The sequence below is a fragment of the Gramella sp. Hel_I_59 genome (assembly GCF_006714895.1).
GTDB lineage: Bacteria > Bacteroidota > Bacteroidia > Flavobacteriales > Flavobacteriaceae > Christiangramia.
In genome coordinates this window covers 1268776-1384118 of record NZ_VFME01000001.1, presented here as the reverse complement: position 1 = coordinate 1384118, position 115343 = coordinate 1268776, and the positions used below count along the sequence as shown (strand labels likewise).

Genomic DNA, 115343 nt, shown 5'->3' with positions numbered 1-115343 from the left:
TTTCGTAATTACAATTAAAAACTTCAGCTTCATCAATAGGAATAAGCAGCGATTGATTTAAAGAATCAAAGGCAGCAAATACAAATCCCGGCGTCTGCAGGCCTTCGCCACTATAGCTTTCCGCAGAGGTTTGACAGATCAGTTTCACACTTTTTTCCCCAGGTTTCCGATAGGCGACAAATGGAAATTCTTTATCGGTCTGAGTTCTTATACTGGCAAATAATTCTTCTTCTGTGATCATTTGGTTTCTTTTGGAAGAGCAATTGTCGTTAACTTCACCAGGGAGATCAGGCGATCCTCCTCATCTGTGATCTTTATTTCAAATAATTGCGTGGTTCTACCTTTATGAATAAAAGTCGCTTTGGCATAAACCCATCCTTCTTTTACACTTCTAAGATGGTTCGCAGCGATCTCAATACCCCGAATAAAAAAGTTATCGGTATCCAGAAAAACATAACTGGCCATACTTCCAACACTTTCTGCCAGGGCTACCGTCGCACCGCCATGTAAAACTCCATCAGGTTGATGGACTCTTGAATTCACCGGCATTTTAGCGATCAGGTAATCTTCCCCAATTTCAGAAAACTCTATTTCAAGGGTTTCCATAAGTGTGTTCTTACAGACCTTTTTTGAAAGTTGCAGTACTTCTTCCTTCGTCATCTTTTAAAAGATTGGTTTATTTGTAAAAATACAAAACCTGCGACAACCATGAGTAAGGAGAAAAGTCTTTCTTATACCATTCACAACACCTATTCTACCTTGAATGAACATTCTGAAAATACCAGAACTGTATGGCTAGTGCTCCACGGAATAGGTTATTTAAGCAGGTATTTTATAAGACATTTTAATCATCTGGATGCTGAGAATTATATCATTGCTCCACAGGCTCAATCGAAATATTATCTCAATGGAGAATACAGGCATATGGGCGCTTCCTGGCTTACCCGGGAGAATCTTGAAGCTGAGATTGAAAACGTGCTGAAGTATCTTGACGCTGTTTATGATGCTGAAGATCTTTCAAATGTTCATAAACTGAATATTCTTGGATATTCACAAGGTGTTTCTGTCGCTACCAGGTTCGTAGCCAGACGCAAAATTAAATGCGCCAATCTTATTATGCACTCCGGAAAAGTACCACAAGAACTTAATAAGGCAGATTTCGAGTTTCTGAAAGAAACCAATTTTCATTTTATCTATGGAACACAGGATGAATACCTCAAAAAAGGGATCATAGAAGTTGAAGAATCCAGATTGAAGGAAATATTTGGAGAGGAGATCAATATTCATGCTTTTGAAGGTGGACACGAACTAAACCAGGAAATTATCACTAAAATTGCTAAAACCAGCTAATGCCGAAAAGTAGATCAATTTTGAGATCTTTGGGTCCGGGCTTTTTGCTTGCCGGAGCCGCAATTGGAGTTTCGCATTTAGTACAGGCGACCAGAGCCGGTGCAGATTACGGATTCTTACTCATCTGGATCTTATTGCTCGCGTGCATTACTAAATATCCATTTCTCGAATTCGGTCCCAGGTACGCTGCTTCCAGTGGTGAACATCTCATTCAGGGTTACAGGCGTCTGGGTAAATTGCCTTATGCACTGTTTATCTTTATTACGGTGGGTAGCATGTTCATTATTCAGGCTGCAGTTACGATCGTAACCGCCGGTCTTGCTGAACGACTTTTTGGAATGGCCTGGGGAACTTTTAGCTGGAGTCTTATAATTTCTGCCATTTGTATCGCTTTACTACTTATAGGAAGATACCCGGCACTGGACAAATCCATGAAATTCATCGTTAGCTTACTTGGGTTGGCTACTTTGATCGCAGTCGTATTGGCGTTTGGTGACGGGAGGCTTGATCGTTCGCTATCCATTGCATCACCAGATCTCTGGAATACGGCAAGTATAGCTTTTATCATTGCCTTTATGGGTTGGATGCCAATTCCGTTAGATGCCGCCGTATGGCATTCGATCTGGACCAGGGAAAAATCGGTATCTACTGGAAAAATAAGTATAAGGGAAGCATTTGCAGATTTCAACGTGGGTTACCTCGCCGCTGCAATTATTGGTCTGTTATTTTTTCTAATGGGAGCACTTATAATGTTCGGTTCCAATACAGAATTTTCCGGGAACGGTGTGGAATTTTCGGGACAGTTGGTAGCGCTTTATGGAGCCACTTTGGGACCTTGGAGCGAAACACTGGTGGCTATCGCTGCCCTAATCGCTATGTTCTCCACGACCCTTGCGGTTACAGATGCCTTCCCCCGGGTGCTTTCTGAAGTTTACATGATCGAAAAACCTGATGCAACAACCTCTGAAAAATGGAATTCCTACCGACTGGCAATTTTTATCATTCCAGCTGTTGCCCTGGTGATCCTCTCCTATTTTAGCATGACTTTTACGGTGCTGATAGATTTCGCTACAGCTTTATCATTTCTATCAGCTCCCTTGCTCGCATGGTTCAATTATAAACTCGTGACCGGCAACAATATGAGAAAAGAAGACCAGCCTGGTAAGCAGTACCGAATTTTTAGTTTATGCTGCCTTGTGGTGCTGGTTCTCTTCAATTTTGTTTATATCTATACTTTGCTAAATTGAAAGATCCTTATCGCTACCAGTTACTTTAGTATCCGTTAGCGTTTTCAAATAAGCTACCAGATCAGCCTGTTCGTCTTCATTGAGTTCCAGGTTATTAAATGGTAGGGTTTGATGTGGCAGATCAAAGCCCAATCCAGCTCCACCTCCTTTATTATAAAAGTCAATTACCTGCTCAAGATTCGTATAAACTCCGTTGTGCATGTATGGAGCAGTTAAAGCTATATTTCGCACTCCAGGAGTTTTGAACATTCCTTTATGCTCTTCAACTCTATAGCTCCAGTAAAAACCGGTATCATCGTCCAGCTTATTATTCGCGGCTGTTTCTGGAACACCTATGATCTCCTTTTCGGTTTCAGTATAGAATGGCGGAACGGTTCCATTGGTGAGGGGTAAAAAATGACAGGTCGCACAGAGGGCTTTACCGGCAAATAAATTAAACCCGCGTTTTTCCTGCTCTGTAAATGTGTTTTCCTTGCCAGAAATATTACGGTCAAATTTACTATTCATTCCATTCAGCGTGGAAATATATGCAGACAATGCTTTAATAAGTTCAGTATTACCCCGCGGAATACCACCAAAAGTCTCTTGGATCATTTCCTGATAGGTGGAATCCTGTAAAATCTCTTCGGAAAATTCATGCACTCCGGTATCAAATTCTTTTTTATTAGTAAATACTGAAGAGATTTGTCCCATCAAACCTTCAGATCTACCATCCCAGAAAAATCCTCGTTGATAAACCGAATTTATAAGGGTAGGTGTATTTCTACTAAGCTCCATTCCCTGATTATCTTTACTGAAAGTCAACCCATCTGCATAGGCCTTTTCTGGAAGATGACAGGTTGCGCACGCCATACGTCCATTCTTTGAAAGCTTTTTCTCGAAAAATAATTTCTCACCAAGCGCTACTTTCATTCCAGAATTCTTTCTGTTTACATTCTGCATGAAATATTCAGGCTTGAAACTATCCTCTTCGAAAAATGTTGGTGCATTGAAATTAAAAGGTTGATTGGCAGTACCTTCCCAAAGTCCCGAAGTATTTCTTATTTGCAGCCATAAACTTGTGATATCGTTCAAATACTCTCTGGTAAACTCGTAACGATCAAACGTCTCGAAATCTGTATTCTCTTTCAGATATTTAGCTGAACTTATAAGCTTTTGCTGAAATCTTTTATCCAAATCTATGTCCTTCTGCTGGATAATTTTTCGAAGGGTGAGAACATATACCTCATTCAAGGCTCTTAACGAGACTGCCGCCTCCTCTATCCCCAAATGACTAACTGGAGTATCAAATCCAGTGATCGAATGACTAAGGATCCTGAGTAATTGTTGCTGCGTTGCAATAAAAAAGCGTTCTGTGGTTAACTCTCGCTTGTCTATATTCTTCTGAAGGTTTCCCATTAATCCCAGGGTAACTTTCAGTTCTTCCTGAAATTCCTGCGCTGTAACTTCCCTATCATAAATACTTTCCTCTATCTTTTGCAATCCAACCGCCGGCATAAACCTGGAATTATCCTCAAGAAAGACTGGAAGTGCAGGTCCATTTACACGATGTCCCACTGCAGGATTTAAATACGCCGCAAAGGGTTCTGCTTTTTTCCATTCCTGTCTTGCTTTCTTAAAAAGCTCTTTATTAGAAGGATCATCCAGACCATTATTTTTTATTTCAGATAAATGCTGAATACTGTTATTTAACGAATTTTGGTAGAATTTGTGCGCCTGAGTCCAGCCCTGATTATTTTCAGAATTAAGAGCAAGATATTCCGATTCTTACTTACAGGAAAACTGGGCAATTAGAATGATTGCCAGAAGTATTTTTTTGAACATATTTCTATAAATAAGAACAGGTCTTCGTAAAAACGAAGACCTGTAGAAACTAAAATTGGAATTATCTAGGTAACCCTCTTAGTAAAACTATTTGTGATGCCTGGTCATCTTCACGGTCAGCATTGGTATGACCGTCTAAATTCATGAAATCACTACTTTCCCAATAGTGCGGTTGTACAGCGAGAAGAAAAGTTCCCGGTTCTCCAAGTTTGTCTGAAACATCTATTAATGAACCAAATTCTCCACTAAAACCTGTAGAATTATCTGGATCCAGGTCCTGTCTTACAATAAGTTCAAGCACATGCTGAATATTCTGTCCGTTTAAATCTGACTGATAGATATATGCAGAATGTCCTCTACTAAAGCTGTTTGGATCTTCCTGGATATAAACGAAATTTTCAGTAACACAGATATTATCAGGACTTTGCAGAGCTCCTAAATTTCCATCCATGTTGTTGGTATCTGTATTTCCACTAACGATCTGAGTTAGTTTACCTGAAAGTGGAGAATTTTCGTCCAATTCAAGTTTATATACCGTACCCCAGTCGTTATAAGTACCTCTACCTGGACCTCTACCGGTTACCGCGAAATATACATTTCTAGCATTAGAATCGGCTCCTTTCTGATAATCCACGTCTTCAACTCTCATAAATTGAGTAGCAAGCACATTGGAACTAGCGGTTTCCATTTCATCTTTAGTGAGATCTTTACCATTCTCGATCTCAACAAATTCTACTTCGTAGGTGGATTGAAGATCAAAACTTGACTCATTATAGACAACATCAGATTCTACAGCTTTTTTTCCATCCATCCCATCTGAAATTTCTTTCGCACGAAGCACATAGATCTTCCCGTTTTCCAGGTCGTCATCAGCATTTTCAGAATAATAAAGCACCACCTGTCCTTCAGATCCAGAGGAGTCATCATCGCCTCCAATGATTACAGTCTTTCCAGTGTACGCATCCTTAGGAAGTGGTACAGCGTTTTCCCAGGAAAATTCTCCAAGTGCATCAAGTCCGAAATCTGCCTGCGGAGTTGGATTTTCTACCCATGGATCTATCCCTTTTACATCGTAATTGATACTTTCTGAAGCTGAAAGGAAAAGATCTTTGGATCCACCATGAATACTGGCTTCCCACATAGTAGCAGAACATTGACGCGCATAATCTGAAACACCTGAGTTCAATAGATAGTCTCCGCTTACTGGGTTCATGTATTGGTCAAACCTAATTCTCGCAACTGCATAGCTATCTTCACAGTTCACCACGTACATGTAACCGTCACCGTCTTTTAGAAATCCTGCTCCATCAGCAGAACCTGCAAGTTGGAAATCATCTCCTACCACATCTGGTGTACTCAGTAAAGAATAAGCCTGAACGAAGCTGAATTGAGGCGACATGCTAACTAGTGGATCTACCGCACTTTTATTTTCGAATATTTCGGGAGCTGGTGTAAAATCCTCTCCATCCTGGCCATCCTCTCCATTGATACCATCTACACCATCCTGACCATCGGTTCCATTTGTACCATCTACACCGTCTTCAGCTTCGCAACCGCTGATCGCCAATGATAAGGCGGCTAGTAAAAATAGCCGACTCATAAAATTTGTAATTCTGTTCATTTGAAAAATAATTTAAGTTGTTTAGTTGTGATAAAAATACAGTTTGAACTCAGCCAGGATGTTAAGCCACTGTAGTACTTAAATTATCTTAAAATCACTTTTAGGTTAAGACGTTAAGTTTGCTTTAATTCGAGAAATATTCATATTGCGGAAACCTATTTAATATTAAAAACCGCTAAGAGAATAGTGCAAATTGTAAGATAACTGTTATAGATACGGTCCAGTTTGCAAATGAACGGCACATTGGGTTAGACCAGGTTCCAAACAAAAAAACCTCGCATTTCTGCGAGGTTTTTCTAAAATATATTGATTGTGAATTACTTCACTTCTTCAAAATCTACATCTTCTACATCATCTGCACCCTGAGAGGCTCCACCATCTGCTGCTCCACCTTCAGCGCCTGTAGCACCTTGCTGTGGTCCGCCTGGCTGACCGCCCTGAGCTTCTGCTTGAGCTTTGTACATTTCTTCTGATGCAGTCTTCCATGCCTCATTCAATTTGTCTAAAGCTGGAGAAATTTGCTCAATCTCCTTAGTTTCGTAAGCTTTTTTCAATTCTTCTAAAGCTTCTTCCACTGGCTTCTTCTTGTCTTCAGAGATCTTATCTCCAAATTCTTTCAGTTGCTTTTCAGTCTGGAAGATCATGCTGTCTGCTTCGTTAAGCTTATCAACTTTTTCTTTAGCCTGCTTATCGGTTTCAGCATTTGCTTCAGCTTCCTTCTTCATTTTCTCGATTTCCTCTTCAGTTAATCCTGAAGAAGCTTCGATACGAATATCCTGAGATTTTCCAGTTGCTTTGTCTGTAGCACTTACTTTAATGATACCATTGGCATCAATATCGAAAGTTACTTCAATTTGCGGAGTTCCTCTTTGCGCTGGTGGAATACCATCTAAGTGGAATCTACCAATCGTCTTATTATCTGTCGCCATTGGACGCTCTCCCTGAAGTACGTGGATCTCCACTGAAGGCTGATTGTCTGCCGCCGTAGAGAAAGTCTGTGACTTCTTCGTTGGGATCGTAGTATTCGACTCGATAAGTTTCGTGTTCACTCCTCCCATGGTTTCGATACCTAGAGAAAGTGGAGTTACATCAAGAAGCAATACATCTTTAACATCTCCTGTAAGTACACCTCCCTGGATAGCAGCACCAATTGCTACAACCTCATCTGGGTTTACACCTTTTGAAGGTTTTTTTCCGAAGAAAGCTTCAACTTCTTCCTGAATCTTAGGAATACGAGTTGATCCACCAACAAGAATTACCTCATCGATATCGCTCTTAGAAAGACCTGCATCACTAAGTGCCTTTTTCACCGGCTCCATAGATCTTGTTACAAGTTCAGAAGCTAATTGTTCGAACTTAGATCTAGTGATAGTTTCTACAAGGTGTTTTGGTCCACTAGAAGTTGCAGTTACGTATGGAAGGTTGATCTCTGTTTGAGTAGAAGATGATAATTCAATCTTCGCCTTTTCAGATGCTTCCTTCAAACGTTGAAGTGCCATTGGATCTTTTCTTAGGTCGATATCTTCTGCTTTCTGGAAGCTATCAGCCAGGTAGTCGATCAATACTTCATCAAAGTCATCTCCCCCAAGGTGAGTATCACCATTAGTAGAAAGTACTTCAAATACACCATCACCTAGTTCAAGAATAGAAATATCAAATGTACCACCACCAAGGTCATACACAGCGATCTTCTGATCCTGAGATTTTTTATCCAATCCGTAAGCAAGTGCTGCAGCGGTTGGTTCGTTTATTATTCTTCTTACTTTAAGACCTGCGATTTCACCAGCTTCTTTCGTTGCGTGACGTTGAGAATCATTAAAGTATGCAGGCACTGTAATTACAGCCTCCGTTACATCATGTCCAAGATAATCTTCAGCGGTTTTCTTCATTTTCTGAAGCACCATTGCTGAAAGTTCCTGCGGAGTATAAAGACGACCATCGATATCCACACGTGGAGTATCATTATCACCTTTAGTTACTTTATAAGGTACTCTACCTGCTTCTCTTTCAGATTCTGAGAATTTATTTCCCATAAACCTTTTAATAGAAGCTACCGTTTTAGTTGGGTTAGTTACCGCCTGACGCTTTGCAGGGTCACCTACTTTTATTTCTCCACCTTCTACAAATGCAATTACAGATGGTGTTGTTCTTTTTCCTTCGGCATTAGGTATCACTGTTGGCTCACTACCTTCCATTACGGCAACGCAGGAGTTAGTGGTACCCAAGTCAATTCCAATTATTTTACTCATAACTATATAACTTGTTTTATGTTAGTTTATCAATTTTACACTCACTTGAAGTCAATCATTATGCCAGCGCTTTTCTTATGACAGACTGTCATTTTTAAAATTCAACCCTGTCATTACTGAGTAATACTCCTTTGATTTCTTCGGAATATTATTTTCGCAATTATATATGGGTAGCTTTATCAAATCCTTACTTTTGTGCTCAAATAATTTTATCTGAATGCGAAAAATCGAATGCATTAGTGTTTTTGATATGCTGAAGGTGGGCGTTGGTCCATCCAGTTCTCATACTCTTGGACCATGGCGGGCAGCTCAACGCTGGGTCGCTGAGTTGAAGTCTAAAGAAAGGTTCGACCAGGTGGAAAAGATTCATGTAGATCTTTATGGATCTCTAAGTCTTACCGGGAAAGGTCACGCTACAGATATTGCTACGGTTCTGGGCTTGCTGGGACATGATCCTGTAACTATGGATATTGAAATCCTCGATTCCGAGATTAGCAACGTTCGTGAAACCGGCAGAATATTATTAAATGGCGAACGAGAAATAGAATTCTCTATCTCTGAAAATATAAAATTTAATAGAAAATTTCTCGAATTTCACCCTAACGGAATGACATTTCGAGCATGTCTATTCAATGGCAAGAAAACTTCTTCTTCGTTCTATTCCATTGGAGGCGGATTCGTGGTTAAAAAAGAACGTAAGAACGCCAGCAAGAAAATGAAGAATTTTCAGAATTTCCCTTTCTCCATTGAAAAGGCAACTGAATTACTGGCATTTTGTAAACAGGAAAATAAAACCATTTCTGAAATTGTACTTGAAAATGAACGTTCTCTGCGTACAGATGAAGAGATCGACGCGAACTTCAAACAGATCTGGAATGTAATGCTGGAGTCCATGTATATTGGATGTCATACTGAAGGTACACTTCCAGGTGGTCTTAATGTGAAACGACGCGCTTTTGAAATGCATCAGCGTTTAATTGGTGATACTTCCTATACTAATGTAGAGGACTGGATTCCTGCCATTCGACAAACCGAAGTGAAATTCCGCCAGATCCTTAAATGGGTTACCTGCTTTGCTTTAAGTGTGAATGAAGTTAATGCATCCCTTGGAAGGGTTGTTACCGCTCCCACTAATGGTAGTGCGGGAACTGTACCGGCTGTTTTAATGTATTACCTCTGTATAGAAAACCACGATGCTACTTACGAGGATATTAAAAGATTTATGCTGGTTGCCGGCGAAGTCGGAAGCCTTTTCAAAAAAGGAGCTACCATTTCTGCAGCCATGGGTGGTTGCCAGGCAGAGATTGGGGTTTCATCAGCGATGGCCGCAGGTGGTCTTACCGAATTGATGGGAGGAACCCCGGAACAGGTTTTAATGGCCAGTGAGATTGCCATGGAACATCATTTAGGTTTAACCTGTGATCCTATTGCTGGTTTAGTACAGGTTCCATGTATCGAAAGAAATGCAATGGGAGCGATCAAAGCGATCAATGCTGCTGAAATTGCCATGGAAAGTGATGCAAGTCGCGCTAAGGTCCCACTGGATAAAGTGATCGAGACGATGTGGGAAACCGCAAAGGATATGAATAAGAAGTATAAAGAAACTTCTGAAGGTGGTCTTGCAGTTAAAGTAAGCCTAAGTGATTGCTAATATTAAAGGAAAAACCCACCCTGATTGTATTATATTTCAAGGTGGGTTATCATTTTAACTTCAATTATTTAATCGCCGCCAGTTTTTCGAAAACCCTGGCAACAACTTCTGCTCCCGGATCTGGAACATTCTTTAAACTATCTTCTGAGAGATAAGAAGACCTACCAAATTTAGTATTGGTGATTTCTTTAGTAGCATTAGCTCCTTTTCGTGCAGCCGACTTTACCTTCTCCATACTTTCTCCATTAGCGATCGCTTCAAAAGCTGGTTGCAGGGCATCAATCATCGTACGCTCCCCTTGTTTCGCGCCACCATAATCCTTCATTTTATCCAATCCGCTTAATAGAGCTTTTCCCAGGTCATCATTTTCTTTCAATGCGTTTCCAGCTCTGGTAAATAAGAGTGAAAAAAGTACACCGCTGGAACCACCTATTTCTCTGGAAAAGATTCTACCTATACTTATGAATAGTTCCCAGTTTTTAGCATATGGCAACCTGTCAATAACTTCCAGTACATTCTTACCAGCACTTGCAAAGGTAGAACCGGCATCCCCATCTCCTACTTTTTCATCCAGAGCATTGATCTCATCCTTCATGTCGATCAATTCTTCAGCAATTTCCTTAAGCAACTTCTTAGTGCTGGCATTTTCCGAAGATTCAAAAGGAAGAGTTTCCGGAAGTTCCGGACTGTTGATCGAACTGGCTTTTCCAAATTCACTGATGAACCAGGAAGCAGGATCACAGGTTGCCAGCAAAGCTTCACTAATCTCTTCATCCAGTTGCACGACAGAGATGGAAAAACCTTTCATGTTTAGCGAAGTCATAAAACTTCCGGGACCTACGAGCAATTTTATATTTTCGGCCATTGAAGTTTTACTGAAAGAATTCAGTAAAACATTCATTTCAACCGGAGTAACACTTCCAAGATTATTCAAAATAAGCGCATACTCATCTCCGCTTGTATATTCCTGAAGTTTTTCCACTGCAGTTTCCATAAGCTCATCAGCTTTCGCCACAGCTATTTTTTCAACTCCTGGTTCCCCGTGAATTCCAAGACCCAATTCAGCTTCAGATTCATCTAAACGAGATTCCTCTTTTCCCTGAAATTTCTGTCCTTCCTCTAACGAAAGACCTATGGAATAAGAATTTTGCGCAACTCTTTTCACTAGCTCTAAAATCTCTTCAAGTGACTTTCCTTTTTCAGATAAATATCCCGCCGATTTATGTACGAAAAGCGTTCCGGCTAATCCTCTTTGTTCTGTATCTTCTCCTAAAGCTATATCATCTCCAACGATAATCGTTTCAACTTTATAACCCATTTCCCTGGCCTGCTCTGCCGCAAGACCAAAATTAAGTCGGTCTCCTGTATAGTTCTTGATTACCAAAAGACAGCCTTTATCACCTGCCGTCGCTATAATTGCGGAAAGCACTGCATCTACCGAAGGAGAAGCAAAAATATCACCACATACTGCTGCCGTGAGCATTCCCTTCCCAACAAATCCCGCATGAGTTGGCTCGTGACCAGATCCACCGCCAGAAATAATTGCTACTTTCGATTTATCCCAATCCTTCCGCAAAACTACACGAACCTCAGGGAAATTATCCAGTCTGGTAAGCTTGGGATTAGTAAGCAATCCTTCTATTCCCTCATTTACAACCTGATCTGCTTCATTTATAAAAAACTTCATAATCCTATTTTTCTTAAAGATAAAAAACACGAAAATCTAAGCTTTTTGATGAACCTTAATCTATTCATAAAGTTTTCAGAGTACATATGAACATAGAGCATATTTCCATTTTTTAAACTTTATTCCCGAAGTTGCTCTTCTTATATTGCAGCTTCAAATGCTACTATAAATGCCGCCAGAAGCCAGCCTGAGGTTTAAGATTTTCAACCTGCTCACTAATTTCGGAAAGATGCTTGGTTGCTATTTCCTTTTCTTCATACTACTGGCCGCTCTTCAATCTACATTTCCATCTTTTGATTACGATAAATATCAGCAAACCGAGATCTTCGAATTATTAAAAACACAACCATGGAAATTTGCTTTTATGGCGGCCATTTTCGCACCGGTCATGGAGGAAGGCATATTCCGAAGTTTACTTAAACCTACAGAATTCAGTCTCAAATTCTTTTTTTGCTGTGTTCTTTTTATGATTGGTATCGCATTTATCCCAGATGAAGCTCATTGGAGTCTGAAATATGGAGTACTTGGCGGGACTTTGCTGCTTGCTTTTTATGCCCTGGGAGAATTGATCCCGGAACATATTTTCAGAAAGACCTGTTACTGGCTTCATCGATATTATTTAATCAACTGGATTCTTGGTGCCATCATTTTCGGCTTTGTTCATATTTTCAATTACGTAGATACTTTTCAAATTGACCTGATATTATTCATTATGATCTTTCCTCGTATTATCGCAGGCTTTTTCTTCGGAAAAATTAAATTGGAGAATCGAGGACTAATCTGGCCTATGTTAATGCACAGCATGAATAATTCTATGGTACTGCTTTTTATACTTCCCTTAACCCTGTCAAATTAACAAAGCCTTAAAAGCATTCCCTTTCACTTTTTGTAACTTCTGAAACCAAAAAATAAAAGTTATGAAAGCAGCAGTAATTGAAGAAGCAGGAGGAGATTTTATCATTAAAGATGTAGATAAACCAAGTCCTTCAGCAAACGAAATTTTAATCAAAGTTGAAGCTTGTGGGATTTGCCATAGCGATAATTTTGTAAAAGAAGGCGGTTTCCCAGGTCTTGAATATCCTCGAATTCCCGGGCACGAAGTTGTGGGAATTATAGAAGAAATTGGAAAGGATGTTTCCAAATGGGAAAAAGGACAACGCGTTGGAGTTGGCTGGCATGGTGGTCATTGCTTTGAATGTGAGCCGTGTCGTCGCGGTGACTTTATAAGTTGTGAGAATGCCAAGGTAAGCGGGATTTCCTACGATGGTGGTTACGCAGAATACATGACGGCGCCTCAGGAAGCTGTGGCCAATATTCCAGAAGACCTTTCTTCAGCTGAAGCTGCGCCATTATTATGTGCCGGAATCACTGTTTTTAATGCTTTGAGAAATTCAGGAATACGAGCAGGTGATGTCGTTGCCGTTCAGGGAATTGGTGGACTGGGACACCTTGCAATTCAATATGCCGCGAAAATGGGAATGCGCACTGTAGCAGTTTCTCATAGTAATGACAAAAAAGAGCTTGCATCCAAACTGGGTGCTCATGAATTTATAAATACGAACGAAAAAAATGGTGCAGAGGAGCTTCAGAAATTAGGAGGAGCAAAATTAATCCTTGCTACTGCGCCACATAGCGATGCAATCACATCCATAGTAGACGGTTTAGGAATAGACGGAAAATTACTTATGGTTGCCGCAACGGGCGAACCTATAGAAGTTTCTCCTATGCAATTGCTTATGGGAAGAAAATCTGCCGCTGGATGGCCTAGCGGAACAGCTATAGATTCTGAAGACACCCTCAAATTTAGTGCGATGACAGGCACAAAACCTATGATCGAAGAATATAGTCTTGATAATGTTGCTGAAGCCTTTGAACAGATGATGAACAATAAGGCCAGGTTTAGAGTAGTACTGAAGATGTAAATTTTAAATTAAGAAGAATAACCGGAAAGTAAAAGCATTTATTTTCCGGTTTTTTTATGTTTATATTTGAGACTCATTCTTCAGGACAAACGTGAAAAACTTCATCTTCATATTCTTATTATCAGCCCTCCTGCTTACATCGTGCAAGGAAGAAAAATCAAATGGCCCAATCCAGGCAATAGAACCTACTGAAACCCGTCAGGTTTCAGATTACCATAAGCAATATCTCAAGGAGATATCCTATATCAAAACCAGATCCGACTCCTCCTCTACCGAAAACATGATCAAACTTGGTGGTGGAGAATATTTGATGGGTGGAAAATCTGATCAGGTAAAAAAAGATGAATTACCAGTTCATAAAGTGGAGATCAAATCTATATACGTAGATAAAACTGAAGTTACCAATGCCGAATTCGCTCAATTTGTAGAAGCTACCGGTTATGTTACTACTGCAGAGAGAAGTTTTGAGCTCAAAGGAAACACCTACGAACCCGGAGCTTTGGTTTTTGATCCCTATAACCCCGAATGGTGGTGGAAATTTGTGAAAGGTGCGAACTGGCAACATCCACAGGGTCCCGATTCCTCTATTGAAGGTAAGGGGAACTATCCCGTGGTGCAGGTTTCATGGTATGATGCAATGGCCTATGCTAAATGGGCCGGCAAAAGGCTACCAACAGAAGCTGAATTTGAATATTTTAATAGCGCCGGTCGTGATTCTCTAACTTACCATTGGGGAAATGATTTTGACATCGCCGCACAACATGCGAATTTCTACCAGGGTGAATTTCCAAAAAAGAATACTGTTGAGGATAATTTTGAAAAAATGGCACCTGTAAAAAGCTTTCCTGCGAATGACTTTGGTTTGTATGAAACTACAGGAAATGTTTGGGAATGGTGTCTGGACACCTATCATGACGATGCTTACTCCAGAACTTCTGAAATGAAAGATGGATATTTTAAACATTACTATAACATGGAGCAGGAAAAAGTGATACGCGGTGGTTCCTTTTTATGTGCTGAAAGTTATTGTAGCGGCTATCGTGTTTCGGCGAGAATGAGTTCAGTTCCGGATACTGGTTTAGAGCATACTGGTTTTCGGTGTGTAAAAGATATTTAATCGCAGGCCTGCTTGCTCCGGGAATCCATTAGGAATAGAATCTTCCAGTTCCCGTCCAACTTTACCAAATTGAAAACATTGGTTCCGCAATGTGATTTCTCACCATTATAAAAGAAGGTATACGGCGTTGCGACTGTTGCCAGCAGTCCGTTTTCTTCTATTCTATACTCATGTATTTTTTCTTCAAATTTCACATGCTTCGGAATGGAGGCAATACTTTTTACAAATTCTGGATAAGCTGAAGTACTGATAGTTGTTTTACCTTCAACATTCATACTTACAGATTTCAGCTGAAGTGATTGTGTAGCAAAAGTTTTAAGCTTTACGGTATCCTGCTCATGAAAAGCTTCGAAAAAATCTATAACCAATTGCTTCGGATTCTTTGTTTGTGCTTGGCTACTGAAGCAAATAAATATAAACGCCAGAAACATTAAGTTTTTCATAAGTCGAGGATTATTGACAGTGCTCTACGAATTTACTACTTTTACTGAAATTAAAATTTACGCGAATGTCGGTTGCCAAAAAACAGTACAAGAGAATAACAACAAAATCACTGGTAGATATGAAGTCCAACGGTGAAAAGATCAGCATGCTTACAGCATACGATTTCACTATGGCTCAGATCGTGGATGGCGCCGGTATCGATGTGATTTTGGTAGGTGATTCCGCAAGTAATGTAATGGCGGGTCATGAGACCACCCTTCCAATTACCCTGGACCAGATGATCTATCATGCAACCAGTGTTGTTAGAGCAATCAATCGTGCCCTGGTAGTCGTGGATCTTCCTTTTGGAAGTTACCAGAGTGATCCCAAGGAGGCATTGCGCTCTGCCATAAGGATCATGAAAGAAAGTGGTGGACATGCCGTAAAGCTTGAAGGTGGAAAAGAAGTCAAAGAAAGTATCAAGAGAATCATGCATGCGGGAATTCCGGTTATGGGACATCTTGGACTAACACCACAATCCATCTATAAATTTGGAACTTATACAGTTCGTGCAAAAGAAGAACAGGAAGCAGAAAAACTGAAGGCTGATGCCCTGATGCTTGAGAAAATTGGATGTTTTGCTATAGTTCTTGAGAAAGTTCCTGCCAAACTGGCCAAAGAAGTTGCCGCAAGTTTAACCATTCCAGTAATTGGGATCGGTGCAGGAAATGGTGTAGATGGCCAGGTACTGGTTGTTCACGATATGCTTGGAATGACTCACGAGTTTAATCCAAGATTCCTAAGACGATATGCAGATCTTCACGGAGAAATGACAAAAGCTTTTCAGAATTACAGAGATGATGTGAAAAGCAGCGCATTTCCTTCAGATGATGAACAATATTAGACTTAAAATATAGTATTGATCGATTGATTGGATCTTTCTAATTCTTTACAAAACTTAACTATTGAGTTCAGATAAAATAATTTCCACAAAGGATAATCTGCAGGTGCTGCATGAGGATAATCATATTATTATCGTCAATAAAAGACCGGGTGATATTGTCCAGGGAGATAAGACCGGTGACAAACCACTTTCTGAAGTGGTCAAGAGTTACATCAAAGAAAAATATAATAAACCAGGAAATGTTTATTTAGGCGTGGTTCACAGGCTGGATAGACCTACCAGCGGAATCGTGCTGTTTTCAAAAACTTCAAAAGCACTTCCAAGACTCAATAAATTATTTCAGGAAAAGGACGCGAAAAAAACGTATTGGGCCGTTGTTAAAGAGAAACCGCCCAGAGAAAGTGATGAGCTTATTCATTTTATGAAAAGGAATTCCAAGCAGAATAAATCCTATGCTCATAAAAATGAAGTGCCAGATTCTAAAAAAGCGATCCTCGACTATAAACTAATCAAAGAGCTTGATCGTTATTATGTACTGGAGATAGACCTTCACACGGGTAGGCATCACCAGATCAGGAGTCAGTTATCGGCAATTGGAAGTCCTATAAAAGGAGATCTTAAATATGGTTTTGATCGTAGCAACCGCGATGCAAGTATTCATCTTCACTCCAGAGAACTCAGGTTTATACATCCCGTGAAAAAAGAAGAGATCCATATCACGGCTCCTCCTCCAAAAGATCCTATCTGGGATGCAATTATGATATAATTAGAATTTACATACCGCCTTTTTACTATTTTTAACCAAAATATCTAAATATGAAATGGCAAGGTCGTAGACAAAGCGGGAATGTAGAGGATCGTAGAGGTTCCTCTGGTAAAGGTAAATTAATTGCCGGCGGAGGAATTATAGGTGTGATTTTCGTTATTGCGCAGTTTATTCTTAGCGATGGTGATGTTTCAGTATTACAACAACTGGAAGGATCTGGCAGTTCCCAGACTGAATCCCGTGAACTTACTGCGGAAGAAAAAGAAATGGGAGAATTTGTTGCAACCGTTCTTGCTGATACTGAAGATGTTTGGAATGATGTTTTTGCAGAAAACAATATGAACTACCAGGAACCTGGTCTTGTTCTTTTTAGCGATGCTGTACAAACAGCCTGTGGTGGTGCATCGTCTGCAAGCGGACCTTTCTATTGCCCTGCAGACCAGAAAATTTATATGGACCTTACTTTTTTCGATCAATTAAGACAAAGATTTGGCGCCAAAGGCGGTGATTACGCAGTGGCCTATGTGATGGCTCATGAAGTTGGTCACCATGTTCAGCATTTGATGGGAACGGCTGGAAAAGTTCGTAATCTTCAGCGGCAATCGAGTCAGACTGAAGCTAATGAACTATCTGTAGCGCTTGAGCTCCAAGCCGACTTCTATGCAGGAGTATGGACGAAGGAGAATCAGCAGTATTTGAGTGAAGGAGATATCGAAGAAGCGTTGAGTGCCGCGAATGCTGTTGGTGATGATGCCATACAGAAACGAACCAGTGGAAGTGTAAATCCAGATTCATTTACTCATGGAACTTCAGAACAACGTAAGGCCTGGTTTATGCGCGGATACAGAACCGGAGATATAAGACAGGGAGATACTTTTAAAGAAGTTTTAAACTAACTGCAATTGAATAATATTGAAAGCCACTTAGCCAAGTGGCTTTTTTTATACCCTCTAAATTATTTTTTGCTTCTTAGCGAACTAAGACTTTCTATAATAACCGCGCTTATGATCAGTGAACCACCTATCATGGTCTTTGCTGAAGGGATCTCGTTCAAGAAAATAGCTCCAAGCGCAATTCCATAAACCGGTTGTATACTACTCATAATACTCGCCGCAGTTATACTAAAATTCTTAAAACTCTTCAGGAATAAGGTATGCCCAATACAGGTTGTAAGCAAGGCAAGCGTTAGCAGTGGTTTCCATTGTTCCAGAACTTTAGCAACTTCAGAATAAAAGAAAGCAGGAGACAGTACTAAGGCGACCACCAGTATCTGGTAGAACATTAATGTAGATCCATTATAGCGTTCGATCTCTTTTTTCATTAGTAAATTCCGAAGAGAATAAAATACAGCAGATGCAATTCCGAAGAGTACGGCTATAAATGAGTTATTCTCCAGATCGAAATCGGGACTAAGAAAATATACCCCGAACAGCACTAAAAATCCCAGTGCAACATGAATCTTATTGAATCGGGTTTTAAATAATAATGGCTCCAGAAACGCAGTGATAACCGGATATGTAAATAAGGATAATAAAGCTATGGCAACGCTGGAATATTTAAGGGAATAGAAATAAGTCACCCAGTGAGCACCCATAAGCAGTCCTCCAGAAATCACTTTAAGAACATCTTTTCTCGAAGCGATTTTCAGGCTTATTCCCTGCCACTTGCAATAGGCATAAAATATCACAGCTGCCAAAACACAGCGATAGAAAATGGTAATTATGGGATCTAATGTGATATAACGACCCAAGGCTCCGGATGTGCTTATAAGCAACACCGCCAGGTTGAGCATTAGAATATTCGAAATATTGGTAGACTTTGGTGCGGTCATATCTGAATTTAACGCGAAGATGCGGCAGTTTTTTGCTGAATGATAGTTTTTACTGGAACATTTTCAATATTACTTTCCAGCCAGCTAATGATATCCAGGTATAAAAAAGCCCTTCTTTCATAAGGATGTTGCTCGAAAACTTTGAGAACAGCATGTAATTTCTTGAATTCATCTCTAATATCCAGAGGAGAAACATCCGGTAGCTTTCTCAAGAATTTGATCATCTCTTTCTGAACTTCATGCAGATCGTTCATTCTAATAAGAAACTTGTAGGTGGATTTCACAAGATGATCCAGATGATAATCGAGCCCGGCCTCATAATGTGCTACAAGATTGAGAATTCGAGAGAAACACATAAGATCTTCCCGCATTCCCAGTGATTTATTAGTGATGATCTTTTTTAGAAAAGCAATACACTTTTTATTATCCCCATCCCCAAAGTACAAACAGGCGATCTTGTAGTAAAATACCATTATGTGGTGCTCATCCAACCTGCCCTTAAATTTTGTGATCTTATCTGTGATCTTTTTGACGAGCTCCTGGTTATCTCCAAACTCCCCTTTCATAAACTTTAAATTCAGTTTATTGGAATAGACGTAGAGAAAAGAAAGTGCAGCAATATTATCATTATGTGGGATCTGTGCATCTCTTAAAGAACTTTCTAATTGTATTAAAGTCTTTTCAAAAAGCTCTGTATGATTTAAATAAAACAGTGATTCCAACAGGTAATGATTACCTTTTAAATAAGAAACAGGATGCACGGGAATCATATGATCATATTCTACGAAAAGTTCTTTCCATTTCATCGAATAGCGGTAACAGCCCAAAAAATCCTGAATTAAAAAACTATACCACATATGGGATTTATAAACCCATAATTTCTCTCGAAAACCAAGCTCTGAAAATGTATAATCGGGAAGTTGCTTTTTAAAATATTCCTTGATGGAAATTGCTTCTTCTTCAGTACGGCAATAGCCCTGTTTTAAAAATATTGCATATAATTCCAAAGAAAGATTCGATAGATCTCCCCACAATGAATTTAGCGCACTGATCTCTCGGGTTTGACGAATAAGTATATCTGCCCTGTTATTCATACTCCGGGTGATATACTGCGACTCTATGATCTTCTCAAGCTCCAGAACTTCGTAAGCAAGGTTCTTCTCTTCAAAATTTAGTGCCAGCAACTTCACTTTGTCCAGCAACTTTAAGCTCTGCTTATATAAACCTTTGTGATATAAGATATAGGCGAAATCAAGTTGTTCCCGAATTTGAACCGGAATACTCTGGTGTGCTGGATTGAGCCTTAGAGAAATTAAAAGCTGCTTGTATAGATGCGTTTTGACGTTGGAAAGCTGAAGCTTCGTAATACTGGTATTTTCAAGAATTTCAGCTTCATTGTATTTTTTCTGTTTTGAAATTACTTTATATAAATTCAGGAATTTTGAGTCTGAATTCACCCCAATTCTTCCAACATAAAGCGAAAACTGTCTTTTTTCTGAAGCAGATAAGGATTTGATTAAAGAAAACAGATTTTCGGTTAGATCATTGGTCATTGTAAAAGCAGGTTTACTAGTTCTTTGTGATTCAGTTAGTTATGTACTTTTTCCTTCGTTTTAATTACTGTAACATGTTGAGACTGTGACCAGAAAACTTGTAGTGAGACTGATACATTAGTTAAAGATAAAGCAAAATAAATCTCACATGCGTACTGAAAAGGTAGAAATTTTTGACACTACATTGAGGGACGGAGAACAAGTCCCCGGCTGCAAATTGAATACGGAACAGAAGAAGAAGATCGCTGCACGACTCGATGAACTTGGTGTTGATGTTATTGAAGCAGGTTTCCCGGTTTCAAGTCCTGGCGACTTTCAATCTGTTACCGAAATCTCAAAACTCGTAAAAAATGCGACGGTTTGCGGACTTACCCGCGCCGTAAAAAACGACATCAAGGTTGCTGCAGATGCGCTCAAATATGCCCGAAAGCCCAGAATTCACACAGGAATTGGAACTTCAGACTCTCATATTAAATATAAGTTCAAGTCCAGTCGTCCAGAGATTATCGAAAGAGCTGGTGAAGCCGTAGCTTATGCTAAAAGCTTCGTGGACGATGTTGAATTCTATGCGGAAGATGCTGGAAGAACTGAAAATGAATTCCTGGCAAAAGTTTGTACCGAAGCTGTGAAAAACGGTGCTACCGTTATAAATATTCCAGATACAACAGGATATTGCTTACCAGAAGAATATGGCAGAAAGATAAAATACTTAAAAGAAAATGTGGTTGGGATCGAGAATGTGATCATTTCCTGCCATTGCCATAATGACCTTGGACTGGCTACTGCAAATGCAATTGCCGGTATTACCAATGGAGCCAGGCAAATAGAATGCACCATCAATGGGATAGGAGAACGTGCTGGAAATACGGCCTTGGAAGAGGTCGTCATGATCTTAAGACAACATCCATATCTTGATTTGAATACAGATATTAATCCGCAGTTGTTGTACGACACCAGTAATATGGTCTCGAGAGAGATGGGTATGTACGTACAGCCAAACAAAGCAATCGTGGGTGCCAACGCATTTGCTCATAGTTCTGGGATTCACCAGGATGGCGTCATCAAGAATAGAGAAACATATGAAATCATTAATCCAGCCGATGTCGGGGTCACCGAGTCGGCTATTGTTTTAACTGCCCGTAGTGGTAGAGCAGCGCTTGCTTACAAAGCTAAAAAAATGGGTTATGATCTAACTAAGATAGAACTGGATCATGTTTACCTTGAGTTCTTAAGTTTTGCAGATGCTAAGAAACAGGTGGCAGACACTGATATTCATATAATCATGGATATCTTCAAAAAGAGTTCACGAGCAATTGCCTGATTTATTATGAAGAAAACTTTATTTGATAAAATTTGGGACTCCCATGTTGTTGAAAGCATACCTAACGGGCCGGACATTTTGTATATCGATAAACATTTGATACACGAAGTGACCAGTCCTCAGGCTTTTAATGAGTTGAAGGAAAGAAACATTCCCGTATTTCGGCCGGAACAGATCGTGGCTACGGCAGATCATAATACGCCAACCCAGGATCAGCATTTACCGGTCAGAGATCTTTTATCCAGAAAGCAACTAAAGGAGTTGAGTCAGAACTGTGAAGAGAACGATATTACGCTTTATGGCCTGGGACATCCCTATAATGGGATCGTTCATGTTATGGCCCCGGAGCTGGGAATCACTCAGCCCGGCATGACCATAGTTTGCGGTGACAGCCATACTTCTACTCATGGCGCTTTTGGAACGATTGCCTTCGGAATAGGAACCAGCCAGGTAACTCAGGTTTTTGCAAGCCAGTGTCTACTGGTAGAAAAACCAAAAAAACTTCGGGTGAATGTGAATGGAAAACTGAAGAAGGGAGTTTTACCTAAGGATGTAATCCTGTACATTATAAGTAAACTGGGAACAAACTCAGGTACCGGATACTTTTGTGAGTACGCAGGAGAAGTGTTTGAAGAAATGTCTATGGAAGGCCGAATGACGGTTTGCAATATGAGTATAGAAATGGGAGCGCGTGGTGGCCTTATTGCTCCAGATCAAACTACGATAGATTACGTGGAAGGCAGAGAATTTGCTCCTAAAGGCGCTGATTTTGATAGAATGACCGCATATTGGGAAATATTGAAAACTGATCCGGAAGCAGAATTTGACCAGGAATATTCGTTTGAAGCTGAAGACATAGAACCCATGATCACCTACGGAACAAACCCGGGAATGGGCATTAAACTCACCGGTAGTATTCCTGTGGAAGGAAATAAAAGCGATGCCAAGGCTTTAGCTTATATGGATTTCAAGCCGGGAGAAATTTTACTTGATAAACCTATCAACTATATTTTTATTGGTAGTTGCACGAATTCCAGAATTGAAGATTTTAGAGTTGCGGCATCTTATATCAAAGGAAAACAGAAAGCAGAAAATGTAAATGCTTTGATCGTTCCCGGAAGCCAGCAGGTGGCCATACAGATCAAGGAAGAAGGACTGGACAAGGTATTTGAAGAAGCCGGTTTTACTTTAAGACAACCAGGATGTTCGGCATGTCTGGCAATGAACGATGACAAGATCCCGGAAGGTGAATATTGTGTATCCACCAGTAATAGAAATTTTGAAGGAAGGCAGGGACCCGGTTCCAGGACAATTCTGGCAAGTCCATTGACCGCCGCAGCGACTGCTATTTCAGGAAAGATTTCAGATTATACGCTAACATTGAACTAATGGAGAAATTTATAACACTTACAGATACCGCCGTTCCTTTGGATGATGAAAATGTAGACACAGACCAGATCATTCCTGCTCGTTTTCTAAAAGCGACAGACAAAGCTGGTTTTGGTGAAAATCTTTTTAAGGACTGGCGATTTGATAAAAATGGAGATCCAAATGAGGATTTTGTATTAAACCAGGATAGGTTTTCAGGTTCGATATTGATCGCCGGAAATAATTTTGGATGTGGATCAAGCCGTGAACATGCCGCCTGGGCTATAAAAGCTTATGGTTTTAAAGTTGTTGTGTCCAGTTACTTTGCAGATATTTTTAAGGGTAATGCATTAAATAACGGACTACTTCCCGTTCAGGTAAGTCCCGATTTTCTTCATAAGCTGCTTATTTCAGTAGAGAAAGATCCGGAAGAAAAATTCATCATAGATCTTCAGAATCAATTTATAAAAATTGAAGGTTCTGCTGAAAAAGAACATTTTGACATAGATCCCTACAAAAAAACCTGCCTGATCAATGGATATGATGATATAGATTTTCTAACGAGTAAGTTGGAAGCTATTGAGAAATTTGAGCAGAAACGTAAAGCCATAGAACCTGTACCACAGGAAACCTTATAAAAATAATGTATGAAATTTAATATAGCTGTACTTCCCGGGGACGGGATTGGTCCTGAAATAACACAGCAGTCAATGAAAGTGCTGAAGGCTGTTGCAGATAGATTTGATCATGAGTTCAATTTTGAAGAAGCTGAAGTTGGCGCGGTAGCAATTGATAAGTTGGGGGATCCATTGCCTGAGACAACACTGGAACTCTGTAAAAGATCTGACGCTGTGCTTTTTGGGGCGATTGGTGATCCTAAATATGACAATGATCCTTCAGCGAAAGTAAGGCCGGAACAGGGCTTGCTACGCCTAAGAAAAGAATTAGGCCTTTTCGCTAACATTAGACCCGTAAAAGCTCATGAAAGTCTTATACACCAGTCACCGCTTAAAAGAGAAAATATTGAGGGAGCAGATATGATCATTTTCAGAGAACTTACCGGCGGAATATATTTTGGCGAGAAAAGCACTTCTGAAGACGGTCAAAGCGCTTCAGATCTTTGCACCTATTCCGTAGAAGAAATTGAACGCGTAGCTCACCTCGCTTTTAAAGCTGCGGAAACAAGGAGGAACAAATTAACGCTGGTAGATAAAGCTAATGTGCTGGAAACATCTCGTTTATGGCGAAAAACGGTTACTAAAATCGCTAAGGAGTACCCTGAAGTAGCAGTGGACTACTTATTCGTGGATAATGCAGCCATGCAAATGATCCTCAATCCCAGACAATTCGATGTGATTCTGACCGAAAATATGTTTGGTGATATTATTTCAGATGAAGCGAGTGTTATTGGTGGTAGTATCGGACTATTGGAATCTGCTTCCGTAGGAAATGAAAATGCACTTTTTGAACCCATACATGGATCATATCCCCAGGCCGCCGGGCAGGGAGTTGCAAATCCTTTGGCTTCTGTACTTTCTGCTGCGATGCTACTTGATCATTTAGGACTTAAAACTGAAGCTGAAACGGTTAGGATGGCGGTAGATCTAAGCTTAAAACTTAATGTTTGTACTATAGACATTAATAAAGATAATCATTACTCAACCGAAAGGGTTGGAGATTTTCTGGAAAGCGTCATTAGTGACACTGAAAATCATATTGTAAATAAGGAAAACCTGAGTTTAGGGCAAACGACCATTATTTAAATTTTAGTTCATGTTTGTAGACAGTAGCCTCCTGGAAATTTATTTTTCAGGAGGCGTGTCGTTTTATAACTGCTGCAATTTTGTCCTGATCATATTTAGTGAAAGATTATCCTTACTACCGGAATGAGTATGCTGCATGCCTTCGGTAGCTTTATAAGTGTCATTTTGGACCTGTTCTCCAATGATCTTGTACGCATCCCGAAATGACTTCCCTCCTATCACAAGTTCGTTGATACTGTCTACGGTAAACAGATATTTATATTTCTCGTCCGTGATATCGATATCTTTCACAATGATCTTGCTGATGGAATAGGTGAAAACATCCAGGATTTCTTTGATAGTTTCTACCGCATAAATACTATTCTCTTTGATAAGCTGGAAATCCCTGTGATATCCACTTGGAAGATTATTAGTGATCAGGATCATTTCATTTGCGATTGCCTGCAGCTTATTGCATTTTCCCCTGACGAGTTCGAAAACATCAGGATTTTTCTTGTGCGGCATGATACTGGAACCGGTTGTTAACTCATCCGGAAAAGTGATAAAATCAAAGTTCTGACTCATATACAAGCAAATATCCATAGCGAACCTGGAAAGTGTGTTTGCAAGAGATGAGATATTGGAAGTAACCGTGCGCTCACATTTCCCCCTACTCATCTGGGCAGCTACAACATTATACTTCTGGGTTGCAAAGCCTAATTCTTTGGTGGTAAATTCCCTGTCTATAGGAAATGAAGAGCCATATCCTGCAGCAGAACCCAGCGGATTTTGATCCACGATCTTTAGCCCGGCATCGAGTAAGTATAGATCATCAATTAATAATTCTGCGTAAGCTGAAAACCATAAACCAAAAGATGAAGGCATCGCCACCTGTAGATGTGTGTACCCGGGAAGCAATTTTTCCTTATGTTCCTCTGCAAGGTTTAAAAGTACATCGATCAAATTCCTGGTCTTTCCAGAAATCTCTAGCAGGTTTTCTTTAAAATACAATTGTTGAGCTACAAGAACCTGGTCGTTCCTTGATCGGGCCGTATGAATCTTTTTTCCAGTATCTCCCAGTTTGGAAGTGAGTTCGTATTCGATTTTGGAATGCACATCTTCAAATTCTTCTTCGATCTTAAATTCACCATTTTCGAGTTGCTGGTTCAATAGCTCCAATTCTGAAACTAATAAATCTACTTCCTGTGCTTCCAGAATTCCAACTTTCCCTAGCATCTTCGCGTGCGCTGTGGACGCCTGTATATCATATTTAGCTAGATGCATATCGAGTTCACGATCGTTTCCCACGGTAAATTTCTCGATCTGCTTATCTATTGAAATGCCTTTATCCCAGAGTTTCATAGTTTTTATTTTTTAGTATCCGTTATTCTAAACTGGTTTGACTTCGCTGAATTTCTGAATTCAAGATCTTATGAGAAGTTGAACAATTTCAGCCTAACATTATTACCATCGCTGCACTGAGCTTGTCGCACTTCGACAGGCTCAGTGCAACAATTTCAGTGATATTATTTCCTAAGTGTTTTTTCAAGCAATTTTATATACTTTTCAATACCTTCTTCGATCTCCTTTACATAAATAAATTCATCAGCCGAATGTGATCTGGTAGAATCTCCCGGTCCTAATTTTAGTGAAGGACAGCTCAACATCGCCTGGTCTGAAAGTGTTGGCGAGCCATAAGTTTCCATCCCTATTTCTATTCCTGCTTTTACAAGGTCATGATCTAGTGGGATCGAAGACGAATTCAATCTTAAACTTCTCGCAGTGATCTCATCTACTGGCGCTCTTTCTTTTAATATTTGCTCGATCTCTGCATTACTATATCTATCGTTTACCCTAACATCTATCACCAAATGCGTCTTAGCGGGCACTACATTATGCTGACTTCCAGCCTTGATCTGCGTGACCGTCACTTTCACTTCTCCCAGACTCTCTGAGACCTTCTCTAATTTAAAGTTTTCGAACCAGTTTAGAACTCTCGCAGTTTTATAGATCGAGTTAACAGTATTTGGATGAGCCGCATGCGAAGGAGTTCCTTTTACTACGGCATCGAAAACGATAAGACCTTTTTCAGCTACTGCAAGATTCATCAGGGTTGGTTCGCCAACAATCGCAACATCTATCTTCGGTAATTTTGGTAATAGTTCTGCAATCCCATTCTTTCCGTTGATCTCCTCTTCCGCGGTTCCGGCGAAAATGATATTATAACCTAAATTCTCTTCAGAATAAAGGTATGTGAATGTAGCCAACAGAGAAACAAGGCATCCACCAGCATCATTGCTACCAAGACCATATAATTTACCATTCTCAATTTTTGCCTTGAAAGGATCTCTGGTGTAAGCTGAATTTGGTTTTACCGTGTCATGATGTGAATTCAGCAACAGATTTGGTTTTGTATCATCGAAATGCTTACTGGTCGCCCAGACATTATTGAGGCTTCGCTGATGCGGAATATTGTGGTCTGTAAACCATCGTTCAAGCCAGTCTGCAGTTTTATCTTCTTCCCCTGAAAAAGATTGGGTCCTGATGAGGTTCTGCAATAGTTGCAATGCTTCCTTCTGAAGTTCTTTAATCTGCATTAGTTTAAAATTTTTGTATGTTTTGAACCCTTTTTCAAAAGTTCTGCATCTCCTAAAAAGACGGTTGAAACTCCCCTATTGATCGCTTCAAAGCAATTATGAAGTTTTGGCAACATCCCATCTGTGATCACTTTCGAAGCTTTCAATTGCTGATAATTATCTGAATTCAATTCAGCAATTACTGAATCATCATCATCCATATTCTTTAGAACTCCTTTCTTTTCTGAACAGTAAAAAAGCTGGGTTGTATAGATACTGCTCATAGCAATCGCTATTTCTGAAGCTACCGAATCTCCGTTAGTATTTAGCAAAACTCCTTCTTCCGTAGAAGAAATCGCTGAAAACACGGGCACGATCTCCTGTTTCAAGAGTGATTTGATAAATTCTGTATTTACCTTGACCACATCCCCTACCAGGCCATAATCAATTTCTTTAACTTCACGTTTTCTAGAAATTAGTACGTTAGCATCTGCTCCGCAAAGTCCGATCGCGTTTTGTTTATTTCCCTGCAATTTTGCAACGATACTTTTGTTTAAAAGTCCGCCGTAAACCATCGTGATCACTTCCATAGAATTCTTATCTGTAATTCTTCTGCCATCTATCATCTGAGTCTTATAGCCTAATTTTCCTGCGACTTCAGTAGCTTTATTTCCACCTCCGTGTACAAGGATCTTAGGACCTTTCAGCTGAACAAAATCTTTGAGGAAAGAATCGAGCAGCTCTTGGTTTTCGATGAGCTTACCTCCTATTTTAATGACATTAAGAACATCTGTCGCCGGATTATGAACTATTTCGAGCATTCCAATAATTTTTTTAACACCGCTTGTGCTGCATAGGTTCTGTTATTCGCCTGCTGGATCACAATAGAATTATCACTATCCAGGATATCATCAGCGATCACGACGTTTCTTCTAACAGGAAGACAATGCATCACTTTTGCGTTATTGGTTTTCTTTAATTTAGCCTGATCTACGGTCCAATTTTCTTCAACCTCGAGTACCTGACCGTATTTTTCATAACTACTCCAGTTTTTTACATACACAAAGTCGGCGTCCTTAAAGGCTTTTTTCTGGTCATGCTCCACACGAACATTCTTTCGAATTTTTGGATCCAGATCATAACCTTCAGGATTAGCGATCACAAGATCAACTTCCATTTTCTGCATCACTTCAGTAAAAGAATTCGCTACAGATTGTGGTAAGGCTTTTGGGTGCGGAGCCCATGTCAATACTACCTTTGGTCGAGATTTCCCACTTAATTCCTGAATGGTAATCGCATCTGTTAAAGCCTGCAACGGGTGGCCAGTAGCGCTTTCCAGATTCACTATGGGAACTGAAGCGTACTTTTTAAAACTATTCATCACCACTTCAGTTTCATCCTTCTCCCTGTCTTTAAGGCCTGGAAATGCCCGTACCGCGATGATATCGCAATATTGTGAAAGTACAGCAGCTGCTTCTTTTATATGTTCTGCCTTGTCTGAATTCATAATCGCACCATCCTCAAATTCCAAGGCCCAACCATCTTTATCAGCATTCATGACCATCACCTCCATACCCAATAATCTGGCCGCCTTTTCAGTGCTTAGACGGGTACGAAGACTTGGATTGAAGAATAACATCCCCAGAGTCTTACCTTTTCCAGGTTTTTCTTCTGAAGGATTCGATTTCATACCTCTTGCGTCATGGATCAAAGTTTTAAGATCCTCAATATCTGATAGGTTTATATAGTTTTTCATTCTTATATTTTTTCTGAAAACCGAAGTTTACTAACTCTGCTAATTATTTTTTCTGAAGTGTTCCTTAGGAAGTTTCAGAGCTTATTTTTTGATTTTTTAATGCTTGCTGTAAAGCTTCAAAAAAGACTTGAAAATGTTTTTTCTGAATATTTAATGGTGGAAGGATTCGCAGTAGTTTTTTATTAGATGAAGCCCCGGTGAATACCTGGAAGTCAAATAGAAGCTCCTTCCGAAGTGCAGCGATTTCAAAGTCAAACTCCAGTCCTATCATCAAACCACGACCTTTTATCTTTTTTATTTCTGAAATCTTAGCTGCTTCCTCCCGAATATATTCTGAAACTTCAGCAGCATTATGCATCAGGTTTTCTTCTTTGATAGTATCCAAAACTGAAATCGCCGCAGCACAAGCGAGATGATTTCCGCCAAAAGTCGTACCCAGCATTCCGTAGCGAGGAGAAATATTACGGTCGATCAAAATTCCGCCAACAGGGAAACCATTACCCATCCCTTTAGCCATACTAATAATATCTGGCCTGATGCCATGCTTCTGAAAAGCAAAGAAATCACCGGTTCTACCAAAACCAGACTGTACCTCATCTGCGATTAGCATGACATCGTACTCCTTACAAATATCGGCCGCAGCCTTGTAGAAACCGGAGTCTGCTTCATCCAGTCCGCCAACACCCTGGATCACTTCAAAAATAACCGCCGCAACATCCCCTTTTCTAAATTCAGTTTCTAATGCAGCTATATTATTAAATGCCAATCGGGTAGCCTTATGACCTTTATTAAATGGTGCTTTGATAGTTTCATTATCGGTAATCGCCACTACGCCAGAAGTTCTACCGTGAAAAGCATTCTCGAAGTAAATGATCCTGTCCTTGCCCGTATGGAAAGAAGCAACTTTTAGTGCATTTTCATTCGCTTCAGCTCCAGAGCTACATAAGAACAGCGTATAATCCCTGATTCCAGAAATTTCTTCCAGTTTACCAGCAAGTTCATTTTGCAGGGGATTTTTGATGGAATTGGAATAAAAGCCAAGTTGTGCCACCTGAGCATGTATGGCCTGTACATAGTTTGGATGCCCATGACCAATTGAGATGACCGCGTGACCTCCATAAAGATCCAGGTATTTCCTGCCGCTTTCATCATAAACATAGCAACCATCGCCTTTTACCGGCGTGATATCGTATAATGGGTAAACATCAAATAACTCCATAATTACTGGTCTGATATTGTATTAATCTTTTTAAAAGAGGCTTGTATCCCTTTAATTAGCGAGGAACTCAGGCCGTTATGCTCCATCTCGTTAAGACCTTCTATGGTGCAGCCTCGTGGAGTGGTTACCTTATCGATCTCTTCCTCCGGGTGTTTTCCGGATTCTATCAAAAGACTGGCGGCTCCCAAGCAGGTCTGCATAGAAAGCTCCTGAGCATCTTTCGCATCAAACCCGAGTTGTACAGCTCCCTGAGTGGTCGCACGTATTAAACGCAGCCAGAATGCGACACCACTCGCGCAAATAACCGTCGCAGCCTGCATTTTGTTCTCAGGAATGATAATACTTGTTCCAAGCCTGTTAAAAATAGCTTCAGCGATCTTAATTCTTTTTTCACCTGCTTCATTACTACACAAACAGGTCATGGATTTCCCAACAGCAATCGCCGTATTGGGCATTGACCTGATAATGTAATGATCCTGACCAATGATCGCTTCGATTCTGGGTATCTTAAAACCGGTTACTGTTGAGATCAAAACATGCTTATCTGTAAGTTCATCTTTGATCTCCTCAAGAATGCGTTCAAACTGCGTGGGCTGCACGGCAAAGATCAGAATGTCAGAATTTCTTACTGCCTTCAGGTTATCTGAAGTTACATGAACCTTTGCATATTCTTCAAAATCCTGGATATCTTCAATCTTTCTTTTACTTAGGTAAAGCGTGGTAAACGCATTACTGAAGATAAGGCCCTTCGCTATGGAAACACCCAGATTCCCTGCACCTATAATTGCTATTTTCATATCGCTTTAATTATCAATCATTCTTGTGTAATAGATAAAATCATCCAATTCTGAAATTTTAGAAATAACTTGCTTTTAGATTTAAACCTGTTTTCTCTTCAAAGCCAAACATTAGATTCATATTTTGAACAGCCTGTCCAGAAGCACCTTTCAGTAAATTATCGATCACACTTGTAATCAATAATTTGTCATCAAATTTTTGCAACCTCAACAAGCACTTATTAGAATTCACTACTTGCTTTAAGTGTAATTCCTCTTCAGTAACAAAAGTGAATGCAGCATTTTTATAGAATTCAGAATACATCAATTTTGCCTCTTCCAGCTCACCTTCAAATTTTGTGTATGCAGTTGCATGAATACCTCTTGAAAAATTTCCTCTATTCGGAATAAAATTGATCGCGGCACTATGATTTTCCTGAAGCTGCTTTAGACTCTGCCCGATTTCCTGCAAATGCTGATGCTCAAAACTTTTATATGCTGAAAAATTATTGTCTCTCCAGGTAAATTGTGTTGTTTTAGAAAGCGAAGTACCGGCACCCGTCGCACCCGTTACGGCATTCACATGGACGTCTTCCAGCAGTAAACCTGCCTGCGCCAATGGAAGAATTGCCAGGCTAATCGCAGTAGCAAAACATCCCGGGTTCGCAATAAAACTCGCAGACTGGATCTTATCCTTATTTATTTCCGGAAGACCATAAACAAAAGCGTGATCATTCGATTTCATTCTGAAATCTGTGCTTAGATCTACGATTTTCGTTCTTTCTGAAAACTCATTCTCTGAAAGAAACTTTCTGGAATTTCCATGTCCAAGACAAAGAAAAACTACATCTGCTTCCTTATTGATCAGGTTGGTGAACTTAAGTTCAGTCTCTCCAATAAGATCCTGATGAATACTGTGAACAGGCTTGCCGGGTTGAGAAGTACTGTAGACAAAATTCAGGTTTACTTCAGGATGGTATAATAAAATCCTGATCAATTCTCCCGCAGTATAACCTGCTCCTCCAATAATTCCTGCCTCTATCATGAATCCTGATTTACGTGTTGGTATATCTTTCCTGAGTTAGAAAGGATTTTAATGAATCCTTTGGCATCTTCGGCTGTCCAGGCTTTGTTCTCCTCACCATAATTCCCAAAGCTGCTGTTCATAAGGTCATTCGGCGAGCTAATCCCATCCAGCGTAAAATGGTAAGGTTTCAGGCTTATAAAAACATCACCGGTGACCTTGGATTGAGAACTCTGTAACTGGGCTTCGAAATCTCTCATTACAGGATCCAGGTATAATCCTTCATGCAGATGCATCCCATACCAGTTCGAGGTATAATCTTTATGTTGTAATTGCCATTTGCTTAGGGTATGCTTCTCTAGAAGATGATGCGCTTTAATAGTGATAAGTGCTGCAGCTGCTTCAAAACCTACTCTGCCTTTAATTCCTATGATCGTATCACCTACATGAATGTCTCTCCCAATTGCATATTTTGAGGCGATACCTTCGAGGATTTCTATATTCTGCACAGGTTTGTTTTCATTTCCATCAATAGCAGTAAGCTCACCATGTGTAAATGATAACTTAATTTGCTTTGGTTGCTTTGCCTCCAATTGAGAAGGGAAAGCCTCTTGCGGCAATGCTTTTTCTGAAGTTAAAGTTTCTGCTCCTCCAACACTGGTTCCCCAAAGGCCTTTATTAACCGAATACTTTGCTTTATCCCAGTTCATCTCGACCCCTTTACTTTTAAGGTATTCAATCTCTTCCTGTCTGCTTAGTTGTTTATCTCTTATAGGAGTTATAATCTGTATATCTGGAGCAATGATCTGGAAGATCATATCAAATCGAACCTGGTCGTTTCCTGCACCGGTGCTGCCATGGGCGATATATCCAGCACCTGTTTTTTTCGCGTAATTCACGATTTCCATGGCCTGTACGATCCTCTCTGCACTTACAGATAAAGGATAGGTATCATTCTTTAGAACATTTCCAAATATGAGATATTTCACCACTTTTTCGTAAAAAGAGTTGACCGCATCGATATTTTTGAAGCTACTTGCTCCTATTTTTTTAGCGTTTTCATCAATATTTTTTATTTCTTCTTCTGAAAATCCTCCGGTATTCACACTTACGGCATGAACTTCAAAACCTTCTTCTTCAGATAAATATTTTGCACAATATGAGGTATCCAGTCCTCCACTATATGCTATAACTACTTTTTTCATAACTAACTATTATTCTATGATTCAACCAGCAATAATTCAGGTCGATTTAACTTTCATTCTACACTGAAGGATCTTTTACAAATCCAGTTCGGGTTTTCGTATCTGCATTCAACCCTTTTCCTTCTTATAGAAAAGAGTTTGCTTGATATGCTTTAATCGCTGAAATGCCTTTTCGTTGAATTTACTTTTAGGCTTCTCGACCATCTTAGGATTTTTCTTCTTCTCGGGATCATACATCATTCCTGTACACAAACACATCTTATGATCTGTTCGGGTAAGTACATCGTAATTCTTACAGGTCTGGCATCCTTTCCAGAATGTCTCATCATCGGTAAGTTCAGAAAAGGTGACCGGTTGATAGCCCAGATCATAATTGATCTTCATGACTGCTAAACCTGTGGTGATCCCGAATATTTTAGCTTCCGGATATTTCTTACGGGAATGATCAAAAATGACATTTTTGATATCTTTCGCCAGTCCCTGATTTCTAAAATCGGGATGGACAATGAGTCCGGAATTGGCCACATACTTGTCGTGGCTCCAGGTTTCTATATAACAGAAACCGGCAAACTTTTCCTCTTCGAGAGCGATCACAGCGTTTCCTCTCTCCATCTTATTGATGATATATTCAGGAGTTCTGCGCGCAATACCAGTACCCCGAACCTTTGCCGATTCTTCGATAGTATTACAAATGATCTCAGCATAGGAAGCGTGAGATTTATTAGCAATGAGAATTTTCATCTGCTAAAAGATTTATGTTGGAAATTATATTTTGATCTGGGTTTTCGAGAGCGGAACCGGACTCACCTAAGTTCCATAGATATATAGACGCACTTACGTGCGACGGGGAAAACGGCGGCGCATAAGGGAAATATCAGAAAATGATCTAATATTTAATTTGTATTCTATGCCGTTTATGTAGTTCAAAATTGGGATGTAAGATAATATTAATAAAAAGTCGTTTCGGGGTGCTGCCTAGAAGCGGCGGCGGGGCCTGAAATTGAAACGGACTAATATTATCTTATTGATCGAAATCATATTACAAATGTATATAAATTTTTAAGGTACAGGCAGTTCTAGATCAAAAATTGAAATAAATTTGGATTATTATTCAAATATTCCCCATAAAAATTCTTCTGTTTCATTCTCTCTACCAGGGGTTCAAAGTCAGCTGGATCCTTCAGCTCAATACCCACAACCGCTGGCCCGTTCGACCTGTTATGCTTTTTAGAATATTCAAAATGGGTAATATCATCATTTGGTCCCAGGACTTTCGCTACAAATTCCTTTAAGGCCCCTGCCCTTTGAGGGAAAACGATTACGAAATAATGCTTTAATCCGGAATATAGTAATGCACGTTCCTTGATTTCGGCCATCCGGATGATATCGTTGTTACTGCCACTAACGATACATACAACATTCTTACCCTTGATCTTTTCAGCATACAGATCCAGGGCTGATATCGCCATGGCTCCGGCAGGTTCCACTACCATGGCATCCTGGTTATAGAGATCAAGGATGGTCTGGCAGATCTTTCCTTCCGGCACTGTGATCATTTCATCCAGATTTTCCTTACAAATAGCAAAATTTCGCGTTCCAACTTTCTGGACAGAGGCGCCATCTACAAATCGTTCTATATGATCCAGTTCGACTACTTTACCTTCTTTCAGAGAGGTCTTCATCGATGGTGCACCCTGAGGTTCGATGCCAATAATCTTAGTATTGGGCGATAGTTCCTTGAACATGGAAGAAATTCCTGCCAGGAGTCCGCCGCCGCCAAGTGGAGCAAAAACATAATCTATAGGTTCATTTGCTTGCTCAAGGATCTCCAGGGCTATGGTCGCCTGACCTTCAATAACTTTTTCATCATCGAAAGGATGAATGAAAATAAGTCCTTTTTCAGCCATATGAGCCATAGCACTCTTATAGGAATCATCATAGGTATCACCCTTCAGCACTACTTCCACCCATTCACCACCGAACATTTCAGTTTGTTCCACCTTTTGTTGTGGCGTGGTGCCAGGCATATAGATTACTCCTTTAACTTTCAGCTTATTGCATGCAAAAGCAACACCCTGAGCATGATTCCCCGCACTGGCACAGATCACTCCTTTTTCAAGCTGTTCCTGTGGTAAACTGGAGATCTTATTATAGGCTCCTCGAATTTTGTAAGATCTAACTTGTTGCAGATCCTCACGCTTCAGCATTACCTTTGCATCAAAGCGCTTGCTATAGGTAAAAGATTCAGCTAAAGGAGTTTTCAGCACCACCTTTGAGATCCTTTCCGAAGCCTCTTTAACCGCTTCAAGACTAGGTTTGTAAATCGTATCTTTTTCCAGCAGAGTTTCCATTAAGCGTATATTTTCTTCATTGCAGTCATCGCAGATCGTAAAGTTGCGCCTACTTTCTCTACGGGATGTTCTTTGATCTCTTCATTTACTTTTGACAATTTCTCATTATTCACACCTATGTCTTCTGAAGCAAATTTTCTTCCGGCAACTTCAGGTTCCAGAGAATTCACATAGTCCTTGATCAATGGTTTGGCTGCGTGATCGAACAAATAGCATCCATATTCCGCCGTATCTGAAATTACACGGTTCATCTCGTAAAGTTTTTTCCTGGCGATGGTATTCGCGATAAGGGGAGTTTCATGCAAGGATTCATAATAAGCTGACTCCTCGATAATCCCGGCATCTACCATAGTTTCAAAGGCTAGTTCCACCCCAGATTTCACAAAGGCAACCAGTAGAACTCCCTTATCAAAATACTCCTGTTCTGTAATCTCTTCTGAAGTTGCTTCAGTTTTCTCAAAAGCTGTATTCTCAGTTTCAGCTCTCCAGGTATGCAACTCGGTATCATCTTTCGCCCAGTCCCGCATCATCCTGCTACTAAACTCTCCGGAAATAATATCATCCATATGCTTCTGAAATAACGGTCGCATTTTTTCCTTTAGCTCTTCTGAAATTTCATAAGCTCTCATCTTTGCAGGATCAGAAAGTCTGTCCATCATCTGGGTGATTCCGCCGTGCTTCAAAGCTTCCGTAATCGTTTCCCAACCATACTGAATTAATTTTGCTGCATAGTTCTTATCCAGACCTTCAGAAACCATTTTGTCAAAAGTTAGAATGGATCCGGTTTGTAAAACACCACAAAGGATAGTTTGCTCACCCATAAGATCAGATTTTACTTCAGCAACAAAAGAAGATTCCAGTACTCCGGCACGATGACCTCCCGTGGCATACGCATAGGCTTTCGCCCATTCCAGTCCCAAGCCTTTCGGATCATTTTCAGGATGAACTGCGATTAATGTAGGTACTCCAAAACCACGTTTGTATTCCTCTCTAACTTCAGACCCGGGACATTTTGGAGCGACCATAATTACGGTAACATCCTCCCGAATCTTCATTCCTTCTTCTACGATATTGAAGCCGTGAGAATAGGATAAAACGGCTCCTTGTTTTAAGTGTGGCTGGATGGCCTTAATCACCGAGGTATGCTGCTTGTCTGGAGTAAGGTTAATAACCAGGTCTGCATCCGGGATCAACTCTTCATAAGTTCCAACGGTGAAATCATTTTCTGAAGCATTTTTCCAGGATTGACGTTTTTCCCTGATCGCGCTTTCTCTAAGTGCATATGAAATATCCAGACCGCTGTCGCGCATATTAAGTCCCTGATTGAGACCCTGCGCACCGCAGCCTACAATGACTATTTTCTTATCTTTCAAAGCATCTGCTTCTTTACTGAATTCGTCCAGTTCCATAAATCTACAGGTACCTAATTGATCGAGTTTTTCAGCTTTGGACAGGCTGTTAAAATAGTTGGTCATGATAATGAGTTTGTGGTATTAAATTTTTCTAGTATTCCTGATATTGGCATTTCGTTCTTGGTGACCGCGATGGTTCCAGACCTTACGAATTGCATGAGTCCGTAGGGTTTTAGTTTTTCATAAAGCTGATCGACTTCAGTGCGTTTTCCGGTCTTTTCGATCACAAAAAACTGCCTGGTTACGGTCACAATTCGCGCATTGGTCTCTTTAATAAAATCCTGAATATTATGGTCATCCAGAAAATCTTCAGATTTGATCTTATACAAAGCTGTTTCCTGAAAGATCGTTTCAGCATCGATATGATAAAAAGCCTTGATCACCTCGATCTGCTTTTCGATCTGTCCTACGATCTTCTTGATCTGTTCTTCGGAAACCTTTACAATAATAATAAAGCGCATCACTTCAGTCACCTCACTGGGGGAAGCCGTAATACTTTCAATATTGATATGCCTTTTTAAAAAGATAGCCGCGATCCTTGAAAGTAGACCAAGATTATTTTCGGTATAAATCGAAACTGTATAGTTCTGTTTTTCCATTACTCTAATAATATTTCTGAAACTGATGCTCCGGTTGGGATCATTGGGAACACATTTTCTTCCTGTTCAACTTTTACTTCAAGGAAATAGGCTTCATCACTTTGCATCATTTCTTTTACTGCCGACACAAGCTGACTCCTTTCGGTCACCTGGTTTGCTTTAATGTGATAACCTTTGGCGATCGTTATAAAATCCGGATTCACCATGGTTGTAGAAGCATAACGTCTATCAAAGAACATTTGCTGCCATTGTCTTACCATTCCCAGGAATCCGTTATTTAAAAGCACGATCTTGACTGGAACTTTGGTCTGAAAAATGGTTCCTAATTCCTGAATGGTCATCTGGTAACCGCCATCACCTATCACCGCGACAACATCTCTTTCTGGTCTTGCCATTTTTGCCCCGATGGCTGCTGGTAACGCGAATCCCATAGTTCCTAATCCCCCGGAAGTCACATTACTTCTCGACTGATTGAATTTGGCATAACGGCAGGCTGCCATCTGGTGCTGACCAACATCTGAAACAATGATCGCATCTCCTTTAGATTGAATATTTACTTCCTGAATGACCTCAGCCATTCCCAAATCTTTCTTGTTTATGTCTAAATTTCCCTGAATCACTTTCTCATATTCAGTTTTATACATATCCTTAAACTTCTGGTGCCATTCTTTATGTGAATATGGCTCCAGTAATTCAAGTAATGCCTTCAGACTTTCTTTTACATCCCCCAGAACCGGGTAATCTGCGTGTACATTTTTATTAATTTCAGCCGGGTCTATCTCGAAATGAATGATCTTCGCCTGTTTTGCGTATTTTTCAAGATTTCCCGTAACCCGGTCATCAAACCTCATCCCAATTGCAATTAAAACATCGCATTCATTGGTTAGCATATTTGGTGCGTAGTTTCCATGCATGCCCACCATTCCTACGTTCAATGGGTGATCTGTTGGTAATGCCGAAAGTCCCAGAATCGTCCATGCAGCAGGAATTCCAGATTTTTCTACAACCTGTTTGAATAGATCTTCAGCTCCTCCCAGGATCACTCCCTGTCCCCAAACGATCATTGGTTTTTTAGCATTATTGATCACTTCTGCAGCGCGTTGTACTTCCAGAAGATTTAATTCCGGGATCGCCTGATAACTTCTTATTCCAGAACATTTTTTATAACTGAATTCTAACGAGGCAAACTGGGCATCCTTGGTAATATCGATTAGTACCGGTCCTGGCCTTCCTGACCTGGCGATATAAAAAGCTTTCGCCATTACTTCCGGAATCTCTTCAGCATTGGTGATCTGGTAGTTCCATTTAGTTACCGGTGTAGAAATACCTACAATATCGGTTTCCTGGAAAGCATCTGAACCCAGAAGATGAGACCCAACCTGGCCAGTGATACAAACCATTGGAGTGGAATCGATTTGCGCATCTGCAATCCCGGTTACAAGATTGGTAGCTCCAGGACCGGAAGTTGCCACAGCGACCCCTACTTTTCCTGAAACTCTGGCATAACCCTGGGCAGCATGCGTTGCTCCCTGTTCGTGCCTGGTGAGCACATGGTGAATTTCTTTCTGATATTTATACAGTTCATCATATACAGGCATGATCGCCCCTCCTGGATATCCGTAAATAGTATCTACACCTTCTTCGAGCAAACATTTGATCACCGCCTCTGCTCCTGATACGGTCAGGCTTTTTTTCGTGCTTTGCTTTTCGAAACTTGCTGTTTTAACCTCCATATTTCACCTAATTAAAATTCATCTGTCACGCATCCTTCTGATGCTGATGCTACTGTTTTTGCGTATTTATAAAGTACGCCTCCTTTTGCCTTGAAAGCGGGCGCTTTCCATACGGCTCTTCTTTCACTTATTTCCTCTTCACTCAAATGAGCTTCGATCTTATTGGTTTCGGCATTGATACTTATTTCATCGCCATCCTTCAGCAATCCAATCAGTCCGCCCTGTTGTGCTTCCGGAGTAATATGTCCCACTACGAATCCATGAGTTCCTCCAGAAAATCTACCATCAGTGATCAAAGCCACATCCTTACCAAGACCAGCTCCCATAATTGCTGAAGTAGGTTTTAGCATTTCAGGCATTCCAGGACCCCCTTTAGGACCTTCATATCTAATGACGACTACATCACCTTTTTTCACCTTTCCAGATGAAATACCTTCATTGGCATCATATTCACCATTGAAAACTTTCGCTTTACCGTGGAATTTCAAACCTTCTTTACCTGTTATTTTTGCTACTGAACCTTCCTGAGCGAGATTCCCGTAAAGTATTCTAATATGCCCGGTTGCTTTGATAGGTTTTTCTACCGGGTGGATCACATCCTGATCAAATGGCATAGGTTCTACCTCTTGAAGATTTTCTGCTATAGTTTTGCCGGTAACCGTCATGCAATCGCCGTGGAGCAGTCCTTTCTCCAGCATGTATTTCATAACGGCCGGAATCCCACCAATCCTGTGTATATCTTCCATTAGATATTTACCACTAGGCTTGAGGTCTGCCAGAAACGGAGTTTCTTCACAAATTCTTTCAAAATCCTTTAATCCGAAATTGATTTCCGCAGCTTTAGCGATCGCCAGAAAATGCAGCACAGCATTGGTAGAACCACCAAGTACGGTCAATAATCTAATGGCATTCTCCAGAGATTTGACTGATACGATATCTTTAGGTTTGAGATCTTTTTCAAGTAGCAGTTGCATAGCTTCCCCAGCTTTTACACTTTCCTTGACCTTTTCAGGCCCGGTTGCGGGATTAGAGCTATTAAATGGCAGACTCATTCCCAGAGCTTCAATTGCTGAAGCCATAGTGTTTGCTGTATACATACCTCCACATGCTCCGGCACCAGGACAGGCTTTTTCGATGACCTGCTGATACTCCTCTTCCTGCATTTCCCCTGAAACCTTAGAACCCCAGGCTTCAAAAGCCGAAACCACATCCAATTTTTTTCCATTATGACAACCCGAAGAGATCGTTCCTCCATATACTAATACCGAAGGTCGGTTCAATCTTAACATTGCCATGAGCGCACCCGGCATATTCTTGTCACAGCCGACTACAGTTACGAGTCCGTCATAAGACATTCCGCTAACCACCGTTTCCATAGAATCTGCGATTAGATCCCGTGAAGGAAGTGAAAAACGCATTCCTGGAGTTCCCATGGAAATTCCATCACTCACTCCAATCGTATTAAAAATAAGTCCGTTTATACCTGCTTGCTGCGTTCCTTTTTTAACCTCTTTTGCAAGGTCATTGAGGTGCATGTTACAAGGATTTCCTTCATAACCGGTACTTCCTATCCCTACGAATGGTTTTTTAAGATCTTCCCTGCTCAATCCAATGGCGTGGAGCATGGCCTGGGAAGCTGGCTGAGAATCACTTTGCGTTATGGTACTGCTATATTTGGTATTCATTAAATTTCAATTCTGTTCTGTAAGAATTAAAAATACTGGGAATCGAACACCTTAGGTCATGATAATAAATGACTGAGTGAACGCTAATTGAAGAAGTAACTATTTATATAACTGAAGATCAATGTTTTAAATAGCTTTTATTTACGATCTCTGGAACTTTTTCTGAGCAGAAATTAATATTACCGGATTAAAAAAAGCCACCAGAAATGGTGGCTTCGTGAGCTTATGATAAAATGGAATGTTGAAATTTTTTAGAACAAAATTTCCAACACCGCCACAACGAATTTTTCAACAATGCTAATCATGGTTTAAAACTAGTAAAAAGTTCTAAAACCTCCTCATTTTCAGCTGAATATTCTATTTTTTTCTTCGCAATGAATATAGATCCTTTCTCCTGTCTTTCATATTTCGAACACTTCCGAAGTTATGTAACTCTTTTAGAAGATCCAGATCGACATCTACCAGTAAAGTACTTTCAGTATTTGGAGTAGCTTCCGCTTTGATTCCGTTTACAGGAAAAGCAAAATCTGAAGGCGTTAATACAGCACTTTGAGCGTATTGAATATCCATATTATCAACCTTCGGCAAATTTCCAACAGAACCAGCGATGGCTACATAACATTCATTTTCTACCGCACGTGCCTGAGCACAGATCTTTACGCGAGAGTAACCATTCTGGGTATCGGTCATGAACGGTACAAATAAGATATTCATTCCTTCCTCTGCCAGTAATCGCGAAACTTCAGGGAATTCCACATCATAGCAAATTAGTACACCAATTTTACCACAATCGGTATCAAAAGTTTCCAGTCTGTTACCGCCCTTCATTCCCCAGGCAGTTTCTTCTGCAGGAGTAATATGCAGTTTTTCATAGCGTTCGTAGCTTCCATCCCTTCTGCAAAGATATCCTACGTTGTACATATGCTCACCTTCTGGCATTGGCATACTTCCGGTAATGATATTAATGTTGTAGTTGATCGCGAATTCCCGGAAGGTTTCCAGCAATTTCTCGGTATAGTCTGATAATGCACGAATGGCTTCCGGCTCAGAAAGATGATTGAACTGAGCCATTAATGGCGCATTGAAAAGCTCTGGAAAAAGTATAAAATCACTCTGATAATTACTCACTGCATCCACAAAGAATTCTATCTGGGAAACCAGCGCTTCATAATCTTTAAACAAGCGCATCTGCCATTGCACAAGCCCAAGTCGAACCACTGTTTTGGTAGTATTTACCAGCTTTTGAGGTTTAGAATAATAGATGTTATTCCATTCCATCAAAGTAGCAAATTCCTTGGATTCATGATCTCCGGAAAGATATCCCTTGATCACTTTCTTTACGTGAAAGTCATTACTTAACTGAAATGATAATACAGGATCATGAATTTCCTGCAGCTTTACTTTCTCGATATAACGCTTCGGAGTTAACTCATCTGCATACTTTGCATAATTCGGAATTCTACCTCCAAAAACGATCGCTTTCAGATTTAAATGCTCACATAATTCCTTTCGAGCTTCATACAGTCTTCGACCCAATCGCATTCCGCGGAATTCCGGGTGAATAAATACATCGATTCCGTAGAGTACATTCCCGTTTTTGGTATGCGTGGAAAAGTTTTCTCCCCCAATGATCTCCTCGTAGGTGTGATTATCATCAAATTTGTCGTAATCTACGGTAATAGAAAGCGCACATCCCGCAATTCGATTGTCTATTATGATGCACAACTGGCCTTCAGGAAACTTACTGATCAATGTTTTGATCTCAGCCTTGCTCCAGTATTCATCTGGCATAGCCTGGTAACTTTTGACCATGGAAATCTTCAATTCCTCGTAATCTTTAACCTGTAAGTTCCGAAGTTCTATTTTTGCTGAATCTATCACGAATATTTAATTTGAAAGTACGAAGATACTGCAGTTCGCGAATTAAGTAATGACGCAAAGCTGCTTTTGATATAAAGTATTCTTAAATTTTTAGATCTTGAAATACCCTTCTTTGATAGCCACCATAACAAGGCCTACTCTACTCTTAACCCGTAACTTACTAAAGAGACTCTCCCGATAGTTTTCTACAGTTTTAGGACTAAGATTCATTTCTGAAGCGATCGCTTTATAAGTAAGTTCACTACAGGCGTAACTTAAAAACTCCTGCTCCCTGCCGGTAAGAACCTCATATTTATCAGCCTTTCCTTCATTTCTATAAGCTTCAGAAATCAACTGATTTGTATAATAACCAGTATCAACGATCCTGTTTAAAGCAAGTTCAAATTCATCTGGATCTATATCCTTCAGAAGATATCCGCGAGCACCGAGTTTCAACATTTTAATGATCGTTTCATCTTCCTGATCTACAGTCAGAGCAAGAACTTTAAGATCTGGCTGATGTTGTTTTAACCATGTCATTGTCTGCAGACCGTCCATTACAGGCATTCTCATATCCAGCAGTAAAACATCTGGAAGTTCCAGACCATTCTCAACATGGTCTACAAGCTCCTGCCCATTCTTAAAAAAATCAAGCACCTGGAAACCGTCGAAGGAATTCACCAGAACCCGAAGTGAACTTGCGAACAGCTTATGATCATCGACTATGCTTATATTTTTAGACATTGCTGGTTATTTGAATAGGATAGTTTAATTTCAGAGAAGTTCCTTCTCCAACTTTACTTTGGATATCAATTTGAGCATTGATTAGCTTGGCCCTGCTATACATGTTGATTATTCCGGAACCTTTTTCTACTTCAGTATCATCGAAACCTTTCCCGTTATCCTTTGCATGAATCTGCAGTGAATCTTCCAGATAGTTTAACTGAACCTGAAGTGAAGAGGCTTCAGCATATTTGATGACATTATTAAAAAACTCCTGCATGATCCGGAATATAATGATCTCACTTTCAGGTTTAATTTCCCTGGATTCCCCTGTAATTTCCAATTCTGCCTGGAGGATGTCCATACGATTATAGCGCTCCAGCTCGTCGCGAACAGACTTATGCAACCCGGTATTATGGATAACTTCATTATTGAGAGTCCTGGAAAGTGAACGAACTTCGTTTAACGAATTTGCCACCATTTCTTTGATCTCTGTAACCGCTGGACTAGCATCGTCTTTGGATCTCTTTAAAAGTATGTTCAACTGGATACTGGCGACTGATAGTAACTGACCAATATTGTCATGGAGTTCCCAGCTTACATTCTTCAATGTAGCTTCCTGTATCTCGATTTTTGTATTATTTAGTTCTATTAAAAATTGTTGTTCTGCTTCAAATTTCTCTTGCAGAATCTTATTCTTTCGCTTCTGATAAGTGATAACAAAAAAGACGGTGAATACGGTGAGAAGTACAATCACCAATATAAAATAGAGAATTAGAATGATCTCTTCTTTCCGAAGCATTTCTATTGGATTTTAAATACTGGTAAACCTAATTTAGCTGTTAGCTTTATACATTTTTCTAAGCTAAGGTATCAGTTTTTCTTCCATTCCTCAAAGTTATTAGAAAACCTATGATGAAGATTCCGTATAAATAAATATTCCCGTACCTGAGAATACGCGCATAAAACTGGACGAATTCCATATTACCTTCATTGAAATATCCTCCATAAATATTAATTGGCGCAATGCATAATTCGTAAAGGATAAGCGCTACCGAGATATAAAAAATTACATCTGACTTAAATTGAAGAATTTCATCTGTTCGAAGCATTTGAATGAGGTACGCCATGATGCAGCCTACGAGAAAGAATGTTCCAAATATGATGACCGTATAGTCATATTGATACAAATAGTTACCAAAACTGGCAAAGCATATAACACTGTAGATGACAAAAGCCCATTTTAGCTTACCAAAAATTTTCTTCGCACTTTGACTTTCAGGATGGGTTAACTGCAAAATAAATAACTGCCCCAGCACAAAATACTTTATGACATAGAAATTATTATAATACCAGAAATTACGTGCGAAAGCAGTGTCTTTTAAAAATGGTGCCAACTGGTAATTATCATAATACGCCCAGATTGGGTACATGCCAAGCAGGTCGTAGAAAAAATTGAACCAAAGAAATCCAACAAAAAGTTTTACACCAGTTCTTAAATTCCGGGCTTTAATAAGGTGTATTGTTCCAGCACAAGCCGCAATGAATTCCATAAGATATCCTATGTACAGCTTGTTTTCAATAATAAATTTTAACACAGAAAATCCTAGCCTTTATATGGTAACGGAGGCCACATACCTCCCACAGTATTCATTGGTTCAATTTCGCCATTTTCGAGGTAGTCTCTTCCAGAACCATCTTCCTCTTCAGCTTTCATTTTACGCGTTGCAGAGAAAAACACGGTATTAAGACTAGGTTTATCGCCCTCATCCTGATAAGCACCGAGCCAGACATTGATACCTGGCCTTTCAGCTTTATTCTGCTGAGATTGTTCACGAACGTAATTGATATATTCCTGAAGTTCTTCCAGATCAAAATGGAACTCACAGGTATCTTTATGTTCTTTTCCATTTGTAGTAACTATAGACCTGGTTTCACGCCATTCTTTTTGGAGCTCTTTAGCTTTCTGAACAGTAATGCACTTATTTGGTGGATTCACGATTATAAGGGTTTGATTATCTGCCTCTAAAATATAATTTCTAATAATGAAATGGAGCTTATCTGCAAGAAAGGGGAAAATTCCCCTACTCTACAGCCTCTACTGTATCTATATTTGTAGAGTCATTTTAGTTTATCTAGAATGTTTTGGGGACAAAAAAAGTGTCAATCATAGTTTAGTTGTAGTTCTGAGTAGGGTCTTTTCTATAGCATTAATAAACTTAGTTGGCACTTTTTGCTATTTGCAAACTATTCTACTTCCTGTGGAATTGCACAATTTCACCAGGCATTTTTTGAGAGAGTACCTGGATTCCATATTCTGATAGTTGTAAAACCCTTGGATAACCTCCCGTAGTTTGACAGTCCCTCATAAGCACAATCAGTTTTCCTGATGGGGTAAGTTGAACGCTTCCCGGCATAACCGGGGAAGTGTGAATGCCTTTGAGATCATTATTAAAACCTTCTTCAAATTGTACAGCCATCCGGTTGCTATCACCACTCACCTTAAATTTCTTCTGAAAAATAAGTTTTTGCAAAGATTCTGTTAGCTCTGCAAATTCTGGCCCTCCATAAGTTTCGATCATTTCTGAATTGAGGTAATCTGTATTTACGTGAATAGTTGAATGAGGATTATTGTTGATAGCTTCTGAAGTTTGATAATGTAAAAGCTGGTTCTTCTGAAGTCTATGATTTCCTGTAACAGCTTCGAACCAACTTCGACTTCCCAGAATTTCCGGAGATTGAAAACCATATTTAATCGCGAGATAGGATCGGAATCCAGATTTTCTTTTTCCGAAGGAAAGAATATCTCCAGCCTTAACCTGATAGGCCGTATTTAAATTGATCTCTAAATCGTTAATCTTCGGACTGAGATTTGCCCCTCCAACACAAATATTTGTAGCTGCATTAAATTCAAGAACAGGCCCAACAAATGTTATTTCCAGCACCGCATCATTTTCAGAATTGCCGAGAATTAGATTGCAAATTTTGAAGGCATATCTATCCATAATTCCGCTCTCAGGAACACCATATTTTCTCGATCCAAATCTTCCAAAATCCTGAATCGTGGAGAATAATCCTGGCTGCTTAACAACAACTTCACCCATTGGATTTGATAATTTCGAATTCATATTTTCCTTGCTTCACCTTTTTTTGAATTTGGATATATTCCAAATTACTTACCGGATGAAATCGAACGAAATCTCCAACATTAAATGGACTGGGAATTTTGCTGTTCGCATTAAAAAGATCCAGAGGTGTTCGACCAATTATTTGCCATCCACCCGGACTCTCTTGTGGATAAATTCCGGTTTGATCTTCTGCGATTCCCACGCTTCCTTTTTCTACAATTTTACGCGGAGTGATTTTTCGTGGCGTTGCAATTTTTTGATTCAACCCACCCAGGTATAAAAAGCCCGGTAAAAACCCGGTAAAATAAACTAGGTATTCTGGAGTGGAGTGAAGGGAAATCAGCTCTTCCTTTTTTATGTTTTTAAGCTCGGCTACCTCATTCAAATCTGGAGCATATTCTGCTTCATAGCAAACAGGAATCTTGAAAATTCGCTTGTCGATGTTTTTTGATATATTCGTAGCTCTAAGAGTATTGGAAACGACTTTTAACTCACTATAGATATATCTTATAGCTGAAGGATAACTTATTAATAACGAGTTGTATGTATTAGTTATTTCAACCTTTTGCTCAAGCTTTATTTTTGATAGCGCAGTTTTTACCTCTAGTATAGTTTGAAGTATTTTTTCTGAAATTTCCTGAGGGAATTCTATCAGAATTCCGCGATCTCCCATTCTCGAAACACTCTTCCACTTGATCATTTTCAGGATTTAATATAGATATTTTCTGCAGCTAATTTACGTTGTAGATATTGTAAAATTTCCACCGCCGAAGGGGTATCAGAATGCACGCAAAATGTGTCTGCCTGAGCCTCTAAAAATTCGCCGTTCGGCAATAAGATTTTGTTCTCTTTATAGATACTTCTCACGTGCTGAAAAACCACTTCCCTATCTTCGATGATTGCATACGATTTTGATCGAGGAACCAAACCATAATCATCCTCATAGTTTCGATCTGCAAATGCTTCATAATAGAGTTCAAATCTGCCTAAAGCGAGTTCTCCGAGTTGGGAATTGAGAGGCACAAACAGCCTCAAATCATCATCAAAATGTTCAAGACTCCTCACTACTATCTTGGAAATATTCCTATCCTTAGCAGCGTCATTATAGAGAGCACCATGCAGTTTCACGTGACTTAGTTTCCCTCCTTCAGATTCCACAATTTGCTTCAGACTTAGCACCTGTCCTTCTATGGAAAGTTTCAATTCTTCAGCAGTCATATCCATATGATTTCTTCCGAAGTTTGCCCGGTCTGGATAGGATGGATGTGCTCCAATTTCCACGTTATTTTCAAGAGCCAGACGAACAGTTCTATGCATGGTTTCGAGGTTTCCAGCATGTCCTCCACAGGCAATATTGCAAGCAGAAATTAGTGGCATTAACTTATCGTCAAACTCTCCCCCTTCTCCAAGATCACAATTTATATGGATGGTTTCTTTAATCATAAATTCTGTATTACTGTATAAATTGATTTTGCACCAAGGAATATGGCCAGGACAATTACCAAGATACCAATTATGTTTTGAAAGGCTGAATTTCTGAATTTACCCAGGATAGATTCTTGATTGACGATCCATAAGAGAAATATCGCAATGACAGGAAGCACAATTCCGTTGGCTACTTGCGCAAACTGAATGATCTCGACCGGTTTTATTCCCAGGGAACTAAACAATACACCAAGGATAATTATGCTCATCCAAACTGCTTTAAACCGCCAGTCGGACATTCCAGACTGCCACCCAAGACAACCTTTCACAACATATGCTGCCGCCAAAGGAGCTGTTATGGATGAGGTAATCCCAGCTGCCAGTAATCCAACTGCTAGAAAAGTAGTGGCCATATTTCCAAACAATGGCTCCAGTCCTACTGCCAGACCGGCTACATCATTAATAGAACTTAATCCGGAAGAAGCTGCACATATTAGGATCGCCATGGAAACCAGGCCACCCAGAATGATCGAGAACACGAGTTCTCTCCGTACGGTTTTGAGATGATTAAGGCCGGTCCATTTCTCACCAATCAAAGATGCATGTAAAAACAAATTATAAGGTACCACGGTGGTTCCCACCAATGCGATGATCGTTAAAATTTCATCACTTATGGATGTCGGCACAAAGCCTTTAAAAACACCCGACCAGGATGGCTGGGTTAGAAAAGCTGTGATAATAAACGCAAGGCTCATTAAAACCACCAATCCTATAAATACCCTTTCCAGCTTCTTGTAACTTCCTAAATAAAGAAGTAGAAATGCGGAGCCTCCAATGATAAAGCTCCAAAGATTGATAGCATTTCCCGAAATTGATATTTCCTCAATAGGCATGATACTCTGCACACCCATGACCGCACCAGATATATTCCCAGCTTCGTAAGCGGCATTCCCAATTACAATTGCAGAGAAAATCAGAATTAGAGCTACTACTCGGAATACCGGAGAGGTTATGGATTGCCGTATGGAATCACTTAATCCTCTGCCTGTTACCAAGCCAAGCCTGGCAGACATTTCCTGCAATACGATACACGCAATTATTGAAACCAGTAAAGCCCATAGCAGACTATAACCAAATTCCACCCCTGCAAGACTACATACGGTAACGGTTCCAGGACCAATAAATGCAGCAGAAACAAGGATTCCAGGACCTAGATTTCTGAAGAAGTTTTTCATTTTACGGGTTGCTTTCCAGATTCCTGTAAAGCATAAATCGCAAAAGTTCCTAGCCAGTGACCACCTTCATAACCGTCACCGGAAACATTTGGAAAGGAATAGGCCACATGTTCATTAGCTAGAGACCTTAAATGACCGAATTTTTCAGGGTATTGATTGGCAAGACCAGAGAAAATCCAGGCTCTGCTGAAGTTAAGACCATCCAGATGAACCAGTTTACCATCAGATCTATCTGAAACTTCACCAACTTCCATTTCAAAATCTTCATTTTTCAATTGCGGCATGAAATCTTCTATCCAAAGGTTAAAAGCACTTTTTGGAAGAACTCTTCTCATGATATCCACTTCTGCCAGGCATGGAGAAATAAAGTCGTAGCCTCCTGGTTCCCAGCTTACCGGGCAGTTGTCGTCTTTCAGGAAGAAATTCTGTGCACTTTTCTTGACCACTTCCATTAACTCCTGGTTCTCGGTGGCTTCTGCATAATCATATGCAAAAGCAAGCCCGAATGCAGTATTGGTATGTTCTCCTACTCTTACCGGGTAATTTAACTTCGGAAGGAATTCAATGAATCGCGTAGTTATTAGATCTGTAAGTGGTTGAAGATTTGCAGCAAGTTCCTGTCCAAGAGGATCTTCCCAGGACTTTAGCTCCTGTGACAACTTCAGCAACCATGCCCAGCCATAAGTACGTTCATATACTGTGCTTTCCTTACGATTGAAGTATGCAACCTCTCCTTCAATATTTTCTGAAGAGAGAGAAGTTTTTAACTTTTCACGAATCTCCTCATTTTTCTCAAGATCTGGAAACTGCTTCAACAAACTCACCAGTGACCAATGGGCATGAACAGAAGAATGCCAGTCAAAACACCCATAAAAGGCTGGATGCAAAGCTTTGGGTTCATCCATCGCCTCTGCATTTTCGAGAGTTTGTCCCAATTTATTAGGGTATTCTGTATTTAAACAACCTAAAGGTAATTCCGCAAGATTGTTAGCTTCAGTAAGATTTAAGGTTACTTTATCTGTAGTTTTGAGTGCATCTGGCAGGATACTCTCAGTTATCAAAGTGTCAGTATCTCCAGGATTTTCGTCAGGATCTTCTGAATTTCCTTTACAGGATAGAATAAGCAAACATACGGAGGCTAAAAGAAATTGTTTCATTGGTTATAATTGCGTCTCTTTCGGTGAATTTCGAAATTTACAGATTGATTTAGTAGGTTTTATCCAAAAATATAAAAAACAGGCAAAGGTTTCGTTAATTAAAACTCAAGATATTAACCCAGCCATCCTTCCCGGTCCAGACTTCTATATTGTATTGCTTCACTTATATGTTCTCCCTGTATTTGAGAACTCCCAGCCAGATCTGCAATCGTTCTGGAAACTTTCAGAATACGATCGTAAGCACGGGCAGAGAGATTTAGTTTTTCCATCGCCGTTTTCAATAATGTCTTCGATGCTTCGTCCAACTGGCAATGCTCTCTTATCTGCCTTGGACCAATCTGGGCATTATAATGTACATTTTCAAGATCATGGAATCTTTCAGATTGAATACCTCTAGCCTTGCTTACTCTCTCACGAATAGATTTACTGGATTCGCCTTTGCGTTCTTCGCTAAGTTTATCAAATGGAACCGGAGTTACTTCAATATGAATATCAATTCTATCGAGCAACGGTCCACTGATCTTTCCCAGATATCGTTGCATTTCATAAGCAGATGAAGATACGGGCGCATCGGGATCATTGAAATATCCACCTGGACTTGGGTTCATACTGGCGACAAGCATAAAACTGGAAGGATAGGTGACTGTGAATCGAGCTCTAGAGATGGTAACCTCCCGGTCCTCCAGAGGTTGCCGCATCACTTCCAAAACACTTCTTTTAAATTCTGGCAGCTCATCCAGAAACAGTACGCCATTATGAGATAGTGAGATCTCACCCGGTTGTGGATATCCACCCCCGCCGACAAGTGCAACATCAGAAATCGTATGATGCGGACTCCTAAATGGACGTTGAGCCAGCAGGCCAACATTGTCTTTAATTCGGCCAGCTACACTATGTATTTTTGTGGTTTCCAGTGCTTCCTGCAAAGTCATTGGTGGCAGAATGCTGGGCAACCTTTTGGCAAGCATGGTTTTTCCCGCACCCGGCGGTCCAATTAGAATTATGTTATGACCTCCCGCAGCAGCGATCTCCATACATCTCTTGATAGATTCCTGACCTTTTACATCAGCAAAGTCATGCTCAAGATTATCGAGATCCTGGTAAAAAGTTTCCCTGGTATTAATAATGGTAGGTTCCAACTTCTTTCCGGAATGAAAAAAATCGATCACTTCCTTGATATTACTTACTCCGAATACATCCAGTCCTGATACGATGGCTGCTTCCCTCGCATTTTGCTCAGGCAGAATAAAACCTTTAAAACCTTCTTTCTTAGCTTGAATTGCGATTGGGAGAGCTCCTTTTATGGGTTGAAGACTGCCGTCCAGAGACAATTCCCCCATAATGATATAATCTGAAATATTATTCGCGGTTATTTGCGATGATGCAGCCAAAATTCCCATGGCAAAGCTTAGATCATAAGCTGAACCTTCCTTCCTAAGATCGGCAGGTGCCATGTTTACGATGATCTTTTTACCTGGTAATTTGTACCCGTTATTCTGAAGGGCAGCAGTAATGCGGTAACTGGACTCCTTTACTGCGTTATCTGGTAAGCCTACAAGATGGTATCCAATACCAGATGCTACATTAACTTCAATAGTAATAGTGGTGGCATCAACACCAAAAACAGCACTCCCATAAACCTTAACTAGCATGTATATCCAGATTTAATTAAAGGTAGGGTCCTTAAATTTTTCCGGAAATTACACTTTAAAATGAAAGCAAATTAATTTTTAGAATAATTTAATTCGGTACGAATTTTTCCAGGTTTGTTTGCCTGTTTTTTAAGGTGGATCGAAAATGTAGTTCCTTCTTTTTCATTACTTACTACGTCTACTTTTCCTCCATGAGCCTGGGCGACTGTTTTTACTAACGTAAGACCCATTCCCCAACTATCCAGCGTAGAATTTTGATTCTCGTGTCCTCTGTTCAAAAATTTGAAAATATCATTCTGATCTTGTTTTGCGATAGGATTACCAAAATTTTGAACTTCAATGAGAACATCATCCTGATCTTCTTCAATCCTTATGGTTATAGGAGTATCACGAGAACCATATTTCACTGCATTCGTAACCAAATTTTCTATCACTCGGCGAATAGCAGTTCCATCAAAAACTCCTTTTATTTCATCTACCGAACTATCGAATACAAAATCATTAGTATAGATTTCCTCAGCTTCATTATAAACCCAACGAATTTCTTTCAGTATGTCAATTTCTTCGAAATTCATACTGATTCCTTCCCCAGCCTTAACAGCGATTGCATCAAGTAAGCCCTCTAAAAGCTCTACTGCTTTATTCAGACTACGCAATCCCATCTTTTTCAGATTATCCAACCGGTCTTTATCATCATTATGACGAATAATATCTAAAGCAAAATAAGCGGATGATATTGGATTCCTAATATCATGAGCCAGAGTACCTATCAATTTTTCTCGCATTTCCTGTATAGAATCACTAAAGGAAGTTGCAGAGTTAAACATAGCTGTTTCGATGCTGTACTTTAAAACAATCCCGACCTCTTTCGTGTATACATCCTTTTCAATAAGTAATTCTGTGAGTACACGATGGAAAATTATATACTCCTCAAGAATCTGTTTTATAGTATAATGTGAAGACGTAGCACGGTGACGACCATGCTCTAGACTATTTTCAATTATTTCCTGATAACTCTCATATTCATCGACATCGCTTTTACCATCATACCTGTCCATGATGTCTGCTAAATCCTCCAGAACATTGGTTAGTTGATTTCTTAACGCTAGTTCACTGGATTCATTAGCAGCCGGGATATTTTTTTTAACCCTTGAAGCCCATAAATCCATGATCTCTGAGCTCTTATCTGTAATTAATTGAGATGCGGCGGTCATTTTTAACGTTTTGAAAGCTAAATTAAGACAATATTAAGTAAAAACTTAATTCTGAACGGATTATCCCAATTTTCATATGAAAAACGTTAAATAAAAGCCTGCTCGAGGCAGGCTTTTATTAAATAAGAAAATGAGTTGTACTATTTACCAATCACATTTTGACGGTAATATTCAATTAATGCATCAATTGGTCTTCTAACGATATTTCCAACTTCTATCCCGTATGGTTGCAAAACTGCCTTAATTATATCCTGACTGAAATATGCGATAGATCCTATAAAATGAACAGGAACAGATGTCACCTGTGGATAGCTCATCACTCTAGAATGAACAAAATCTGAAAGACCTTCGTGGAGCAACTTATAAAAGTAGCCATTACGCTCATTCGTAAAAATAAATTCTGCGAAATGTGCGAGATACGTATTAGGATTATCCTTACGATAAAGGTTCATCTTAATGGTATCTGAATTGAGATCGAACTTTTGCTCAAATTTTTCAGCAATTTCAGGAGGCATTCTTTTGTAGTAATAATCTCGGATCAGTCTTTTTCCGAAGTAATTACCACTGGCTTCATCCATTAGAATATAACCGAGAGAAGCAACTGCCTGAGTGATATTTTCACCATCAAAATAACAGCTATTGGATCCCGTACCAAGAATACACACGATACCAGGCTCGGTGGTCGCAGCATAAACAGCTGCTACCGTATCCTCCATCACTTTTACCTCATCTGCATTCGTAAAATAGTTCGCGATAATGCTTCTAAGAAGTTCAGTAGGAGTTGGTGTACCGCAACCGGCACCATAAAAATGTACTTTTTCGATCGTATCTCTTACTTCAGCAAGTTCAGGATTTTCAGCAAGGCGTTCTTCAAGAACGGCTTCCTTAAAAACAGCAGGATTCAAACCTTTACTTCTGGTTTTAAAAATCTGCTCACCCTCATTGTTCAGTAAGATCCAGTCACATTTTGTGGACCCGCCATCGGCAATCAATATCATGTTCTGAGATGGATTAAATTGAAAAGAAAGCAGTTCAGCTGTAAGACCGAACTGCTATTTATTTTTATTCAGAATGAATTATAGTGAAGCTACGTGAGCTGCAAGATCCACAAGCTTGGAAGAATATCCATACTCGTTATCGTACCATGCGATTAGCTTAAAGAACTTGTCGTTAAGTTCGATACCAGCACCAGCATCAAAATTACAGGTATGTGGATCTGAAACGTAATCCTGGCTTACTACTTCTTCTTCAGTATAAGAAATTACACCTTTGTAATCTCCTTCAGCAGCCTTTTTGAAAGCAGCCTTGATCTCCTCGTAACTAGTAGACTTTTCAGTCTTAACAGTAAGATCCACTACAGAAACATCTGTAGTTGGAACTCTAAATGCCATACCAGTAAGTTTTCCTTTAAGAGAAGGAATTACTTTCGTTACTGCTACTGCAGCTCCAGTTGAACTTGGGATGATATTCGCCATTGCGCTTCTTCCAAGTCTGAAGTTTTTCTTAGATGGAGAATCTACAGTAAATTGAGTAGATGTAGTTGCGTGAACAGTAGTCATTAATCCTTCTACAAGACCAAACTCATCATCGATCACTTTTGCAAGTGGTGCAAGACAGTTAGTAGTACAGGAAGCATTAGATACGATATTCTGATCTGCCTTAACGTCCTGGTGGTTTACTCCCATTACGAACATTGGAGCAGTTTTAGAAGGAGCTGAAATTACAACCTTTCTAGCACCAGCATCAAGGTGAGCCTGTGCGTTGTCAAGATCTGTAAAAATTCCAGTACAATCCATTACTACATCAACTCCTGCATCACCCCATTTAAGGTCTGCCGGGTTCTTTTCTGAAGTAACTCTAATTTTGTTTCCGTCAACGATAAGACTTCCGTCTTTAACTTCAACAGAACCTGCGTATTTTCCGTGAACCGAATCATACTTCAGTAAATATGCCAAATGATCTACATCAAGAAGATCGTTGATAGCTACAACTTCTACTTTTTCGCTTTGCGCCGCAATTCTGAAAGCAATTCTTCCAATACGACCAAATCCATTAATTCCAATTTTAGTACTCATTTCCTTTGGTTTTTAATTATACCGAAGTGATGTCTGCCACCCTTCGTAATTCTTTATCTATTTTTGCTTCACCTTTGATAGCCGTTAGTAAATCTACATTAACGACTTTCTGGTGGTGAATTCCTACCATGATCTCGGTTTCTCCGTTCATCAAAGCTTCTACTGCTCCAACTCCTAACTTACTAGCCAGAACACGATCAAAACAACTTGGAGAACCTCCACGCTGTATATGACCTAATACAGAAACTCTTACTTCGTATTCATCGAGATTCTCTTCTATAAATGAGGCGAGTTCGAAAATATTCTTCCCGCTCTTATCCCCTTCCGCAACCACGATGATACTGGAAGTTTTACCAGTCTTTTTACTCTTTCTTAGTGAATCCAGTAGTCTTTCCACACCAAGATTTTCCTCAGGGATCAAGATTTCTTCAGCACCAGCACCAATACCACTATTTAAAGCGATATCACCAGCGTCACGTCCCATCACTTCTACCAGGAACAACCTGTTATGGGAACTTGCCGTATCACGAATCTTATCGATCGCCTCAACGACTGTATTCAAAGCAGTATCGTAACCCAGGGTAAAGTCGGTTCCATTAATATCATTATCGATGGTCGCAGGAATTCCCACTACCGGAAAACCAAATTCTTTACTAAATAGTTGTCCGCCGGTAAAAGTACCATCTCCACCAATTACTATAAGTGCATCTACATTGTTTGCTTTAAGATTTTCGTAAGCTTTTTTACGACCTTCTTTAGTCTGAAATTCTTTGGAACGGGTAGACTTCAGAAAAGTCCCTCCTCTATTGATTATATTTCTAACTGAACGTGCATCTAGTGGCTCAAAATCTGCTTCGATAAGCCCCTGATATCCACGAAAGATTCCTGTACATTCAAGATCATGATATGAACAGGCACGAACAACTGCTCTTATAGCAGCATTCATTCCCGGAGCATCTCCTCCGGAAGTTAGAACAGCGATGTTTCTAATTTTTTCAACCATTATCCTCAAAGCTAACTTCTTTCAAACCAATTACCTAATTTCGGAAAAAACTAAAACGTTTTCGGTTGATAACTAATAAAAAAAGCCACATTAATGTGGCTTTTTTCAATTTATTGGCAGTTTAATTACTTATTTATCAAAATTCGGTATTCCCAGCCTTTAAAATTCATCTGTTGATCTTTGGTAAGTTTCATTTCAGAATCGCTCATATAATCTGTAAAATCACCTTCTATTTCTGCTGAAAATTCTACAGGTTCCGCAGTCATATTTGCTATATAATAAAGAGTTTCTCCATTCTTCTCTCTTTTGAACGCCAGAACCTTTTCATCTGCAGATGTTGCAACATCGTTATAAGAGGCAGCCGACTTCCCTCCATGCAGTGCCACACTGGAAGTTTTTAAATTACCAAGTTTTTCAAGTAGTGGATATACTTTTCCTTTTTTCTTCGGAATAGTATCTTTTACAAAAAACTCCAGTCTTTTGTTCATATCATATTCCTGTCCGCTATAGATCAAAGGCATTCCCGGTAATGTATAGGTCATGGCAAGCATCGCTTCCGAAGCATCTCCCATTCTTTCCTCTACGGTTCCAGCCCATGAATTCTCATCGTGATTGGTTACAAAATTCATCAGGTAATCATCCTCCTGAAATGTAGAATCCACTTTTTGCATATAATTATCCCAGTCTTTGGCAGTTTTATCTCCCTGCGCAATGCTATTCATGATATGGTGTCCTTCCCAGTTGTATCCCATTTCAAAAGCATTGTGGAATAATTCTTTAGGACTTTCTGCTTCAGCCAGCATAAAAACCGGCTTTACTTCACGCAATTCAGCAGCGATATCCTCCCAGAAATCTGTAGGAACCGAGTGTGCAGCGTCTGCACGGTAACCATCGATATCGTGTTCCTCGATCCAGAAAAGCATGTCTTTTTTCATCGCTTCTCTTAGGCCTTCATTATCGAAATTTAGATCGGCAACATCTGTCCAGCCCCAAGGCTCTCCGGTTGCATCGTTAATAGGATCTGTGATCTCACCTTTGTCATTCTTGGTATAATATTCAGGATGTTCTTCAATCCATGCATGATCCCAGCCGGTATGATTCGCCACCCAGTCAAGAATAACGTACATATCATTTTCATGGGCAGTTTGAACCAGTTCATCAAAATCCTCCATGGTTCCAAAATCTGGATTTACCGCCTTGTAATCTGAAATTGCATAATAGCTTCCCAGATACTTTTTACGCTCTTCCGGATCTTCAATATCCTCAATCGATTTATCTCCGGTCGCTTTCCTTTTCTTCATGGAAATAGGATACATTGGCATTAACCAGATCACTTTTACTCCCAGTTCTTTAAGCTGCGGAATATCCTGGGTAAAGGCATCAAATGTACCTTCTGGAGAATACTGCCTGATATTGGCTTCATAAATTATAGCCGACTCAAGCATATCGTCATTCACTGGCGCCAGTGAGTCTTTTTCAGTTTCATTCTCTGCATTCTCTGGCTGATTTGTTTCGTTCTTACAAGAAACAAAAAGGATCATAAGTGCCAGTATAAAGGTTATCTTCTTCATATGTATTATTTTGAATTATTCATTTTTGTAGTGAAAAAATATGCTCCACGAGATGGAAGTTCCAGGCTTTTACCCCAGGTCATTTTTTCGTTGGTTATAAGATTTTGAAACTGCTTTCCCTCAAGTTCAAGTTCAGCAAACCTGGAAAGATCAAGATCTACAGATTCTTCATTTTTGTTAAGAATTAGCACGATCGTCTCATCTCCAGAAGTTCTTGAGAGCAAGTAGATTTTATTTTGTGGAGTAAAATGCACCAGATTTCCTTCCTGGATGGCTTTACTGGACTTTCTGTAATTCAGTACCGTTTTAAGGAAATTCTGCATGTCTTTTTCTTCTTCGGAAAGTCCTTTGCCGGTAAATGCGTTCCTATCGCTATCTTTCCAGCCACCTGGAAAATCGGTTCTAATAAGACCATGATCACCTGGTTTTGCAGTATCATTCATAAGAATTTCAGTTCCGTAGTAAATCTGGGCAATACGCGGAAGGCTCAAAATATAACTAAGCGCCATCTTCGTATTTTCCACATCTTCATTAAGCTGAGTATAGATCCTGCTCATATCATGATTGTCTGGAAAGATCATAATATTTTCAGGTGAGGCATAGGCGAAATCGTTCGCCAGTCCGTCATATAAACGTTGCAATCCTGTGTCCCAGCCAGATTCCTCGTTCAGTCCTTTTACGATATTGGTTTGCATGGCAAAATCCATCGTAGATTTCAGGTTAGAATCATATCCATTTTCAATACCATCCTGCCAGTAACGAATAAGTAGTGGGTTATTAGACCATTCTTCTCCAACAATGTTGAAGTTCGGGTATTCCTTCATGATCGCTCCGGCCCAATCACTCATAAATTCCATATCTGGATAAGGATAAGTGTCCTGCCTGATGCCTCCCAGCTTCAAAGTTTCCACCCACCAGATATTATTCTGAATAATGTATTTCGCCAGAAAAGGATTTTTTTGATTTAGATCTGGCATTGTTTCCACGAACCAACCATTGCTCATCACCTTTTTATCTGCTTCGGAAGCATATAGATCCTGGTTAGCAGTTCTACGGTGATTAGAATAAATCAACTCTTCATTATTTAGAAATTTTTCCTGGTAGTTGATCCAGTCATTAAATGGAAGATCATCCATCCACCAATGCTCAACGCCACTATGATTTGCCACCATATCCATAATCAATTTGATACCTCTTTCGTCTGCCTTTTGTGCCAGTTCCTTGTATTCTTCCAGAGTTCCAAAACGAGGATCTACTTTATAGAAGTCGGTCATTGCATAACCGTGATAAGAGCCGGACTCCATGTCATTGATCAATAATGGAGAAGACCAGATAGCAGTAAATCCCATTTCATCTATATAATCAAGATGATCTATAATTCCACGAATGTCACCACCATGACGGGCGTAATCATCCTCGAGATCAATAGTTTTCTCATTAAGACTTTCGTCTATATCGTTACTATAATCACCATTAGCAAAACGGTCTGGGGTGATCAGGTAGATTGCATCAGAATTGTCAAATCCCACAAAATCTTCAGCAGCCTGCTCACGTTTTTTTAATTCGTAATCAATGACTTCAGAAGAACCGTCTTCGAATTTGAAATTCAGTTTCATGTTACCGGGCCTGGCTGCTTCAGTAATTACAAGATTTACGAATAAATAATTCGGGCTATCTGCTTTTTCTGTTCCCAGCACTTCAACTCCCTGGTAATTTGAAGATACTTCCGCAGAACCAATATTGCTTCCGTAGAGCATTAACTGCAAACTATCCTGTTCAAAACCTGTCCACCAGTTAGGTGGTTCCACGCGCTCGATTTGCGCAAAAGCCTGTAGCCCGATAAACAGACCACAAAGCATTAAAATTTTTCTCATATTATTTAAAAAAAAAGGCTCCCTTCCTGAAAAGAGAGCCATTATTACTAAGCCGTAATTTGTTCGTTAGGAACTAAAGTAAGCTCCTTATTATTTACCTGGATATCCAGCGATTCAGATCCTTCCAGAGAGAACTCGGTTCCCTTGGAAGAAACTGAAACCTTGACAATGCGGTCTCTAAAGTTTACTTTAAAAGAATATGCATTCCAGTTTTCAGGGATTTGTGGTTTAAATGACAACTGGTCATTTTCCACACGCATACCTCCAAAACCTTCTACAATACTCATCCAGGTTCCAGCCATACTGGTAATGTGACATCCTTCTTCTACTTCCTTATTATAATCATCAAGATCCAATCTCGAAGTTCTCACATAAAACTCATAAGCCTGTTCCATTCTTCCCAGAACCGCAGCTTGAATGCTGTGGACACAAGGAGATAGTGAAGACTCATGAACCGTTAGCGGCTCATAATAATCGAAATGCTTTTCTAGTTGCTCCTTGCTGAAATGATCTTCAAAGAAATAAAATCCCTGCAGCACATCTGCCTGTTTAATATAACAGGAACGAAGAATCCTATCCCAGCTCCATTTCTGGTTAATTGGTCTATGTTTTTTCTCCAGATCTTTTACCGGGATGATCTCTTTATCAAGAAAACCATCCTGTTGCAGATACACGTTATCTTCTTCAGAATACGGGAAGTACATTTCTTCAGCAACTTCTCTCCATTTGGCTAATTCACCATCGTTTAGATCTGTTAGACCCATCACTCTCGCGTAATCTTCCTGATGACCATCTTTCACTTTATTGATAGTTTCAAGACAGTATTCGATACACCATTTAGCAAGATAGTTAGTGTACCAGTTATTGTTTACGTTGTTCTCGTATTCATTAGGACCGGTCACTCCAAGGATGACGTATTTATTCTTATCCTTACTGAAGTTTGATCTTTGGTGCCAGAACCTGGCTACGGCGATCATTACTTCCAGTCCTTTTTCAGGAATATAGCTGAAGTCGCCGGTGTAACGCACATAATTATAAATCGCAAAGATCATAGAACCGTTTCTATGAATTTCCTCGAATGTGATCTCCCACTCATTGTGGGATTCCTCACCGTTCATAGTTACCATTGGGTAAAGCGCGGCACCATTCGAAAAGCCTAATTTTCCTGCATTCTCTTTGGCTTTCTGAAGGTGATTATAGCGATACGTAAGTAGCTTTCGTGCTACTTTTTGATCTTTGGTCGCCATATAAAAAGGAATACAATAAGCTTCTGTATCCCAATAGGTGCTACCTCCATACTTCTCACCCGTGAATCCTTTAGGTCCAATATTCAGGCGTTCGTCTTCTCCTAAATAAGTTTGATTAAGCTGAAAAATATTGAAACGGATTCCCTGCTGAGCTTTTACATCGCCGGAAATTGTAATATCTGCCATTTCCCAGATCGAAGCCCATGCTTCTTTCTGATCATTCTTTAAAGATTCAAATCCTTTTGAAGTCGCCGAGTCAAGAACTTTGCCTGCCGCCTGGATCAGTTGCTCTTTCTTATGGTTCATATCTGAAACATAACCAGCATACTTAATAATAGCAGCCGTTTCCTGTTTTGCGGTCTTTACTTTATAAGCAAATGAGATGCGATCTTCTCCAACTGAAGAAGTTGCTTCAGTAGTAACTTTTTCATTATTCAGCAAAATTTCAGACTGCATAAAGGTGCCTACATGGAAACCAGTTTTCAGTGTTTTACTTACGATATAGGCACGCCGAGAATCTTCCTTTACATCCAGAGTTTCCCAGAATCGTTCTTCCCAGTTTGCATCAGTATTAGTAATGCTCCCATCAAGATAAGGATCGAACCTGATCTCAGCATCCTGATTTAACGGAGTTACTTCAAATTTTATCGCTCCAAGCTCGTCTTCAACAATAGAAACGAAACGCAAAGCTTTTACTTCCACTTCAATTCCGTTTGGAAGCTCGGCTTCAAAACTTCTGGAAAGCGTACCCTCTTTCATATTTAATTCACGGCGAAAGTTTTTAACCGATTTACAATTGAACAGATCCAGTGGTTCTTCGTTTACGAAAACATTGATTCCAATCCAGTTAGGAGCATTCAATACTTTCGCAAAATACTCGGGATAACCATTTTTCCACCAGCCTACTTTGGTTTTATCGGGATAATAAACCCCTCCAATATAACTTCCCTGGAAACTTGGTCCGGAATACTGTTCTTCAAAATTTGCACGCTGCCCCATGGCTCCATTTCCAATACTGAAAAGGCTTTCTGAGGATTTCACTCTACCTGCGTCAAATTCTTCTTCAATGATGGACCACTCGTCCGGTTTTATATAATCCTGATTCATTACTTCTCGTTTCTCAATAATTTTTCTATAAATTCTATCTCGATCTCGGTAAAGTCATTAAAGACATGGTCTGCTTCACCTAGAACACTGGCAGACCCAATACCGATACTAGTCATATTTCCTGCATTGGCAGCCTGAACTCCGGCCAGAGCATCTTCAAATACCACACAATCATGCGCTTGCGCACCAAGTTTTACGGCGGCGATCAGGAAAACTTCCGGATCTGGCTTCGCTTTTGAAACATCTGTTCCATCTACGATCGCATCAAATTCTTCATATAAATTGATCTGCTTTAAAATTCGGCGCGCATTCTTGCTGGCAGAACCTAAAGCGAATGGAATATTATTCTGCTTTAAATAGTCAAGGATTTTTCTAACTCCCGGAAGGATTTCAGATTCATCCATTTTTTCAACATAGCCCAGATAATTTTCATTTTTCAATGCCATCTGTCTATTAAATTCTTCTTCAGAAAGTTCCATATTTCCCCATTGAAGGATCTTTTTCAATGATTCTACCCTGCTCACTCCTTTTAATTGCTCGTTTTGCTCTTGAGTAAAATCAAAACCAAGATCATTAGCCAGTTTTTTCCAGGCTTGAAAATGAAATTTTGCCGTATCGACGATCACTCCGTCGAGATCAAAAATCACGGCAGCTTTGGTATCCTTTTTATGCTGGGTCATATTTAATAGCTTTTCTATCTGTAATTAATAAGTTTGAAAATGCCGCGAATAAGAGGAATACACCTGCCACGGTCATTGCATGGATCGATTCTTCTCCAATAAGTTTTTGTAGAAAAACAACACCTCCAAGTGCTGCGATAATTTGTGGAATCACGATGAACATATTAAAAACACCCATCATTAAGCCCATTTTTGATGATGCTACCGAACTTGACAGCATTGCATAAGGCATGGAAAGTATACTTCCCCAGGCAAAACCAATGAGTACAAAACATACATATAACATTTCTGGGTCGCCGGGAATAAAGTACATCAGTAAAAATCCGGCGCCTCCAAGAATCAAACTCCCCATATGTACGAGTTTACGATTGATCGCAAATCTTGAAGTATAGAAGGTTAATAGCAACGCAAAGGCCATGGATGATAGTCCGTAGATTCCCATTTTGGATCCTACATCATCACTGGCTTCATTGTAGCTCTTATCCTGTGCTGAATATTCCAGTCTCGCCTGGTCATCCTGAAATAAAATCACCCTGTCTGCGTCATACTGAAGTTCTCCTTCACTATCCAGCTGGGCGAATTCTTCTATCTGAGGTTTCGGTGCATTATAAATATGACTGGTAAGTGCTGGGTTTGCTAAAGTCCACATGGCAAAAAATGCAAACCAGGAGAAAAACTGAACTACGCCCAGTTTTTTCATGATCTTAGGCATTAAAGCATAGGTTCCCAGAATGGTTTTGATCATACCCTGATCTTTCTCAGGTTCATCACCATCCTCGAATTTTTGCATTTCTTCTGGCGTGTATTCTTTGGTAGTGAAAATGGTCACCAGAATAGACCCAATGAATACAACAGCTCCTACGATAAAAGCAACTCGAACCGACTCTGGAACTACTCCCGGAGCGGCTTCATTACTAATATTAAGCACGTTATTCATAAATTTTGGGAGGTTACTGGCCACCCAGGTTCCAATTCCTATGATTAATGTCTGAATTACGAATCCATAACTTCTTTGTGAATCTGGTAACTTATCTGCTACCAGGGCACGGAATGGTTCCATGGATATATTAATGGAGGCATCTAGCACAAGTAACAACCCTGCTGCCATCCATACTGCAGAAGAGTATGGCATTAGCAAGAGAGCAATGGAGCTAAGTATGGCTCCAAGGAGGAAAAATGGTCTTCTTCTACCTAAACTCTTATGCCAGGTATTATCGCTTAAATAACCAATAATTGGTTGCACGATAAGGCCTGCCAGTGGAGCAGCGATCCATAATAATGGAATGTTGTCCTTTTCAGCACCTAATGTTTCGAATATACGGGACATGGTCGAGCCTTGAAGCGCGAAACCAAATTGTATACCCAGAAATCCGAAACTCATGTTCCAGATATCCCAAAACTTTAAACGGGGTTTTTGCATATCGTGATTTTGATTGTTCTACGATAAGCACTAAGACTTATCAAAACTTATAAAAGATAGGAAGTAAAAATATAAGTTCTGATAAAATTTCAACTACGGCAAATATATAGTTTTTTTAAAACGCAATAGCTATTTCCTCGATTTTGTTGAATCTCTTACCACCAGACCGGTCTCTACAATAATAGTCTTGTAATAGTCATCTTCGCTAGGTGTGCGCTCAAGTTTCTCTATCAAAAGACGGGCAGACTCCTCGCCCATTCTCATCCCATGCTGACTTACCGTCGTCAAACTCGGAATAAATCTTTTTGATAATTCGCCATCTGTAAAACCAATTACAGATACATCATCTGGCACCTTTTTCCCCTGATCCTGAATGGATTTAACAGCAGAAATGGCAAAATGTTCATTTACAGCGAAAACTCCATCCACATCGCGTTCCTTCAGAAAGGCTTCAATTTCCTTTTCACTGTCCTCCATTTCCTCGATCTTCAGAATAAGATCTTCATTTATACTTATACCATTTTCAGCTAAAGCCTGCTTATAACCATGCGTACGTAGTTTACCCACACTTACATAATCCACGGTAGAAATAAGAGCGATCTTCCTGCAGCCTATATCTATAAGGTGTTGAACAGCTTTTTTTCCTCCGGTAACATCATCAATGATCACTTTATCACAGGAAATATCCTCAGCAACACGGTCAAATAGCACACAGGGCATTCCCTGGTTGATTACTTCCGCAAGGTGATGATAATCTCCTTTTTGCATGGTTTCTTTGGCAAGTGATAGAATAAATCCATCAGTACTACCATTCGCCAGCATTTCCATATTCAGAACCTCTTTATCGAATGAATTATCTGAAAGGCATACCAAAACGTTATATCCCATTTCGTTGGCTACTTTTTCCACTCCACTAATAACTGTCGTAAAGAAATGATGTACAATTTCGGGAATAATAATCCCTATTGTCTTGGTTTTCCGATTCTTGAGACTTAAAGCAATGTTATTAGGCTTATAATTGTAGTGTTTAGCAAAAGCCTTGATCTTGGCACGTGTTTCTTCACCAATCTCTGAGCTGTCTCGAAGTGCTTTTGAAACGGTGGAGATAGATACATCAAGCTCTTTCGCAATTTTCTTCAGGGTTAATTTCGGCTTCATTCTTTTCGGATATTCGTGATTTAGGCAAGATATATTTTAGATCTCGCAAAATTAGCATTATTTGATTGTGAATCTCTTAAGAAGAAAAAGTTTTCAACACGAAAACGTTTTCGTTCCAGTTATAGTAAGGTTTCGCCAAATATTGGGTTTGAATTTACATACATTTAACCTCAGGAAGTAAAAGTATAAGGTTAATTTTTATCAAAAATCAATAAAAAATTTATGAGGACTTTAATTAAAAGCACATTGTTTTTGCTGTTCATGCTACCAATGAGCTTTTTTGCACAAAACACCGTTAGCGGAAATGTGACAGAGACTGCCACAGGCCTTCCGGTTCCAGGTGTGAACGTAATCGTTCAGGGTACCAGCAATGGTACAACGACCGATTTTGATGGTAATTATACCATATCTAATGTATCTAATGAAGATATACTTGTTTTCTCCTTTTTAGGATTCGTAACACAACAAATTCCTTTCGAGGGTCAGTCTACTATAGACATCACTCTTGATGAGGACTCTGCTACGCTGGACGAAGTCGTTCTTATTGGTTATGGAGCAACCTCTGAGCAGGATGCGACCGGAGCCGTTGAGAAGATTTCTTCGGAAACTTTTAACCAGGGTGCCGTTGTTGCCCCGGAACAGCTGATCGCCGGTAAATCTGCCGGAGTACAGATCACCCCGGGTGGTGGAGCTCCAGGACAGGGAGGAACAATTAGAATACGTGGTGGTTCTTCACTATCGGCTTCTAACGATCCTTTGATCGTAGTAGATGGTGTACCATTAGATCAACGTGGAGTTGCCGGTTCAAGAAACGCGCTTAACTCTATTAACCCAAATGAGATCGAAGATTTCACTATATTAAAAGATGCTGCGGCAACTTCTATTTATGGTTCCAGAGCTTCGAACGGGGTAATTCTTATTACCACGAAAAAAGGTAAAAAGGATTCTCCATTTCAGTTTACGTATGATCTAAAAACTTCCATTGGAAATGTCATAGATAAAGTAGACGTTTTAAATGCAGATGAATTTAGAAACCTGATCAATAATACTCCGGGTACAGATCCTTCATTATTAGGAAATGCAAATACAGACTGGCAGGATGAGATCTACGAAACTTCAGTTGGAGCTATTCATAACTTTACAGCTACACAGGGTATCGGGAATTTCTACTATCGTTTGAACTTTAACCATACTGCTGAAACCGGAGTTATCAGAAAAGATTATTACGAGCGTAATGCTTTTAATATCTCTTTGAACCAGGACCTTTTTGACAATTCATTAAAACTGACTCTTACTTCCAAGAACTCTCTGGATAAGAACAAGTTCTCAAATGGTGGTGCCATTGGATCTGCAGTAGCATTCGATCCTACACAACCTATTTATGATGACACCCTTCCATTTGGCGGATTCTTTGAATTCAACAGACTTTCAGGAGGTGAGATCACGCAACAAAATCTTGCGACCAGAAACCCGATCGCTCTTCTGGAGCAAAATACAGACAGAAACCAAACCAGACGTTCTATTACGAACCTTAATGCTGAATATAAAGTTCCTTTCTTAACGGGTCTTAAAGCAGTTGTAAGTGCTGGTTTTGATTACGCTGAAGCTGATGGTGATAAATTCACTCCGGTATTTGCAGCGTCGAACACTTCTAACATCGATCAATTCGAAGATTATAGTAATATAAACCGTAACCTTCTTCTTGATACTTATTTGAACTATAAGACTGAACTTGGTTTCTTTGAAACAGATGTGGATGTAACAGCAGGTCATTCTTACCAGGAGTTTTATTCTACAAGTAATGTTTTTGGAACTGAGCAGGATCAAATTAGAGCACTTCCAAGAGATATTAACAGGAACTCTTTAGAGTCTTACTTCGCGAGAGCTAGTTTTGACATTAATAACAGATACCTGATCTCTGGTAGTATTCGTGCCGATGGTTCTTCAAGAGTTTCTCCAGACAATCGTTGGGGATATTTCCCTGCAGCCTCTATTGGTTGGAAAATTCACAATGAAGAATTTCTTGAAGGTTCAAGAGTGCTTAATGAATTAAAACTTCGTGGTGGTTACGGTGAAACTGGAAACTATGAGATCGATAGAAATTATGGATATTTAGGTCTATACACACCTAGTCAGGGTGGTGCCAGTTACCAGTTTGGAAATGAATTCGTAAGTACCATAAGACCTGAAGAGTATGATGAGGACCTTAAGTGGGAAAGCCTTATCAACTATAACGCAGGTATTGACTTTGGTTTATTTGATAATAGGTTGAGTGGTTCTGTAGACGCATATTACAGGGAGACTGAAGATCTTATTGCAACCGTACCGGTACCAGCAGGTGCTAACCTTTCAGATCAATTATTAACGAATGTTGGTACGACTGTGAGTAAAGGTATCGAGATTGGAATAAGTGGTGATATTGCCAGGTCTGAAGATTTTAACTGGACTTTAGGTTATAACATTTCCTTCCAGGAATTAGAGATCACAGAACTTTCTTTAGGTGATGATGCTAACTTCTTTATCCCACAGGGAGGAATTAGTGGTGGTACTGGGAACAATATCCAACTTTGGAAAGAAGGTTATGACCCATCTACTTTCTTTGTTTTCAGACAGGTTTATAATGATGCCGGTCAGCCTATTGAAGGTGCTTATGTAGATGTGAATGGTGACAACCAGATCACAGAAGCAGATAAGCAGCCGTACAAAAAGGCGACTCCAGATTATTATATGGGTCTAACTAACACCATGAATTATAAAGACTTTGACTTCAGCTTTACTTTTAGAGGAAGTTTTGGAAACTATATTTATAACAACACGCAATCTGCAAATGGTTTCGTAGAAGCTGGAACAAACACTCCTGAAAATTACTACTCGAACTTCAATTCGAATGTATTGGAATCAGGTTTTGTAAACAGTCAGTTCTTCTCAGATTACTACCTGCAGGCAGCAGATTTCGTAAAACTTGATAACGTAAGCATTGGATACACAATCCCGGGAGAAAAAGTTGATTTCAGAGCTTCTTTAACGGCGACAAATGTACTTACGATCACAGATTACGACGGGCTTGATCCTGAAGTTTTTGGTGGAATTGATAATAACTTCTACCCAAGATCAAGAAGATTCGTACTTGGACTGAATTTTGCTTTTTAATGAATAATAGAAAAATTACTAGAACTATGTTTAATAAATTAAAATCTACTTTCCTTATTCTCTTCGGAATGGCGGTTCTATGGTCATGCGAAAGTGATCTGGAACTTACTCCTGAAGATAACCGGGAAACTGCGGCTTCAGCTTTTGAAGATCCCGCAGCTTACAAACAGTTTTTGGCTAAGCTATATGCAGGTTTTGCAATTAGTGGTCAGGATGGTCCTGCCGGTGATGCCGATCTTTCTGGGTTGGATGAAGGATTCTCACAGTACATGCGATTGTACTGGATGGTGCAGGAGCTTACTACAGATGAAGCGGTAATTGGATGGAATGATGGAACGATCAAAGATCTACATAACCAGAACTGGACATCAGGAAACGAATTTATTCGTACGATGTATTCCAGAATTATGTACCAGATCGCACAGTCTAACGAATTCCTTAGACAAACTGAAACTTCAGTAATCGAAGGTCGTGGTGTGGACGCTGCAACACAGGCAGATATCCAGGTATATCGTGCAGAAGCAAGATTCCTGAGAGCATTAAGCTACTGGCATGCACTTGACCTTTACGGTAATCCTCCTTTCGTTACAGAGCAGGATCCTGTTGGAGCATTCCTTCCGGAGCAAACCAATTCAGCAGAGCTTTTCACTTATATTGAAAGTGAACTTCTAGCAATCGAGAGTGAATTAACCGCTGCCGGTGCTAATGAATATGGACGTGCAGATCAAGCAGCAGCCTGGATGTTACTTGCAAAACTTTACCAGAATTCAGAGAAGTATACTGGATCTGATAGATCTTCAGATGTGATCACTTATACTGAAAAGGTGATCAACTCAGGATTTTCTTTAGTTGATGACTACCAGAAATTGTTCCTTGCAGATAATAACATGAACGGAGCCCAGAGCGAGATCATTTTCCCGATTACTTTTGATGGGATCAATACTCAGGCATATGGTGGAATGACCTTTATCATTCATGCCGCAGTGGGAGGATCTATGGATCCAGATAACTTCGGAATTAATGGTGGATGGGCCGGTCTAAGAACCACTTCTGCTCTTATCAATGATTTCCTTGAAAATGAGGACGATGATATTGAAACAGTAGCTGATGAAAGAGCTATTTTCTATACAGACGGTCAGTCTAAAGAGATCAATAATATCTCAAATTTCACTGATGGTTATGCTGTCGCAAAATACAAGAACGTAGATGTAAATGGAAACGCAGGATCAGATCCAACAGGAGATTTTCCAGATACAGATTTCCCAATGTTCCGTCTTGCTGATGCTTACCTTATGTATGCTGAAGCCGTAGTTAGAGGTGGTGGTGGAAGTGAATCTACTGCTGTAGATTACATCAATGAGTTGAGAGAAAGAGCTTTTAACGATGATAGCAACAATATCTCATCTTCAGATCTAACACTAAACTTTCTATTGGAAGAAAGAGCTAGAGAACTTTACTGGGAAGCTCACAGAAGAACAGATCTTATAAGATTTGGACAATTTTCTGATGGTGGCGTATGGCCATTTAAAGGTGGCGTTCCACAGGGAACTACTACACAATCTTTCAGAGACCTGATGCCAATACCAGCTTCAGATCTAGGAGTGAACACGAATTTGACACAAAATCCAGGATACTAACAAAATACTATTACAACAATGAAAAAGTTTTCAATTTTCTTATTAATAATGATCGCATTCGTAGGATTTACATCCTGTGAACATGATGATGATGTGGTTTTTACAGCTCAACCTGATGCCGATGGGATCATGTTTATGAGTGCAACTGCAGAGTCCTACACTCTAACTTCAGAAACTGCAAATAATATCGCTGAGCGATTTGTATGGAGTGAAGTTGATTTTGATGCTCCAACCACTGTTACTTATGAACTCCAGGGTTCATCTGATGCGGATTTCTCTTCTTTCAATATTATTGGAACTACAGGAGAAAACAATCTTGGAGTTACAGTTAGCCAGTTAATGTCTTTGGCTACGGAAGCAGGTTTGGATAACGACCCTGAAACCGAAATGCCAAATGCAGGAGATATCTACTTCAGAGTTCGTGCTTATGCAGGAACTGACGGAAGTAACGGCCTGAACGCTACTTCCGAAGTGATGTCTTTAAGAGTTGTACTTCCTGAAGCTATTATTGAAGAGGAAGAGAATCCTTCAAAGATGAATCTATTCTTAGTAGGTGACGCGACTGCCGCTGGTTGGTCTAATGACAACAACAACATGCCACTTTTCAGAAATCCTGAAAATGATAACATGTTCAACTTCTCAGGTAGATTTGCTGGTGGTGATGGTGTAGAAGGTTTCAAATTACTTGAAACTCTAGGAGCATGGCAACCGCAATGGGGTGGTACAGATGGAACTTTAGGAGTAAATGCAGGTGATAGTGATGATCCAGCAGCAATTTCAGTAGAAGATGACGCATACTACACACTTTCATTGAACACTGAAGATATGACCTATACTTTCGAAGCTATGGATGTTTCCGCAGCAACGATGTACGATATGGTAGGAATTATTGGTACTGCTACTACAGGTACAGATGAAGGTTGGAATGATGATATGGATATGACCCAGTCAGATTTCGATTCTCACATCTGGTACATGAACGATGTGGAATTGTTTGACGGTGAACTTAAGTTCAGAGCAAACAACGCATGGGATGTAAGCTGGGGTGCAAGTACACCAATCAGCGGTCAGGGTGCTAATGCAAATGATCCAAATATCCCTGTTACTGCAGGAGTTTATGATATCTGGTTTAATGACCTAACTGCAAGATATATTCTTATTCCTGCAGGAGAATAATCATACTATTTTATATCGGGGCTAATTTAATTAGCCCCTTTTTTTTCTTTAAACTGAACTAATTATGAATACTAATAAATTTTTATGCAGTCTGCTGCTTGGTGGTGCACTCTTTATGGGGTCGTGCTCCGGTGATGATTCAGATGACATCGTGGATGAGACAGATGATATCACTGGTACTCCGGAAACCCCTGCTACATCTGAACCTCAGGCTTTGGACCTGGCATCTTTGGACAATGGCAACCGGGTTATGATGCAGGCATTCTACTGGGATGTTGAACCAAGATTTGCCTGGTGGGACAATCTTTCCGAAAAAGTACCGGAATGGTCTGCAGCTGGTGTAGATAGAATCTGGATACCATCTCCCGCTAAAGGACAGTCTGGTGGTTATTCTATGGGTTACGATGTATCAGATTATTTTGATTTTGGTGATTATGATCAGCATGGAACCGTGGAAACAAGATTTGGTTCAAGAACCGAACTTGAAAATCTAATCGCTACAGCTCATAGCAATGATATAGAAGTGATCGCAGATATTGTACTGAATCATAATTCTGGTGGAGGTTTGCAATACAATCCTTACCGGGATTACGATACTTATACTTTATTTGATGAAGCGAATGGAAATGCTTCAGGGATGTTCAATAGAACTTACGAGGATTTTTATCCAAATAGTGTAAGCCAGTATGATCCGGGAAGTCTTTTTTATGAAGAGACCAACCTTGACCACCATAGAGAAAGAGTTCAGGACTGGTTATGGAAGGATGAGAATTCAGTAGCTAAATATTACAAGAACGTAATGGGATTTGATGGCTGGCGTTTTGATTATGTAAAAGGTTTCGAACCATGGGTAGTAAAAGAATGGAATGAGGCTGTTGGAGGATTCTCTGTAGGAGAAAATTTCGACGGAAATCCAGACGTACTTCGTGACTGGATCGAAGCTTCAGGATCACCTGCATTTGATTTCTCTACTTTTTATAAACTCGAAGAAAGTCTGGACAGATTTGAAAACCTTAGCATTCTAGAAAGTGATATGCTTTGGAAAACAAATCCTGAAGATGCAGTAACCTTCACAGCGAATCATGATACTGAAAAAGATTCTAACGAGGATAATTATATCATGAGCTCCAATAAAATGAAGGCTTATGCATATATCTTAACTCACCCAGGCTATCCTACGATCTTCTATTCAGATTATGAGAATGAAGAATTTAAAGATGAATTAAAGACGCTAATTTTGATTCATAACAGTCTTGCTACTGGTGACACGGAGTTACTTTATGCAGACCAGGATGAATATGTGATGAAAAGAAATGGATCAGGTACTAATCCTGGATTAATTCTTTATATTAGCATCAATAATGGTACAAAAAGAAGAACAGTAAGTTCGAACTGGAGTAATGTTACGCTACAGGATTATAGTTCGAATTCAACATATTTCCCTACCTCCGATGAAAATGGAGCGGTGACCATCGAGGCTCCTGCAAATGGATATTCGATTTGGTCTATTACAGAATAAAGATTTTTATTTTGAATTTTCATAGGTGTTAATTCAAAGAAGGCCTCACAAATTTGTGAGGCCTCTTTTTTTCATTTTTTATCTGGAATACGCTACGAAAAGCATTTAATTCAGCCTAATTTTAAGCCTCATCCCCTATTTCTACTACTGAATCTCAATAGTATAGAACTTCCAAACCGTAAAGTAAATGTTTTCATTATTTGTCAACTTTTTATTGTTAGTAAATATTTAGTTAGCTGATAGTCAGCTATTTAATTGTTTTTGTTTGAAAACTTTTTCCAAACGCTTTGTTAATTGTCCGGAAATAATGCCTAGTTTTATACCAGCCGATTAGAGCATTTCTAACCTAAAAATCTCATTTTTATGCCTGTACAGGAAAATCCAGTTGTTCCAAAGACTTATACTCAGGAACAGGCCTTCGAAGCTTCACTAAAATACTTCAAAGGCGATGATCTTGCCGCCAGAGTTTGGGTAAATAAATACGCCCTTAAAGATTCTGACGGGAATATTTATGAACTCACTCCAAACGATATGCACAGACGTATCGCCAGCGAAATCGCAAGAGTTGAAAAAAAGTATCCAAATCCTATGACCGAGGACGAAGTTTTCGATCTTATCAAGGATTTTAAATATATCGTTCCACAGGGAAGTCCTATGGCTGGAATTGGGAATCCTTACCAGGTTGGTTCATTATCTAACTGTTTCGTGATAGGAAATGATGGGAATTCAGATTCTTATGGTGGGATCATGAAGATTGACCAGGAGCAGGTGCAGTTAATGAAAAGACGTGGTGGTGTAGGTCATGACCTTTCTCATATACGTCCTAAAGGATCGGCTGTAAAGAACTCAGCGCTTACCTCTACCGGGATCGTTCCTTTTATGGAGCGTTACTCCAATTCTACAAGAGAAGTTGCACAGGATGGACGTCGTGGAGCTTTGATGCTTTCGGTTTCAGTAAATCATCCAGATTCTGAAGATTTTATCGATGCCAAAATGGAACAGGGCAAAGTTACAGGTGCCAATGTTTCGGTAAGGATTGATGATCAGTTCATGAAGGCGGTTAAGAACATTACTAATTATACTCAGAAATATCCAATCTTTTCCGCAGAGCCAAAGGTTTCAAAAGAGATCGAGGCAGATAAACTCTGGAAAAAGATCGTACATAATGCATGGAAATCGGCTGAACCTGGAATTCTATTCTGGGATACAGTAATCAACGAGTCTGTACCAGATTGCTATGCAGATCTTGGTTATAAAACGGTTTCTACCAATCCTTGTGGAGAGATCCCACTTTGTCCTTATGATTCCTGCCGTTTGCTTGCGATCAACCTATTCTCTTATGTAGAAGAGCCATTTACAGACAAAGCGCATTTCAACTACGAGCTATTCAAAAAACATATTTCTGCTGCACAAAGAATTATGGATGATATCATTGATCTTGAACTGGAAAAGATCGACAATATCATTGGTAAGATCGATGCAGATCCAGAAAATGCAGAAGTGAAAGCAGTAGAAAAAAATCTATGGCTTAATATCCGTAAAAAAGCACACGAAGGTAGAAGAACTGGAATAGGCATTACTGCGGAAGGTGATATGCTTGCCGGTTTAGGTATTAAATATGGTAGCAAGGAAGGAATCGATTTCTCTGTAGACATTCATAAGAATATTGCTGTTGAAGCTTATAGAGCTTCCGTTGAAACTGCGAAAGAAAGAGGTGCTTTTGGGATTTTTGATTCAGAAAGAGAGAAAAACAACCCATTCATTCTTCGATTAAAAGAAGCTGATGAAAAGTTGTATTACGACATGCTTGAGCACGGTCGTAGAAATATCGCGCTATTAACGATCGCTCCAACCGGAACGACCAGTCTTATGACGCAAACCACTTCTGGAATTGAACCTGTTTTCCTACCGGTTTACAAAAGAAGAAGAAAAGTAAATCCAAATGACAAGGAAGCTCGCGTAGATTTTGTTGATGAAGTTGGAGATTCATGGGAAGAATATGTGGTTTTCCACCATCGTTTTAAGCAGTGGATGAGCGCCAAAGGTTATGATACCGATAAGAATTACTCGAACGAAGAACTTGACAAACTGGTTAAACTTTCACCTTACTACCAGGCAACGTCTAATGATGTAGACTGGCTTAGCAAAGTGAGAATGCAGGGAGCTGTACAAAAATGGATCGATCACTCTATTAGTGTGACCATTAACCTTCCAAACGACGCGACCGAGGAACTGGTTGGAAAACTGTATCTGGAAGCATGGGAAGCTGGTTGTAAAGGTGTTACTGTATATCGTGATGGTTCAAGATCTGGTGTTTTAATCTCTAATGATGAGAAAAAAGAGGAAGACGAAGAACAGACTTCCGGATCTTTCCCTCTAAAAAGACCAGATGTGCTTACTGCAGATGTGGTTCGATTCCAGAACAACAAGGATAAATGGATCGCATTTATCGGACTTGTAGATGACAGACCTTATGAGATATTTACCGGGTTTGCAGATGATGAAGAAGGTATTCTTATCCCTCGCTGGGTGACTGAAGGTTATATCATCAAAGCTAGAAATGAAGATGGATCTTCTCGTTACGATTTCCAATATGAGAACAAGCGTGGTTACAAAACTACGATCGAAGGACTTTCACATAAATTCAATCCAGAATTCTGGAATTACGCGAAATTGATCTCCAGCACGTTACGTCACGGAATGTCTATCGATAAAGTGGTAGATTTAATCAACAGTCTTCAACTGGATAACGAATCCATTAACACCTGGAAAAACGGAGTAGTAAGAGCTCTTAAGCGCTTTATTGCTGATGGAACAGTTGCCAAGAAGGAGAAATGTAATAACTGTAATTCTTCAAACCTTATTTACCAGGAAGGTTGCCTCACCTGTAAAGATTGTGGCTCTTCTAAATGTGGATAATTTAATTGTTGTAAGTGTTAAACTGAAAAAAAGGTCTCGTGAGAACGAGACCTTTTTTTGTTTAAATATTCCTACTACTGAAGTTTAACATTTACAATACCAATTTCATGTGACTTCTGAAGATTTTCACGCTCGATCCCGGGACCGATAGAAAATTGAATTGCTTCTATCATTTGCAAATCAAAATCTTGCGGATTCTGATGCTCAAAATAATAGGGTAGAAAACCAGGATAAGGACGTGGTAAAGTGACCGTTCTTACTGGCTCAAGTTCATCAAGTTTGATCCTTATCTCTTTTAGATCCTGACCCAATTCGATTACTTTTCCGAAAGCCGAACCGTTTTCCATTAATAAAGCAACCTGAAGTTTCTCGGTACCCGATTTAAGATTACGTGCCTTGATGATAAGTTCCTTCTGATCTCCAGGAAGCCTTGCTCCTATTTTCTTCTTAAAATTAAATCGAAAAGAGTAATTGTAAATTGGAGTTGCGTTTTTATTCTCTATATCTTCTGAAAATAATTCATCCAGTCTTACCTGAAATTCGTCTTCAATAGAATTTAGGGGAACAATTTTATTGCCAGGTCTCCAAGAATGAACCACCATATCTGCATCCATAGAAGCGTCGAAAAGCGAGATAAAAGAACTTTTATCATAAATACGAGTAGCATAAACATCTTCAGAATAGAAATCCCAATTCTCCGGACTACCCGAAACCTTACCAGGAAATGTCAGCTTTTCTTCAGCAGTTTCCAGGATGATACGGTAAGTAAATATTCCTGGTATAAGCAGATTTTGCGGTACTTCTGCGGAATAATCGTATTGATTTTCTGCGTTCATTTGTACTGCTTCGTAGATATTCCCGTTCTGAAACCATATCTCAGCTTTCGTGACCTCCTCATTTGAAACGATCTCTGCATCGATAGAAAGGCTCTGATTCGCTTCCGCAGCATTAGTGGCTTCATGCAGGACATAGGTACGGTCAACCGACTCTTCCACCGCCACAAAGTTGTCGAGTTTCAAGCGAAAGTCTCCTTTATAATTTTCAATTTCAAAATCCCTGCCTGCCGCAGTAAGAATATAAGTGCCGGGTGAAACTGAAATTGCGCCACCTTTAGCCTTCTGATCTTTAGATTCTGGAATATTTATCTGTTTGAACTCAAAATTTCCAGCAAGCCCGGGAAGATCTATTTTCATCTCGTTTAAATTATACTTGATCACGGCAAGCGTTTTATCGAGACTATTATTTCCGAAGGGATCCTGAATAAGAAAAGGATCGGGCATTACTTCCAGACGCCAGACTCCTTCGTCTAATTTATCCAGAAAATAAGCTCCTTTTCCTTCAAATTCGATCACTTCAGAACTACCGTGACCTGCGATTTCTCTCAATTCTGAAATAGCTTCAGGCTTTTCAGAATTAGAATTCGTGTAAATAAACTTTTCCGCAGAATTATAGACAGCTAGATCATCCTCATACTGAATAAGAAAATCTCCAAATTTCAAGTTGTCGGGATAGGTTCCCTGCTCTTCGCCTAATTTGGTATGATGGAATATCTCCCCGGCGATCATATGACCTAAAGCCTTATGCGGAGTATAATTGAGATTCATGTAATGAGTATTATATTCCGTATTCGCATAGGCCAGAAAAGATGGATCATAGGCAAAATGCGTCCCAATCTGAATTCCCGCTTCTCGAAAACTGCGTGCCATTGCGGGATAGATATATGATTTATTAACATCGGCAGCATCGAACTCATACACCAGTTTAGCGGCGTTATTATTTTCGATAGCATTGTTGAACGGAATATTATAATCGTTCACATTGGGAAGTAAATTCCCCGGGATTTCCTTCTTAAAACCAAGTCCGGTTGGATACCATTGAAAAGTACCACCCTGAATATCAGATTCAAAATAAGTGTCTGCAAGGTGGACGCTATGGGTGACATTATAAAAGACAGGTTTCTTAGAACCGGAATCCCGAATAGCCTTCGCGAGTTTATTAATGAATTCTTTAACCTCCTTAGGAGTGCCGCGATGATGTGGTTCATTGCTAATTTCTACAGCGATAAGATTCGGATCATTTTTATACGCAATTCCTGTATATGGATTCACGTGATTCATAAATTGTGTAAGATAGTTTTGCTGGGCAGCGATCGCTTTTGGATTGGTCAAACTTCCTTCCTTGCCATACTTATTGGAAAATCCTGGAGTCTCCTCATCTGGTTCCGGCCAGCCATTTCCCCAATATGCGATTGGAGTGATCACAAAATTGATCTTACGTTTCTTAAGTTCACTCAGCAAATAATCGAACGCATCCAAGTGTTTATTTTCAAGTAAATTCCCTTCTGCATCGCTAATTTCGGTATCCCAGACGTGAAGACGATACAAATCGAAATTGAGCCGGGAAAAATGATAGAGATCTTTATCAATTTCAGCTTTGATATCAAGCCCAAGTTTTTCAGCAGAACGGTAAGCATGTGCGAATGGTGCCGAATAATTGACTCCAAAACCTTTTACTTCCTCTCCCGAAGGCTCCCAGCGAATTATCCCATTCTCATCTACAACTGTAGTAACCTGAGAATAAGCTTTATTTATATTTAAAAGAAGTACAATAAGAACAGTGATCGATTTGAAAATTCGAGTCATTAAAATTTATGTTTAGATAGTACAGATCCCGATGGCTTCTTCGAGTGCTTTTAGCTTATTCTCATAGGTAGGAATAAATTCCTGAGCGATATAACCGTCAAAACCGGCATCATAAATCGCCTGAATGATTGCAGGATAGTTTAATTCCTGAGAATTATTGATCTCGTTCCTTCCAGGATTTCCCGCGGTATGATAGTGATTGATGTACGAATGAAATTTTCTAATGTTTCGAATAACGTCACCTTCCATGATCTGCATATGGTAAATATCGTAGAGTAATTTAAAGTTGGGTCTGTCCAGTCTTCTGGCAAGTTCGGCTCCCCAAGCCGTATGATCTGCCATATAATCTGGATGGTCCACTTTGCTATTCAGCAATTCCATGACAAGCGTAACATTGCGTGATTCAGCATAGTCCAATAAGGGCTTTAATCCTTCTACACAGTTGTTCCAGCCGGTTTCATTATTCATCCCACGCCGACTCCCAGAAAAACAGATGACATTCTGTATATTATTATCAGCAGCTTTGTCGATGAGTTCTCTATAAGAAGTTTGCAATGTCTGATGATTTTCAGGGTCATTGAATCCATCGGTTAAACTGATAAAATCGTCGGTAGCCATAGAACATGCTAGACCTTCTTCCTGCACAATTTGCCATTCTGAAGGTTTTAAAAGATCAATGCCGCTAATTCCTAATTTTTTGCAAGCCTTGGCAAACTCCTTAAGTGGGATATCTGCATAACACCAGCGACAAACAGAATGATTGATCTTTGAAGTAGATTCCTTTAAATTAATTTTTGCAACATCGAAACCGGATGCATTCGAAAATGATGGAATAGCAAGTAGCCCAGCTCCAATTCCCAGGTTCTTTAATAGTGTTCTACGAAATTGATCTTTAGCCATCCTGAAATGTTTGTCCTAAATTAATAATAAATGTAATTCATACAATTATTATTTAAAGAAACTATTTTCAGATTTAGAAAATCTCGAAATTATATCCTGCTTTTAATAGTTGTAAGTAATTCTCTTTATTGAATTTATGCAAAAAAGCACCGCGTTTACTACCCGATTTATCTTTTTCCTCCAGTTTTTCTAAAACATTGAGAGATAGTACTTTTTTTCTAAAGTTTCTCGCGTCCAGTGGCTTCTGGTAGATCGCTTCATAAAGGTTCTGTAACTGTGGAATGGTAAACTTCTCTGGCAGCAGCTCAAAACCAATGGGTCTATGACGCGCGTTATGCCTTAGTTGTTCCAATGCATCCTGTACCATTTGATCATGATCCAGAACTAATTCGGGAAGATCATCGATTTCAAACCAGTGGGCACCATAATGTTTTTCCAGTTTGTCTATGTAATCCTCCACTCTAATTAAAGCGTACTGAGCTACAGAAATACAACGGTAGCCCGGGTCACGGTCCTGTTTACCATAGGTCTTTAATTGTTGCATAAAAACCTCTTTCAACCCGGTAGCCTCTTCTAAAACTCTCTGCCCTGCCACTTCCAGATCTTCGTCCAGCCGTACAAAGCTACCAACTAGCGACCAGGAACCTTTTAAGGGCTCGACCTGGCGCTCGAAAACAAGTAATTTTAGCTTACCCTCATGAAAACCAAAAATGATACAGTCTGTTGCGACATACATTTTCTCCCTGACCTGGTACAAATCTGTTGGTTCAAAAACATCGGGTTGTGAGTTCTTAGTATGCATAATTATATTCTGAAATAATAAATGTAAGTCTGACGTTTATTATATTTGAATTACTCAAAATTAATCAAGTCTTGACAAATATCAGATCTTTTTCTACGAAGCCTTCGGTTTTTGATGATTTCCAACCGGAATTACTCGTAAATTCTCCTGGACGAATCAACCTGATTGGAGAACATACAGATTATAATGAAGGCTTCGTGATGCCCACAGCGATCGATAAACATATAAGATTCAAATTCAGAATAAATGATACGGAAAACTTCTGCAGAATATACAGTGATACTTTTAATAATGGATTTGAATTTCATCTCGACCAGCCATTAAAAAAGCAAAGCGACTGGAGAGATTATTTACTCGGGATCATTCACGAACTTCAGCAGGAGAATAAAATACTGGAAGGTTTTGATTGTATAATTTCCAGCGATCTGCCTACCGGTGCCGGGATAAGTTCTTCCGCAGCACTGGAATGTGGATTCTGTACAGGCCTTAATGAATTATTTGATCTGAATTTGAGCGACATTGAAATCGCAAAGATGGCTCAACGTGCAGAAAATAGGTTTGTAGGTTCCAACTGCGGAATCATGGATCAATTTGCTTCCATTCTCAGTAAAAAAGATCATTTTATCAAACTGGATTGCCGAAGTCTTGCTACTGAATATATTCCTGCAGATCTTGGAAATTTCAAATTGCTCCTTTTAAATACAAGGGTTTCCCATAATCTGGCCGACAGTGATTACAATTCCAGGCGTGAGGAATGTGAAGCAGCGATCAGGACAATTCAATTGAAGAATCCGCAAATAAAAAGCTTACGAGATGTGGACTTTAACTTGCTAGAAAATTATCGATCAGAACTTTCTGAGCAGACTTACCAACGCTGTTTATATGTACTACAGGAAAACGATCGTGTGCAGGCAGCTGCAGATGCGCTTCGCAATAATGATCTTCAATCTCTAGGGAAATTGATGTATGCTTCTCATCGCGGCTTGCAGCATCAATATGAGGTGAGTTGTCAGGAACTGGACTTTATGGTTAATTATGCTGAAGCAAAAGAATTTATCTATGGAAGCAGGATGATGGGTGGTGGCTTTGGCGGCTGCACCATTAACCTCATCAATTCTGAAAATATTCAAGGCTATATTACTGAAGTTTCCGAAGCGTATTTTGAAAGATTCAAGATCTATCCGGAAGCAATTGAAGTAGCACCATCAGCCGGAACAGAAATAATAAAACTGGTATCCCATGAATAATGAATTGAACAAATTACCGCATCGCAGGTATAATATTTTGACCGGTGAATGGATACTGGTTTCTCCGCATCGCACAAAAAGACCATGGCAGGGTAAAACCGAAGAGAATAAAATCAGCGAGAAAGCCTCGTTCGATCCGGGTTGCTATCTATGTCCAGGAAATACCAGGGCAAGTGGAGAAACTAATCCGGAATATTCTGAACCTTATGCTTTCATAAACGATTACAGCTCTCTGCTTCCGGATACTCCTGAATTAAATTTTGAGCATGGTTTATTAAAGGCTGAAACTGAAAGGGGAATTTGCAAAGTTGTTTGTTTCTCTCCAGATCATTCGCTAACTCTTCCATTGATGGAAGTTTCAGAAATCACGAAGGTTGTGCAGATCTGGAAAACCGAATTCTCTGAGCTAGGGAAAAATCCAGACATCAATTACATCCAAATCTTTGAAAATAAGGGGGCTATCATGGGGTGTAGCAATCCGCATCCTCATGGGCAAATATGGTCGCAATCGTCCATCCCAACCGAAATTTCGAAAAGATCTGAGAGATTTAAAGCATACTGGCAAAAGAACAACTCCAGCCTTCTTGGTGATTATTTAAGTCAGGAGCTGACTTTAGGAGAACGCATTCTCGATGAGAATGAGCATTTTGTATCCTTAATTCCATTCTGGGCGGTATGGCCTTTCGAAGCGATGATCATTCCTAAAAGGCATCTTCAGCAAATAACAGAACTTGATGAAAAAGAAGAGATTGCTTTTGCAGATATTATAAAAAAGCTTACCATAAAGTATGATAACCTGTTTGAAACGTCATTTCCGTACTCATCCGGGATACACCAAGCCCCAACCAATGGCAAGAACCATCCTGAATGGCATTTTCATATGAGCTTCTACCCGCCATTATTGCGATCTGCAACGGTTAAGAAGTTTATGGTTGGTTACGAAATGTTTGCAGGACCTCAGCGAGACATCACCGCAGAACAGGCCGTAAAGATGCTGAATGCACAACCGAATATACATTATAAAAAGAGCTAATTCAAAACCAGCTTTTAAATAAAAAACCCTCGAAAGATCGATCTTTCGAGGGTTATTTATTTATAGTTCTTTGTTTTGTTGTTACGAATGATGCATTAAAAGCAATTCTTGTATATCTCTAAGCTCTATCACTACTGTGCAAAATAAACGTAAACGAAAATTACCAAAACACATATTACTATTCCCACTGGTAACACATACTTCCACGGACTAATATCTACCTGCTTAGTGTGTTCCAACACGAATTCATCTTTTCTAGGTCTCACCCTTCCTATGATCCACATGATTGCAATATTCATCACAAATAGTATCGCCATTACGTGTAGGTAATGTGGTAAGGCATCTTCACCAACAACAAAATACTTCAATCCTAAGTATACCAGATAAAGTCCAACACCGCTAAACAGTGCTACTTTTGCACCTAGTGCTGGGATTCTTTTAGAAAGATATCCAACAACTACAATCGTAAGAATTGGAATACTGTAACAACCATTAACTTCCTGAAGATAACCAAACAGACCTTGAGGAGCGTTAGCGATTAGTGGCGCAATAAACATAGATGCAATTGCAATAAAAATCCCAAAGGTTTTACCTTTTTTCACAACTTCTCTTTCCGAAGCATCTGGATTAAAATGATGCTTATAAATATCTATTCCGAAGAGAGTAACCGAGGAATTAAGTGCAGAGTTAAAAGAACTTAAAATTGCTCCAAATAGAACTGCTGCAAAGAATCCTACAAGTACCGGTGGTAAAACTTCGTTCACAAGTGCTGGATAAGCCTGATCTGCATTCTCAAGATTACCTTCGAACAAATGCCAAGCAATGATTCCAGGAAGAACAACGATTATTGGACCTAAGATTTTTATAAAAGCTGCCAGCATTAAACCTTTCTGGCCTTCGCGCAAATTCTTTGCAGCCAGTGCTCTCTGAATGATTGCCTGATTGGTTCCCCAATAAAAAAGTTGAACCAGCATCATTCCTGTAAATATTGTAGAAAATGGAACTGAAGCATCTGAACCTCCAATTGAATCAAATTTCTCAGGATTCGAATCTACCAGGGTAGTTAAACCGCTTAGCATATCTCCATCGCCGATGGCCATAAGGCCAAAAACAGGGATCATTAAACCTCCAATTAACAGTCCGATCGCGTTAATGGTGTCAGATACAGCTACTGCTTTCAAACCACCAAATATTGCGTAAATAGAACCAATTATACCTATTCCCCATACACAAATCCATAAGGCAGCAGTATCACTTACTCCAAGAAGTTCGGGAATCTCGAACATCGTACTTATGGCAATACTACCGGAATACAGTACAATAGGTAGCAATATGACCATATATCCAGATAAGAACAATCCGGATACTATTGATTTCGTCGTTCTATCAAATCTTTTCTCTAAGAATTGCGGTACAGTAGTGAGACCTCCTTTTAAATAGCGGGGAAGTAGGAACAGTGCTGTAATTACAATGGCTAATGCTGCAAGAGTTTCCCATGCCATTACAAGTATTCCTTCGCTGTAAGCAGATCCATTCAATCCTACGATCTGCTCGGTAGAAAGATTAGTAAGTAACACTGACCCGGCAATTACACCGGCCGTTAGACTTCTACCTCCTAAAAAATAACCATCGCTGGTAGTTTCATCTGTTGATCTTGTCGCGAAATATGCGATAATAGCTACGAGTGCTGTAAATCCAACGAAGGATAAAATTCCTATCATAATCTTTTCTTAAAATCTTCGGATAAATATAGAATTATTATTTCACAGAAAAAGCAAAAACGATGTTGTTTTCATAGACTTCACCTGGTTTTAGAAGACTGCTAGGGAAGTTTCTGAAATTGGGAGCATCAGGATAATTTTGTGCTTCAATCGCGACCGCTGGAAAATTTTCATCCATCTTATTCAGATACACTATATCTGCCGGAAGACTTTCCGGAGAATAGATGACTAAAACGGGCTGATTGCTCATCACTTTGAGTTTGATACCGGTGAGCGGAGCGAATAACTGTGCCTGCACTTCATTTTCCATCACATCCAAAACATACACATCATCAAGTTCCCTGTTGCCAAGCAGTTTATTCTCGCGATAGTCCTTAGGATGATCCCTGAGTTTTGTCAAATTTCCAGTCGGTAGGTTATTTTCATCCAGTTCCAGGATCTTGGAAGCATTTACCTGCATAAAATGATCACTAATACTTCCTCCTCCATTCAAATTAAAGTAAGTATGATTGGTAAGGTTAATGATCGTATTTCTATCTGTTGTGGCGCGGTAGGAAAGCTTCACTTTGTTATCCTCAGTCAGAGTGTAAGTCGCCTCAACTGTGACTTCGCCAGGGTAACCTTCTTCCATATGCTTACTTACGTAAGTCAGTTTTACCGAAGGATTCGGTGCTTCTGAGATCTTTTTGATTTCCCAGATTTTCGTTTGAAAACCATTTGCTCCTCCATGTAAATGCGTATTGTCTAAATTCTCCTCCAGCTTAAAATCTTCCTCGCCAATGCTGAATTCCCCTTCAGCAATTCTTCCCGCAAAACGACCAATACTGGCTCCAAAACATTTATTATGCTCCCAGTAAGTTTCACTAATATAATCTGTAATCTTAGCAGGACCTGCAACAACTTCTACCGGCTTGTCATTCTTATCTTTTATGCTAAAGCTATATAATGTCGCTCCAAGGTTCAGGATCTTTAGCTTGCTCTGCTGCCCATTTTCTAACTCGATGATCTTTAGATCTTCTTCCTGTACTGTTTTCAACATACTTATTTTTTGCTCTGTACCCAGTTGTTCACTTTAGTCTCCAGGATCGTTAGCGGTAAAGCACCATCTATTAATACAACATCGTGAAACTCACGTATATCAAACTCTTCTCCGAGTTCAGTTTTCGACTTTTCTCTAAGTTCCAGGATCTTATTCATCCCGATCTTATAAGCCGTCGCCTGCCCTGGCATTACGATATGTCTTTCTACCATTTTAACGCAGGCGCTTTCAGCAGCTGGTGTATTTTCACGGTAATAATCTATACCTTCCTGCCTGGTCCATTTTTTGGCATGAATACCGGTATCTACTACCAGTCTGCAGGATCTCCAAAGTTCCATAGCAAGCCGGCCAAAATCTGAATACGGATCTTTATAAAATCCTATTTCCTTCGGAATATATTCACTGTATAATCCCCAACCTTCCACGTAAGCAGTGTAAAAGCTGAATTTTCTAAAATCTGGGATAGAATCAAGTTCCTGTGAAATAGCGATCTGCATATGATGGCCTGGAATTCCTTCGTGGTAAGCAAGTGCTTCCATTTCGTATTTAGGCATCGCTTTCATATCATAAAGATTCGCATAATAAGTTCCGGGGCGGGAACCATCCAAAGCGGGTTGTTGGTAGAAAGCTTTACCAGCACTCTTTTCTCTAAAAGGTTCTACCGCTTTTACTACGATATCTGCTTCAGGCATGGTATTGAATAATTCTGGAAGCCTGGTTTTCATAGTATTGATCACCTGTTTAGCTTGGGATAGATATTGTTCTTTACCTTCTTCAGTATCTGCAAAATAGAATTGCTCATCATTTTTCATGAAATCAAAAAAATCCTGAAGGCTACCTTCAAAACCTGTTTGTTCCATGATCTTCTCCATTTCTGAATGAATTCGAGCTACTTCACTTAATCCTATCTGGTGAATTTCTTCTGCTGAAAGATCTGTGGTAGTGACTCTTTTCAGTGCCAGTTCATAGAACTCCTCTCCTTTTGGGAATTTCCATACACCGGCTTCTTCAGTAGCGCGCAATTGCTGATTCTCCAAATGATCTATCAAACTCTGGTAAGCAGGCTGAACATGATCTACAAGTGCCTCTTCCGCAGCATTGACCAGTTTTGTTCGTTCCGCATCTTCCAAATCTAATTGATCGATCTTCGTGGTAAAATCTTCCAGTAAGGCACTGGCGTTAGCCGACTTCGAAAATGGCTTTCCTTTTATAATGTTCCTTGAAGCATCAAGTGTTCTGTCGAAAACGAATTTAGGCGGAATAATTCCGTTCTGCTCTCTAAGCTGTAATTGTTCGATCACATCTTTAATCACTTTCTCAAGTCCTTCCAGTCGGGCAATATAAGCCCTGGCATCTCCAATGGAATCTATGCGGTGCATATTGATTAAAAAAGCAGGAAGTTCCGCATGAAGTCCGTGCATTTGCTCAATTGGATAATTGTAGAACCTGAAATCATAATCATCGATCTCATTTTGAACCTGCCTGCGATATAGATCATAGCTCAACCTGGTATCTTCATCCAAAGCCGCTACATCTACCTTATCGAGATAATCCATACGTTCCCGCGCCTGTTCAAGATCTTCAGCATATTTGAGATTTGAATAATCATCCCATTGATCATAATTTGTCTTCAGCCCTCTTCGGGTCTGTGTCTCTGGAGATTCCTGAACTTCTTTTTTAAACTCACGCGCAAAGTAAGCGTTCATTTCTTCGGAAGCGTTTTGCTGCTCCTCTTCAGAGTAATCTGAATTTTGCTTTTCATTGCCACATGAGCTTAGCAAGATTCCGAATAGTAATAGGTAAACTGATTTTTTCATTCTAAGATTTATTCTTCTAAAACTGAAAATTTAATGGCTGAATCACCGTAGATCGTATGTGTTTGCTTCTGAAAATCTTCTTCTTCAGCTTCAAAGATATTATCTACATAAGTCTGTGGATTCCTGTCGATTAGCGTAAACCATGTACTCTGAATCTGGATTTGCACTTTATGACCTTTTTTAAAGGTATGATTCACACCCTGCAGCGTAAGATTTACATCTGTTTTTTTATTAGGCTCAAATGCTTCCGGTTTCTCAAAACTATTTCTGAATCTTCCGCGCATTACCTCACTACGAACCATCATATGATAATTGCTCATTTTAAGATGAGGCATGGTTTCATCGTAGTTCTCTGCGTCTTCAGGATAAACATCCACCAGTTTTACAACCCAGTCTGCTGAAGTTCCCGTTGTCGCCACTTTCAGCATCGCTTCAATGGGTCCGGTCATTTTCATGTCTTCTTCCAGGACTTCAGTTTCAAATACCAGAACGTCTGGTCTTCTGGCTGCGAATCGCTGATCTCCAGACATATATTCTCTTGGAGTAAAAACCATTTTGATCTCATTGTTATAAGAAACTGGTTTTGCTGGATCGCTCACAAAAGTTTCTTCGTGATCTGAAGATGTTTCTGATAATTGCTCCTTAGCTCCCAGATACCAGGTTTTCTCCGTAGTATTCTTCGGTGGCCATTGAGCATAATCATTCCATTCGCGAGCTCCTGTATCATAAATATGTGCTTCAGGCAACCTCAAAGCATCCTTAGTTTTTTTCTTCAGAAAATGATTAAAAAATTCGGTTTCATAATCTCTTTGAAAATGTGTGGATATACTATCACCAAAATAGACGTTCCCAACAGACTGTCTTCCAGATTCCCTAGCCCAGTCACCGTGGCTCCAGGGACCAAAAACAATCATATTATGATTATCACTATTCTCTTCTATGCTTTTATAAATATTGAAAGGTCCGTACAGATCTTCCGCATCAAATAATCCGCCCACGATCATTACCGCCGGCTTGATATCTTTCATATGCTGTACGATCCCTCGTTTTTGCCAGAATTCATCATAATTAGGATGTTCTTTTAGTTGTTGCCAGAACTCGTTGTCCTCTTTATAATATTCATCGAGATTGCTCAAAGGACCCGCATCCATAAAAAACTGGTATTGATCCTGAGTTTTAAGTTCTGGAAATTCGTACCAACTCGTATCTACGGGAGTATCCTTCTGATATCCAAAAACCGCCGTAGCTCTCCAGTAGCTAAGTAAGTAAGCACCGTTATGGTGAAAATCATCAAAGAAGAAATCACCGATACTTGCTTGAGGAGATGCAGCTTTAAGAGCTGGATGTCCACTCAACAGAGAATACGTACTGTAAAATCCTGGATAGGAAATTCCCCAGGTTCCAACCTTTCCATTGTTATTTTCCACATTATTGATCAGCCACTCTATTGTATCGTAAGTATCACTGGCTTCATCTACCTCTTTCCCCTTTTTATTCGGAATAAAGGCACGCATATTATCATACTTTCCTTCGCTCATCCATCTACCGCGAACATCCTGGTAAACGATGATATTCCCTTCTTTCATCATAATTTCGTTAGGACCAATCTTGGATCTGAACTGATCTTCTCCATAAGGCCGGGAACTGTAGGGAGTACGCTGCATCAACATTGGATATTCAGATGAAGTATCCTTTGGAGTATAGATCGTAGTGTGGAGTTTAACACCGTCTCGCATAGGAATGTCCACTTCCATTTTATCGTAATGGGCTTTGATATCGTAATCTGTCTCATTTTGAGCATTTAAGGGATTCAGTATAAATAGAAGTAATACTGAAAACAGGGAAGTATTGAATATTTTCATTCGATTATTTTTATAAAGCGTCTAAAGATAGAAATTAGGTAAGTATTCCTGAAGGAATTCAGGAAAAACAAGAGCTTGCACGTATTAAATATGTCAATTCTCCTAGCTGAAGCTGATTTTAAGAATTTCCCGATCTCCTTTTTCTACGGAAAAGCGATTATCTGCACGTTGGTTGATGATCCAGACAAGATCTTCCCCGGAAAACAGTAGCCAGGATTGCTCTTTTTGAGGTAAACTGAATTTTTCATCCTTAAAATAATCACTCAGCTTCTTATTACCTTTCATTCCGAAGGGAACAAAAAAGTCACCCTCTTTCCATTTCCTGATAAGCAATGGAAATTTAAGTTTTCGAATAGGGACAAAAATACTGTTGGTTGCGGACTTGTCAAATTTTTCAACTTCGGTCAAATGCAGAGTTCCAAATTCCGGGATCATGACAAACTCCTCCCCTTTTTCAAGTTGATATTCTTTATTGATGGACTCATCCTGAATTTCAGTAAGCAATAATCTATTCCTGTCCTTAATAAGCCTGTGAGTATCTGAAAGCACCATTTTACCAGTCTGTGCATCCATAAGGTCATGAACATCGTTCCATTCGGTAAATCCAAATGATTTGAGCAGCTGATAAAGTACCTGCTTCGAATTCGGCACTTTCTTCAAAAAAGCAATATCCAGGGCGTAACCAAACACATCCCGGCTGATGATCTTTGGATAAAGCAGACTCATATAGTCCTCTACCAGCTCCATGCTTTCGTTCAAATGTTGCTGAGTTTTCGCAAAACTTTCGAGCAATTGCGGATTAAGCTCCTGCATAAGTGGCACCATATGATGTCTTATACGGTTTCTCATATATTTATCTGAAGCATTACTAGAATCTTCCCGCCATTTCAAATTTTCAGTCTTGGCAAATTCCTCGATCTCAGACCTGGAAAAATTGATTAGAGGTCTTATAAGTTGATGATGTTTATCTTTAATTCCCTGCAAACCTTCCGGGCCGGTACCACGAATAAGATTTATCAAAAAAGTCTCAAGATTATCATTCGCATGATGTGCAGTTAAAGTGTAATCAAACTCCATAGAATTTGAAAGTTCCTCAAACCAGTTGTAACGCAATTCCCGGGCAGCCATTTGAATAGAAATACCAGCATTTTCAGCAAACTTCAGCGTATTGAAACTTTGAGTGAAAAATGGGACTTCCATTTTTTCTGCAAGTTCTTTTACAAATGCTTCATCTGCATCACTTTCTTCTCCTCTAAGATTGAAATTACAATGTGCGATGGAAAACTCCATTTTTGACATCTTACATAGATGTGCCAGAACAATACTATCCACACCACCGCTTACGGCGATCAACAACTTATTGGTGCAAAGAAAAGGGTATTCTTCTTTGATGATCTTTTTGAAGGCTTTTTCCATATCTACTCAAATATACAAAGCCTGAATTTAATGAAAAGCTGCTTAAAGGTTATCCAGAACTTCACGTAATGCCCTGGATTTCAACAGACATTCTTCATATTCTTTTTCAGGATTCGATTTCGCTGTAATAGCTCCTCCTACAGAAAATGACAGATACTTATTCGTAGAATTATAAAGAATACTGCGAATAACCACATTGAAATCAAAATCACCTTCCGGAGAGAAATAGCCCACAGCGCCGCTATAAAGTCCGCGTTTAGTACTTTCCAGCTTTTCTATGATCTTCATTGCTGAAATTTTAGGTGCTCCGGTCATGCTTCCCATGGGGAAACTCGTTCGTAGTGCCTCTACTGGCTCAATGCCTTTGGCGATCGTAGCGGTGACTGAAGAAATCATTTGATGCACCTGTTTAAAGGAATAAACTTTACATAGTTCATCCACTTTTACTGAACCTTTTTCAGCGATCCTGGAGAGATCGTTCCTAACAAGATCCACGATCATAACGTTTTCTGACATTTCCTTTGGATCCCGCGCCAGATTCAGAGCAATTTCCTTATCCTCCTCAGGATCAGAAGATCTTCTCGCTGTACCTTTAATTGGCTGAGTAAGCAATTGATCACCTTTTTTCCGTAGATATCGCTCCGGGGAAGCCGAAACCAGATTGATGTTTTCGAGTCTTAGGAAAGTAGCAAAAGGAGGCGTTGAGATCTCATTAAGACTTTGGTAGATAGAAAATGCATCCAGATCCACATTTTCACTGAAGAATTCCTGACATAAGTTCGCTTCATAAATATCCCCACGATGAATATGCTCCAGCATTGCTCCCACCTTTTCAAGGTACTCCTCCTTACTAATTCTGGATTGTATTCTAATTTTCTCTTCGGAATTTTCAGTTTTAAGCTTAATATTCTGAATCTCTTCAAAATCAGTTTCAATTTCGTCATCTACCATTCTCAGGTAAACGAAATCGGCTATATTATCTTTTAAAAAGACCAGTTTTTGAGGTTGAAAAAAGTAAAGATCCGGAAATTGAAGTCCGTCGTAATTGGAAGATTTTAGTCGCTCAACGTCATTTTTTAGGTCATAGCTTAGATAACCAAAGATCCAGTCTTTGGTAGTTTGCTGATATTCCTTCAGTTTATCGAAAGCGTTTTGATAATCGGTTTTGATAGCGGTAAAAGCTTCTACAGCAAGTACTGCTTCAAATTCGGTATTTTCCGAAGAATCCAGATTACTATCCAGCCACACGATCTCCGGAAAGCTATTTCCCCAGGCGAGCAATTTCTTCTTGAAATCTGCCATATCCTCTACGGCAAAAGATTTTTTTGTTCTCAATTAAGCTTCGATTTGATGCGCAAAGGTAGTAAGCACATCTTCAATTCCCATATCCAGCACTTCGTTTGTCACTTTAGCATCTTCAAAATTATTTTGGAAAGATGGAAAACTAAAGCTTTCGATCACATCGCCGCCAAATCTTCCGAAGATATCACGGCAATAATCCAGAGAACCTTTGGCTCCGCGTTTACCTGGAGAAGTACTTACCAAAAGGATCTTTTTTCCTTCAAAAAAGTTTTTTTGATTCCGGGATAACCAGTCAATGATATTCTTAAAAAATGCAGAAGCAGTCCCATTATGCTCATTCACCGCAATGATCAAAGCATCGTGATCAAGAATATGATTGTGAATGATCTTTGCGTTCATTGGAATTCCCGATTCCTTTTCGATATCTTCATCATAAACTGGCAAAGGAAAATCGGTTAATTGAAGCATTTTAATTTCATGTCCCTGGATACGTCCTGTGATATGATCCAGGAGTCTTTGATTTATGGAAGTACTACTATTAGAACCGGCGAATGCGAGAATCTTTTTCATGTTGGATTTTCTCTAAAATTACTGAAAATTTATCTTAGCCTTTCGTTTAAAAATCTGGTAAGAGAGCAACTGAAATAAAATTTATGGAGAAGACCACTCATTATATAGAGAATGAACATCTAAAGATTGGAGTTCTGGAAACCGGCGCTGAGCTTTGCAGTATTCTAAATAAAAAATCTAGAAGAGAACATATCTGGCAGGCAAATCCAGATGTTTGGGGAAGTCATGCGCCTAATCTTTTTCCAATTATTGGAATGCTGAAAGGTGGGGAATATCAATTTGAAGGCGCAACTTATAGTTTACCCAAACATGGGATCATTCGGCATAACGACCAGATAAGACTAAAAGAGAGAACTGAAGATCAGATTGTTTTCGAACTTCTTTATTCTGAAGAAACCTTGAAAATGTATCCTTTTAAATTCGCTTTCAGGATCTATTTTATTCTAAAGGAAAAGCAATTGGAAGTAAAACATCATGTTATCAATCTGGATGAAAAGCCTTTATATTTCTCGCTAGGAGGTCACCCAGCCTTCAATATTCTATATTCTGAAAGTGAAAGAATTGAAGATTATTCTCTTCAGTTTGATCAGAAATTAAACCTTACTACAGAGATCCTTGATGAAAATGGCTTACTTGGTGAGAAAGAGGAAGTGATACTTAAAAATGAGCATAACCTGCAGCTTAGACCTGATCTCTTCGATAAAGACGCATTGATCTTCAGAAGTATTACATCAAAAAAAGTAGAGCTGCACAGCAAAACTGAAGGTGCTATTTTAGGTCTGGAATTTGAAGATTTTAAAGACCTTGGGATCTGGGCAAAACCAAACGCATCCTACGTTTGCATAGAACCATGGCTTGGCTATACAGATCTTGCAGATTCTAATAAAAATTTCAAGGAAAAAGCCGGGAATGAAGTGCTGAATGCGAATGATGATTTTAAGGCTAGTTACCAGATTCGCATTTACTAGTATATAAATGTGCAGGTTAGCACGTTAAGCAGTACCTTTGCAAAAATAAAAACTTATACTTTGAGCTTTCAGGATCTAAACCTTAACACTCCATTGCGTAATGCATTGGAAGATCTTAATTTCCAGACACCTACTCCAATCCAGGAACAGGCGTTTTCATCGATCATGTCTGGACGGGATGTTGTTGGGATCGCGCAAACGGGTACTGGTAAGACCTTTGCCTATTTGCTTCCACTTTTAAGAATGCTCAAATATTCGGAACAGAAAAATCCCAGAATCTTAATTCTTGTTCCAACCCGTGAACTTGTTGTTCAGGTTGTTGAGGAAATAGAAAAGATCGCAAAGTATATTAATGTACGAATTTCAGGGATCTATGGTGGCGTGAACATTAATACGCAACACCAGGATTTAATGCAGGGACAGGACATCCTGGTAGCAACTCCACGACGATTGTATGATCTTGTACTGCGCAGAGCTGTTCAGTTAAAATCCATTCAAAAATTCGTGATTGATGAAGTGGATGTGATGCTGGATCTTGGATTTAAGTTCCAGGTAAATAATATCCTCGAATTGCTTCCGCAGAACAGGCAGAGCATCATGTTTTCGGCAACTATGACCGAAACCGTGGAAGCGATGATCGACGCAAACTTTAAAACTCCTGAGAAGATTTCTGTTGCCGTAAGCGGTACACCTCTTGAAAATATAGAGCAGCGAGCTTATAAAGTCCCTAACTTCAATACGAAGGCAAATCTTTTCAAAGAGCTGTTCACGGATGAAGATGAATATCGAAAGGTGCTTATTTTCACGACCGACAAGCGTTTTGCTGACAAACTATACGATATTCTTAATGCCGAATTCAGGCATCAGGTAAGCATGGTTCATACAGGGAAGAGTCAGAATTACCGACTCAACAGTCTGCAGGAATTTGCTGAAGGTCGTACACGTATCATGATCTCTACAGATGTTATGGCTCGTGGACTGGATATCGAGAATGTATCACACGTGATCAACCTTGACACTCCACATTATCCTGAAAACTATATGCACCGTATTGGTCGTACCGGTCGGGCAGAAAAGAAAGGTGTTGCGATTATTTTTAAGACCGAAGCTGAAGCCGAAAATTACGAAAAGATCGAAACCCTGATGGATATGCAAATTCCGGAACATTCGATCCCAGAGGCTGTTGAAATTTCTACAGAATTGATCGAGGAAGAAAAGCCAAGATCCATAGAGATTTATAATCCGCATTCAGATGATCAGGAAGCAGGACCGGCTTTTCACGAGAAAAAGGACAAGAACAAAAAGGTAAATCTTGGAGGTAGTTATCGCCGGGAAATTGCCAAGAAATATAAGAAACCAAAAACCCGTGGTGACAAGAACGCCAACCGGAGATGGAAAAAATAAAAAAAGGAGCGCATTTGCGCTCCTTTATGTTTATGATCTGTTTTTCTTCTTTGCTGCCTTCGCTGCTCTCTTTTCTTTTAAACTCAGCACAGGTTCTTTCTTAGCTGAATTCTTTGAAGGTGATTTTTCTTTCGCCATGATTTCTAAAATTAGAATTAACGGTTAAATGTAGTGAATGTTTCTCTACGAAAATGAAAAATAATAAAGCGCTATAAAATTTCCTGCACATTAATATCCTTTAGGGTTATGGCTGTTCGCAAATTGATTGATGATAAAACTAGTAAGTGTTGGTCGTATTGACATCGAGATCAGATTTACGGATCCAGTTGAGAATAAAACTGGAGATCCTACCAAACAGGAAGGTAAATCCACCGAATAATGGAGCTAGCAAACTCACTTTAAGCCCTGCTGCAAACATTGCCGGGTTCACGTTATCAAGAGACTCAAAAGCATCAAAGATCTGTATCAGGCCAACAAATTGCGTAAAGAGTCCAATCACTAAAGCGATCAATGCCAATTGATTAATGAGAGAAATGTTCTTTTGAAATTTATGCCCGGCTGCAGATACATTGATGGCTGCCCGAACTACCAGGAATATTATAATAAAGAATGAAATTAAGATGAGACTCATAGCCAGTGGTCCACCTTCATTAATCCGATCCCCAAGCTGCTGAAAGAAACCCGGGTTTTGAAAAAGAATGCTACTTAGTAAAATCATCATTTAGTTTTATTGGTTAACGAAAACAAACTTAGCAGGAAGTTGGCTCTAAAATATAGAATTGAGACCAGTTGCGTGTTTTTGACCTGATTCTACCTGTTACCGAATTTTTCCAGTTCTATTCTGGAAGCGATGTTATCCAGCATTATAAAATAGTAATTCGTCGCATTAATTTTTATTAACCGAAATTAAGTCACATTTTTATCCACGAATGAAAGTAAGTTCGATCATCCTGGGAATGGGAAAGAAATTTCTACTACACAGCCTTTTTTGGCTCGTGGTCTTGCTTTATTTCACCTTCTTTTTTGGATTTGAAGATTCAGAATTTAGGCAGGTAATGACATTTTCATCCTTCTTTCTTCCTGTCACCATTTCGACCACCTATACATTTATTTACAGGATCATCCCTCGATATCTTATTCCGAAAAAGTATCTGACATTTGGTCTTTACACAGTAGCGGCACTTGTAATTTCAGCCTGCTATATCACAATTTCGGCTTTTTATGCCAAGGTGCTGACTTCCGGTTATGAATATCAGGGTAGTTTTCCAATCACAAAAAGTCTAATTTATATCATGATTAGCGTCTACCTGGTAGTGGCGCTTGCTTCCGCATTTAGTCTGCTGAAGTATAATTATTCTACCGCAGCCAGTAACGAAGAATTGAAGAACAGGATCCTGGAAGCGCAGTTGAAATTAAAAGAACAGGAGCTTCAATATCTGAAGATGCAGATTCACCCACATTTTCTCTTTAATTCGCTAAATACTATTTACGGATTGAGTTTAGCCAATCATCATACTACATCAGAAATGATCCTGCAACTTTCAGATCTACTGGATTATATCCTTTACCAAACCAAAAAGCCAGTGGTCTCGCTGAAGGATGAAATAAAACATATAACTAACTATATTGATCTGGAAAAAAGACGCTTTCAGGATCTGCTCATCGTTAATTTTGAAATCGAGGAATTTTCAGAAGAAATTCAGATTGCGCCTATGTTATTATTGCCTTTTATAGAAAATTGTTTCAAGCATGGTCGCGACGCCGATGGAAAACTTGAAATTAGCATAAAACTGAAAGTAAAGAATGACCAATTGATGTTTTTGATAAAAAATTCAAAAGCTCAGATTTCAGCAGAACATTCAGAAAATGGTATTGGTCTTGAAAACATTAAACGAAGACTGGACTTGCTTTATGAGAATAATTATAAACTTGATATTGAGAACAGACCAGATCATTATTACGTAAAGTTGATGCTGAAACTTTCCAAAAATGCTGTTTATGCCGGATAAGATTCGCTGTTTGATTGTAGATGATGAACCAGTTGCCTTGGACATTCTGAAAAATCATATTTCAAAAATAGATTTCCTGGAGATCGTAAAGGCTTGCCGAAATGCTACAGAGGCATTTAATTGTATTAGTTCCAGCAAAATTGACCTGATTTTTCTGGATATTAATATGCCAGGAATATCGGGGATCGCATTTGCCAAATCTATCAATAAGGATATTAAGATTATTTTCACCACCGCATACCGGGAATTTGCGATCGAGGGATTTGATCTTCACGCAGCTGATTATTTACTCAAACCAATTTCCTTCGAAAGGTTTCTTGATGCAGTTAATAATTTCAGGCATACATATTCTTTTCAAACAAACGAAAATCTACCTGCTTCTTCCAACGAGTTCTTTTTTGTCAAGATCGACCGGAAAATGCACAAAATCGATTTTCAGAAGATCTTATGGATAGAAAGTCTGAGTGATTACCTGAAAATAGAAACTACCGAAGGCACGAAAGTTACCAGAGAGACAATTACCTCCATTGAAGAGAAACTTCCAGATGCTAATTTTCTAAGAATTCATAGATCATATATTATTAACATCAGTAAAATTGAGTCGTATTCTCATGAAGATGTGGTAATTGGAAATAAATCACTACCAATTAGCCGGACTTATAAGGAGAATCTACGAAGAGAAATGAAAAGATTCTCTTAGTTACAATTTTTTAGAATCTTCAATTATATCGATTGATTTATTAAGCAATTCATCTTCACCATTCCTAAAGCCTTCAATAGTAGGTTTAATTTCAATATCGGGAACAATCCCTATCCTCTGAGTTTCGGTTCCGTCTGGGTAGAAGACTCCAATACCTGAAATCATAGTCTTGATACCTCCAGGCAAAATGATTTGGGACACATTCCCGTCTGCTCCTGCAGTTTGGCTACCAACAACTACAGCTCCCGGGGCAATTCTCAGGGCCATTGCAGTATATTCTGCCTGGCTCTGAGTTTCTTCATTGATTAATAAAACCAATTTTCCTTCGTATGTCTTTTTTAAATGCGACCCTACTTTCGATCCATTTCGATACTCAAAATATCCGGGATTTTTCATGGAAGTAGAAGTGAACTTTGCAAAACTTGTTGGTTTCGGTACTACAAAATTACCCATACTAAACACTATAAATTCTGACGGATAGCAGCGTAGATCCACCACAATGCCTCTAGTATCCTTGAATTTTTCCAGAATATCATTTATCTCTCCTCTTTTCAATGATTCTGGATAGATATATCCAATATCATTTTTAATAAATTTATGGCTTGATGGTATACTATCAGACTCATTCCATTCTTCTACAGATGCAATTTTCTCTGTAAAGACACCTTTTTCATTTTTGTAGGTTATTTCCAGACTATCCATATTAGTATGAAGTAACTTTCTTGCCATATCCCTTAACCTTGCAGATTGATTGGATGCAGGATAATATTTATTATTCTTACGAATAACATCATCCATTGGCTCATTATTTATATGAGTAATGACATCACCTTCATTAATAGTCATTTCTACACTATTGTTTTTCTTTACGACTACCGGCTGTCCCTCAATAAATTGAATTTTTAAGGGTAATTTCTTCTTTCCGAAGAAATTATTAAGCGCTTCATCATAACTCCAGATGCCCGCATGGCTGTCATTTACTTCTCCAATTAGTTGCAGAACATTTTTCTTATAATCTATCTCCTCGTTTTCTTCTAAAAAGCGTGGTATATATTCTTTTAAAACCTCATCCCAATCTTTTTCAGTTAGATAATTATTGGGATTAAAATACTCCATCATATTCCAGTAACGATAAAGTGCGAGTAATTTTATACCTGAATCATCCCAGGCCATTCCCAAATAGCTATTTTCATTTTTAAATGATGGATTCTCCACACTTGGATTAATACTAAAATAGAAGTGCTTCTTCTCCCTTTTGGATTTCAATATTTCTTGAAGTTTTTTCGATAATTCTTCTGTCAAAAAGCTTTCATCGTAAATCCAGGAATAATCCGGAGTTTGCTCATATTCATCGCTATCCGGCAAGTTATGTTCTCCTTCTTCTGTAATATTAAAAGATCCAATCCATTTCGCGAGTTCAAGATCAAAATTTACCGAATCGAGCTTAGGTAAAAATCGAAACAATTCATTATCCCAGTTAATTTTTCCTCTCGCAATCTCTGGATGGTGGTATTTAACGAAACCCCACACCTTGCCTAACTTATATAGCTTTTGAACCTGAGTGGAACTAGGTTTTTTTAATTTAAATTTTGAACCATCAACAAAAGCCGTATCCAATTGTGCTGGTTTATAGGTTAGAACCTTAGGTTTCATTAACTGTATATCCTTGTCTCCATTTATCATTAAGGAAAAATTATCGAACCATGCAGTCCCAGTTCCAGCCAGAATTCCTCCTACATATATATTCTTGGCCTCATCGGGGAATTTAACTTCAACTTCGTATCTCTGCCAGTCATTTGTACCGTTTAATCCCTGAGATTGCATGTTATTAAAACTTAAGGAACCGGAGTCTCCATCTACGCGAATCAACAATCCAGCGAAGCCATTAGCTACGTTTTCGGTTTTAATATAACCTTGAAGCTTCAAATATCTTCCTGCATAATTTGCCGGAATCTTGTATGCTATGCTACCAAAGGATGCAGTAGAGTCGGCAATTATTTTAGCAGCATATGGTCCGGAAACTTTATCTACAGAATCTTTTTGTATAGCATAATTTCCCCATACAATCCAATCATCTGGCAATTCTCCATCCTTCTCAAATTCATCGAAATTCAAATTATATTTTGAGTCCTGTGCAAAAGACAAACTGGTAAAGAATAATAAGAAAAGTAAAAGTCTGGTCATTGGATTAAAGATTGATGATTTTGAAAAAATAAAAAGCCCGGACATCATAACGTCCGGGCTTAAAAATATATTGCAATTTATCTTATTCTAGATATGCAAAGCTCTGTTTTCAGTAGCGGCAAGAGCAGCTTCCTTAACAGCTTCAGCATAGGTTGGGTGAGCATGACTCATTCTCGCGATATCTTCAGCAGAAGCTCTGAATTCCATAGCCGTAACCGCTTCAGCAATAAGATCTGCAGTTCTTGCGCCAATCATGTGCACTCCAAGAACCTCGTCGGTCTTTTCATCGGCAAGAATCTTAATAAGTCCGTCAATATCTCCACTGGCTCTTGAACGTCCTAGTGCTCGCATTGGAAATTTACCTTCCTTATACTTCACTCCCATTTCCTTCAGTTGCTCTTCAGTTTTTCCAACTGAAGCAACCTCAGGCCATGTGTAAACTACTCCCGGAATCAAGTTATAATCGATATGAGGTTTTTGACCCGCGATCAATTCAGCAACCATCGTTCCTTCTTCTTCAGCTTTATGAGCAAGCATAACACCGCGCACCACATCTCCAATTGCATAGATATTATCTACATTGGTTTGTAAATGCTCGTTTACCTTAACTCTACCTTTATCATCAAGGTCAACTCCTGCAGCATCTGCGTTCAACCCATTTGTAAAAGGTTTTCTACCTACAGAAACAAGGCAATAATCTCCTTTAATCTCGATTTCTTTATCCTTTTTATCATCTGCCTTTATCGTGATCTCGTCACCGTTTCTCTCAACAGACTTCACTTTGGTACTTACGTGGAATTTGATTCCCTGCTTCTTTAGAACTTTTTGAAGCTCCTTAGAAAGCGCACTATCCATAGTAGGAATGATACGGTCTAAATATTCAACTACAGTTACTTCAGCTCCCAGACGGCGATAAACCTGCCCAAGTTCAAGCCCAATCACACCACCACCAATTACAATCATGTGTTTAGGAACCTCTTTAAGTTTAAGTGCTTCCGTAGAAGTGATCACTCTTTCCTTATCCAGTTCAATAAAAGGAAGACTTGCCGGTTTAGAACCTGTAGCAATAATAATTTTCTTAGCTTCAATGGTTTTGTTATCTCCTTCACCTTCGATCTTGATGTGAGTCTTATCTTCAAAAGAACCAACTCCTTCATAAACATCGATCTTGTTCTTATCCATCAGGAATTTCACTCCGTCACAGGTTTGCTGAACAACAGACGATTTTCTATCCATCATCTTTTCCAGGTTAAGTTTTACCTCTCCCGGAATTTCGATACCATGATCTTCAAAATGTTTGATCGCATCCTCAAAGTGATGAGAGGAATCAAGTAAAGCCTTACTTGGAATACAACCTACATTTAAACAGGTTCCACCAAGTGTGGAATATTTCTCTATGATCGCAGTTTTCATCCCAAGTTGTGCGCAGCGAATCGCAGCAACGTATCCGCCTGGTCCCGATCCTATAACTGCAACATCATATGTACTCATAATTGTATGTTTTTTACTGATTTTTGAACAAATTGATTACAAAAGTACGACTATTCTCTACAATGACCAATGCACCTGAGAGTCCTGACAAAATTTTAAGATTTACAGATTTATGATCGTGCTTTGCTTCACTTTATTGATCGTAAAGACGCTTTTTGTACTCCCAATATGGTCCAGGCTGGTAAGCTTAGCGACCATAAATTCACGATATTCGTCCATGTCTTTTACCAGCACTTTCAAAATATAATCATAGTCTCCGCTCACATGTAAACATTCAATAACTTCGGGCAGACTGGTGATATCCTTTTCGAATTTTGTAAGTATGTCTTTTTTATGCTGAATCAGTTTGATCTGGCAAAGAACCATAAAACCCTTACCGACGCTTTCCGGTTTCACCAATGCAACATATTTAGAAATGACTCCTTCACGTTCCAGCTTTTTAATACGTTCGTAAATCGCAGTAACCGAAAGTTTCAGGTCATTCGCGATCTCCTTATTCGTCTTTTTGCTATCAATTTGTAGATGCTTTAATATTCTTTTATCCAGCTCATCAATTTTCATACGCTTGTTTAAAGGGATTCTGAACTTATAATTTTTCGGTAAAAAATATTCTTCTGGCTCTAAATTAGATATATAATCTGAAATATAAATAATATATAGTTTTATATTCTACTGAAATATACATTACTTGTTCGTAAGTCGGTTTTAACTGAAATTTGAATATATAAATTCAGAAATCATGAAATATAAACCAGCAGATCGCATTCAGGACTTACAATATTTTGGAGAATTTGGAGGTGTTAACCCTTCTATATCAGATTCTTCAACCTACACTTTTCTTTCAGCTAAAACCATGTTCGATACCTTTGAAGGTAATGCAGAAGGATGTTACCTATATTCCCGGCATTCCTCGCCTTCCAATCTTTATCTGGGCGAAGCACTCGCGGCGATGGAGGGTACAGAATCAGCTAACGTTTCTGCTTCCGGGATGGGCGCGATCACATCGGTTCTTATGCAGCTTTGCAATGCCGGTGACCATATTGTTTGTAGCAGAACCGTTTATGGCGGTACTTATGCATTTCTGAAGAATTTCGCTCCCAAGTTTGGGATTGAAACCACATTTGTAGATATCACAAAACCTGAATTGGTGCAGAATGCTCTTCAGAAGAATACAAAAGTGATCTACTGCGAGAGTGTGAGCAATCCTTTGCTTGAAATCGCAGATCTTGAAGCTCTGGCTAAAATTAGCAAAGCTTCTCATACCAAACTGGTAGTAGACAATACATTCTCACCACTTTCTATTAGTCCGATTAAACTTGGTGTAGATACGGTGATTCATAGTTTAACCAAATTTATCAACGGTAGCAGTGATACTGTTGGCGGAGTCGTTTGTGGCACTACGGAATTTATAAATGACCTTAGAAATGTGAATGACGGAGCGGCAATGCTTCTTGGCCCAACCATGGATAGTTTAAGAGCTGCCTCTATTCTGAAAAACTTACGAACCCTGCATATTCGCATGAAGCAACATAGCCACAATGCGATGTTCCTGGCTCATAAATTTCAGGAAGATGGGTTGAAAACAGTCTATCCGGGATTGGAATCTCATCCAGGTCATGAAACTTTCAAAACCATGATGAACGAATCTTATGGTTTTGGAGGGATGTTGACGCTCGATGTTGGTTCTTTGGATAAAGCCAATGAATTAATGGAGCTTATGCAGGAAAGAAATCTGGGATACCTGGCTGTAAGTTTAGGATTTTATAAAACCCTGTTTAGCGCACCCGGAACTTCAACCTCTTCGGAAATTCCTGAGGAAGAGCAGAAAGAAATGGGATTAAGTGACGGTTTAATTCGATTTTCCATAGGGCTGGATAACGATATCGCAAGAACTTACGAAATGATGAAAGATTGTATGGAAGAAGTAGGCATTCTAAGTGCTGAAATGGTCTAAAATTTTGCAGGATTAAGCCGAATGTCGTAAAATTACGTTCATAAAAATATGAACAACATTAACGACCGGTTATAAATTTTCAAGCCTTAAGGTAGATCTGACGATTTTCAGAATACCCTAAGGCTTTATTTATGCCTTAAAAATAGAATCTCCTGAATGGAAAACTCTGCTGCAAATCCTGAAAATGAACCTGTAATTGAGAATAAGGAATTAAGTATCTGGGAAGCATTAATTCCAGTACTTATTCTTGTTGCTATGCTAGCTTTCAATGTTTTCGTTTTCGGCGATGATGCTCTTGGAGGTTCTAACCAGTTCATTCTATTACTTGGAGGAGCTGTTGCCGCGATCGTTGGTTACTTCAACAAGGTAAAGTTTGATACCATGGTCGATGAAGTTGCCGGCAATATTCAAAGCACTTCCGGAGCGATCCTTATTTTATTGATGGTAGGAGCTCTCGCAGGAACCTGGCTTATAAGCGGAATTATTCCTACCATGATCTATTACGGACTTCTAATTCTAAATCCTACCATATTTCTGGCAGCCTGCGTGGTTATCTGTTCTGTGATCTCTGTTGCCACTGGAAGTAGCTGGACAACTTCAGCTACCGTTGGTATTGCCCTGATCGGGATCGCTGATGCTCTGGGAATTGGATTGGGCATGACGGCGGGTGCAATTCTTTCCGGAGCCTATTTTGGGGATAAAATGTCTCCTTTAAGTGATACTACGAATCTTGCTCCGGCTATGGCGGGAACAGATCTTTTTACACATATAAAATATATGGCATTAACAACAGTGCCTACGATCACAATTACCCTTATTGCCTTTATAATTATCGGACTTAACCTGGACACGAGTGGAAACACAGATACATCTGCAATACTGGCTTCCATAGAAAAAAGCTTTACCATCACGCCATGGTTGTTCATAGTTCCTGTGATCGTAATATTTCTGATCGTTAAAAAAACATCCCCACTTATAGCGTTACTGGTTGGAACTCTTGCCGGAGCGGTTGCTGCTCTTATCGTTCAACCAGACATTGTACTGGCAGTAAGTGGAATGAATGAACTTAATTTTATTAGTGGATATAAAGGACTCATGAATGCCATCACGGTAGACACCGCGGTAGAAACCGATTCTGAAACTCTTAATGACCTTTTTGCTTCCAGCGGAATGCAGGGAATGCTAGGGACTATCTGGTTGATCATTTGCGCTATGGTATTTGGCGGAATTATGGAAGCAATTGGAGCCTTATCCAGAATTAGTAAAGCACTTCTGAATCTATTCCATACCACCTTCGGATTGTTTGCCAGTACCGTATTTAGTTGTCTTGCCCTGAACGTTACCGCTTCAGACCAATACCTGGCTATTGTAGTGCCGGGAAAAATGTTTGCAAAAGCTTATAAGGATAAAGGTCTTGCACCAGAAAACCTTAGCCGTAGTCTTGAAGATTCGGGAACAGTGACTTCTGTACTTATTCCATGGAATACTTGTGGAGCTTATCATAGTGGAGTTCTGGGTGTTCCTGTTCTCTCCTATGCTGGTTACGCTTTCTTCAATTATTTGAGTCCATTTATGACACTTCTTTTCGCTGCCATCGGACTAAAAATTAGAAAAATCTCTACCAAGTAATTATTGTCAAAACCTTAGAATAACTGCTAATTTTCTGAGTATTTGATGATTATAGAGTACCGCTATCGTTGATTTTACAATGCATAGATAGACTCTATTGTGTGATAAAATCATAAAATTTGAAACGTCTAAAAAACGCAGTGAAGATGATACTTTTGCAGCGTAGAAAAAGAACATTTTTAATTTTAAAAAATATAATTATATGGCTTTAGTAGGAAAAAAATTTCCAAATCTTAGTGTAGACGCAATGAACGAAATGGGTGATACTTTCAAATTAAACATTTTGGAAGAAGCTCAGAAGAATAACAAGAAAGTTCTTTTATTCTGGTACCCTAAAGACTTTACGTTCGTATGTCCTACAGAGCTACATGCATTTCAAAATGCAATGGCTGAGTTCGAAAAGAGAAATGTAATGGTAGTTGGAGCATCTTGTGATACTCCTGAAGTTCATTTCGCTTGGTTGAACACTCCTAAGGATAATGGTGGAATTGAAGGTGTAACTTACCCAATTCTTGCAGATAGTAACCGTAACCTAAGTTCAAGACTTGATATCCTTGACATCATGAGCGAAACTTATGATGATGAAACAGGAGCTGTAACTCTTGAAGGTGATAACGTGACTTACAGAGCAACTTACCTTATCGATGAGGAAGGAACAATTTTCCATGAAGGTGTAAATCATATGCCACTTGGAAGAAACGTAAACGAATTCCTAAGATTGATCGATGCTTATACGCACGTACAGGAAAAAGGTGAGGTTTGTCCAGCAAACTGGGAAGAAGGTAAAGAAGGAATGAATGCAGACCGCGAAGGAGTTGCATCATACTTAAGCCTTAACTAAGAAGTGTCCCTGAATTAAGAACATTAAAAAAATTGCTATGATTAAGGAATTAGATCAGGATAACTTAAGTGAGATTGTAAATGATAATGATACTGTTGTAGTACAGTACATGGCGGGATGGTGTGGAAACTGTCGTTTAATGAAGCCAAAATTCAAGAAGTTATCTGCAGAGCATGAAAATGCGCAGTTCATTCTTGTAGATGCTGAAAAGTATCCGGAATCAAGAAAACTGGCGAAAGTTGATAACCTTCCAACATTTGCAACCTTCAAAAATGGAAGTTTTAAGAATCAGGTTCAAACGAATAAGTTTGACCAATTAAAAAACTTAGTAGATGAAGTTACCAGTAATTAAGCATTTACAGCGAAACAACGAGGTAAACAAACTTGAAAGTACGATTGATGTGCTTGAAAGCTTTACTGAGCACCGTTCAGTTTCTGAAGAAGAAATGGACGTGATTGGTGAATTACTTACAAATCTTTGTGGTGCTGTAGAAGTGCATAAAATGATAGAAGACGGTACTCCTGAAAGGGATGCTGCTAATAATTTTGTTAAGAAAGTTCTAGGGTCTATAGACAAATAATCTTTTTTGATAAATCAGATAACATAGGCTGTTTCATTGTGAAACAGCCTATGTTGTTTTATGATAATTTTAGTAATAACCGAAACACAATCCTATAAATTTAGCAATCTAATATATGTATAGAAATGGCAAAGATTGAACTTGGTGGAGAATCGGTAACTACGTACGGCTCGCTTCCAGCACTTGACGAGAAAGCTCCTCATTTTGAGTTAATTAAATCTGATCTTTCGATTGGAACCCTCGATGATTATAAAGGAAAGAGAGTTATTCTTAATATCTTCCCAAGTATAGATACAGGAGTTTGCGCAACTTCTGTTCGTAATTTCAATAAAAGAGCATCAGAATTAAAGGATACGGTGATACTTTGTATTTCCAGAGATCTCCCTTTTGCTCAACAAAGATTTGTGAGTGATGAGGAGTTGAACCAGGTCGTAAATTTATCAGATTTTCGAGATAGAAATTTCGGCAAGGACTATGGTGTTGAAATTCTTGACGGACCCTTTGAAGGTTTGTTATCTCGTGCAGTAGTGGTTCTTGATGAAGATGCTAAAGTGATACATTCCCAGCAAGTACCTAAAATCGAGGATGAACCAGACTATCTTGCTGCGCTGAAAACCCTGTTATAATGAAAAACACTTTCCTCGGAAAGAGAATCAGAGGAGGAGGATACGCCCTAAAAGGTGCACTACTGCTGCTTCGTCATGAAGCCAGCATACAGGTGCAATTTGTGATTTCAATACTAGTTTGCATTGCGGGTTGGTATTTTGATATTACCAGAACAGAATGGATGTTTCAATTCGTAGCAATAGGAATGGTTATGTCTGCTGAAGGATTGAATTCAGCAACAGAAGCAATGGCAGATTTTGTACATCCCGACTTTCATAATAAGATCGGGCATATTAAAGACATAGCTGCAGGTGCTGTATTTATCGCTGCATTAATCGCGATTGTCATCGCAGGGTTTATCTATATTCCTTACCTAACCAGTTAATACCTGACCCTATGAAGCAGTATCTATCATTTATTCTTTGCATGTGTACTGTTTTTTCTGTTACAACTCAGGAATTGCAGGAACTGGACATAGATCTCGAGAATTATGAATATCCTTATGATGTAGATTTTCTCGAACTTAATATTCAGAAGAGCACCTATTCTATGGCTTATATGCATATAGAGGCGGAGAATCCAAATGGTGAAACTGTAGTACTATTACATGGCAAGAATTTCAACGGCGCATACTGGCAAACTACCATAGATACTCTTCAAAAATCAGGGTACAATGTGCTGGTGCCAGACCAGATAGGGTTTGGAAAGTCCAGCAAACCAGAACATTTCCAGTATACGTTTCAGCAACTGGCAGAAAACACCAAAAAGCTTATCGATACACTTGGGATAACGAAGACCACTATATTGGGTCATTCCATGGGAGGCATGCTGGCCACGCGTTTTGCTCTGATGTATCCTGAAATAACCAATAAACTTGTTTTGCTCAACCCAATAGGCCTTGAAGACTGGAAGACCAAAATTCCTTATCAAAGTATAGACGACTGGTATGAACAGGAATTGGATAAAAACTACCAGGGTATCAAGACATACCAGAAGGAAAGCTATTACGCTGGCGATTGGAATGATGACTATGCTCAGTGGGCTAAATTACTGGCGGGATGGACATTGAATGAAAAGTATCCGTTGATAGCCTGGAATGCCGCACTCACCTATGATATGATCCTTACGCAACCTGTAGTTTATGAGTTTAAGAATCTGCAAATGCCAACATTATTAATCATTGGAACCCGGGATCGAACAGCTTTGGGCAAAAACCTGGTGAGTGAGGAAGTAAAAGCGAGCATGGGATTATACGATGAACTTGGTGAAATAACCGCATACAAAATACCGAATGCAAAATTGGTGGAAATTCCAGATACCGGACATTTACCTCATATAGAAGCTTTCGATGAATTTACAGCAGCACTTCTACCCTACTTAAAGAATAAATAGTAAAACCAGTCGTTTACGACTTGTAAACGGGGCAACTTTGAAAATTGAAGTTTTTTTTCCTTAATTTGGATAAGGCTAATTTGTATTTTTGCCGAAATTCGTCAACCTACCTATGGCCAAAAAGAAACCCAAGACCAGGAAAACCACTAAAAAATCCAGTAAACTATCTTTCAGCCTCAACCGGCAGCAAAAAGTGGTACTTGGAAGTTTTCTTATGCTATTTGGTCTGGGACTAATAGTTGCCTTTATTTCTTTTCTTTTTAACTGGCAGGCAGATCAGAGCGTACTTCAGGAGCTGGGGAATCGTGATGTGGAAGCCAGGAACTGGTTGAGTAAATTTGGTGCATCTGTAAGTGATTTCTTCGTTTATAAAGGCTTCGGACTAGCCTCTTTCTCTATCGCATTTTTAATACTGCTAAGCGGCATCTATTTATTCTTTGGATTTAAGATTTCCAATCTGAGAAAATACTGGTTCTGGGGAATTCTCGTCATGGTCTGGATCTCTATAGTTCTGGGTTATTTTGCTGAAAAAAATGCACTTCTGGGAGGTAGAATCGGTTATGAAACCAATGATTTTTTACAAGATTATCTCGGTTTCTTCGGAAGCATCCTATTAATGCTATTTCTTCTAATAGCTTACCTCGCAATAAGATTAAAGGTCACCCCGGAAATGGTTGGTTCTTACCTTAATACAGGAAAACAGGAACTTCAGACAGCAATGCAAAAGCATCAGGCTAGTGTTTCAGAAACTGAAGAAGAACTTGAATGGAAAAAAGAAGTAGTCATACCAAAAGATGAAGAAAAACCTGCAGAAGTTGACCTAAGCAGTAAACCAGAAAAGAAGCCGGAGAAAAAGACCAGCCCGGAAGCTATTCCGAAGATGGAAGTCAAAGCTCCAGTAGAAGAGGATAATGTGGCTATGGAAGTTGAAGCTGCTCCTGAAGAGGAAGAAGAAGATAACCTAAGTCAGAAACTGGTAAAGGATTTTGGTGAATTTGACCCAACCCTGGAACTGAAGAATTATAAATTTCCCACGATCGAACTGCTTAAAGATTACGGCGGTACTATCACGATCAACCAGGAAGAACTGGAAGAAAATAAGAATCGTATCGTTGATACGCTCAAGAATTATAAGATCGAAATTGCGCAGATCAAAGCAACCGTTGGTCCAACAGTAACCTTATATGAGATCGTCCCTGAAGCCGGGATTCGTATTTCGAAGATCAAGAATCTTGAGGATGATATTGCACTATCACTTTCTGCGCTTGGAATCAGGATCATTGCTCCAATTCCGGGAAAAGGAACCATTGGTATTGAAGTACCGAATAAAAATGCCAGTATAGTTTCCATGCGCTCGGTGATCGCTTCGCCTAAATTTCAGAAGGCAGAAATGGAGTTACCGCTAGCTTTGGGTAAAACAATAAGTAACGAAACCTTCGTAGTCGACCTGGCGAAAATGCCGCATATGTTGATGGCTGGTGCTACCGGACAGGGTAAATCTGTTGGTTTGAATGCGATTCTCACTTCGCTGCTATATGCCAAGCATCCGGCTGAAGTGAAATTTGTCCTGGTAGATCCTAAAAAAGTGGAACTCACCTTATTCAATAAAATAGAGCGCCACTACCTCGCAAAATTACCAGATGATGGGGAAGCGATCATCACCGACAATACAAAAGTGATCAACACCCTGAATTCTTTGTGTATCGAAATGGATGATCGATACAATCTTTTGAAGGATGCCATGTGCCGTAACTTGAAGGAATACAATACGAAGTTCAAGGCGAGAAAGTTAAATCCGAACGACGGACATAAATTCCTGCCATATATCGTTTTGGTAGTGGATGAATTTGCAGATTTGATCATGACCGCCGGGAAGGAAGTTGAAACACCAATTGCCAGACTGGCTCAGCTTGCTCGTGCCATTGGAATACATTTGATCATTGCAACACAAAGACCTTCGGTGAACGTAATTACCGGTATCATTAAGGCAAACTTTCCGGCCAGAGTTGCTTTTAGAGTAACTTCCAAGATCGATTCCAGGACTATTCTGGATAGCCAGGGAGCAGACCAATTAATTGGTCGTGGTGATATGCTATTTACACAGGGGAATGAGCTTAAAAGACTGCAATGTGCATTCGTGGACACTCCGGAGGTAGACAAGATCACCGAATTCATTGGTTCGCAAAAAGCTTACCCTGAAGCTCACCAACTTCCTGCCTACGAAAGCGAGGAAAGTGGCACAGGACTTGATATAGATGTGAGCGAGCGAGACAAGCTGTTTCGCGATGCTGCAGAAGTAATCGTAACCGCCCAGCAAGGCTCGGCTTCTTTGCTTCAGCGTAAATTAAAACTTGGATATAACCGTGCAGGTAGAATAATAGATCAACTGGAAGCCGCAGGCATCGTTGGTCCGTTTGAAGGAAGTAAGGCAAGACAGGTTTTAATTACAGATATGGTAGCGCTCGATCAACTATTAAATGAAAAACCAGACTAAAAAAATTAGAATGAAAAGATTAGTATTTATTTTGGCAGCTATACTCAGTTTTGGAGTACAAGCGCAGGAAGCATCGAAAGCTCAGAAATTACTAAATGAAGTTTCAGCAAAGGTGAAGAATTATGACAATATGGTTATAGAATTCAAGTATTCACTTGAAAACGAAGCTGAGAATGTGAGCCAGGAAACTCGAGGAGATGTTAGTATTGATGGGGAGAAATACTTGTTGAATTTAATGGGAACTACTCAAATGTTCGACGGTAAAAAGATCTATACGATCATTCCGGAAGATGAGGAAATCAATATTTCCAATTATGTTGAGGAAGATAGCAACAGTATCACACCTTCAAAAATGTTCACATTTTATCAAAATGGGTATAACTACAAGATGGATATCACCCAGAATGTAAAAGGCAGAGAGATCCAGTACGTAAAACTTACGCCAAAAGATAGCAAAGCTGAGATCAAGAATATTCTCCTTGGTATCGATACTCAAACCAAGCATATTTACAATATGATCCAGACCCAGGAAAATGGGACTAAAGTGACGATCACTGTGAAAAGTTTCAAGACAGATCAACCACTTGCAAAAAATCTATTTACCTTTAACGAAGCTAGATATAGCGACTTTTATATCAATAGATTAGACTAAATTGAAGATACTCGACCGGTACATACTTACCAGCTTTTTAAAAACATTTTTCTCGGTCTTTATAATACTGATGTTCATCTTTGTACTCCAAACGATATGGTTGTACATAGGTGAACTTGCTGGTAAAGACCTGGATACAGAAGTAATCCTCAAGTTTTTACTCTACTTCTCACCTAAGCTGGTGCCTCTAGTATTACCACTTACAATCCTGCTTACTTCCATCATGACTTTCGGTTCTTTTGCTGAAAATTATGAATTTGCCGCCATGAAGTCTTCAGGTATTTCATTAGGTCGTGCAATGCGCAGTCTTACCGTATTCATAGTATTAGTAAGTCTTACAGCTTTCTTTTTTGCCAATAATGTGATTCCCGCAGCAGAATTTAAGTCGATCAATCTTCGGAAGAATATTGCTCAGTTAAAGCCTGCCATGGCTATTTCTGAAGGAATTTTCAATGATATTGGAACCTTCAATATCAAGGTAGAAGAAAAAAGTGGTGAGAATGATCAGTTTCTTAGGGATGTGATTATTCATCAGAAGGAGAAAACTGGTGGAAATACCACAGTGATCAAAGCAAGGGAAGGCGAACTGGTTGGAAGTACTAATTCAGATGTACTCTCACTTATTTTGAAGGAAGGGAACTACTATGATGAAGTAACACCTTCAGACTATCAAAAGAGGAAAAGAAAACCATTTACAAAGACATATTTTGATGAATATATCATCAATATCGATCTCTCGAATTTTAATAATGTAGATCTGGAGGATCAGAACTATAATTCCACTCATGGAATGCTGAAAATTTCAGAATTGAGTGAAAGCATAGATTCATTTTCAGTCAACTACAATACGAAAATGGCCAGTCTTAAATCGAATATGTATGACCGCTCCGGGATTGTTAATGTTCAGAATAATTTAAAGCCTAAGGATACCATTGTTTCTACAGATGAAAGTATCCTGACCCATTACAACACTTACGATGCGGCACAAATTTCCAACCTGGCACTAGGAACTGTAAACAGCGCTATTGCCCATCTCGGAATGCAGAAGCAGGAATTTAAAAACAACGTAAAGCAGATCAATAAATTTGAGATCGCCCTACATGAAAAATATGCTCTCGGAATTGCCTGTATCGTACTGTTTTTTGTAGGCGCACCTCTTGGAGCCATTATCAGGAAAGGTGGAATTGGTTTACCTATTGTGGTTGCAATCCTGCTCTTTCTTACCTATCACTTTATAGGGATCTTCACGAAGAATTCAGCAGAAAATGGAAGTGTTCCTGCGTTTGTTGCCACCTGGCTACCTACCTGGATCATGCTCCCGCTGGGTGTTTTTCTTACTTATAGAGCTACTACAGATCAGGGATTATTAGCTTTTGATAGCCTTACAGACCCTATAAAAAAACTCTTCAAAAAAGCCGGAGCGATTCGGAACAAAAGTAAATCATAATAAATATCTTTGCAGCCATAAAATTGGAACTATGGCAGAGGTAGAAAATAACCAGTATCAGGTCAAATTAGATACGATTCAGGAAGCTATTGATGATATTCGCGCCGGAAAGGTGATCATTGTAGTGGATGATATTGACCGTGAAAATGAAGGTGATTTTCTTGCCGCTGCAGAAATGGTTACTCCAGAGATGATCAATTTCATGGCTACTCATGGCCGCGGACTCATTTGTGCTCCTTTAACCGAGCAAAAATGTAATGATCTAAAACTGGAAATGATGGTTGGTAATAATACCGATCCAATGGAAACCGCATTTACAATTTCGGTTGACCTGAGAGGAAAAGGTGTTACCACGGGTATTTCAGCTTCAGATAGAGCTCAAACCATCAAGAGCCTGATAGATCCTGAAACAAAACCACAGGATCTTAACAGACCAGGACATATTTTTCCGCTGAAAGCGAAAGAAGGCGGCGTTTTACGTAGAACAGGTCATACAGAAGCAGCGATCGACTTTGCAAGACTTGCTGGTTTCGAACCTGCTGGAGTCATCGTGGAAATCATGAATGAAGATGGAACTATGGCGCGCTTACCTCAACTGCTGGAAGTCGCCAAAAAGTTCGATCTAAAGATCGTTTCTATCGAAGATCTTGTTGCCTATAGAATGCAGCATGATAGTCTTATCGAGAAAAAGGAAGATTTTGAACTGGATACGAGATTTGGAAAATTCAGACTTCGAGCTTACAAACAAACTACCAATTCACAGGTTCATATAGCATTGACTAAGGGTTCATGGAAGACCGATGAAGACATTCTTGTACGAGTGAATTCAACCATGGTAAACAATGATATCCTAGGCACTTTGACTAATAATGCAGAGAAAAAACTGGATGGAATGTTTAAGGCGATCAATGATGAAGGTCGTGGTGCCATCGTTTTTATTAATCCGGCTAACCCATCTCCAAACCTTTTATCTAGAATAACAGAATTAAAAGAAAGTCAGAAACAGGGAGAAATTAAAGCACCGCCAGTAAAAATGGACAATAAGGATTTTGGAATTGGAGCTCAGATTCTTCATGACCTTGAGATTCATAAAATCAGGTTATTATCAAATTCCCAGCAAACTAAGAGAGTCGGAATGATTGGTTACGGTCTCGAGATCAAAGAATACGTAGAGTATTAATCTATTTCGATGATCACTTCGTCCAATGGGCGACGCACCTTTTTTAATTCTGAAAAGAAATCATCCTTAGCACGATATCCAACAGGAAGCACAAGTACAGACTGCAGGTTTCTATCGCCAAGTTTTAGGAAGTCGTCATACTTTGAAGGCTCAAAACCTTCCATGGGACAGGCATCTATTTCTTCAGTAGCACAGACGGTTAATAGTGTTCCTAAAGCAAGGTATGCCTGATTACGTGCCCAGGCTTCAATTTTTTCGATCGCCTTATTTTTAAAGTCATCTACCAGAAAATTGTGGAAAGGCTGCAAAACCTCATCTGGTGTGTCTCTTAAATTCTTGACACGTTGGAAGTATCCAGATATAAACTGTTCATCTACATTTTTTTCAGTACAGATCACCAGTACATGAGAAGCGGTACTTACTTGCTGCTGATTCATTGAGAATTCTATAAGCTGCTTTTGGATCTCTTTATTACTAATTACCAGCATCTTTAATGGTTGTAATCCATAGGAAGTGGCAGTGAGATTAAATGCATGCTTAAGGATCTCCAGCTTTTCTTCGGAAAGTATTCTGGAATCATCAAATTTTTTAGTAGCGTAACGCCAGTTCAGCGCTTTTAAATTACTCATAATTATGATCTTGAAATGCAAAGGTACACAATGATGAAAAGAACATTTACGTTAGCTATCGATTAATCTGATACATCCAATTATTTATGGCTATCTTCGACCTAATATTCATCCAGAGAAATGAAAAAACTTAAAAAATTTATCTTATTCTCTGTCATTGGAATTGTGCTTATCATCTTTACCATCCTGGGTATTGAAGCCATTTTCTTGAGACACACTTCAGAAGACATTTATTCTGATATTTCTAAAATACCTCCCCGTGAAACAGTAATAATCCTGGGTGCAAGTGTCCATTCTGATGGTAAATTATCTCCAATCTTAAAGGATCGCGTAGATACCGCTATTAAATTATATCGCAATAACAAGGTCAAAAATTTCCATGTAACTGGCGATCATCGAACCGAAGATTATAATGAGATCGCTGCCATGGTTTCCTATCTTCGGGAACGAGGTATTCCTCAAAACCGGATTACCTCAGATCACGCAGGACTTGATACATATGATAGCATGTACAGGGCGGGAAAACTTTTTAATATAGAGAATGCTACTGTGGTTACCCAAAAATTCCATTTGCCCAGAGCGCTTTTCATTTCGGGTCAGCTGGGATTTAATTACTTCGGTTTAACGGCAGATCAACGTGCCTACCAAACCGAATACAGGCTGAAGCAAAGAGAGAAACTGGCAAATGTCAAGGCTCTCTGGGAAGTTTTAATCAATAAAGAACCCAGTACGATGGAATACAGGCTCGATTCTTCCGAAGATTAATCTGAAGCTTTTTTAAGTATATTCGTAGTAACTAACTATAAAACCAAAACTATGTTACAATGGATCATCCATATCGTACTGGATGCAGTAGTCCTGCTAATCGCTGCGAAATTTCTAAGTAAGGTTCATCTTAATGGCTTTAAATCTGCACTAATAGTTGCATTGATCATTGGAGTACTAAGCTTTCTATTGAGCTGGTTACTTACCGCCGTATTAAATATTGC

General features: G+C 39.4%; 97 protein-coding genes (2 of these 97 only partly in view). 38 read left to right on the top strand and 59 right to left on the bottom strand.

Annotated elements, in window-relative coordinates; translation table 11 throughout:
* Both JM79_RS06345 and JM79_RS06340 read right to left on the bottom strand, forming a co-directional pair.
* Positions 1–241 carry the 5' end (the start) of a chorismate-binding protein gene (locus tag JM79_RS06345; RefSeq protein ID WP_141877340.1) on the bottom strand. It extends 905 nt beyond the left edge of the window, so only the first 241 of its 1146 coding nucleotides appear in the window; the start codon lies at positions 239–241; its stop codon lies beyond the left edge, outside the window.
* Entirely contained in the window at positions 238–660 is a 423-nt protein-coding gene (locus JM79_RS06340; protein ID WP_141877339.1) for a hotdog fold thioesterase, read from the bottom strand. Before JM79_RS06340 ends, JM79_RS06345 begins: the two co-directional genes overlap by 4 nt.
* A gap of 48 nt (positions 661–708) precedes the next feature.
* On the opposite strand from JM79_RS06340, the gene JM79_RS06335 reads away from it, so the two are divergent.
* Complete coding sequence (locus tag JM79_RS06335; protein ID WP_141877338.1) at positions 709–1350, top strand: esterase; 642 nt, start codon at positions 709–711, stop codon at positions 1348–1350.
* Positions 1350–2597: an Nramp family divalent metal transporter gene (locus JM79_RS06330; RefSeq protein WP_141877337.1), complete on the top strand. Its 1248-nt coding sequence runs from the start codon at positions 1350–1352 to the stop codon at positions 2595–2597. The genes JM79_RS06335 and JM79_RS06330 overlap by 1 nt, the downstream gene beginning before the upstream one ends.
* On the opposite strand, the gene JM79_RS06325 is transcribed toward JM79_RS06330, so the two are convergent.
* The 3 genes from JM79_RS06325 to dnaK all read right to left on the bottom strand — a co-directional run bounded on the left by JM79_RS06325 (position 2589) and on the right by dnaK (position 8291).
* Positions 2589–4154 (bottom strand): cytochrome c peroxidase, encoded by a 1566-nt coding sequence (locus JM79_RS06325; protein WP_260443389.1) that lies wholly within the window; start codon positions 4152–4154, stop codon positions 2589–2591. The genes JM79_RS06330 and JM79_RS06325 overlap by 9 nt on opposite strands.
* A 328-nt stretch (positions 4155–4482) precedes the next feature.
* Positions 4483–6042 carry a hypothetical protein gene (locus JM79_RS06320; protein WP_141877335.1) on the bottom strand — a complete coding sequence of 520 codons (1560 nt, stop codon included), beginning with the start codon at positions 6040–6042 and terminating at the stop codon, positions 4483–4485.
* 317 nt (positions 6043–6359) lie between these two features.
* Entirely contained in the window at positions 6360–8291 is a 1932-nt protein-coding gene (dnaK, locus tag JM79_RS06315) for a molecular chaperone DnaK (RefSeq protein ID WP_141877334.1), read from the bottom strand.
* A gap of 217 nt (positions 8292–8508) precedes the next feature.
* Between dnaK and JM79_RS06310 the strand changes: the two genes are divergently transcribed.
* Positions 8509–9942: an L-serine ammonia-lyase gene (locus JM79_RS06310; RefSeq protein WP_141877333.1), complete on the top strand. Its 1434-nt coding sequence runs from the start codon at positions 8509–8511 to the stop codon at positions 9940–9942.
* A 64-nt stretch (positions 9943–10006) separates the two neighbouring features.
* Here the strand turns inward: JM79_RS06310 and JM79_RS06305 are convergent, their stop codons facing one another.
* On the bottom strand, positions 10007–11629 hold the full coding sequence (locus JM79_RS06305) for a dihydroxyacetone kinase subunit DhaK (protein WP_141877332.1): 1623 nt from the start codon (positions 11627–11629) through the stop codon (positions 10007–10009).
* 169 nt (positions 11630–11798) lie between these two features.
* Between JM79_RS06305 and JM79_RS06300 the strand changes: the two genes are divergently transcribed.
* The 3 genes from JM79_RS06300 (at position 11799) to JM79_RS06290 (ending at position 14668) form a co-directional block, all read left to right on the top strand.
* Complete coding sequence (locus tag JM79_RS06300; RefSeq protein WP_260443388.1) at positions 11799–12485, top strand: CPBP family glutamic-type intramembrane protease; 687 nt, start codon at positions 11799–11801, stop codon at positions 12483–12485.
* A 61-nt stretch (positions 12486–12546) separates the two neighbouring features.
* A complete protein-coding gene (locus JM79_RS06295; protein WP_141877331.1) occupies positions 12547–13551 on the top strand; it encodes an alcohol dehydrogenase in 1005 nt (334 codons plus the stop codon).
* Between the two features lie 91 nt (positions 13552–13642).
* Positions 13643–14668, top strand: coding sequence for a formylglycine-generating enzyme family protein (locus tag JM79_RS06290; protein WP_141877330.1), 1026 nt, complete (start codon positions 13643–13645; stop codon positions 14666–14668).
* Here JM79_RS06290 and JM79_RS06285 read toward each other — a convergent pair.
* Complete coding sequence (locus JM79_RS06285; protein ID WP_141877329.1) at positions 14665–15111, bottom strand: nuclear transport factor 2 family protein; 447 nt, start codon at positions 15109–15111, stop codon at positions 14665–14667. The two genes, JM79_RS06290 and JM79_RS06285, sit on opposite strands and share 4 nt — an antisense overlap.
* 65 nt (positions 15112–15176) lie before the next feature.
* Here JM79_RS06285 and panB point away from each other — a divergent pair, with 65 nt between their 5' ends.
* The 3 genes from panB (at position 15177) to JM79_RS06270 (ending at position 17657) form a co-directional block, all read left to right on the top strand.
* Positions 15177–15995, top strand: coding sequence for a 3-methyl-2-oxobutanoate hydroxymethyltransferase (gene panB / locus JM79_RS06280; protein WP_141877328.1), 819 nt, complete (start codon positions 15177–15179; stop codon positions 15993–15995).
* Positions 15996–16056: 61 nt separating this feature from the next.
* Complete coding sequence (locus tag JM79_RS06275; protein WP_141877327.1) at positions 16057–16761, top strand: RluA family pseudouridine synthase; 705 nt, start codon at positions 16057–16059, stop codon at positions 16759–16761.
* Positions 16762–16811: 50 nt separating this feature from the next.
* A complete protein-coding gene (locus JM79_RS06270) occupies positions 16812–17657 on the top strand; it encodes a neutral zinc metallopeptidase (RefSeq protein ID WP_141877326.1) in 846 nt (281 codons plus the stop codon).
* A 59-nt stretch (positions 17658–17716) separates the two neighbouring features.
* Here JM79_RS06270 and JM79_RS06265 read toward each other — a convergent pair whose 3' ends face one another.
* Positions 17717–18592 (bottom strand): DMT family transporter, encoded by an 876-nt coding sequence (locus tag JM79_RS06265; RefSeq protein WP_141877325.1) that lies wholly within the window; start codon positions 18590–18592, stop codon positions 17717–17719.
* An 8-nt stretch (positions 18593–18600) separates the two neighbouring features.
* Positions 18601–20145 (bottom strand): hypothetical protein, encoded by a 1545-nt coding sequence (locus tag JM79_RS06260; protein WP_141877324.1) that lies wholly within the window; start codon positions 20143–20145, stop codon positions 18601–18603.
* Positions 20146–20293: 148 nt separating this feature from the next.
* Between JM79_RS06260 and JM79_RS06255 the strand changes: the two genes are divergently transcribed.
* The 4 genes from JM79_RS06255 to leuB are packed head-to-tail and all read left to right on the top strand — an operon-like array spanning position 20294 to position 24597.
* Positions 20294–21466 carry a 2-isopropylmalate synthase gene (locus JM79_RS06255; RefSeq protein ID WP_141877323.1) on the top strand — a complete coding sequence of 391 codons (1173 nt, stop codon included), beginning with the start codon at positions 20294–20296 and terminating at the stop codon, positions 21464–21466.
* Positions 21467–21472: 6 nt separating this feature from the next.
* Entirely contained in the window at positions 21473–22855 is a 1383-nt protein-coding gene (gene leuC, locus JM79_RS06250) for a 3-isopropylmalate dehydratase large subunit (RefSeq protein WP_141877322.1), read from the top strand.
* A complete protein-coding gene (gene leuD, locus JM79_RS06245) occupies positions 22855–23472 on the top strand; it encodes a 3-isopropylmalate dehydratase small subunit (RefSeq protein WP_141877321.1) in 618 nt (205 codons plus the stop codon). Before leuC ends, leuD begins: the two co-directional genes overlap by 1 nt.
* Before the next feature lie 9 nt (positions 23473–23481).
* Positions 23482–24597, top strand: coding sequence for a 3-isopropylmalate dehydrogenase (leuB, locus tag JM79_RS06240; RefSeq protein ID WP_141877320.1), 1116 nt, complete (start codon positions 23482–23484; stop codon positions 24595–24597).
* Positions 24598–24660: 63 nt separating this feature from the next.
* Here leuB and argH read toward each other — a convergent pair whose 3' ends face one another.
* The 35 genes from argH to JM79_RS06065 form a co-directional block, all read right to left on the bottom strand.
* A complete protein-coding gene (gene argH / locus JM79_RS06235; RefSeq protein WP_141877319.1) occupies positions 24661–25938 on the bottom strand; it encodes an argininosuccinate lyase in 1278 nt (425 codons plus the stop codon).
* Between the two features lie 164 nt (positions 25939–26102).
* Entirely contained in the window at positions 26103–27173 is a 1071-nt protein-coding gene (locus JM79_RS06230) for a M20 family metallo-hydrolase (protein ID WP_141877318.1), read from the bottom strand.
* Positions 27173–27973, bottom strand: coding sequence for an acetylglutamate kinase (argB, locus tag JM79_RS06225; protein WP_141877317.1), 801 nt, complete (start codon positions 27971–27973; stop codon positions 27173–27175). The genes JM79_RS06230 and argB overlap by 1 nt, the downstream gene beginning before the upstream one ends.
* Entirely contained in the window at positions 27961–28908 is a 948-nt protein-coding gene (locus JM79_RS06220; RefSeq protein ID WP_141877316.1) for an N-acetylornithine carbamoyltransferase, read from the bottom strand. The genes argB and JM79_RS06220 overlap by 13 nt, the downstream gene beginning before the upstream one ends.
* 64 nt (positions 28909–28972) lie before the next feature.
* A complete protein-coding gene (locus tag JM79_RS06215) occupies positions 28973–30127 on the bottom strand; it encodes an aminotransferase class III-fold pyridoxal phosphate-dependent enzyme (RefSeq protein ID WP_141877315.1) in 1155 nt (384 codons plus the stop codon).
* A gap of 2 nt (positions 30128–30129) precedes the next feature.
* Positions 30130–30924 carry a pyrroline-5-carboxylate reductase gene (proC, locus tag JM79_RS06210; RefSeq protein WP_141877314.1) on the bottom strand — a complete coding sequence of 265 codons (795 nt, stop codon included), beginning with the start codon at positions 30922–30924 and terminating at the stop codon, positions 30130–30132.
* Positions 30925–30982: 58 nt separating this feature from the next.
* Complete coding sequence (gene argC, locus JM79_RS06205) at positions 30983–31948, bottom strand: N-acetyl-gamma-glutamyl-phosphate reductase (RefSeq protein ID WP_141877313.1); 966 nt, start codon at positions 31946–31948, stop codon at positions 30983–30985.
* Positions 31945–33132 carry an argininosuccinate synthase gene (argG, locus tag JM79_RS06200; protein WP_141877312.1) on the bottom strand — a complete coding sequence of 396 codons (1188 nt, stop codon included), beginning with the start codon at positions 33130–33132 and terminating at the stop codon, positions 31945–31947. Before argG ends, argC begins: the two co-directional genes overlap by 4 nt.
* Positions 33133–33240: 108 nt before the next feature.
* The gene (locus JM79_RS06195) at positions 33241–33873 is read right to left on the bottom strand and encodes a GNAT family N-acetyltransferase (RefSeq protein ID WP_141877311.1); all 633 of its coding nucleotides are present in this window, start codon (positions 33871–33873) and stop codon (positions 33241–33243) included.
* A gap of 335 nt (positions 33874–34208) precedes the next feature.
* The gene (ilvA, locus tag JM79_RS06190; RefSeq protein WP_141877310.1) at positions 34209–35483 is read right to left on the bottom strand and encodes a threonine ammonia-lyase IlvA; all 1275 of its coding nucleotides are present in this window, start codon (positions 35481–35483) and stop codon (positions 34209–34211) included.
* Entirely contained in the window at positions 35483–36958 is a 1476-nt protein-coding gene (gene ilvC / locus JM79_RS06185) for a ketol-acid reductoisomerase (protein ID WP_141877309.1), read from the bottom strand. The genes ilvA and ilvC overlap by 1 nt, the downstream gene beginning before the upstream one ends.
* A complete protein-coding gene (gene ilvN / locus JM79_RS06180) occupies positions 36955–37494 on the bottom strand; it encodes an acetolactate synthase small subunit (RefSeq protein WP_185739466.1) in 540 nt (179 codons plus the stop codon). The genes ilvC and ilvN overlap by 4 nt, the downstream gene beginning before the upstream one ends.
* The gene (ilvB, locus tag JM79_RS06175; RefSeq protein ID WP_141877307.1) at positions 37494–39227 is read right to left on the bottom strand and encodes a biosynthetic-type acetolactate synthase large subunit; all 1734 of its coding nucleotides are present in this window, start codon (positions 39225–39227) and stop codon (positions 37494–37496) included. The genes ilvN and ilvB overlap by 1 nt, the downstream gene beginning before the upstream one ends.
* An 11-nt stretch (positions 39228–39238) precedes the next feature.
* Positions 39239–40912 carry a dihydroxy-acid dehydratase gene (ilvD, locus tag JM79_RS06170; protein ID WP_141877306.1) on the bottom strand — a complete coding sequence of 558 codons (1674 nt, stop codon included), beginning with the start codon at positions 40910–40912 and terminating at the stop codon, positions 39239–39241.
* A gap of 357 nt (positions 40913–41269) precedes the next feature.
* Positions 41270–42793 (bottom strand): bifunctional GNAT family N-acetyltransferase/carbon-nitrogen hydrolase family protein, encoded by a 1524-nt coding sequence (locus tag JM79_RS06165; RefSeq protein WP_141877305.1) that lies wholly within the window; start codon positions 42791–42793, stop codon positions 41270–41272.
* A 90-nt stretch (positions 42794–42883) separates the two neighbouring features.
* Positions 42884–43516: a response regulator transcription factor gene (locus JM79_RS06160; RefSeq protein WP_141877304.1), complete on the bottom strand. Its 633-nt coding sequence runs from the start codon at positions 43514–43516 to the stop codon at positions 42884–42886.
* Positions 43509–44297 carry a histidine kinase gene (locus tag JM79_RS06155; RefSeq protein ID WP_141877303.1) on the bottom strand — a complete coding sequence of 263 codons (789 nt, stop codon included), beginning with the start codon at positions 44295–44297 and terminating at the stop codon, positions 43509–43511. The genes JM79_RS06160 and JM79_RS06155 overlap by 8 nt, the downstream gene beginning before the upstream one ends.
* Before the next feature lie 58 nt (positions 44298–44355).
* Positions 44356–45048 carry a hypothetical protein gene (locus JM79_RS06150; RefSeq protein WP_141877302.1) on the bottom strand — a complete coding sequence of 231 codons (693 nt, stop codon included), beginning with the start codon at positions 45046–45048 and terminating at the stop codon, positions 44356–44358.
* A gap of 53 nt (positions 45049–45101) precedes the next feature.
* On the bottom strand, positions 45102–45494 hold the full coding sequence (locus JM79_RS06145; protein WP_141877301.1) for a hypothetical protein: 393 nt from the start codon (positions 45492–45494) through the stop codon (positions 45102–45104).
* Between the two features lie 253 nt (positions 45495–45747).
* Positions 45748–46623: a biotin-dependent carboxyltransferase family protein gene (locus tag JM79_RS06140; protein WP_260443386.1), complete on the bottom strand. Its 876-nt coding sequence runs from the start codon at positions 46621–46623 to the stop codon at positions 45748–45750.
* Positions 46592–47323 carry a 5-oxoprolinase subunit PxpB gene (gene pxpB / locus JM79_RS06135; protein ID WP_141877300.1) on the bottom strand — a complete coding sequence of 244 codons (732 nt, stop codon included), beginning with the start codon at positions 47321–47323 and terminating at the stop codon, positions 46592–46594. Before pxpB ends, JM79_RS06140 begins: the two co-directional genes overlap by 32 nt.
* Before the next feature lie 2 nt (positions 47324–47325).
* Entirely contained in the window at positions 47326–48066 is a 741-nt protein-coding gene (gene pxpA / locus JM79_RS06130) for a 5-oxoprolinase subunit PxpA (protein WP_260443385.1), read from the bottom strand.
* The gene (locus tag JM79_RS06125) at positions 48063–49283 is read right to left on the bottom strand and encodes an Nramp family divalent metal transporter (RefSeq protein ID WP_141877299.1); all 1221 of its coding nucleotides are present in this window, start codon (positions 49281–49283) and stop codon (positions 48063–48065) included. Before JM79_RS06125 ends, pxpA begins: the two co-directional genes overlap by 4 nt.
* Positions 49280–50440, bottom strand: coding sequence for a DUF2891 domain-containing protein (locus tag JM79_RS06120; RefSeq protein ID WP_141877298.1), 1161 nt, complete (start codon positions 50438–50440; stop codon positions 49280–49282). Before JM79_RS06120 ends, JM79_RS06125 begins: the two co-directional genes overlap by 4 nt.
* Positions 50441–50553: 113 nt before the next feature.
* Positions 50554–52092: a YifB family Mg chelatase-like AAA ATPase gene (locus JM79_RS06115; protein WP_141877297.1), complete on the bottom strand. Its 1539-nt coding sequence runs from the start codon at positions 52090–52092 to the stop codon at positions 50554–50556.
* Between the two features lie 71 nt (positions 52093–52163).
* Positions 52164–53306: a HAMP domain-containing sensor histidine kinase gene (locus JM79_RS06110; protein ID WP_141877296.1), complete on the bottom strand. Its 1143-nt coding sequence runs from the start codon at positions 53304–53306 to the stop codon at positions 52164–52166.
* Positions 53307–53446: 140 nt separating this feature from the next.
* Positions 53447–54304: a BadF/BadG/BcrA/BcrD ATPase family protein gene (locus JM79_RS06105; RefSeq protein WP_141877295.1), complete on the bottom strand. Its 858-nt coding sequence runs from the start codon at positions 54302–54304 to the stop codon at positions 53447–53449.
* Positions 54305–54382: 78 nt separating this feature from the next.
* Entirely contained in the window at positions 54383–55381 is a 999-nt protein-coding gene (gene gap / locus JM79_RS06100) for a type I glyceraldehyde-3-phosphate dehydrogenase (RefSeq protein ID WP_141877294.1), read from the bottom strand.
* A 16-nt stretch (positions 55382–55397) separates the two neighbouring features.
* On the bottom strand, positions 55398–56384 hold the full coding sequence (gene pfkA, locus JM79_RS06095; RefSeq protein WP_141877293.1) for a 6-phosphofructokinase: 987 nt from the start codon (positions 56382–56384) through the stop codon (positions 55398–55400).
* Between the two features lie 125 nt (positions 56385–56509).
* On the bottom strand, positions 56510–57955 hold the full coding sequence (locus tag JM79_RS06090) for an alpha-amylase family glycosyl hydrolase (protein ID WP_141877292.1): 1446 nt from the start codon (positions 57953–57955) through the stop codon (positions 56510–56512).
* Positions 57956–57960: 5 nt separating this feature from the next.
* The gene (locus JM79_RS06085; protein ID WP_141877291.1) at positions 57961–59829 is read right to left on the bottom strand and encodes a glycoside hydrolase family 13 protein; all 1869 of its coding nucleotides are present in this window, start codon (positions 59827–59829) and stop codon (positions 57961–57963) included.
* Positions 59830–59876: 47 nt separating this feature from the next.
* The gene (locus JM79_RS06080; RefSeq protein ID WP_141877290.1) at positions 59877–62183 is read right to left on the bottom strand and encodes a glycoside hydrolase family 65 protein; all 2307 of its coding nucleotides are present in this window, start codon (positions 62181–62183) and stop codon (positions 59877–59879) included.
* Positions 62183–62863, bottom strand: coding sequence for a beta-phosphoglucomutase (gene pgmB, locus JM79_RS06075; RefSeq protein WP_141877289.1), 681 nt, complete (start codon positions 62861–62863; stop codon positions 62183–62185). The genes JM79_RS06080 and pgmB overlap by 1 nt, the downstream gene beginning before the upstream one ends.
* Positions 62850–64283, bottom strand: a complete 1434-nt coding sequence (locus tag JM79_RS06070) for an MFS transporter (protein ID WP_141877288.1) — start codon at positions 64281–64283, stop codon at positions 62850–62852. Before JM79_RS06070 ends, pgmB begins: the two co-directional genes overlap by 14 nt.
* Positions 64284–64412: 129 nt before the next feature.
* Positions 64413–65441, bottom strand: coding sequence for a LacI family DNA-binding transcriptional regulator (locus JM79_RS06065; protein ID WP_141877287.1), 1029 nt, complete (start codon positions 65439–65441; stop codon positions 64413–64415).
* Between the two features lie 222 nt (positions 65442–65663).
* On the opposite strand from JM79_RS06065, the gene JM79_RS06060 reads away from it, so the two are divergent.
* The 5 genes from JM79_RS06060 (at position 65664) to JM79_RS06040 (ending at position 75842) form a co-directional block, all read left to right on the top strand.
* The gene (locus tag JM79_RS06060; RefSeq protein WP_141877286.1) at positions 65664–68591 is read left to right on the top strand and encodes a SusC/RagA family TonB-linked outer membrane protein; all 2928 of its coding nucleotides are present in this window, start codon (positions 65664–65666) and stop codon (positions 68589–68591) included.
* Positions 68592–68617: 26 nt separating this feature from the next.
* Positions 68618–70228, top strand: coding sequence for a RagB/SusD family nutrient uptake outer membrane protein (locus JM79_RS06055; RefSeq protein ID WP_141877285.1), 1611 nt, complete (start codon positions 68618–68620; stop codon positions 70226–70228).
* Between the two features lie 18 nt (positions 70229–70246).
* Positions 70247–71404, top strand: coding sequence for a SusE domain-containing protein (locus JM79_RS06050; RefSeq protein WP_141877284.1), 1158 nt, complete (start codon positions 70247–70249; stop codon positions 71402–71404).
* Between the two features lie 64 nt (positions 71405–71468).
* The gene (locus tag JM79_RS06045) at positions 71469–72923 is read left to right on the top strand and encodes an alpha-amylase (protein ID WP_141877283.1); all 1455 of its coding nucleotides are present in this window, start codon (positions 71469–71471) and stop codon (positions 72921–72923) included.
* 363 nt (positions 72924–73286) lie between these two features.
* Positions 73287–75842 carry an adenosylcobalamin-dependent ribonucleoside-diphosphate reductase gene (locus JM79_RS06040; RefSeq protein WP_141877282.1) on the top strand — a complete coding sequence of 852 codons (2556 nt, stop codon included), beginning with the start codon at positions 73287–73289 and terminating at the stop codon, positions 75840–75842.
* Positions 75843–75916: 74 nt separating this feature from the next.
* Here JM79_RS06040 and JM79_RS06035 read toward each other — a convergent pair whose 3' ends face one another.
* From JM79_RS06035 to JM79_RS06025, 3 genes are all read right to left on the bottom strand, one after another.
* Positions 75917–78484: a membrane or secreted protein gene (locus JM79_RS06035; RefSeq protein ID WP_141877281.1), complete on the bottom strand. Its 2568-nt coding sequence runs from the start codon at positions 78482–78484 to the stop codon at positions 75917–75919.
* A gap of 12 nt (positions 78485–78496) precedes the next feature.
* Complete coding sequence (locus tag JM79_RS06030) at positions 78497–79384, bottom strand: TIM barrel protein (RefSeq protein ID WP_141877280.1); 888 nt, start codon at positions 79382–79384, stop codon at positions 78497–78499.
* 73 nt (positions 79385–79457) lie between these two features.
* The gene (locus tag JM79_RS06025) at positions 79458–80186 is read right to left on the bottom strand and encodes an NUDIX domain-containing protein (protein ID WP_141877279.1); all 729 of its coding nucleotides are present in this window, start codon (positions 80184–80186) and stop codon (positions 79458–79460) included.
* A 71-nt stretch (positions 80187–80257) separates the two neighbouring features.
* Between JM79_RS06025 and galK the strand changes: the two genes are divergently transcribed.
* Both galK and JM79_RS06015 read left to right on the top strand, forming a co-directional pair.
* Positions 80258–81433, top strand: a complete 1176-nt coding sequence (gene galK, locus JM79_RS06020; protein ID WP_260443384.1) for a galactokinase — start codon at positions 80258–80260, stop codon at positions 81431–81433.
* Positions 81426–82466, top strand: a complete 1041-nt coding sequence (locus JM79_RS06015) for a UDP-glucose--hexose-1-phosphate uridylyltransferase (protein WP_141877277.1) — start codon at positions 81426–81428, stop codon at positions 82464–82466. The genes galK and JM79_RS06015 overlap by 8 nt, the downstream gene beginning before the upstream one ends.
* A 131-nt stretch (positions 82467–82597) precedes the next feature.
* On the opposite strand, the gene JM79_RS06010 is transcribed toward JM79_RS06015, so the two are convergent.
* The 7 genes from JM79_RS06010 to JM79_RS05980 form a co-directional block, all read right to left on the bottom strand.
* Positions 82598–84187, bottom strand: coding sequence for a solute:sodium symporter family transporter (locus tag JM79_RS06010; protein WP_141877276.1), 1590 nt, complete (start codon positions 84185–84187; stop codon positions 82598–82600).
* Positions 84188–84224: 37 nt separating this feature from the next.
* Complete coding sequence (locus tag JM79_RS06005; RefSeq protein WP_260443383.1) at positions 84225–85226, bottom strand: aldose epimerase family protein; 1002 nt, start codon at positions 85224–85226, stop codon at positions 84225–84227.
* Positions 85227–85228: 2 nt separating this feature from the next.
* Positions 85229–87043 (bottom strand): DUF885 domain-containing protein, encoded by a 1815-nt coding sequence (locus JM79_RS06000; protein WP_141877275.1) that lies wholly within the window; start codon positions 87041–87043, stop codon positions 85229–85231.
* An 8-nt stretch (positions 87044–87051) separates the two neighbouring features.
* Positions 87052–88905, bottom strand: a complete 1854-nt coding sequence (locus tag JM79_RS05995; protein ID WP_141877274.1) for a CocE/NonD family hydrolase — start codon at positions 88903–88905, stop codon at positions 87052–87054.
* Positions 88906–89007: 102 nt separating this feature from the next.
* Entirely contained in the window at positions 89008–90321 is a 1314-nt protein-coding gene (gene tilS / locus JM79_RS05990) for a tRNA lysidine(34) synthetase TilS (RefSeq protein ID WP_141877273.1), read from the bottom strand.
* Between the two features lie 42 nt (positions 90322–90363).
* Positions 90364–91656 carry an aminodeoxychorismate synthase component I gene (gene pabB / locus JM79_RS05985; RefSeq protein ID WP_260443382.1) on the bottom strand — a complete coding sequence of 431 codons (1293 nt, stop codon included), beginning with the start codon at positions 91654–91656 and terminating at the stop codon, positions 90364–90366.
* Positions 91657–92193: an NAD(P)H-dependent oxidoreductase gene (locus tag JM79_RS05980; protein ID WP_141877272.1), complete on the bottom strand. Its 537-nt coding sequence runs from the start codon at positions 92191–92193 to the stop codon at positions 91657–91659.
* An 83-nt stretch (positions 92194–92276) separates the two neighbouring features.
* On the opposite strand from JM79_RS05980, the gene JM79_RS05975 reads away from it, so the two are divergent.
* Positions 92277–93161 (top strand): aldose 1-epimerase family protein, encoded by an 885-nt coding sequence (locus tag JM79_RS05975; protein ID WP_185739465.1) that lies wholly within the window; start codon positions 92277–92279, stop codon positions 93159–93161.
* Positions 93162–93221: 60 nt separating this feature from the next.
* Positions 93222–94565 carry a DEAD/DEAH box helicase gene (locus JM79_RS05970; protein WP_141877270.1) on the top strand — a complete coding sequence of 448 codons (1344 nt, stop codon included), beginning with the start codon at positions 93222–93224 and terminating at the stop codon, positions 94563–94565.
* A gap of 277 nt (positions 94566–94842) precedes the next feature.
* Here the strand turns inward: JM79_RS05970 and JM79_RS05965 are convergent, their stop codons facing one another.
* Positions 94843–95286 carry a MotA/TolQ/ExbB proton channel family protein gene (locus JM79_RS05965; protein WP_260443381.1) on the bottom strand — a complete coding sequence of 148 codons (444 nt, stop codon included), beginning with the start codon at positions 95284–95286 and terminating at the stop codon, positions 94843–94845.
* A gap of 208 nt (positions 95287–95494) precedes the next feature.
* Here JM79_RS05965 and JM79_RS05960 point away from each other — a divergent pair, with 208 nt between their 5' ends.
* Both JM79_RS05960 and JM79_RS05955 read left to right on the top strand, forming a co-directional pair.
* Positions 95495–96574, top strand: a complete 1080-nt coding sequence (locus JM79_RS05960; protein ID WP_141877269.1) for a histidine kinase — start codon at positions 95495–95497, stop codon at positions 96572–96574.
* Positions 96564–97274 (top strand): LytTR family DNA-binding domain-containing protein, encoded by a 711-nt coding sequence (locus JM79_RS05955; protein WP_141877268.1) that lies wholly within the window; start codon positions 96564–96566, stop codon positions 97272–97274. Before JM79_RS05960 ends, JM79_RS05955 begins: the two co-directional genes overlap by 11 nt.
* Here JM79_RS05955 and JM79_RS05950 read toward each other — a convergent pair whose 3' ends face one another.
* The 3 genes from JM79_RS05950 to JM79_RS05940 form a co-directional block, all read right to left on the bottom strand.
* Positions 97275–99458, bottom strand: a complete 2184-nt coding sequence (locus JM79_RS05950) for a S41 family peptidase (protein ID WP_185739464.1) — start codon at positions 99456–99458, stop codon at positions 97275–97277.
* 87 nt (positions 99459–99545) lie between these two features.
* On the bottom strand, positions 99546–100949 hold the full coding sequence (gene lpdA / locus JM79_RS05945; protein ID WP_141877266.1) for a dihydrolipoyl dehydrogenase: 1404 nt from the start codon (positions 100947–100949) through the stop codon (positions 99546–99548).
* Positions 100950–101051: 102 nt separating this feature from the next.
* A complete protein-coding gene (locus JM79_RS05940; protein ID WP_141877265.1) occupies positions 101052–101510 on the bottom strand; it encodes an Lrp/AsnC family transcriptional regulator in 459 nt (152 codons plus the stop codon).
* A gap of 178 nt (positions 101511–101688) precedes the next feature.
* Here JM79_RS05940 and JM79_RS05935 point away from each other — a divergent pair, with 178 nt between their 5' ends.
* The 12 genes from JM79_RS05935 (at position 101689) to ribB (ending at position 113725) form a co-directional block, all read left to right on the top strand.
* Positions 101689–102903: an aminotransferase class I/II-fold pyridoxal phosphate-dependent enzyme gene (locus tag JM79_RS05935; protein ID WP_141877264.1), complete on the top strand. Its 1215-nt coding sequence runs from the start codon at positions 101689–101691 to the stop codon at positions 102901–102903.
* Between the two features lie 156 nt (positions 102904–103059).
* Positions 103060–104532: a Na+/H+ antiporter NhaC gene (nhaC, locus tag JM79_RS05930; RefSeq protein ID WP_141877263.1), complete on the top strand. Its 1473-nt coding sequence runs from the start codon at positions 103060–103062 to the stop codon at positions 104530–104532.
* A 202-nt stretch (positions 104533–104734) separates the two neighbouring features.
* Positions 104735–105373 carry a peroxiredoxin gene (locus JM79_RS05925; RefSeq protein WP_141877262.1) on the top strand — a complete coding sequence of 213 codons (639 nt, stop codon included), beginning with the start codon at positions 104735–104737 and terminating at the stop codon, positions 105371–105373.
* A gap of 37 nt (positions 105374–105410) precedes the next feature.
* On the top strand, positions 105411–105725 hold the full coding sequence (locus JM79_RS05920) for a thioredoxin family protein (protein ID WP_141877261.1): 315 nt from the start codon (positions 105411–105413) through the stop codon (positions 105723–105725).
* Positions 105706–105954, top strand: a complete 249-nt coding sequence (locus JM79_RS05915) for a hypothetical protein (protein WP_141877260.1) — start codon at positions 105706–105708, stop codon at positions 105952–105954. The genes JM79_RS05920 and JM79_RS05915 overlap by 20 nt, the downstream gene beginning before the upstream one ends.
* A 125-nt stretch (positions 105955–106079) precedes the next feature.
* Positions 106080–106580, top strand: coding sequence for a thiol peroxidase (gene tpx, locus JM79_RS05910; protein WP_141877259.1), 501 nt, complete (start codon positions 106080–106082; stop codon positions 106578–106580).
* Positions 106580–106945 carry a diacylglycerol kinase family protein gene (locus JM79_RS05905; RefSeq protein ID WP_141877258.1) on the top strand — a complete coding sequence of 122 codons (366 nt, stop codon included), beginning with the start codon at positions 106580–106582 and terminating at the stop codon, positions 106943–106945. The genes tpx and JM79_RS05905 overlap by 1 nt, the downstream gene beginning before the upstream one ends.
* Before the next feature lie 11 nt (positions 106946–106956).
* Positions 106957–107952, top strand: a complete 996-nt coding sequence (locus JM79_RS05900; protein WP_141877257.1) for an alpha/beta hydrolase — start codon at positions 106957–106959, stop codon at positions 107950–107952.
* 112 nt (positions 107953–108064) lie between these two features.
* Entirely contained in the window at positions 108065–110446 is a 2382-nt protein-coding gene (locus JM79_RS05895) for a DNA translocase FtsK (RefSeq protein ID WP_141877256.1), read from the top strand.
* A 10-nt stretch (positions 110447–110456) separates the two neighbouring features.
* A complete protein-coding gene (locus JM79_RS05890) occupies positions 110457–111098 on the top strand; it encodes an outer membrane lipoprotein carrier protein LolA (RefSeq protein ID WP_141877255.1) in 642 nt (213 codons plus the stop codon).
* Between the two features lies 1 nt (position 111099).
* Positions 111100–112545: an LptF/LptG family permease gene (locus JM79_RS05885; protein WP_141877254.1), complete on the top strand. Its 1446-nt coding sequence runs from the start codon at positions 111100–111102 to the stop codon at positions 112543–112545.
* 31 nt (positions 112546–112576) lie between these two features.
* The gene (ribB, locus tag JM79_RS05880) at positions 112577–113725 is read left to right on the top strand and encodes a 3,4-dihydroxy-2-butanone-4-phosphate synthase (RefSeq protein WP_141877253.1); all 1149 of its coding nucleotides are present in this window, start codon (positions 112577–112579) and stop codon (positions 113723–113725) included.
* On the opposite strand, the gene JM79_RS05875 is transcribed toward ribB, so the two are convergent.
* Positions 113722–114354, bottom strand: a complete 633-nt coding sequence (locus JM79_RS05875; RefSeq protein WP_141877252.1) for an NAD(P)H-dependent oxidoreductase — start codon at positions 114352–114354, stop codon at positions 113722–113724. The two genes, ribB and JM79_RS05875, sit on opposite strands and share 4 nt — an antisense overlap.
* A gap of 120 nt (positions 114355–114474) precedes the next feature.
* Between JM79_RS05875 and JM79_RS05870 the strand changes: the two genes are divergently transcribed.
* On the top strand, positions 114475–115119 hold the full coding sequence (locus tag JM79_RS05870) for an ElyC/SanA/YdcF family protein (RefSeq protein WP_141877251.1): 645 nt from the start codon (positions 114475–114477) through the stop codon (positions 115117–115119).
* A gap of 51 nt (positions 115120–115170) precedes the next feature.
* Positions 115171–115343 carry the 5' portion of a phage holin family protein gene (locus JM79_RS05865; RefSeq protein ID WP_141877250.1) on the top strand. It continues 184 nt past the right edge of the window, so 173 of the gene's 357 nt are visible here — the first part of the coding sequence; the start codon lies at positions 115171–115173; its stop codon lies off the right edge, out of view.

Excerpts from the sequence above, each read along its gene's own strand:
- JM79_RS06335 (WP_141877338.1), top strand. The coding sequence starts at position 709 with ATGAGTAAGGAGAAAAGTCTTTCTTATACCATTCACAACACCTATTCT.
- pxpA (WP_260443385.1), bottom strand. The coding sequence starts at position 48,066 with ATGATTAAAGAAACCATCCATATAAATTGTGATCTTGGAGAAGGGGGA.
- JM79_RS05935 (WP_141877264.1), top strand. The coding sequence starts at position 101,689 with ATGAAATATAAACCAGCAGATCGCATTCAGGACTTACAATATTTTGGA.
- JM79_RS06070 (WP_141877288.1), bottom strand. The coding sequence starts at position 64,283 with ATGCAAAAACCCCGTTTAAAGTTTTGGGATATCTGGAACATGAGTTTC.
- ilvD (WP_141877306.1), bottom strand. The coding sequence starts at position 40,912 with ATGAATACCAAATATAGCAGTACCATAACGCAAAGTGATTCTCAGCCA.
- JM79_RS06330 (WP_141877337.1), top strand. The coding sequence starts at position 1,350 with ATGCCGAAAAGTAGATCAATTTTGAGATCTTTGGGTCCGGGCTTTTTG.
- JM79_RS05915 (WP_141877260.1), top strand. The coding sequence starts at position 105,706 with ATGAAGTTACCAGTAATTAAGCATTTACAGCGAAACAACGAGGTAAAC.
- pgmB (WP_141877289.1), bottom strand. The coding sequence starts at position 62,863 with ATGACCCAGCATAAAAAGGATACCAAAGCTGCCGTGATTTTTGATCTC.
- JM79_RS06265 (WP_141877325.1), bottom strand. The coding sequence starts at position 18,592 with ATGACCGCACCAAAGTCTACCAATATTTCGAATATTCTAATGCTCAAC.
- dnaK (WP_141877334.1), bottom strand. The coding sequence starts at position 8,291 with ATGAGTAAAATAATTGGAATTGACTTGGGTACCACTAACTCCTGCGTT.
- JM79_RS06080 (WP_141877290.1), bottom strand. The coding sequence starts at position 62,183 with ATGAATCAGGATTATATAAAACCGGACGAGTGGTCCATCATTGAAGAA.
- pfkA (WP_141877293.1), bottom strand. The coding sequence starts at position 56,384 with ATGGTTGAAAAAATTAGAAACATCGCTGTTCTAACTTCCGGAGGAGAT.
- JM79_RS06115 (WP_141877297.1), bottom strand. The coding sequence starts at position 52,092 with ATGCTAGTTAAGGTTTATGGGAGTGCTGTTTTTGGTGTTGATGCCACC.
- JM79_RS06140 (WP_260443386.1), bottom strand. The coding sequence starts at position 46,623 with ATGAATTCGAAATTATCAAATCCAATGGGTGAAGTTGTTGTTAAGCAG.
- JM79_RS06230 (WP_141877318.1), bottom strand. The coding sequence starts at position 27,173 with ATGCAGATTAAAGAACTTCAGAAGGAAGCATTGCAACTATTGCAGAAC.
- argB (WP_141877317.1), bottom strand. The coding sequence starts at position 27,973 with ATGCTCGAAATAGTTCATAATCCGGCGACAGATGTTCTTAATGTCATT.
- JM79_RS06270 (WP_141877326.1), top strand. The coding sequence starts at position 16,812 with ATGAAATGGCAAGGTCGTAGACAAAGCGGGAATGTAGAGGATCGTAGA.
- JM79_RS06125 (WP_141877299.1), bottom strand. The coding sequence starts at position 49,283 with ATGAAAAACTTCTTCAGAAATCTAGGTCCTGGAATCCTTGTTTCTGCT.
- JM79_RS05890 (WP_141877255.1), top strand. The coding sequence starts at position 110,457 with ATGAAAAGATTAGTATTTATTTTGGCAGCTATACTCAGTTTTGGAGTA.
- JM79_RS06220 (WP_141877316.1), bottom strand. The coding sequence starts at position 28,908 with ATGAAAAACTATATAAACCTATCAGATATTGAGGATCTTAAAACTTTG.
- JM79_RS06340 (WP_141877339.1), bottom strand. The coding sequence starts at position 660 with ATGACGAAGGAAGAAGTACTGCAACTTTCAAAAAAGGTCTGTAAGAAC.
- JM79_RS06025 (WP_141877279.1), bottom strand. The coding sequence starts at position 80,186 with ATGCATACTAAGAACTCACAACCCGATGTTTTTGAACCAACAGATTTG.
- JM79_RS06065 (WP_141877287.1), bottom strand. The coding sequence starts at position 65,441 with ATGAAGCCGAAATTAACCCTGAAGAAAATTGCGAAAGAGCTTGATGTA.
- JM79_RS05925 (WP_141877262.1), top strand. The coding sequence starts at position 104,735 with ATGGCTTTAGTAGGAAAAAAATTTCCAAATCTTAGTGTAGACGCAATG.
- JM79_RS06085 (WP_141877291.1), bottom strand. The coding sequence starts at position 59,829 with ATGAGAAAAATTTTAATGCTTTGTGGTCTGTTTATCGGGCTACAGGCT.
- argC (WP_141877313.1), bottom strand. The coding sequence starts at position 31,948 with ATGATAGAGGCAGGAATTATTGGAGGAGCAGGTTATACTGCGGGAGAA.
- ribB (WP_141877253.1), top strand. The coding sequence starts at position 112,577 with ATGGCAGAGGTAGAAAATAACCAGTATCAGGTCAAATTAGATACGATT.
- JM79_RS06040 (WP_141877282.1), top strand. The coding sequence starts at position 73,287 with ATGCCTGTACAGGAAAATCCAGTTGTTCCAAAGACTTATACTCAGGAA.
- argH (WP_141877319.1), bottom strand. The coding sequence starts at position 25,938 with ATGAAACTCTGGGATAAAGGCATTTCAATAGATAAGCAGATCGAGAAA.
- JM79_RS06060 (WP_141877286.1), top strand. The coding sequence starts at position 65,664 with ATGAGGACTTTAATTAAAAGCACATTGTTTTTGCTGTTCATGCTACCA.
- JM79_RS06015 (WP_141877277.1), top strand. The coding sequence starts at position 81,426 with ATGAATAATGAATTGAACAAATTACCGCATCGCAGGTATAATATTTTG.
- JM79_RS05995 (WP_141877274.1), bottom strand. The coding sequence starts at position 88,905 with ATGAAAATATTCAATACTTCCCTGTTTTCAGTATTACTTCTATTTATA.
- JM79_RS06150 (WP_141877302.1), bottom strand. The coding sequence starts at position 45,048 with ATGGAATTCATTGCGGCTTGTGCTGGAACAATACACCTTATTAAAGCC.
- JM79_RS06195 (WP_141877311.1), bottom strand. The coding sequence starts at position 33,873 with ATGAAAATTCTCATTGCTAATAAATCTCACGCTTCCTATGCTGAGATC.
- leuC (WP_141877322.1), top strand. The coding sequence starts at position 21,473 with ATGAAGAAAACTTTATTTGATAAAATTTGGGACTCCCATGTTGTTGAA.
- JM79_RS05940 (WP_141877265.1), bottom strand. The coding sequence starts at position 101,510 with ATGAAAATTGATGAGCTGGATAAAAGAATATTAAAGCATCTACAAATT.
- JM79_RS05975 (WP_185739465.1), top strand. The coding sequence starts at position 92,277 with ATGGAGAAGACCACTCATTATATAGAGAATGAACATCTAAAGATTGGA.
- JM79_RS05955 (WP_141877268.1), top strand. The coding sequence starts at position 96,564 with ATGCCGGATAAGATTCGCTGTTTGATTGTAGATGATGAACCAGTTGCC.
- panB (WP_141877328.1), top strand. The coding sequence starts at position 15,177 with ATGTCGGTTGCCAAAAAACAGTACAAGAGAATAACAACAAAATCACTG.
- JM79_RS06295 (WP_141877331.1), top strand. The coding sequence starts at position 12,547 with ATGAAAGCAGCAGTAATTGAAGAAGCAGGAGGAGATTTTATCATTAAA.
- leuD (WP_141877321.1), top strand. The coding sequence starts at position 22,855 with ATGGAGAAATTTATAACACTTACAGATACCGCCGTTCCTTTGGATGAT.
- nhaC (WP_141877263.1), top strand. The coding sequence starts at position 103,060 with ATGGAAAACTCTGCTGCAAATCCTGAAAATGAACCTGTAATTGAGAAT.
- JM79_RS06050 (WP_141877284.1), top strand. The coding sequence starts at position 70,247 with ATGAAAAAGTTTTCAATTTTCTTATTAATAATGATCGCATTCGTAGGA.
- JM79_RS06160 (WP_141877304.1), bottom strand. The coding sequence starts at position 43,516 with ATGTCTAAAAATATAAGCATAGTCGATGATCATAAGCTGTTCGCAAGT.
- JM79_RS05950 (WP_185739464.1), bottom strand. The coding sequence starts at position 99,458 with ATGACCAGACTTTTACTTTTCTTATTATTCTTTACCAGTTTGTCTTTT.
- JM79_RS06035 (WP_141877281.1), bottom strand. The coding sequence starts at position 78,484 with ATGACTCGAATTTTCAAATCGATCACTGTTCTTATTGTACTTCTTTTA.
- JM79_RS06105 (WP_141877295.1), bottom strand. The coding sequence starts at position 54,304 with ATGATATTGATTGCCGATGGCGGGTCCACAAAATGTGACTGGATCTTA.
- JM79_RS06120 (WP_141877298.1), bottom strand. The coding sequence starts at position 50,440 with ATGAAACAATTTCTTTTAGCCTCCGTATGTTTGCTTATTCTATCCTGT.
- JM79_RS05870 (WP_141877251.1), top strand. The coding sequence starts at position 114,475 with ATGAAAAAACTTAAAAAATTTATCTTATTCTCTGTCATTGGAATTGTG.
- JM79_RS06110 (WP_141877296.1), bottom strand. The coding sequence starts at position 53,306 with ATGACCGCCGCATCTCAATTAATTACAGATAAGAGCTCAGAGATCATG.
- ilvC (WP_141877309.1), bottom strand. The coding sequence starts at position 36,958 with ATGACCAACTATTTTAACAGCCTGTCCAAAGCTGAAAAACTCGATCAA.
- JM79_RS05900 (WP_141877257.1), top strand. The coding sequence starts at position 106,957 with ATGAAGCAGTATCTATCATTTATTCTTTGCATGTGTACTGTTTTTTCT.
- JM79_RS05920 (WP_141877261.1), top strand. The coding sequence starts at position 105,411 with ATGATTAAGGAATTAGATCAGGATAACTTAAGTGAGATTGTAAATGAT.
- JM79_RS05980 (WP_141877272.1), bottom strand. The coding sequence starts at position 92,193 with ATGAAAAAGATTCTCGCATTCGCCGGTTCTAATAGTAGTACTTCCATA.
- JM79_RS06255 (WP_141877323.1), top strand. The coding sequence starts at position 20,294 with ATGCGTACTGAAAAGGTAGAAATTTTTGACACTACATTGAGGGACGGA.
- JM79_RS06055 (WP_141877285.1), top strand. The coding sequence starts at position 68,618 with ATGTTTAATAAATTAAAATCTACTTTCCTTATTCTCTTCGGAATGGCG.
- gap (WP_141877294.1), bottom strand. The coding sequence starts at position 55,381 with ATGAGTACTAAAATTGGAATTAATGGATTTGGTCGTATTGGAAGAATT.
- JM79_RS05895 (WP_141877256.1), top strand. The coding sequence starts at position 108,065 with ATGGCCAAAAAGAAACCCAAGACCAGGAAAACCACTAAAAAATCCAGT.
- JM79_RS06215 (WP_141877315.1), bottom strand. The coding sequence starts at position 30,127 with ATGGAGTTATTTGATGTTTACCCATTATACGATATCACGCCGGTAAAA.
- JM79_RS06010 (WP_141877276.1), bottom strand. The coding sequence starts at position 84,187 with ATGATAGGAATTTTATCCTTCGTTGGATTTACAGCACTCGTAGCTATT.
- JM79_RS06030 (WP_141877280.1), bottom strand. The coding sequence starts at position 79,384 with ATGGCTAAAGATCAATTTCGTAGAACACTATTAAAGAACCTGGGAATT.
- argG (WP_141877312.1), bottom strand. The coding sequence starts at position 33,132 with ATGAAAAAAGTAGTTATAGCATATAGTGGAGGACTGGATACCTCATAT.
- JM79_RS06305 (WP_141877332.1), bottom strand. The coding sequence starts at position 11,629 with ATGAAGTTTTTTATAAATGAAGCAGATCAGGTTGTAAATGAGGGAATA.
- JM79_RS05965 (WP_260443381.1), bottom strand. The coding sequence starts at position 95,286 with ATGATGATTTTACTAAGTAGCATTCTTTTTCAAAACCCGGGTTTCTTT.
- leuB (WP_141877320.1), top strand. The coding sequence starts at position 23,482 with ATGAAATTTAATATAGCTGTACTTCCCGGGGACGGGATTGGTCCTGAA.
- JM79_RS06310 (WP_141877333.1), top strand. The coding sequence starts at position 8,509 with ATGCGAAAAATCGAATGCATTAGTGTTTTTGATATGCTGAAGGTGGGC.
- pxpB (WP_141877300.1), bottom strand. The coding sequence starts at position 47,323 with ATGATCAAGTGGAAGAGTGTTTCGAGAATGGGAGATCGCGGAATTCTG.
- JM79_RS06300 (WP_260443388.1), top strand. The coding sequence starts at position 11,799 with ATGCCGCCAGAAGCCAGCCTGAGGTTTAAGATTTTCAACCTGCTCACT.
- ilvB (WP_141877307.1), bottom strand. The coding sequence starts at position 39,227 with ATGGAGGTTAAAACAGCAAGTTTCGAAAAGCAAAGCACGAAAAAAAGC.
- JM79_RS06000 (WP_141877275.1), bottom strand. The coding sequence starts at position 87,043 with ATGAAAAAATCAGTTTACCTATTACTATTCGGAATCTTGCTAAGCTCA.
- lpdA (WP_141877266.1), bottom strand. The coding sequence starts at position 100,949 with ATGAGTACATATGATGTTGCAGTTATAGGATCGGGACCAGGCGGATAC.
- JM79_RS05960 (WP_141877269.1), top strand. The coding sequence starts at position 95,495 with ATGAAAGTAAGTTCGATCATCCTGGGAATGGGAAAGAAATTTCTACTA.
- JM79_RS05875 (WP_141877252.1), bottom strand. The coding sequence starts at position 114,354 with ATGAGTAATTTAAAAGCGCTGAACTGGCGTTACGCTACTAAAAAATTT.
- JM79_RS05905 (WP_141877258.1), top strand. The coding sequence starts at position 106,580 with ATGAAAAACACTTTCCTCGGAAAGAGAATCAGAGGAGGAGGATACGCC.
- JM79_RS06260 (WP_141877324.1), bottom strand. The coding sequence starts at position 20,145 with ATGACCAATGATCTAACCGAAAATCTGTTTTCTTTAATCAAATCCTTA.
- JM79_RS06005 (WP_260443383.1), bottom strand. The coding sequence starts at position 85,226 with ATGTTGAAAACAGTACAGGAAGAAGATCTAAAGATCATCGAGTTAGAA.
- JM79_RS06320 (WP_141877335.1), bottom strand. The coding sequence starts at position 6,042 with ATGAACAGAATTACAAATTTTATGAGTCGGCTATTTTTACTAGCCGCC.
- ilvN (WP_185739466.1), bottom strand. The coding sequence starts at position 37,494 with ATGGAAAAACAGAACTATACAGTTTCGATTTATACCGAAAATAATCTT.
- JM79_RS06090 (WP_141877292.1), bottom strand. The coding sequence starts at position 57,955 with ATGAAGAAGATAACCTTTATACTGGCACTTATGATCCTTTTTGTTTCT.
- JM79_RS06285 (WP_141877329.1), bottom strand. The coding sequence starts at position 15,111 with ATGAAAAACTTAATGTTTCTGGCGTTTATATTTATTTGCTTCAGTAGC.
- JM79_RS06155 (WP_141877303.1), bottom strand. The coding sequence starts at position 44,297 with ATGCTTCGGAAAGAAGAGATCATTCTAATTCTCTATTTTATATTGGTG.
- JM79_RS06045 (WP_141877283.1), top strand. The coding sequence starts at position 71,469 with ATGAATACTAATAAATTTTTATGCAGTCTGCTGCTTGGTGGTGCACTC.
- ilvA (WP_141877310.1), bottom strand. The coding sequence starts at position 35,483 with ATGGAAACTCTGCTGGAAAAAGATACGATTTACAAACCTAGTCTTGAA.
- tpx (WP_141877259.1), top strand. The coding sequence starts at position 106,080 with ATGGCAAAGATTGAACTTGGTGGAGAATCGGTAACTACGTACGGCTCG.
- proC (WP_141877314.1), bottom strand. The coding sequence starts at position 30,924 with ATGAAAATAGCAATTATAGGTGCAGGGAATCTGGGTGTTTCCATAGCG.
- tilS (WP_141877273.1), bottom strand. The coding sequence starts at position 90,321 with ATGGAAAAAGCCTTCAAAAAGATCATCAAAGAAGAATACCCTTTTCTT.